A 115343-nucleotide genomic window follows, 5' to 3' on the forward strand; every position below is an offset into this window, starting at 1 on the left:
ATGCCGAAAAAGATCGTATTAAGTATATTCATGTTCGTCACGAAGAAGTAGGTGCTTTGGCTGCGGTTGCCGATACAAAGTTAACCGGACACATAGGTGTTGCGTTTGGATCGGCTGGTCCCGGTGCAACTCATTTGTATCAAGGTGCCTATGATGCAATGGCAGATAAAGTTCCTGTGCTTTTTATTGTTGGTCAAAATCCACAGGCATTAATGAATCAAGATTTCTTCCAAGAGTTTGATGAAAACCCTTGGTTCAAAGATGCCGGTGTGTATGCCCGTACGGTCATGACTGCCGAGAGCTTACCTCATATTCTTGATGAAGCTATTCGACGGGCATTTGCACAACACGGTCCCGCATTTGTGACAATTCCAAACGATTTGTCAAATAAAGAAATTCCGGCCGATGGCTACTATAGTTCGGCTGAGAACTTTGCAAAACCTGTCCTTGGGGCTGGGTCGGATGATCAAATCAATCAAGCGCTTGAATTGATTTCAAAAGCCAAAAAGCCTTTAATTTACGTTGGACAAGGGACAATTGGTGCAGCGGATGAAGTGATGCAATTTGCTAAGAAGTTTCAAATGCCGGTCATTACAACCGCGCTTGGCAAGGAAATTATTCCTTATGACTTTGAAGCATTGTTAGGATCAGCTGCCCGTGTTGCTTCCAAGCCGGCTAATGAAGCTTTGCAAGAAACTGATTTGATGCTGTTTGTTGGGTCCAATTATCCATTTGCCGAAGAAATGTTTAAACCGGATGTTAAATTTATTCAAATTGATAGTAATCCGCAAGTACTCGGAAAACGTCATAAGACCGATGTGGCAATTTTAGCCGATGCTAAGAAGTCTCTTCAGCGATTTATTGAATTGGGTAAGGATAGCGCGCCTTCAGATTGGTATGCCGCAAACGTGGATAACGTTGCTAATTGGCATCAGTACAATGATGACATGATGAATCGAACGGACGGTGAGTTAAGATTTGAACCGGCCTTTAAGGAAATTAATCGAATTTCTGAAGACAACGCAATTTACTCAATTGATGTTGGCGATGTGACTCAAAATGCGGTTCGTTTATTGAAAGTTAACGGTAAACAACCATGGATTACTTCCGGTTTATTTGCAACGATGGGTGTGGGTCTACCCGGTTCCATTGCTGCTAAACTAAGTTATCCGAACCGTCAGGTCTTTAACTTGGCTGGTGATGGTGCTGCTGCCATGGTGATGCAGGATTTAAGTACTCAGGTTGCGTACCACTTACCGGTTATCAACGTTGTCTTCTCAAATGATGCCCTTGGTTTCATTGAAGATGAACAGGAAGATGACAATCATGAATGGTTTGGCATTAGTTTGCCGCAAACCGATTTTGCCAAAGTAGCCGAAGCTCAAGGTATGACCGGTATTACGGTGACAAAAGTTGAACAAATGAAGCCGGCGTTTGATCAAGCAGTTGAGTTGACCAAAGCTGGTAAACCGGTCTTAATTGACGTTAAGATGACTAATGAGCGTCCAATACCGGTTGAAAAACTAACATTGGATCCTGATAAGTTTGACGAAAAGACGATTAATGAGTTTAAGAAACGTTATTATGCCGACAAGCTTGTTCCATTAAGTGAATTCTTAAAGAAACACGGTGTTCGGTCATAAACCTGATTAACTAAATTAATAAAGCTTCCAAAAATGATTTTGAACTTGTTTTTAAATCGTTTTTGGAAGCTTTTTTGTAGTTCTGAGTGTGCCATAATAAAAGGAGAGGGGGGGCTTTACATTGCGTTTGTGGCATAGGTGGCTTTTATTAGGATTACGAATCGGATTTATTGCTTTATGGTATATCATGTTTGCTTTAGCAGCGGTTGGGTTAAACGAGGTTCACATTAGCTCGGATGGCGATAATTGGGGTGTTATCCTTATTTTATGGATTTTATTATTCCAATGGTTTCTGATTGTTATTGCATTACCGGCAGCGTTTCTTAAAAAGAAAAAATCCCTTTTTATACTGACAGGGTTGATGGTCATACTATCAGTAACATTTTTCGGCGATATATTTCATCCGGAACTTGGGAATGTGACCCTTAGCCAGTCTGCCAATAATTTATTGACACTTATTTTTCCGTGTGTTCTGGTCGTTACGGCTTGGTATTTTCCAGTACTTTTAGGTTGTCACTTAGGAGACCAACATCACCGATTGACAGTTTGGATTATTTTGCCAAGTATGCTTAGTGTAATAAGCTTATTAACGCCAAGCGGGGCCACCAGATTATTTTTGTTGGGTGATGGTCATATGATTGGGGCGGCTAAATCGAAACTGGTAGTAAATACTTATAAATTAAAGGAACGGTCACATCCTTATGCTGTTTATTCAACGAGAAACCCCCGTATTAAAACATATGACAATGAGATGGTCTGGGACCTACAAATAAAAGTGTCCCGTTACGGTTGGCTATATATCCCGATGGATAATGACAGCTGGACTGAGGGCGCTTAAATTTGCGAAAACGAAAACAGCTTATCATTGATTGATACTGGCGTATACCCCCAGAGCTAAAGTTTTTACTTTAACTTTTGGGGGGGATACCTCACATCAAACAAAGATAAACTGTTTTTTCACGCTCTGTAGTAAGTAAGTTTTTGAATAAAACGATTTGATAACAGACAGGTCTTCTGTTTCGAATTATTGAGATGTTGAATTGGTTGATGAATCATTCAATTGCCTTAGTTCAGATAGTAATTGAAGTAACTGAGCATGGTAAATATCATTCCGTAAGGTCTGATTTCCCTGACTAAACCAGTACTGTTTAGCTGGATAAACGTATTTTTCCGGTACTTGGTATTTGTTGGCGATTTCCTGAAACGTCCCTGGATTATTTGCGGCTTGTTGGAGTCTATAAAGCGGTTCCTGTTCAATGATTTGAACAACTTGTGGCCGAATTTCAGCCGGAACCTTTGGTTTGACGATTTTAACAACTGTATTTTTAATTGGTTTGTCTAAAATAGTATTGGTTTGTCGTTGAGCATCGGATAGTTCATGAATTTGATGACCAATGTACAGAAAGCCTCCCAGAAGTACCAGTAATACGATTACGACAACAATTAATTTTGTATGTTTTGTTTTTTTAGTTTGTTGCGTTGTTTGGTTTCGCTGCATACGTGACGGTGTTTGATTTTGCATAAAACTCCCCCTTCAATCTGTCGCTTTCATTCAGTATAACATTTATTGCGAAATGGTCCGTTTTTAAAAGGTTGGGATCTGAAGGGAGCGTTATCGTTCTAATTTAAGCTTTTGCTGGTTGGTATTTTAAAATAACAAACCCCATTAATAGAAAGCCTGACTAATGACACTTTAATGCGTGCCATTTAGTCAGGCTTAATAATATTAAATACATTTTAGTTGCTGAATATTTCTGTATTTTGAAGATAAGTCATTTCATCAATTGAGATTCGCTGCTGAAGCTTTTCGGCAAGGGATGAATTGATCTTTCCGGTACTTAAAGCTTCTTGAATTAGTTCGTACTCGCTATGAAAGGCTCGCATGAACATCTGATAAACGATGTCAGCATTAACGTCCTTTCCATGAATTCGACGGTGGCGTGTTCGATAGAATCGTTTAACCATGTTTGATTCAACACCGCTTTCAACATCTTTGGTTTTTAGAAAGGCCATAACGGCATCAAAGCCAACCTGTTCAATCGGTAAAATATCCTCACCGTGTTTTTTAAATTGTTCCCGCCAGTAAACTTCTTCAAGAATAACTGGAGCGGTTAGAAAAGCATCTTGTGCGCGATTCATGTCCTTGTATAAGGTTCCGATGTGTAAACTGAAGCGAATTCGTAACAGGACATTTTTCCAAATTTTTTCATCGGCAGAGAAATTATTTAGTTGTAAGAATTTCCCATAATAAAACAATTCATCATCGGTGATTTTGCCGTCGTCATGTAATTTTTGAACAGCTCTTAACTCTACCTGATGACTTTCACTCATCAATCGGCGACGTAACTTTAAATTTGGTGTGCCGTCTAAAACCAATTGTTGTTGCAGAGAATCGATAACAATTTGGGCTTCTTCGGGATGCTCTTTTTCTTTAACCAAATCGGAAATTGCCGCTTGAAGCATGCGCCGTACCCATCGATACCTTGGCTGATTATTATCTTGACTCGGTAAAAGAAGCGGGACGAAAATCGTTGGCATAATCAAACTGATGAAAATAACAACAGCTGCCAAAAAGATCATGGGTCCACGAAATTCGAACGGTTGACCATGAATGACTTCTGGCATCGAGAAAGCCAAAGAAAGGGTAATGGTTCCGTTCGCGCCACTAAAGGCCATGACCAGACTATCCCGCCATTCGTGACTTGTTTTAACACGTCTTTTAATTAAATAACGACTCCAGAACAGACGGATAATACCTTTGGCCAGATAAAGGAGAACCCCGATGCCAATCAATTTATACACACCGAAGTTTGGGTTGGGGGATTGTTGCATGGCAGTAATGACTTCCGGTAAGGAGAGTCCTAATAAGACAAACACGGTTCCTGATAACATGCCGGAAATGATTTCCCAAACATTACTGGTAATTAACTGCATTCGTGATGAGGTTAAACGTAGCTTTTCACGTTCGGAACCCTGGGCTAGTCCGGCAGCCACAACGGCCAGGATACCTGACAATGCCAGCTTTTCGGCCAAAAGGTAAACCAGAAATGGCGTCAATAGTTGTATGAGAACCATGATGAGCGGTGTATCATCGTTGTAGCGAATTAAGAATAGACGAACGCTAACGATTAAGACACCGATTAGACTTCCAAATAATAAGCCACCTAAAAATTCCCATAAGAACATGCCGACTGCCAACTCCATTGAAAAAGTGCCGGAGATAAAGGCAGCTAGTGACATGTCAAAAACGACAATGCCGGCCGCGTCATTAAACAGTGATTCGTGTTGTAAAATACCGGCTTGTTCTTCAGCAATGGGATTTGATTCAAAAATCGAATTAACCGCTGAGGCATCGGTAGGCGTGACAATAGCGAGCAGTGCAAACGCCAAACTAATGGGTAGCACGGTATAAACCATGTGCAGTCCGGCACCAACAACCAGCACGCTGACCAACACCAGGCCAACTGCTAACGATAAAATATTGGTGATAGATCGTCCGATCCAAAGCCGTGAACTATTTTGCGCCTCATTAAACAGCATCGGTGCAATCACTGCAAGCGCAAAGGTGGATGGATCAAGGTGAAAATTTTTATAAACAGGTAATCCTGCCAACAGAACACCTAAGAAAATCAAGAAGAATGGCAGTGGAATTTTTGTAAAGTATCGTGCCAAAATATTGGCTAAAACAACGGCTGCCAAAATAATTGCTAAAAGTAACACCTCATCCATTTTCGGCACTTCCTTTTTGTCAGTTTATTAACGATATCAGTTTAGCACTTATAGCCTAAAAAAGTGCCGGATAGCACTTGAGTTAAAGGTCATTGGGCACAGATGACGACTAATATAAAAGTGATATCAGTCAAAGTCTTTAATATGACCGTCAGGCTGTGGCGATCCTATCCTGATAAATAAGGATACAAAAATGGCGAGCCGCTTCGACCTTCTGAACGCAAATGCGCCGATCGTTACGAACTCACCGTGGTTTGGCACCGTCATGAAGTATAGCATGAAAAGTACTGGAATATCAAGGGGGAAGGATGGTCTCATTTATATAGAAGAGACGCGTTATTAGCGCCCAAAGCGAACTAATAACGATGATATTTTTATAATTTATCCAAAATTGATCTTACAATTTCAATAAAGTCATCTTTATCAGGTTTCATGTCATGTTGGGTCCATTCGATAACAATTCCCATCATGCCACGAACGGACCAAACAATTTCATAATATCCCTGCAAATCGTCTTTATTAATTTTTTCGAATTGCATGACCTTGTCCACAAAGATATTGGACAATCTGTTTACAACAGAAACGGTGTTTTCTTTAATAAAAATCGAAAAAAGAGTTTTATTTTTGTCAATGTAATTAATGAGTCTCTGAGCAAGCTCAAAATAGCTTTCTGTTTGCGTAGTTGGGTAGTAGGTTTCAAAGCTTTCAAATAAGCCGTCCAAAAAATGATTATTTAACTGATCGTATAAATCATACAAATCATCGTAATGGAGATAAAAAGTACTTCTGGATATATCGGCCTCGTGAACAATTTCGGCAACCGAAATTTTGTTTAGGGGCTTTTTTTGTAGAAACTGAATGAGTGCTTCTTGAATACTTTTCTTGGTTTTTCTCTGTCGTCTGTCTTCAGCCATATTTTCCTCCAATTGGTCAATTTTTATTATTTTGTCCATTAAAAGACATTTTTCAATGAATTGCTCTTTGATAAAAGGGAAAAATATCTATAATATACACATATTCATTTATAGACAACCGTCTATTAAGCTCTAAGTATGACTAAGTTTCTCAAAAAAGCAAGTTATCTTGATAAATAATGATATTTGAATTTCTTGAATAAGGTGAGGGATAGAAAATGAACGCAAAAAGAATTGAACAACAAAGCCTCAATCGGGGCGTCATTATTAACATTCTAATGGGGAGTGCTGGAATGCTTGTGTATGCTTTTACCCATCTTGAAGCCTTATTTCTAGATGCTTCGTTTGTATTAATTGAAGTCATTTCCGGCATAGTTGCCGCCGCTATTTCCAGAATAAGTCAGAGAAAAACGAAACAGTTTCCAAAGGGGCTGTTTATCTTAGAACCGGTTTATGTGTTTTTTAAGTCGATATTAATCATTTTCTTGATGGGGTTTACGACTTGGAGTGTTAGCGTTAAAGCTTATTTATTTTTTACAGTCGGGCAGGGAACCAAAATTAATGTTATTCCGGTTCTGATATATGCAATTGTGATGGTTATTTTAGGATCATGGCTGTTAACGATGTACCGCAGGGGAAACAAAAAGATGAAAGGAGCAAGCGAAATACTGACTGTCGAATCTAAAAATAGTTTTATCGATGTCATGATGTCTATCGGTATTGCTTTTGTAGCAATGCTGCTGGTGTTTATTCCAAGCGGATCACCCTTATCATTTTTGCTATATACCGGTGACTTCTTCATTACTATCATAATTGTCCTAATGTTTATTGGGCAGCCAATTGGTTTTATGATTCAGTCGGTTAAGGAGATACTGGGCGCAGAACTGCCGGCTGGGCCGACCAAACACACAATAGAAGCCATTGTGTCGAAGCACGTGTCAAACTGTAAAAAAATATTTATTTTTAAAAAGGGGATGCACATTCAAGTGGATGTTTACTTATCTCCAGGGATGGGAGCTTGTGCCCTCAACTCAATAAAATTGATTAGAGATAATCTAATAGCGATATTTCAATTAGTAGACGTTGATTTCATGATTGATTCACAACGGGAAAACAAACAATAATTTATTGAAGGTGGGAGAATATATGAAATTATATGAAAAAATCATCATTGGAGCACTGACATCATTAACTTTTTTTGCTGGAGCTTTAAAAGCATCAGCTTGTACAACTGTGATAGTCGGCTCTAAGGCAACTAAAGATGGTTCAACGATTATTGCCAGAAATGAAGATAACTCAACAAATTGGGCAAAGCATTTTATTGTCCATGCACATACGGATACTGGTCAAACAACCTACGTTTCGAAAGGAAATCAATTTACCATTCGGCTTCCTAAAATCCATCAAAGATACACATCAACTCCGGACTGGACACAAAAACATGGTCAATACGGAGAGGATGGCATTAACGAAAGTAACGTTGCAATGAGCGCGACTGAATCAACAGATTCAAATAGGAAGGCCATTAAGGCGGATCCATTCGTAAAAAGGGGGATCAGTGAAGATGCCATGCTCGATGTGGTATTACCTTATATTCATTCTGCTCGTCAAGGAGTGATCAGAATGGGGAACATTATTAGAAAGAGTGGTGCCGCAGAGTCCGACGGTATTATTTTTTCTGATAAAAATGAAGTGTGGTATATGGAAATCGGAGCGGGTCATCAATGGGCTGCGGTTAGGCTGCCTGCTAACAGATACGCGATCATTCCCAATCAATTGAGAATAGGACGATTGAGATTAAAAAACCATAAGAAGTATTTAGCTTCCAAGCATCTCGTTTCTTTTGTACGAAAGCATAAGTTACTTGGCTACAGTAAAGGGACTGTTAACTTTGCTAAAGCATTTGGAACCAGCAACAAAGCCGATCGGCAGGAAAATAATCCTCGAATTTGGGACGGTCAAAGAATTTTAACACCAAGTAAAAAGCAGAGCCCAGATCAGAGAAGTTTTCAGATGTTTATGAAATCCGATAAAAAAATTACAGTTCAAAAAGTTGGTCAAGTTTTGGCTAGTCATTTTACAAATACCAAGTATGATTCAAAAGGTCGATGGCTTAATAAATTTCGACCGATTAACATGCCAATGAATGATGAATCACACATTCTTCAAATTAGGCCACATGTTGCTAAGGCCATTTCAGGTATTCAATGGTTGGCAATGGCTTCTCCAGACACTAGTGTTTATGTTCCGTTTTACACGGATATTAATAACACACCGGTGACTTATCAAATTGGAACTGATAGGTATGATTCGAAATCCGCTTTTTGGACATACAAATTAACGGGAGTTTTGGCACAGCCTTATCCAAATAGTTTTACTAACCGCTATATTCGTCCCATTCAAAGAAAGGTTAATCGACAACTTCTGCGTCATTTAAAGAATAGCGATAAACAATCCAGTGCAATTGCCAAGACAGCGGATTTGCAAACCTATTTAACTGCCAGCAACCAAGCGAACGCTGTACTTGCCCAGAAACAATTTGATGAGTTGAATGCAAATCTGATTACAAAATCAACATCAGAGGTTTTTAAGGAACTGCATATTAATGTGTCGAAGGGATGACAAGTTTTTGATGTAAATTTTCCCTTATCGATTAGCTACCACATAATAAGTACATGTATTCGCAAATTATAGTATTCGCTAAGAATTATAGGTGTTGTAAGTAGAGAGGCATGTTGATAGTGGGAAATTAGTTAACATGGTAAAATACTATAAACAAGGTAACTATTAGGTAGCAAAAGTTTATCGATTTTGATACTTGAGGGGTACATGTATGAAAAAATTCGAATATAGTTTATTGGCATTGACAATTGCTTTGGGAGTAAGTTTTTTGCAACAAGGGTCTAAAGCCAGCACGAGCCCAGAAACCGGTACAAGAAGTTCACAAATAGTAGAATCTAGGGAAACATTAGATTCTTGGATGCCTGATAAGGGCTTACAACAGGATATTTTAGCCTATCTAAAGAAAACATCCCAGCTTCCAAAAGATGCCACATTAGAGGATATTACTAAAGAAGTGGCAAAGAATAATCGTTATATAAACATTGATATTACTAATCCAGTATCTTCATTGCAAGGATTAGAATTCTTCAACGGTATGTTTAGTATCGGGTTCTTAACGTTTAGGAATACAAAAGTGCTTTTTCCGGATTTAAGTTATTTAAACTCAAACCTAAGTAACAGTTACCATCAGCTTACTACCCAGTATGATAATAATGGTTTTAATGATTTGTCACAAACGTTAAATCAGATTAAGCAACAGTTGAGTACACGAGAAGACCTTGGAAAGTTACATGTCGTTTATTTAGGGTTTACTCATCAGCATTTTACGGATATTTCGCCATGGTATGGCTTTTCTCAACAATATTCTAATCTTTCTCTTTACCAAAATGGGTTTTGGGGATTTAATAACAATACGGCATTTGCAGAAGCACAATTGGAGGAAAATGGCGACATTGTTTTAAAAAATCCGTTGTATATTTTTGATGATCAAGGGAATAGAATTTCACTGACTGATGGCATAACCGCGACTAACAACGGTAGCTATGATCAAGGTAAAAATGAAATTATTTGGCACAACGCTGATCCAAATACAAAATTGGAAGTAAACTGGAAAAAAATTATGAGTGATCCAAGCCCCTATAACAAGCAACCAAATAAGGATATAAATTTTAATGGTCAATTAACGATTAATGTATTGGGTAGGCCTGTAACCGTCAATTACCTTGATGAAAGTCATAACAAAATTGCAGAATCTAAAATTATTACCGGCTATTTTGGTGATAATTATAAAACCGAACAAGTAGATGTACCGGGATATACATTCATTTCGGTCGATGGCGAAAAGGTGGGGAAAATTGGTGCTAAGAATGTCATTGTAAATTATTACTATAAAAAGGAGTCGACACCAACAGTGCCGACAACCCCGACGACGCCAACGGTGCCAACGGTGCCAACGGTGCCAACGACGCCAACGGTGCCAACGGTGCCAACGACGCCAACAACCCCAACAGCGCCGACGACACCAACAGCGCCGACAACCCCGACAACCCCAACAGTGCCGACAACACGTCCAGTCCAAGTTTCGGATTCTGACATTCCAAATTATGTAGTCGCAAAAGGTCAAGCTGTATATGCAGTAAATACGATTGGACTTTATAAAAAAGGTGATTTTTCCAAGAGAAATCGTATTAAGTATTACAAAAGAGCCGTACGAATTAATCGTCCGGAGTTTGTTGTTAAAGGATATAAACGGGATAAGTCTGGCAAATTAAGGTATCGCGTCCAACAATATAGTCCGTATGCTAAGCGGTATATTAAAGGAACCTCTGGATACATTACTTCTAGCGTTAAATATGTCATCCCTGCTTATTATGCGACTCTGCCCGCAAATAAAAAGATCAAAATTATTAACCCAAATGGAATAAACTCATACAGGAAACGTGCACTCACCGGAGAAATCAGGCATTTTAAAAAGGGACAAATATTAAAAGTAAAAAAAATCGTTAAGTACAAATATACTACGAGATACCAGTTGTTAAATGACCGTTACATTACGGCTAATAAGAAATTTGTCATTTTTACTAAGTTTAAATAGTTTAAAAAGCCAAAACGCCCATCCTTTTTGACAGGTGGGCGTTTTTGTCATTACTATCTTTATTTAAACAGGGCTTCTTTGGCACTTAGCAGTTTACTAATGCTGTTAGGCAGAATATGCCTCTGTTCCATTATCGCTTTCGAAGTTCTTCTATAGTAATTGAGAAAGCTTCCGGGGCCACTAACCGTTCACATCGCATTCCCTTATTGTTAATAAGATTTAAAGAGATTAAGGAACCGACAGTATTTAAATCATCAATCATAAAATTCTTATCATCTAAAAGTATAAAATCACTATTGGGTCGTTTTTGTCGTATTTCTTTTAAATGATTTAGGACCATATCCACGGTCTTTTCAGCAAAAGCTTCTTGAGTATCAAAGTTATTTCTCGGCACTACACATCACCATCTTCTATAAATTTGTTTAAGTATACCAGAATGCTGTTAAAATCCCAATGAGTTAATGTCAAAAGAAGCTGGACTTTGTATTTTTTTTAAATAAGGGCAATTGTTTCCGACTTGATTAGTTACTCAATTCAGCGTTTGATGGTAAAGTGGCTGTGCCTATCCGTCGAAAAATCGATATCAAGGAGAAGTAAGTAGCTACAACGACTAACGAAAGTTTCACTAAAGAAGGAATTGAAACTCGGGTTAATTTTGTAGGTTGGTGTTTCGGTTCATGTGTTGAAATGCTTTGATTTTTTTGAAGTTAGTTTGTTGTTTTATACAAGTTGTTACTCAAACAATAGAATTGGTCTGAGCAACAGCTTGTAACATTTTGATTAATATTGATTCAATAAAGTAAGCAACAATGGTTGGTGTTTTTGCATAAAATGACCGTCGTTACGTAAAATGAGCGTGTCACCCAAATGATCAAATAAAACTTTACCTTGTTTTTCATCGCACTTAAAAGGATCGTTAAAGGAATTTAGTATGAAGAATTCCTTTGCATTGTTTTTGACGGTAGTCCAGTCGTAAGACTCTTTTAGGGTAGTGTGTTTCATGCCGTTAGGCTGACTATAACCTGCTATTAAATAAACGGCTCTTACAGGCGTTTCTAAATGTTGTTCTAATAAAGCGAAGATAATATTTGTTCCTGCAGAATGTCCAATTAAAATTGTATCTTTGGTAAATTCTAAATCCATTTTATTAATCTTTTCCAACGTGTCAGTTAAAGGTTCTTGGTCAAGTTGGGGTAAGTTAACTACAATACTTGAAATACCATGATTGATTAAACTATTAGAGATATTTTGGTACCAAAATTTATTTGCTGTGGCATGAGGTGCCGATCCGTGAAAAATAATTGCATTCATTGTAAGTCCCTCCAGTACATTTAAGCAAAAGAACCAATATCCCAGAAACTCTGGAGTATTGGCTCTTTTAAGACGTTGACGGAAACGTATTAGTTTCCACATAAGTTGTTTTTACCGACGTTAGATAACAATCGAGAAAGTCAAGAATATCATTGTACCAGTATTTTAACACTCGACAGCCCCTCATGAAACCCTATCAATGGAGTCGGCGGGAGTCGAACCCGCGTCCGAGCATATCGCCACCTAGATATCTACGTTCATAGATCTACTATTTGGAATTCACCATTTAAAACGCCGCAAATCAAGGCACCCATAAATGGCTAACCTGATTAATCTCTTCAGTTGACTTCAGGTGGGAGCCAACTGCGTGAGCCCACTAAATTTAAGACCCAGATCCAACCCATGGGCGAGATTGGGAGGATCTACGTTAAGCGCTTATTAGGCAGCTAAAGCGTAAGAATTGTTATTATTTTTTGCAGTTATAATTTAAACTGGGCGTTTTTACGTGACGCCGCACGAAACGCAATCCAAGCTCGACCTATACCCGTCGAATCCTTAACGACCCCGTATAGATACAATAGTATTGTATCATACATTCAAATTAGTTAGAAGTAATTAGATTAGATCATAGTGCTTGAGGCCATTTACAATGCCGTGATCTGTATTATTAGTGGTGATAAACTCTGCATATTCTTTAACATGTGGCAAACCGTTGCCCATAACAACCGGATGATCGACATATTGGAGCATTGGCACATCGTTATTACCGTCACCAAATCCGTAAGTGGGAATGCCGTTTAATCCTGCGTTTGAAATAAGTTCCTGGATGCCGCGTTTTTTTGAACCGTTTTTAACGACGACATCCATACTAAACGGTGTATTTCGATAGAAAGTCAGTGTATCATCAAATGTATCAATATATTTTTGATCGTGACCAACGGTGTTGACAACCATCATATAAATTGGGTGTTGCTTGACGAAATCTTCTGCGCCCAAAGGTGGAATTCGAGTATTAATAGATTGGTAGTTGTTTTTTGTGTCGTCCGTCACAAAGTTGATTGCGGCTCCTAAATTATTCATCACGGTTGTTGATTCGTTCATTGATTTGGCAAAATCCATAAACTTAGTTACAATTTCCGGCTTGATAATTGCTTCATAAACTGGTTTGTTTTCAAAAAGAACATAATCACCATTTGCGGATACGACTGTATCAATTTCTGTTTTTTCTAATATTTCAGGGATTTCAAAGATATTTCTACCAGTGGAAATAACTGGTAGAACATTGTTGCGACGCAATTGTTTCATTGCTTCAGCAACTTCTGGATCAACTTTTGTTTGTTCGTTTAATAATGTATGGTCGAGATCGAAAAATGCAATTCCTTTATACATGAATTTAACCATCCTAGTTTTTTAATTTGTGGAAAAAGAAACGTTACTTTATTATCATAACAATCTTGGACCTTTTCAAGCAAGTTGACCATTTTCTGGTAAAATAGATATAGTATGGGGTGAGAAAAAATGGAGAAGACGACCATCGCTAATGAAAAGACCAATCGGTTTTTTGTGCGACTTAGAAGAATCCCTGGAGAACACTGGTATCTTGCGACTGAAGGACCAAAAATTACGACTACCAGCAGTAAGGTTAAGATTCCAGATGAAATCAAAACCCAGGATTTTTTGATTGATCAAATTAGTTTTTTTAATAAACAAATTTGGTATCACTTTACTTACGGTGACCTATCAGGGTGGCTGCCTAAACGAAACATCCGCAAGACCTTTCGTAGACTGGATGTTCCTGCCATTAAGCAAGAAACTCAAGCAGATATTGATAATCAATCTGCAGCACTGATGATGCTGCTTCGAAATGCCGGGAGTGATATTTCATATCCTGATTTAAAGGCTGCGGTTGAAAAATGGCAGCGAACGAATACCGGTTTGATCGGTTTAAGCGATTTGATTATTTCGGAAACTCACTCTATAAGGGATTTAAATAAGGGCAATTTGAGGCAACTAGATAAACAATTGCTTAGAAGACGACCGATTGTATTGCGAGTCAATGGACTGAATAATTTAAAATCCAGCTTAATTGTTCTGACTGGTTTTAACAGGAAACTATATTTCTATAACGATCCGTGGACTGGGCGATTAGAATCGGTCTCGGAGAATCATTTAAAAAAGCATTGGCTTCAAGGTCATGTAGAAGCCATTAGCTATTAGGAGTTGGGGGAAAGACAATGAAACTGTTAATGATAGAAGATAACAAATCGGTTTCAGAGATGATGTCGATGTTCTTTCAAAAAGAGGGCTGGGACGTTTCTTTTGCATATGATGGTATTGAGGCTGTTGACATGTTCAATGAAGATCCGGAAAGTTGGGACATGATCACATTGGATTTGAATTTACCAAAAAAGGACGGCATGGAAGTTGCCAAAGAAATTCGTGCTAAATCTAAATCCGTTCCAATCATAATGCTGACAGCTCGTGATTCTGACAGTGATCAGGTGCTTGGCTTTGAGATGGGTGCGGATGACTATGTGACCAAGCCATTTTCACCCATCACGCTAGTTGCCCGAATTAAAGCCTTACAGCGTCGGGCACATACAGAGGCTCAAGCTGAAGAACCAGAGCATTCTGAAGAGAAACAGAAAAAAGAATATCAAATTACAACTGAGCATTTTAAACTTAATACGAATACTCGAGAAGCGTATTTGGATGGTCAATTAATACCGGAACTAACGCCAAAAGAATTTGAATTATTGAATGCACTTGCTCAGAAACCGCGTCAGGTATTCTCCCGTGAGCAGTTATTGGAACTGGTTTGGGGATATGAGTATTATGGCGATGAGCGAACCGTCGATGCGCATATCAAAAAATTACGTCAGAAAATCGAACGGGTTGGACCTCAGGTTATTCAAACCGTTTGGGGTGTTGGTTACAAATTTGACGATAGTGAAGTGGACAAAAAGAAATGAAAATGATTTATCAGCAGTTATTGGCCTTTTTTCTGGTAATTGCCGTGACAATCCTTTTACTTGGTATTTCATTTGGAAGAATGTCCAAAAGCTTTGTGTACAACGATGAGTGGCGAAGTCTGGAGAAATATTCGGATAGTTTGGTTCAGCAGTCATTGACAGTTAATACAAAGAGCAGTCAACAAGTAACTTTCAGTCTCAGCACTTTAAAAACGGCGCAGGCACTTTTGGAAAATCAATCTGTTCATTTTACGGTATTCAATCAAAAAAACCAGGTTATTTATCCAAATAATGGTTTATCACCCAAGGTTACTAAAAATGATTGGCGGCATTTAACAAAGGACCAGATTGTCAGAAAAGTCAATAATCGAAATTTTAAGTTAAGCAATGGTAAAACCAGACCGGCAATGATCGAGATTTTAAAACCATATTATTACAATAAGAAATTGGTTGCTGTCGTGAGTGCAGGTGTGTTTGTTTCGGATGTTAATTCAAACGTTGACCGAATTAACCGGGACCTTTTGAAGGGGCTGGGCGTGTCTCTGATTATTTCCATGATTATCAGTTTCTTTATTGCAAGTCGCTTGAATCGTCGAATTAGTAGGCTTCGAGCAGCTGCAACCCAGGTTTCGAATGGTAATTATGATATTCGGGTCAAATCCGGTGGAAACGATGAAATCGGTGAGTTGATTACGGATTTTAACCATATGACGGAATCTTTGGAAAAGGCCAATCAAGAAATTCAGCGGCAGGAAGAACGACGCCAGGAATTTCTGGCGGATGCTGCTCATGAAATGAGAACGCCGTTAACGACAATCTCTGGGATCCTGGAGGGAATTAAGTATGATGTCATTCCTCAGGAACAGCGGGGGAAAAGTATTGATTTAATGAGCAATGAAACTCAGCGGCTTATTCGATTGGTTAATGAAAATTTGGATTATGAAAAAATTCGTTCGAATTCGATTCGACTTGAAAAAAGACATTTTAATGCAACGAAGGTTCTTAGCAGCATCGTGGAACAATTAGGAAGTAAGGCTTCCGAATCAAAAGATCGTTTTGAGATTCAAGCTCCGGACGATTTACCTATATACGCTGATTATGATCGGTTTGTTCAAATTGTTTTTAATATCACAAACAATGCGATTCAATTTACAGACAGTGGGACAATCACCTTAATTGGTGAACGCGGTTATAACGAAACGATTATTCGGATCAAAGATACTGGAATTGGTATGACAAAGGAACAACAAAAAAATATTTTTGAACGATATTATAAAGCTGATGCCTCCAGAAGAGCCCGAAAATACGGAGAATCCGGATTGGGGTTGGCAATTGTCCACCAACTTGTTCAACAACATGGTGGCAAGATCTCAGTGGCTTCTAAGCCGCACAAGGGAACCACCTTTACCGTTATCATTCCTGATCAAACGGATGCTGAAAAAAAGGCTGCCGGGAATAATAAGCGAAAATCATCTGAAAGAACAGATGTGTAAAAATAGGCGCTCACGCAGATTTGTGTGGCGTCTATTTTTAGGGTCTAAAATTTTTGGGGTTGATACCGTAAGGTATCAATCTTTTTTTGCATATAAATAGGGCATCGCCCTACTATTGAATTAGCCAATAATTCAGATAGAAAGAAGTAAAAACGATGTCCCAAGACAAGCTTATCTTAAATTTAGTTGGTTTAAAAGACCCCCACATTCACTTCGAGGCTGATGCTAAAACCCAAACCGGGCTATATCACGGTCATCCGGCATTATTTATCAATGCTAAATTGCTTAAAAAGATTTCACAGTGTCCAAATTGCGGGTTTGCTGATTGCCTTGTAAAAGACGGTCATAAGACCGTTAATTTAAAATTATCCCCACAGAGATTCCACTTATTAATTCTCCGGTTAGCTAAGCAACGGTTTCTTTGTAAACACTGTGGTTCAATCATTACTTCGCAAACGGATGCTGTTAAGCCTAACTGCCAAATTTCCAAGAACGTTTGGCAATCAGTGGTGATGGACTTTCATGATAATATGGCAGCGACACTGATTGCTAAACAAAACGGGGTTTCTGCCAGTACCGTCAATCGAGCATATCCGCAAGCAGCGCAAATGATCAGTAATCGGTTTGTTCGCTTACCGAAACATCTCAGTTTTGATGAGTTTACCTCTTCGCACCAAAATCGGCGCATGCGGTTTATCTTTCAAGATGCCGATCATCATAATCGAGTCGTTATTCTGTATGGCCGCCGTAAGGCGTTCCTCAGGAGCTACTTCATGCAGTACTCACACAAAGAACGAGCTCGCGTTAAAACCATTTCTGTCGATCTAAACGCTGGCTACGTTCACCTAATCCCAGAGCTTTTCCCTAAAGCCAAAATTATAATTGACCGCTTCCACATCATTCAAATGACTCAAAGGTCCCTAAATGAGGTACGTTTGTCAGTCGCGAAAAAGCAACCTCATTCCTCGCGTGAATATCGGATGATTAAGAAATATTGGCGTTTATTCGACAAGCCCTTTGATAAGCTGGAAGCTAAACGACTCTATTATCGGACACCGTTAAAACGAGAGATGACTAGTCAACGAATTGTGACAGATGCCGTTGCCCTTAGCCCTAAATTTACCAGTGTTTACTTGGTTTATCAGGATATTTTAACGGCTGTTCAAAGACATGACCAGGATTTACTTGCCAAGACGATCTGTGACTATCGAAAACTCAATTGTTCAATGGATACCACTATTCGTAGCCTAAAACAAAACTTAAAAGCAGTTACCAATTCCTTGAAATATGCTTACTCCAATGGACCTCTTGAGGGAGTTAACCGCAAAATTAAAGCTATTGGTAGAACTGCTTACGGTTATCGGAATTTTGACCATTATCGAACTAGGATTCAAATGGAATTATTTGCTTAATTCAATTAATGCAAAAGAAAAAGCAAATCCTTTCGGATTTGCTATATAAGCTGATATCAACCTCAGTTGACAAAGAGCCTATTTTTAATGAATAGGCATTTAGTTGACGGGCTCATTTTTTAAATAAAAAAATAACACATCCCACGCCTACGACAAGTTTGGGATGTGTTATCTATAAAAAATGGAGTAAATCTACTGAGTGGGTAGATTCACAATTAGCATTATAAAGCAATCGGTTGGACGACGCAATCATCATCACTGGTTACTAGTGGCTTGCTGATTTTGTTTAACGATTTTGAAATTTGGCTTTCGCGTATAATGGCGGAACCCTTTATAGAAATAAAGATTTTTCTTATCAGGCGCTTTTACTTTGTAGGATAGGCGTTGGCCGTCAAATTGAACGGAGGCACCCTTTGGTGAGTATTGAATACCGGTTATGAGATAAATGTGATGATGAAGCGCCTTATATTTAATATGTTTTAATCCGTATCCCGGTAATTTATAGTAGCCGAGGTTATTATCGGACTGTTTAAACAGCTCGCCTGAACTCATTGTTTTGGTATAGGTGATAAATGCCTTTTGCTCTCCAGATCCGTTGTAGTACCAGTTTCCTCTGATAACTTTTGGGGTACCGGTATGCCAAGTAGCTGCGTCGGCATTGGCACTTTTCGTTAATGCAAAAATAAATAAGCAGATAATCATAAAGGGCAAAATTAATTTTCGAACTTTCATTAAATAACCTCCGGTAATAAAAAATCCCATTATGGTTTTTGGGATAGTGATTGTTTAGTTGCATTATAATCATATTCAAGATTGTATTAAAAAACTTCAGTAAAACAATTGTACCATTTTTTTTAATTATAGGAAACTTCATCAAAATGACTATTAAACGCGCCTTAAATTTAGTCTTTTAATGATTTGGCATGGCGAAGCCTGTCAAAAATTAATTGATCATTAAGGAGTAGATGGATGCTGTAAGCATCGGAAATAGTAAACAGGCTATCTAGTTACTATCATACGAAGATCATTGGTCTAGCTTAGTTAACCGAGTAGATTTGCAAGATGACTTTATGCTTTTATGATATCATTTAATTATAAGGTAATGGTTTAATAATTTATTAAAGCAATGATGGGAGAGATAGCCATGCTTTCATGGAGTATGTTATGGGCCTTGTTACCACTTGTGGTAGGCTTTTTGTTTAGACGTGGTCATTTACTTTTCTTAATAGCTGGAAATAATGCAGCAAGAAAACCCTATAGCAAAGAATCCTTATTAGCCGGAAGGTATGTCGGCTTATTTATGTATGCGGGCGCCATTTTGATCATCTTAGTATTCATTCCTAACATACCGGATGGCTTTTATTATGTATTTGCAGTATTATTTATTGCTTTATTGATCAGCATCATCATTTATTTAAACAAACGTATTAACAAAATGCAAAAGTAATGATTTCCAGAGCATAATCAAAAAGATGTTACTTAAAAAGTCCCGTAAAATAGTGTATAAAGCACTGATTTGACGGGATTTTTATTTCAAAAATAAGCTAGTTTAGAGATTCTATTATTGTCCAACCCTCAAAAAATTAAACAAATGAATAAAGGAAGGGCGGGTGTTATTGATTCTTATTAAATCTAATCCTGTCTTTTTCGGAAGGTATCTGACTATAAACAGTTTTCCAAGTATCATTTTGATAGATTTGATACTTTTCGAAAAAACACGGGATTCCGTTAGCATTTTTTAAATCACTGCTGTCCATGACTTGAAAGTGTAGGTGAGGGGATGTGGAATTTCCTGAATGACCAACTTTGCCTAAAAAAGAACCCTTTGGTATTTTTTCATTTAATGAAACAGCAATAGAGTCTGTTTGTAAGTGAACAAAAGCCATGTATACATTTTCTGAGCACTTTATAATAATAAAATTGCCAGCAATTATACTAAAATCATCTGTCTCTTCATTAAAAGTAAGGGATTTCTTTATGCCGATAATGGACTCTCGTAACCAATGAACATGTTTTCTTTCAGGAATACCATCAATTTTCGCAACAATCTCACCATCACATGGTGCATAAATATCCCTTCCATAACAGTAACATTTCTTAAGGGGCACCCCTAAGATTAAAAATCTGAAAGTACTTGCATCATAAAACTTATTCATATTGTTTTGATCAACCTGCAAAAAATCAAAAGCATATTTTAAGCCCATGCGATTAGTACCATGGCTCGGAATACGTTTAGCAGGAGTGGTGGGAGCGACCCATTCGCCCCTTAATGGAAACTCAATAGTAACAGCATTTTTCTTCATAATTTACCCCACCTTTAAAAAATACTGAGATAGTTATTTTGGAATCGAAATCAATAGAATAATTGTTATATTAATTTTAACATGATTATAGGCTAAGATAAAAGGTTGATCCCCAACTTCTTATCTAGTGACCTCAGTTAAAGAGATTATCTTCAAATCATTCTTTGCTAATCTATTTTAGCAACAGAATATCACGTAAAATAAGACTTGATATTTTTTATGATTCAAGTCTGATTATGTATATTGATTTTTTTAGTCGCTGTATTTTCTGATAGTTGGTTTAATCATTTATTGTAGATTCGTTGCTTGTTATAGAAGCTGGTCTAATAGCTTAGAAGACAATGGCTAGCTTACTTTTAATTTTGAAATAACTTTATTGATTTTAAAAAGTTAATTTATCCGCTGTGATCACTCGAAAGTTATTTGCATTGATAGTAATTCTAATGTTAGATGTATAATCGTATATGTAATAATTTTTTCCCTTATGGTCTAATTTATCAGCCTCTAACACGGTTTTCTTTACTAGATTTTCGATATCGTTATTCGAATAATTTATACCTAGTTTTTTATTAATCCTTTTGTATACAAGGTCGGTATAGCAAACCCTTTGTAATATGTTCTTTTTCGATGTCAATAATACTGTCCTCTCAATTTTGGTAATAACAACGTTAAATTAGTAGCCGGATTTTTAACCTTTTTGGGGTGTATATTCTATCTAAAAAGGTATTCCTAAATAAGGAGTGTAGATCAATTCACGACTATTGTATAAATTCTATCTTAAAAAGATATAAGTGGTTAGCAGTGGTTGTATGTAACTTGCTGTGAGTCAGCATTAAGAAGAATTAAAATTTCGTGATTTCAGTATTTTCAATATTAAAAGTATCGGATCTTTTAGTATGGGTTTGGTGTGACTTTTGAGCTAATTAGTGTCCCTGTAATTTTAAAATATACATAAAAAATAAATTTAGAAGTACAATAATTAGATATGCCGTGCCTATCTTAATTCCAAATAAATTGTAAAATGAAATACTTCCAACTCCATAAACGAAGATTTCTAACATAAATAAATTTGTTAAAACCAGTTAAGGCATGAAATGACTTGGGCGCACCATAACGTGCCCACAACGTCATAACTCTTATACTTATCACGAAAAATATTATCTTGGAAGTGAGTGCCTTTTTTAAGCACATTTGATTAAACTGCTTATTTAAAAAGATGTAGCCCAATTAGCGACTAGCACATAGATTTTGTAATAAAAAGATATATGGCTACCAGTGGTTATTAAAATGGTTACCATTAGCTACGTGTAAATCGTTTTGAATTAATATTAAAAAATAAAAGGCCTGCTATTTCAGTGCTTTCAGCATTAAAAATAACAGACCTTTTAGTATTATAGATTGGGTATACTGGGCTCGAACCAGTAAATTACGGATTCAGAGTCCGCTGCCTTACCAATTTGGCGAATACCCAATGAACAAATATCACAGTTAATAATATTATCGATTTTTTACTGATTTGTCAACCGATTTTTTGATTTTTAACTTCTCTGTTGACAAATTAACTAGATTTAGATACACTATTATTTGTGAGTTTGAGAGCATTGCCCGCTGGTCAAACTGGTTTAAGACGTCGCCCTCTCAAGGCGGAGTTACGGGTTCGAGCCCCGTGCGGGTGATAAATTGAAATAATCAATGAATCTAAGAGGTCGCCAAATGCTGCTTATCAGTATTGGTGATCTCTTTCTTTTTGGGACCCACTAGGTTGGTCATTGCATTGCCCGCCGTTTAACTAAATATGCTTTTAAATTAAGCAATGTAAAAAACAACAGTCCACCTTCAATTTTGAATGTGGCTGTTGTTTTTGAGGCTGTCTAGTTGTTTACCAATACCCCAGTATCTCTGCTAGTTTGGCCCGATCAACATCTCTTGATGTCAGGGTAGCAGAAGTATACGCCATTGCATCTGAAGGATCCTTTGCCTGAGTCCAAGCATACTTGACAGGACTTGGGGTTGCGTCTTGTTCATCGCTTGATGATGCGAACATGACGTCACTTTGGTAAGGAGTATGATATAAGCCAAGCCCATGACCAAGTTCATGCATAATAACGGTTGTCCAGTAATTGGTTGTTGAAGCTTGAGAAATAGCAGGCTGTTCCTGTACATAAGCATCTTTAACTGCTTGGCGCAGTGCAGACACTTGGGAGTCATAATTTTGACGAATTGCTTTGTCTTGGTTTTCATAATTCGTCGCTAAATCACTTATTTGCTTTTGGATGGTTGATTTGGTTGAAGCGCTGGAGGAATTGTTATACTTGCTTTCCAGTGTTAAATATTGTAGTTGATAATTAATTCTTAATTTGTTAAGTAGGGTATTGGTTAAGTCCAATAAGCTGGAAGCTTGATTTGAAATGTCAGTTAGTTTTGCTTCCAACGTCGATGAAGTTGCTAGATTATTATTTGCATAATTTGGATTTGTAAAATTTTTCGAGTTAATTTCAATGATATGACCACTGAAAAGACCATCCCATTTTTCTGTTGAAGCATCGGTAAGTTTAACGGTCAGTGTATGGTTGGACGAACTTCCGATCGAAAAAACATTTTTGCCCAAAGCAGCATTCCAACGTTCGATAGCTGTGTTAACGTATGAATTTAACCGATTATCTGCAACGTAAATTTTAGCGTGATTGTCTTTAAAAACACCAGATGACGCAAACTGTGCCAGATTGTACTGTTGGCTTAGTGTCGTCTTATATTTTGAATAAACGTCAGTTTCAAATCCAAGGATGGTTAAGTTTGGATCAAGATCCGGTGCTGCGTTGATATACGACATCAGTTGAGATTGCGAGGACACGGTTGCCCCAATAACTGAATTAGAAGAATTGATTTTACTGGGAATTCTTTTCAAATAGTTTCGCCAAACCCACCCGGAGGCTTTCTTTCCAGAATTACTTTTGACGTAATAGTAAATCCGATACTGATTATTAACTTTTAATTTTTGATGGTAATAAGCGGTGAAGGTTTTGTGACTATAATTTGAAAGTTTAAAAACTTTTTTACCCAATTTGGCCGAGTAAGCATACCCATTCTTGGCTTTAGATTGATTAATCGTGTAAAAGGAGCGTGTCATCTTTTGACGCCAGACGACTTTTACAGACGATTTTGCCTGAGCATTTGGTTGGTTATTCATTAGGAATCCCGCAGAAAAAGCGAATGCCGTGAGTAACACACCTGGGAAAAATTTCTTACTTACCTTCATTTTCAGATTGCCTCCAAAGTAGTTGGTTTTATTGTCTTAACCAATCAACGGAATAGGTGATTGGCTTGTTAAATAATAACAAAAAAATCTCGAAGTACAAACAATTGTACACGCAGTAATTATAACGCGAGATAGTTAAGGATGCTAAAGAATGCAAGTCGTTAATCATTTACCTGCTTCATAGTAGTGGTTGCTAATCGTTTTTAAATCTGACACATCCAGTTGTTTAGGATTTATTTTTCTAATTGTAGACTGGCGATAAGATGCTTTTAACAACATTTTTGCTTTTCCGTGATTAGTTGTGAAAGCTAATTTAAAGGTCTGATTTTTTTGATAGTCGGAATTCTTAATCGTTTTGAGTAAATCGACGGTGGTGAGTTTGAAAGAATCAATCGTATCTTTGTCATTACGGATGATGTTTAAATAATTACCCCGAGTTGAAATCGAAAAGGATGTTTAAATAACAAAGTAGTTGATTTCAATTTACTTCTTACCCGAAGCGTCGTGTTTTTATAATGGCCGTTGGAAGGCTGCTGAGAGGAAGAGGCGGTTTGCTTTTTAACGCCCCTTTGGATAACGCCTTTTCCTTTTGGAGAGTTAAAAAAGAGTGTTCCAAAAATCACACCAGCAATAAGGAAACGAGCGCATATCTACCATAAGGGTATTTTTTCAGCTTTTTGGCGATCTTGCTATAAGCAAATAGTGCCAAAAAATCACCATGGTATATGACGATAGTTTTGTAATAACATCAAGCAACTGACTAATCAAGCTGAATTCTCCTTACAAAATTTGATATGAAACAAGTTAACGATGCATTAACTTTTATTGTATAGGAGACGCTTGTTATTTGCTAGATGCAAAGTAACATCTCGAGGTTAAATAAAGGCCGACTCAATACAAAAAACGTGTCGAGTCGGTCTTTATTTCTTGAAGCAGCTCCATCAAGGCTACAATCGAAATTGAAATTGTGCAAACCTACAAAAATAATCATGAACCAGGTATTGACTTGATCTGATTTTATTTTTAGCTGTTTCAACGTTATTATTCAAATGATAGATCAATTAAATATTTATTTCTGTTTGCCAGATGAGATGTTGTAATCCACAAGTCGTGATAACTGCTATCTTTTACGGCAGTTTTATCATGGAAATAATCGAGTAGATCACTGTTCATGGACACGAAGTCGGGAGCCATACGGTTTACTTCCAAACGCTGGGTTGGAAAATAGATTTCTGGATTTCCCAATTTTACATCATCATCTAAATACATTTCAACAACATTGTCATATTTATCAGGGCGAATGGTTGCCTTGGCAGGATGCGCCTTAATGTATGATAAAACGTGGTAAATTGTATCGGAATTGCTTGCCAACAGCCAAATCCTCCAATCATTAAAAACTCTCACTCAAGAACAATTATACCAAAAAAATGGTGACTGGATTGACAAAGGTGACTTATCTAAAAAGCAAGCGCATTCATGTCGAACAAATACAACGCTTAATTGCTTCAAATTACAGTTAACTTAGGGCTATAATTGATTGAATGAGTTATTATTTTTTTAGAAAACATGCCTAGTGGGGGACACCATGCAAAAAGAAATAAAAGTTAATTTTATACTTTTCCAGGAGTTCTACGAGGAGTGTGAAAGCAATTGTTAAAGTTAATGAAGAGTAGAGTTTCCTATCTTGCTGTTTTTGGGGCAGTTGTTTTTTTGCTGCTTCAAGTTTCGAGTGACCTTTATTTGCCGACCGTAACCTCAAACGTGATTGATAAGGGGATTGCTCAAAATAACATTGGCTATATTTGGAGTGAGGGCTTCAAAATGCTTTTCGTTTCATTCTGTGGTGTTTTGGCAGCAGGCGGGAATATCTTTTTTGCCGCTACACAATCAATGAAAATGGGTCAACACATCAGAGATGATATGTTTCAAAAGATCACCAGGTTTTCTCAAGAGGACATGGATCATTTTGGTGCGGCTTCATTGGACACAAGAACGACAAATGATGTTGTTCAAATTCAAAATGTCATGGTACAGATTCTGCGGATGATGCTAATGGCACCGCTGATGCTGCTTGGTGCATCAGTCATGTCATATGTGAAGAGTCCCGATCTAACCACGATTTTTATCATCTGTTTGCCATTGGTTGCTCTGATAGTCGGAGGATTGATGTATTATGTCGTTCCTCTCTTTAAAACGATGCAAAAGAAAAAGGATCGCATTAATTTAATCTTTGGCGAAGCGTTGGGCGGTGTCCGTACGATTCGTTCTTTTAACCGTGATGATTATGAAAATCAGCGCTTTGATGCCGCTAATAAAGACTTTGCAAAAACTGGTATTAAGGCCTTTACAATTGTGTCATTTATTATTCCAATCATTACGATCATCTTCAGCTTTATTAATGTAGCAATCGTTTGGTTCGGTGCCGACATGATTTCCAATCGGACGTTGGCGGTTGGAAACCTGGTTGCTTTTATGACATATTCCGGTCAAATCCTCTTTAGTTTTATGATGCTTTCAATGATTTTTGTCTTTTTGCCAAGAGCATCGGCATCAGCTGCCAGAATTATCGAAGTTTTGGAAGTGAAAGATACGATTACAGATCCCGATACGCCACAACCGCTTAGTCATCATGAAGCTGAACCGTCGTTAGAATTTGACAACGTTTATTTTCGGTATTCATCTGCTGAACAACAAACGTTACAAAATGTCAGTTTTAAAGTTCATGGTGGTCAAACATTAGCTATTATTGGTGGTACCGGATCGGGGAAATCAACGCTGATCAATCTGATTCCAAGGCTCATTGAACCTGAGAAAGGAATGGTCAAGGTCAATGGGTTTGAAATTGATAAACTAACACAACATGATTTGCATTCACTCATTTCGATTAATCAGCAAAAAGCGGTTCTCTTCTCTGGAACGGTTCGTGAAAACATGTTATATGGGAAGCAGGATGCAACTGATGATGACATCTGGCACGCTCTGGAAGTGGCACAGGCGACTGAATTCATTACACAAGATAATGGCGGCCTTGATGCCCACGTTGATCAGAATGGTGATAACTATTCGGGTGGTCAAAAACAACGTCTTGCAATTGCCCGGACAATTTTAAAACCGGCGGATATTTATATCTTTGATGATTCATTTTCTGCTTTGGATTTTGAAACAGATGCAAAATTACGGATGGCACTAAGAACGGACAAGCAGATTCAAAGGGCCATTACAGTTATTGTGGCACAGCGGATCTCTACAGTCGCGGATGCAGACCTAATTCTGATTTTGGATAATTGTCAAGTTGTCGGAGAGGGATCCCACAAACAATTAGCGGCTTCGAATTCGGTTTATCAAGACATCTTGAGATCTCAAATTGGAGAGCAGGGGGGAATTAACAATGCGAACACCACCAGTTAGAGGACCCGTCACCAAGCCACACGACTTTTGGCATACGACCAGACGGCTGATCAGCTATACAAGACGGTGGATTCCAGGGATTGTTTTAGCAATTCTAATGGCAATTGGCGGCGTCATTATGGACATTGTTTCTCCGAAGGTTCTTGGAAGTGCAACGACGGTTGTTTTTGATGGTGTTATTGCCGGTATGCGAAAAGTAAATGCTGGTATGACCGTTCGTTCATTTCCAATCGATTTTAAAAAGATTGTGTCAATCTTAATGATCGTAGTCTTTCTCTATGTCTTATCCGGTATTTTTCAACTTGTTCAGCAGGTTGTGATGACTCGAATTTCTCAAAGCATTGTTTATCAAATGAGAAAGGATCTCAAAGCTAAAATTACCAGACTGCCTGTATCATTTTACGATGGGCATTCAAAGGGTGATATCCTTTCAAGAGCTGTTAATGATATGGATAATATTAATACAATGCTTCAATCCAGTTTGACACAATTAATTACCAGTTTCTTTATGTTCTTTGGCGTTTTGTTTATGATGTTGACCATTTCATGGAAGTTGACGCTTGTGGCTTTGCTGACTTTGCCGCTCAGCATACTGGTCGTGAGCTTCTTTGCGCCAAAATCACAAACCTTTTTCAGAGCGCAGCAACATGAATTGGGCGTTTTAAATGGCCAAGTAGAAGAGTCGTATAATGGGCACAACGTCATTAAGACATTTAATCGGGAAGAGGATGCGATTAAAGAATTTAAAGAAAAAAATGGTCGTTACTTTCAAGCCTCGTGGAAGGCACAGTTTGTTTCAAGTTTCATGTTTCCGATGATGAACCTGATTAAAAATTTGGATTACGTCTTTGTTGCGGTTATCGGTGGTATTCAAGTCACACAAGGGGCAGTGACGCTAGGAAATGTTCAAGCATTTTTGCAGTATACAAATATGTTTTCACAGCCCATTACCCGCTTAGCAAACCTGACCAATACGATTCAATCAACAATCGCGTCGGCAGAACGGATTTTTGAGATCTTTGACGAACCTGAAATGGATTTTGAACCAGGACATTTTCCGATTGTTAAAAGTGATAAGAACGAAGTGACTTTTGATAAGGTCGATTTCTCATATGTTCCTGATCAATCCTTGATTCAAAACTTTAATTTGAACGTCGTTCCTGGACAAAAGATTGCTATCGTAGGACCAACCGGTGCTGGAAAAAGTACGATTATTAATCTCTTGGAACGTTTTTACGAGGTCAACGATGGGTCAATTCGGATGAAAGGTGAAGATATTCGAAACAAGCCACGTTCCGAAATTAGAAAACGCATGGCAATGGTTCTTCAGGAGTCTTGGCTTTTTAACGGTACGATTTTTGATAATATTAAATATGGCCGATTTTCAGCAACAAAAGATGAAGTCATTGAAGCTGCAAAGGCCGCGCACGCAGACTTATTTATTCGGGAATTGCCGGATGGCTATGATACCATTTTAAATGAGGATGCGACAAACATTTCCCAAGGTCAACGACAATTACTCACCATTGCGCGTGTTTTCTTAGCCGATCCGGAAATTATTATTTTAGATGAAGCAACATCTTCAGTGGACACCCGAACCGAGAAGCTCATCCAAGCAGCAATGGACAAACTGGCTGAACAGCGGACAAGTTTTGTGGTTGCACACAGGCTTTCAACAATTAAAAATGCTGATAAAATAGTGGTAATGAATCAAGGCCAAATTGTTGAAACCGGCAATCATGAACAATTAATGGCTAAAAATGGCTTCTATGCAAACCTGTACAATGCTCAATTCATCGGGAATACATTATTGAGTCATTAATTTTAGAGAGAAAAGGGTATTGATAAATGAAATATGCCGATACTATTAAAGAAATGCACCAATTTGTAGACAATAATGTTGTGCCTGGCGTTACTTATGGCATTATTGATCAGTCAGCCATTATGAGCGATTATTTTGGCGATCAGGAATTGGTACCTCAAAAGCTGTCACTTAAACCTCAGGAATTTTATGATTTGGCATCATTAACTAAAGTGATCGGAACGACGAATCTAATTTTAAAACTGTTGGCGGCCAATCAATTATCTCTGGATGATTCGATCAGCCAATATTTACCAGAGTGGCAGTCGCCACAGGTTACAATTCGGCATCTTCTGACTCATACTTCTGATATTGTTGGTTATATTCCGAATCGAAATAGCTTACCTAAGGATCAACTCATTCCTGCATTATTAAGTTTAAAAAGTGGTCCGGATCTTGGAAAGGTCGTTCATTATCAGGATTATAATTTTATTTTTCTTGGCTGGATCGCCTCACAGATTCTCGGTAAGCCTGTCCAACAACTCATCTCTGAAGATGTATTAAAACCTTTGGAAATGACCAACGCCACTTTTCATCCTAAGCATATTGAAGATGTTGTGCCCACAGCTGAATTACCTAACGGTGGGCTCCTAAGAGGAACGGTCCATGATCCTAAAACCAGAATTTTAGGAGCCGATTGTGGAGCAGCAGGCTTATTTTCACCGCTTCAGGATCTGCTTCACTTTTCTAGGTGGCTTCTGGGTCAAATCTCATACCCGGATTTTTTGCCGAATGAGTGGCTCGATCAATTATTCGTTGATCAAACGCCAGGCCATTTAAAAAATCGTTCTTTTGGGTGGATCTTAAGAAGTTATCAAAACCATCCCTATATTTTGCATACGGGTTACACAGGGACACTAGTCGTGATTGATCGGATTTCCCAACAGGCACTGGTCTTTTTAACGAATCGAGTTCATCCTGATGCTTCAAATAAACAATTTTTGCCGTATCGAAGCAATTTAATTCGAACCTTCATAAGGGAAGCCAATCAATAGAAAGAAAATTGCAGATTCTAAAAGAAATCCGACTAAATCTGATGATTAAATCAGTATTTAGCCGGGTTTCTTTTGATTGTGCTAGTTTGATTTACTTAATGATTAGAAGGTACTGCCGACCTTTACCTGTTCGGCTTGCCCCAAATTTGCGTCTGGATATTTACGCTTTAAGGCATTTATCAAGACGTGTTTGGCGATATCGTTATTTCTAGCTAAAATTGGACCGTGAAAATAGGTGCAGTAAACGTTTTTGTAAATGGCGCCTTCTGTTTTATCTTGGCCGTTGTTTCCATGACCCTCCAAAACTTTTCCAAGAGGTCGTTCACTTTTGCCAAGGAACGTAATCCCCTGATGGTTTTCAAAGCCGTGGTACTTCTCACCGGTTTCTTCATTTTCGATAACGACATTACCAATGAAGCGATGATCTTTTTGCTTATCAGTATAGTGATCCAATGCGCCGATACCCATCAATTTTTCACCGTTGGCACCAATATAGTAATGGCCTAATAGTTGGTAACCACCACAAATTGCGACGACGGAACCACCATCTTCAATGAAGTCTGTCAGATCTTTTTTCTTAGATTGAATATCCTTTGAAATGATTGATTGTTCAAAATCCTGCCCGCCGCCAAAGACGACAATGTCAAATTTATCAGCATCAAATTTTTGATCCAAGCTGATAACTTCGGAGGTTAACTGAACGCCCATTTTGTTTGCTAAATATTTTAAAACAAGGATATTGCCAAGATCCCCATAGGTATTCATTAAGTCACCATAAAGATGACAGACATTTAGTGAATAAGCCATTAGCCCATTCCTCCTTCAATAAATCCTTTAGTTGCAAATGTTTTTCTTAAACTTAACATTGCAGTGTAAGTTGCTAATATATAAACCTTCCTGGTTGGTGCATTCGGAATCATTTCAACGACTTTATCCAAATCCGGTTCGACAAGATGCTTACTGGGATCGACACCGGCAACCTGAAGGCGATAGGTGATATCTTTATAACGCTGTCCGCCCGTAATGTATTGTTTGATGTTCATCTTTGGCAGACGTTCAAAATCACCATCCCAGATCCAGCTGGTATCAATTCCGTCAGCGTAGTTGGCATTTAACAAACCAATAAAGGTAAATGGATCCTTATCAGTTGAAATCATATCGATGACCTGGTTTAAGCCAACCGGGTTTTTGACTAAAATAAGTGTGACCAATTTACCGTCAACGTTGATTTCTTCCTGTCGGCCGAAAATCCGTTTGTCTTTTTCAAATGCTTGTTTGGCCTGTGCGGGGCTCACACCCATGAACCGGCCAACGGTGTATGCAGCTAATGCATTATAAATGTTGTAGACGCCGCCTATGTCAATTTTAATGGGTTCACCATCAATTTCAAAGCTGGACGACTTGGGAGTTAATTCGGTAATTTTATTAAGGGCAAAATTGAGTTTGGGACGCTGATAACCACAATTTGGACAGAAATACTTACCCAGATTTGAATAACTAATAAACCGGTAATGCAGAATGTGCTGGCATTGGGGACATAAAACCCCATCCGTGTTTGGAGTTGCTTTAATATCTCCCTGCTCTTGATTATCAAATCCGTAATAAATAATTGGATTGGGTAGTTGTTTGGAATGAAAAATTGGTGCGTCGCCATTTGCAATAATGGTTGCATTGGGTGCTAAAGCAACACCGTTGAGAATCTTTTGATAGGTTGTATAGATTTCACCATAGCGATCCATTTGGTCCCGGAAGATATTTGTAAAAACGAATGCTTTTGGCTTGATATATTGTGTGACCTTAATAACGTTTGCTTCATCAACTTCCAGAATTGCCAAAGGGCGTTTTCCCTTGGGCCTGGAGGCGTGTAGAAAAGTTGTGATGATCCCTTGCTCCATATTGGAACCGGTAGGGTTTGTTAAGATGTTTTCATATTTTTCTTTTAGTACCTGAACGGTTAAAGCGGTTGTCAATGTCTTACCATTGGTACCGGTAATTACGATGACATCATAATTTCGTCCAAGCGTTGCTAAAATATCCGGGTCGAGCTTTTTTGTGATTTTCCCGGGCAACGAACTTCCACCCTTAAGAAAGGTATGAAGGAACCAGTAAGATGATTTACCAGCTGCCGTTGCAATTGAACTTTTTAAAGACATAAACTTTTGCTCCTTTTGATGAAGTCTTTCGAACTCTATAAACAAACTCTTAGTTTATCATATAGATGTTAAATCGGGTTAAAATATGTAGGATGTGGTCAATTTTTAAGGTTCATATCGATATTCGGTCAAATTTCTGTATAATAGAGAAGAAGCTTTCAAGGAAAAAGGTGGAAAAATTGGCTCAACTCTTTTATCGCTACGGCACAATGAATAGTGGCAAAACCATTGAGATTATTAAGGTTGCTCATAACTATGAGGAGCAAAACAAAAGTGTTATTATTATGACTAGTGCGCTTGATACCCGTGAAAAACAGGGAATGATCGAGTCGAGAATCGGATTGGAAAGAAAGGCAATTCCCATATATGATGAAACAAATGTATTTAAAAAGGTCTTTGAGATTGACCCACATGCAAGCTGTGTTTTAGTTGATGAAGCTCAGTTTTTAAAGAAAAAGCACGTTTTCGAATTGGCTCAAATTGTGGATGAACTGCATATCCCGGTAATTGCATTCGGTCTCAAGAACGACTTTCAAAACCATTTGTTTGAAGGATCCGAATATTTATTGTTATACGCAGATAAAATAGAAGAAATGAAGACGATTTGCTGGTTCTGTGGAAAAAAAGCAACAATGAACCTGCGCTTGCACAATGGAAAACCCGTTTATGAGGGTGAACAGATTAAAATGGGTGGGAACGAATCCTATTATCCAGTTTGTCGCAGACATTATTACAATCCACCGATTAAGTAACAAAGCGAGGAATTATTAATGGACGAAATATTTGATAAATTACAGGCAGTTGTTGACCGTTACGATGAATTAAATGAGTTAATCAGTGATCCGGAAGTGATTGCAGATACCCAGAGATTCATGAAGCTTTCAAAAGAAGAGGGCGAGTTGCGGGATACGGTTGCAGCTTATAATAAGTATAAAGAAGTTTCAAAACAACTTGATGATGATGAAGAAATGTTACGTGAAAAAATTGATGATGCCGATTTGGAATCAATGGTCAAGGATGAAATTTCAGATTTTAAGGATCAAAAAGCCAAGCTGGAAGATCAGCTTAAAGTGATGCTTTTGCCAAAAGATCCCAATGATGAAAAAAATATTATTATGGAAATTCATGGTGCTGCCGGAGGAGACGAAGGAAGCTTATTTGCGGCTGATTTGTTCAGTATGTATTCTAAATATGCCGAACGACAAGGCTGGAAAGTCGAAGTCATTGATAAAAGTGAAACTGAAGTGGGTGGCTTTAAAGAAATTGTGTTGATGATTACCGGTGATAAGGTTTACTCAAAGCTGAAGTATGAAAATGGCGCACACCGTGTTCAGAGGGTACCCGTGACTGAATCCGCCGGTCGAGTTCATACGTCGACCGCAACGGTTGGCGTGATGCCCGAGGAAGAGGATGTTGATATTGATATCGATCCTAAAGATATCCGGGTAGATGTTTATCGTTCGTCCGGTGCCGGTGGACAGCATATCAACAAAACATCGTCTGCTGTTCGAATGACGCATTTACCAACCGGAATTGTTGTTGCCATGCAAGATGAACGATCACAACAGCAAAACCGGGCAAAAGCCATGAAAATCTTGAAGGCCAGAGTGTACGACTATTATGCGCAGCAAGAACAGGATCAGTACAACGCTGAACGGAAGTCCGCAATTGGGACAGGAGACCGTTCGGAACGTATCCGAACTTATAATTACCCGCAAAATCGGGTGACCGATCATCGAATCGGGTTGACGTTAAACAAATTGGATAAAATTATGAATGGCGAACTTGATGATATCGTTGATGCATTAATTTTGTCTGACCAGGCTAAGAAACTTGAGAATTGAACTCATGAATAGTCCAGAAAAGCCAACTTATTTTGAAGCCCGGAGATGGGCTTCTTTTCGTATTCAGAATTTTTCACAGATTGATATGTATGATATCGATTTTTTGATTCAAAAACGGTTTGGTTTTTCAACGACAGACATGCTGATTCATTATCATGACAGAATGTCATCCGGACAATGGCTGCAGTTTCAAAATGATGTCAAAAGGCTGATTTCCGGCGAACCCGTTCAATATATTGTTGGCCAGGCAGATTTTTATGGACTGACTTTAAATGTTGATTCAAATGTTCTGATTCCCCGAGTAGAGACCGAGGAATTAGTTGATTGGATTTTGGATCAAACCACTGTTTATACAAACCGCCCTTTAAAGGTGCTGGATATTGGTACGGGAAGCGGCGCGATTGCAATTGCGTTAAAAGCCAATCGACCGGAGTGGCAGGTGAATGCCAGTGACATTTCAGATTCGGCTTTGAAAGTTGCGCAACAGAATGCTCAGTTACATCACGTGGCAATCAATTTTATTTTAAGCGATATATTTGCCCATATTAATGAAGCATTTGATTTGATTGTGTCTAATCCACCATATATTTCCGCCTCGGAAGTGGGTGACATGGATAGCAGTGTTAAGAATAATGAACCCAAGATTGCTTTGTTTGCAGCAGATGATGGCCTTGCCATTTATAAATCATTAGCCAAGGGTGTTGATGCTCATTTGAACGCGGGTGGGCAGTTATTTGTTGAAATCGGGTTTCATCAGGAAGCTTCTGTCCGAAAAATATTTCAAGAAGCGCTTCCTAACGCCATTGTTACGGCTAAACACGATGTTTCCGGCCATCAACGGATGGTTCAATTAAGAAAGAATGGAGAATAATTGTGATGAAAACGTTAATCTTAAAAAAAGACCAGATTGAACAAGCAGCAAATTTTATTAAGGAGGGGGAGCTGGTTTCTTTTCCGACTGAAACAGTTTATGGGCTTGGAGCGGATGCAACCAATGAAACTGCCGTTAAAAAGGTTTATGCAGCCAAGGGACGTCCAAGTGATAATCCTTTGATCGTGACTGTGTCGTCAGTTGAAATGGTAACAAAATATGTTGATCACATTAGTGACGATGCCCAGAAGCTAATTAAAGCATTTTGGCCGGGATCGTTAACAATGATTTTTAAGCTCAAGCCAAATGTTTTATCAAAGGCTGTAACAGGTGGTCTTAACACTGCAGCTTTCCGATTTCCCCAAAATCAGTTAACACTCGATTTAATTACAAAAGCGGGTGTTCCGATTGTTGGCCCTTCTGCCAACACATCGGGGAAGCCAAGCCCAACAACTGCCCAACATGTCTACCATGATTTAAATGGTAAAATTGCAGCAATCCTAGATGATGGTCCAACCACCGTTGGCGTCGAATCCACCGTTTTGGATATGTCTGTTAAAACACCGTCTATTCTTCGTCCGGGTGCTGTTACCAAAGATGATATTGAGGCTGTTATCCATCAAAACGTGATTGACGAATTGCATCACGTTGGCACCGATCAGACACCCAAGGCACCGGGGATGAAATATAAACATTATGCGCCAAATGCTCAAGTCTATATTGTCGATCCTGAAGACAGTTGGCTTGATGTGGCTAAATGGATTGAAAGCCATCCGCAACCAGTTGGGGTGATGGCTTTTGATAACGTGATTTCATCAATTGATTGGCCAATGAATGCTCAAATCGTGACCTTAGGCAGCAATTCCCGAACGGCAAGTCGTGATTTGTTTGCAGACCTTCGGGAATTCGACAACCATCCTGAAATAAAAATAATTTTTACTCAAGGCCTTAAGCCATCTGGGATTGCCGAGGCTTATATGAATCGACTTAATAAATCGGCTGGGCAAATGCATTTCAAGCAGTTATAATCAACATATACCAAATAAAAAATTAATGAGGTGTTGCAGTTGAATTACGATTACAAGCAACAGGATCCCGAACTATGGGATGCAATTGCGAATGAGGAAAACCGTCAGGAGCATAATATTGAATTGATCGCTTCTGAGAACATTGTTTCGAATGCTGTTCGGGCTGCTCAAGGATCCGTTTTGACTAACAAGTATGCCGAAGGCTATCCTGGACGCCGTTATTATGGTGGTTGTGAATTTATTGATGTTGTTGAACAGCTTGCCATTGATCGTGCCAAAGAATTATTTGGTGCGGAATACGCTAATGTTCAACCGCATTCAGGTTCACAAGCTAATCAGGCAGTTTATGCTGCCCTGCTAAAACCCGGAGATAAAATATTGGGAATGGGACTTGATGCCGGTGGTCATTTAAGCCATGGTGCCAAAGTTAGCTTTTCTGGCAAGCTATATGATTCATATTCATATGGCCTTGATCCCAAAACACAATTAATTGATTACGATCAAGTTGCAAAGATTGCAGAAGATGTGCAACCCAAATTAATTATTGCCGGTGCTTCGGCTTACAGTAGAATTATTGATTGGGATAAATTCCGTGAAATTGCTGATTCTGTTGGTGCATACTTAATGGTTGATATGGCTCATATTGCAGGCTTGGTTGCTGCCGGACTTCATCCTAATCCAGTTCCTGTCGCTGATGTCGTGACAACAACAACACATAAAACACTTAGGGGCCCTCGTGGTGGACTGATTCTGGCTAAACAAAAGTATGCCAAAAAGCTCAACTCGGCTGTATTTCCTGGCAGTCAGGGTGGCCCATTGGAGCACGTGATTGCGGGAAAAGCGGCTGCTTTCTACGAAGACCTCCAACCATCATTTAAAGATTATGCTGCTCGAATTATCAAAAATGCTCAAGCAATGGCAGCCGTTTTTGAAGCTTCTGATAACGTGTCGGTTCTCACTGGTGGCACTGATAACCATTTAATGACATTGAATTTAACCGAATGTGAGTTAAACGGAAAAGATCTTCAAAATATTTTGGACTCGGTTCACATTACGACTAACAAAGAATCAATTCCAAATGACCCGTTGCCACCTTCGAAAACAAGTGGGCTTCGTTTGGGTACACCTGCAATTACAACTCGTGGATTTGATGAAGACGATGCCCGCCAGGTTGCGACACTCATTCTCCAAGTTATTGAAGATCCAGAAAATGATGCTAATCTCAAAGATGTCGCCGCCAAAGTTGAACAACTAACCGAAAAGCATCCACTTGATTAACAAAGCATTGTTTGTTTAATCAGATTGCCGAGTAAAGTATTCAGCTGTTAGTATCGGCTATTAGCAACTAACCGGATTTTAGGTCTATTTAAAACCACAAACTGCTTTAAGTTCGAAACTAATTAATGTTTCGAACTTTTTTTATGAAATTGCTTCTCGTATATGTGATACAATTGTCTAGAAATAAAAAAAGGAGTGGGAATAATGGGTAAGTTTCAAGTCATGGATCATCCGTTAATTCAGCATAAATTAACAATTATCAGGGATAAAAACTGTGGGACCAAAGAATTTCGGGAAATTGTTAATGAAATTGCTAATTTAATGGCGTTTGAAGTTACTCGCGATATGCCTTTGGAAGACGTTGACGTTCAAACCCCAGAAGGTATTGCACATGCAAAACAAATTTCTGGAAAAAAGGTTGCCATTGTGCCGATCCTACGTGCTGGTATCGGGATGGTAGACGGTATTTTGGATTTGATTCCAGCAGCCAAAGTAGGTCACATTGGGATGTATCGTGATGAAAAGACTTTGGAGCCACATGAGTATTTTGTAAAATTGCCGTCTGACATTGATCAACGGCAAATTTTTGTGGTTGATCCAATGTTGGCAACTGGTGGTTCGTCAATTATGGCCATCGATGCATTAAAAAAACGCGGTGCTTCAAATATTAAGTTTGTGTGTTTGGTTGCTGCACCCGAGGGTGTTAAAGCGCTTCAGGAAGCTCATCCTGATGTAGATATTTATACAGCCGCATTAGATCAAAAATTAAATGACAAAGGTTACATTGTTCCTGGATTGGGTGATGCAGGCGACAGACTCTTTGGAACAAAGTAATTGAAGATTGATTGCAACTAACTTGCTGCAATCTTTTTTCATACTATTGTTAAGTTATTGAAAACCAACAATAAAAAGCCTTTACGACTTTACTAGCAGTCAGTTTGCTGTAAAGCAACGATTGGCAATATTTTGGCCCTTTCATTTTGTTTTCATGTTTTCATGTGACAAGGCCCTGTAAGTTGGCTGATTTCCTAATTTGACGGGATGTATAGCATGTCAATATTGTTTTGAATTTTGTAATGAATGGTGGTATAGTTTCAATTGTATTTGGATGCTGAGATGTATTCATTACCATCGCAAAGTTCACTTTGGTATTAATGTCTTCCCGACCGAATAACCAGATTGATTAGCTTGCGTAGATTATGTCGTAGAAAGAGGTGAGATTTTAATGTCCATTGGAGGGTCTAATCATACTTTTACATTCTTAGGACTGACGTTTAACGCAGGTAACATGATTTCGATTTTGCTCGCTTGTTTGATCGTTTTAGCTCTAGTCTATGCGCTTTCCAGGCACATTACTATGAAACCTGGAAAGGCACAGAATATTCTGGAATATGCCGTTGATTTTACCAATGGTATTGTGGGTGGTTCAGTTTCCGGAGAAGCTAGTAAAATGTTAGGCTTATGGGGCTTTTCATTGTTTTTGTTCTTGTTGGTTGCCAACAACATGGGACTGTTTTTGCACATTGACGTCTCAGGCATTACGTATGTAAAAAGCCCGACTTCTGATCCGGTTGTGACGATGACCTTATCTCTTATGACCCTGACACTTGCCCAGTTCTTGGGGATTCGTACTTTGGGTTATAAGAAACACTTTGAGAATTATCTCAAACCGTTTAAGATATTTATAGTTGTTAATCTTTTTGAGGAATTCACCAATTTCTTAACGTTGGGATTGCGACTATTCGGTAATATTCTTTCAGGAGAAATGCTTCTGACTATGATTACCGGAATGGCGACAGGTGGAGGACCGGTCATGTGGATAGGAATGCTACCACTTGAACTGATCTGGCAAGGCTTCTCAGTCTTTATTTCATGTATTCAGGCATATGTTTTTGTAACGTTGTCGTCGGTATACATTTCTCAAAAGATTGAGGTAGAAGAAGTATAACAAGATATTTTTAAGGAGGATTATTAATTATGGGAGCAATCGCTGCAGGTATCGCTATGGCAGGCGCCGCAATCGGTGGTGCTATTGGTGATGGTATTTTAATCGCTAAGATGTTGGAAGGTATGGCACGTCAGCCAGAATTATCCGGTCAACTTCGTGGTAACATGTTCATCGGTGTTGGTTTGGTTGAAGCTATGCCTATCATCGCCTTCGTTGTTGCTTTGCTAGTTATGAACAAGTAGTCTGCTAGTATTGCTAAAATAACAAAGAAGGAGGTGCCAATTAATGTTTTCATATTCGGTAGTTGGAGCTCAACTTTATACCGGAGACATGATTTTTGTTATGATCAGTTTCTTGATTTTGATGTATCTGATCAAACTCATTGCATGGAATCCGATTACTAAGATGATGCAAAACCGTTCAGATAAGATCGCTAATGATATTGATTCTGCTAAGAACTCACGTGATAAAGCCGCTGAACTTGCTCAACAACGTCAAGCACAATTAGATAAGACTCGTGAAGATGCAAATAATCTCATTAACACTGCTAAAGAGAATGGGCAAAGACAACGTGAACAGATCGTTGAAGATGCGAGAAATGAAGCATCTAATCTTAAGAGTTCTGCTGAAAAGGATATTGAACAACAGCGACAAGAAGCTTTGGCTAATTCTCGTAAAGATGTGGCAAGCCTTTCAATTGAAATTGCAACTAAGATTATTTCAAAAGAATTGAATGAACAAGATCAAAAAGGGCTGGTCGATTCTTATATTGAAGGGTTGGGTAAGCAGAAATGAAATCAACTAACATAACAGCAGCTAAGAAATATGCCAAGGCAATGTTTGAAGTTCTAACAGATGCTAAGGGCCTTGAAGATGGCTACGCTGATTTAATTGAACTTCGTAAAATTTTTGTTGCCAATCCCAAGTTGATTGATATTCTTGATGATATGAGGGTTTCTGATGACCAAAAAACGTCATTGCTAGCTCCTATCACTAAAAATGCATCTGACTTTATCAATAATTTTCTCAAAGTCGTAGCAAGTTACCGTCGTTTTCCTGACATTATCACGATCATTGATCAATTCCAGCAATTATACGAGGATGATAAGAAGATCGTTCGCGCGGAGGTTGTGTCCGCAACTGAACTTGATAGTGATCAGCAGGAGCGCTTGGCAAAAGCCTTTGAGAAACGGGTTGGTGCCGCTAAAGTCATTTTTGATACAAAGGTTGACAAGTCACTTATTGGTGGTATTGTTATCAAATCTTCTGATGTCATTATTGATGGTAGTGTCAAAACTCGAATTAATAAAGTAAAAGAATTATTGTTGAACTAACGATATCTATTTAAAGAGGTGAAACTTATGAGCATTAAAGCTGAGGAAATCAGTGCTCTTATCAAGCAACAATTGCAAGGTTACCAAAACGAGCTTGATGTTAAAGAAACAGGTATCGTTACATATGTTGGTGATGGTATCGCTCGTGCGCATGGTCTTGAAAATGCGTTGTCTGGGGAGTTGCTCGACTTCGGCCACGGTGTTTTCGGAATGGTTCAAAACCTTGAAGCCAATGATGTTGGTATTATGGTTTTGGGTGATGATACAAATATCCGTGAAGGAGATTCTGTAAAACGTACTGGTCGAATTATGGAAGTCCCTGTTGGGGACGATATGATTGGACGAGTTGTTAATTCACTCGGTCAACCGATTGATGGTAAAGGACCTATTAAGGCCGATGATCATAAGGCAATTGAACACAAAGCACCAGGTGTTATGGATCGGAAATCTGTTTTTGAACCATTGCAAACTGGTATTAAATCAATTGATTCTTTGATTCCAATTGGTCGTGGTCAGCGTGAGTTGATTATCGGAGATCGTAAAACCGGTAAGACTTCGATTGCCATTGATACTATTTTGAATCAAAAAGATCAGAACATGAAGTGTATTTATGTTGCTATTGGGCAAAAGGAATCTACTGTCCGGGCATCTGTAAGCACGCTGGAAAAATTTGGTGCAATGGATTATACAACTGTTATTTCTGCGGGTCCTTCTGAACCTGCTTCACTGTTGTATATTGCGCCTTATGCCGGTGCAACGATGGGTGAATACTTCATGCATAAAGGCCAACATGTTTTGATCATTTATGATGATTTGTCAAAGCAAGCTAACGCATATCGTGAACTTTCCTTGATTCTTCGTCGACCACCTGGTCGTGAAGCTTATCCTGGTGATATTTTCTATACTCATTCACGTCTATTGGAACGAGCTGCCAAGTTGAGCGATAAATTGGGCGGTGGGTCAATGACTGCTTTGCCAATTGTTGAAACTCAGGCTGGAGATGTTTCAGCTTATATCCCAACCAACGTTATTTCAATTACTGATGGTCAGATCTTCTTGGATGCTGATAGCTTCTATTCAGGTGTTCGTCCTGCCGTAGATGCCGGTACATCAGTTTCTCGTGTTGGTGGTGATGCGCAGGTTAAAGCAATGAAGAAAGTTGCCGGTACCTTGCGTCTTGATTTAGCTTCATATCATGAATTGGAATCATTTGCACAATTTGGTTCTGATCTTGACGAAGCCACTCAAGCTAAGTTAAATCGTGGTGCTCGAACCGTTGAAGTTTTGAAACAACCACTTCATTCTCCAATTCCAGTTGAAAAACAAGTTCTTATTCTCTATTGCTTGACACATGGATTTTTGGATAAAATTGAAATTGATGACATTCTTCGTTATCAAAATGAGATTTTTGACTTCTTTGATCGTTCACATAAGGATCTGTTGGACAGTATCGCTAAAACCGGTAATCTGCCTGATACATCTAAAATGGATGCTGCAATTAAAGAATTTGATCAAACATTCCAACCAAGTAAGCAAGATGAAGGACAAACAACTGCCTCAAACGATGATCAAAAGTCAACTGCAACAAATGACTAGTTTTTAAGGAGGGTGAGATTACATGCCTGCTTCGCTTAACGATGTTAAACATCGGATTACTTCTACAAAGAAGACGCGTCAGATTACGAATGCAATGGAGATGGTTTCTCAGGCTAAATTAAACCAAATTCAAAAGCATACCTCAAGCTACGCGGAATATGCAAGCCAAGTAAAATCTGTAGTTATGCATTTAGCTCAATCCCATATTCTGGATGGGCTAAAATCCTCAGGTCATTCGGCAGATAATGATCAGTCTAAAGCTAAGAGAACTGCCTATTTGGTTATCACCTCCGATCGAGGAATGGTGGGTAGCTATAATGCCAATGTCATTAGAGATTCTAATGAATTTATCAGTAAACACTCTGGTGTGTCGGGTGATTATACTATTATTGCTGTCGGCGGTAATGGTTCCGATTTCTACAAGAAGCGCGGTCAAAATGTTTCTTATGAGTACCGGGGTGTGAGTGATGTACCAACGTTTAATGAAGTTCGTCAGATCGTTAAAATGATTACATCAATGTATGATAAGGGCGAATTTGATGAATTATATGTTTGTTATGAACATTTTGTTAACCGATTGGTTTCTCGCTTTAGAGCCGAGAAGATGCTTCCTGTTGATAGTGAAGCAATTCAAGGTGAGGCGAGTCAGGAAATTCAAACTAAAGAATTAACTGCTGAATATGATGTTGAGCCATCCGAAAAAGAGGTTTTGAATGTTGTGTTGCCGCAATATTCCGAGAGCTTGGTATATGGTGCAATTCTTGACGCAAAAACGTCAGAACATGCTTCAAGTGCAACTGCAATGAAATCAGCCTCAGACAATGCTGACGATTTGATTTCATCATTGGAGTTACAATATAACCGGGCTCGTCAGGCTGCGATTACGACTGAAATTACTGAAATCACTGGTGGTCAGGAAGCTCTTAAGTCAGATAACAATTAGATGGAGGAATTAACTAACATGAGTACTGGTAAAGTTTTACAAGTTATCGGACCAGTTGTTGACGTTGAATTCTCCTTGGACGACAAATTACCAGAAATTAACACTGCCTTAAATGTTCATGTAAGTGACGATAAAACACTTGTTGTTGAAGTCGCGCTTGATTTAGGTGATGGTGTTGTACGAACGATCGCGATGGATGGAACCGATGGTCTTCGTCGTGGAATGGAAGTTGAAAATACTGAATCCTCCATTAGTGTTCCTGTTGGTAATGACACACTTGGTCGTGTGTTTAATGTTCTTGGAGAACCAATTGATGGCGGTCCAGAATTTGGCCCAGACGCAGAACGTTGGCCAATTCACCGTGAGGCCCCGAAGTATGATGAATTAAACCCATCAACTGAAATTCTGGAAACCGGAATTAAGGTTATTGATTTATTGGAACCATATATTCGTGGTGGTAAAGTTGGATTGTTCGGTGGTGCCGGTGTTGGTAAAACCGTTTTGATTCAGGAATTAATTCATAACATCGCTCAAGGACACAATGGTATTTCAGTGTTTACCGGTGTTGGTGAACGAACCCGTGAAGGTAACGATATGTATTACGAAATGAAAGGATCAGGAGTTCTTGCCAAGACCGCCATGGTTTATGGTCAAATGAACGAGCCTCCTGGTGCGCGTATGCGTGTTGCCTTAACAGGATTAACGATTGCCGAGTACTTCCGTGATGAAGCTGGACAAGATGTTCTGTTATTTATTGATAACATTTTCCGATTTACTCAAGCTGGTTCAGAAGTTTCTGCTTTGCTTGGCCGTATTCCATCAGCTGTTGGTTATCAACCAACGTTGGCTACTGAAATGGGTCAATTACAAGAGCGGATTACTTCCACTAAAAAGGGTGCGATTACATCAATTCAAGCGGTTTATGTGCCTGCCGATGATTATACCGACCCTGCACCAGCGACGACTTTCGCCCATTTGGATGCCACAACCAACTTGGAACGTTCATTAACTCAACAAGGTATTTATCCAGCTGTTGATCCGTTGGCTTCAACATCATCAGCTTTGGATCCACAAATTGTTGGCCAAGAACATTATGATGTGGCTACTGAAGTTCAACACGTTTTGCAACGTTACCGTGAACTGCAAGATATCATTTCAATTCTTGGTATGGATGAATTGTCCGACGAGGAAAAAACAATTGTTAACCGTGCCCGAAGAATTCAATTCTTCCTTTCACAAAGTTTCTCAGTTGCTGAACAGTTTACGGGTCTTCCCGGTAAATATGTTTCAGTTACTGATACAGTTAAAGGATTTAAAGACATTCTTGACGGTAAATACGATGACATTCCAGAAGATGCGTTCCGTAACTGTGGACCAATCGAAGATGTTATTGCTAATGCTAAGAAGTTACAAGGTAACTCAACTGCAGACACAAGTGATGAAAAGCAAAGTGCAGCAAACTAAGGAGGGAGTTTAATTGGCTGATAGTTCAGTTATTAACATTAGTATTGTTACTCCCGATGGAAAAGTTTACGAGCATTCCGCTGCTGACATGATAGTTGTTTCAACACAATCGGGACAACTAGGAATCATGGCAAATCACGTGCCAATCATTGCAACTCTTGATGTCGATGAAACAAGAGTTAAGTATGGTAATGAGGAAGATGAAATTGCTGTAAATGGTGGTTTCATCGAATTCTCAAACAATATGGCAACGATTGTAGCTGATAGTGCCGAGAATCAGAGTGACATTGATGTTGCTCGGGCTGAAAGTGCTAGACAACGTGCACAGAGATTGATCACCGAAGCTCGTCAGAAGAATGACGAGGCTGCATTGGATCGTGCTCAAGTTGCGTTGCGTAGAGCTGTTAACCGAATTAATGTTGCTAAAAAGTAATACAAATTAGATTTTAAGGGATCAAAGCAAAACTTCAATGTTGCTTTGATCCTTTTTTGTCTGTTAGTATATAAGAATCAAATTAGTTTCCCGGCCATCGCAAACAATGTTTGGTGTTGAGCAAATGTAAGCACTGACATGGTTGTTTACGAGATTCCTTAGCAATTGGGGCTTTTAGAAAGTGAACCAATTATGAGGAAACGCACACTTTTTCTTAAAAAACGCGAAAATATGAGACAAGTTTGCGCCTTTATGATATAGTTGTCAGTGAATTGGGGGAATTTAGATGAAAATGATTGGCATCCAAGCCATCGTAACGCTTGTTACGTATTTTCTATTTATTGCAATGGCGTTTAGGAGTGTTCAAGAAATCCACATCGAACGTTATCTCCCTCTTCGTGCGTTGCCCGGGAAATTGTTGATCGTGTTATTATCCATTGCAATTGGATATGCATGTGCACAATTTTTCCTTTCGGTAATCACTAATATTCAAAATTTAATTTATTTAATAAAATAATGTAGGAGGCGTTCTTGTGGAAAAAATTATTGTACATGGTGGAAACCCACTAAAGGGAAGAGTACATATTGACGGGGCGAAGAATGCTGTATTGCCAATTCAAGCTGCTACTATTCTGGCCAGTGAAGGTCAAACATCTATTTCAAACGTACCGCTATTGTCTGATGTGTACACAATGAACAATGTGTTACGGTTTTTAAATGTAAAGGTTGATTTTGATGAGTTACATAATGAAATCACTTTTGATGCATCATCAGAAATATCTAGTGAAGCACCATTTGAATATGTTTCAAAAATGCGGGCTTCAATTGTTGTGATGGGTCCATTATTGGCTCGCTTAGGTCGGGCGAAGGTTGCTTTGCCAGGTGGTTGTGCTATTGGGTCCAGACCAATCGATCTACATTTAAAAGGGTTTGAGGCTTTAGGAGCCACAATTGAGCAGCATGACGGTTATGTTGAAGCAACGGCTCCAAATGGGTTGGTTGGAACTGACATCTATCTTGATTTTCCAAGTGTTGGTGCAACTCAAAATATCATGATGGCCGCAACCTTGGCAACTGGCAAGACGGTTATTCAAAATGCAGCCCGTGAGCCTGAAATAGTTGATTTAGCCAACGTGTTAAATAAAATGGGCGCTAAGGTTGTTGGTGCCGGCACTGAGCAGATTCGGATTCAGGGTGTTTCTGAACTTCATGGGACTGACCATTCAGTTGTCCAAGATCGTATTGAAGCAGGGACCTTTATGATTGCCGCTGCAGTTACCAGGGGCGATGTTTTAATTGAAGATGCAATTGCTGAGCATAATAAGCCGTTGATTTTAAAAATGCGTGAAATGGGTGTATCAGTCACCGAATCAGATGCCGGAATCCGTGTGATTGGACCGGATCATTTGAAACCTGTAGATGTTAAGACGTTGCCTCATCCCGGATTTCCAACGGATATGCAGCCTCAAATGACTATTTTGCAATTAGCAGCAGATGGAAACAGTTCAATGACCGAGACGGTTTTTGAAAATCGCTTTATGCATATGGAAGAACTTCGTCGGATGAATGCTAAGTACACAATTTCCGGACGAACGGTTATTATGAATGGTCCAACAGACTTCAATGGTGCCGAGGTTGCAGCAACTGATTTACGAGCCGCAGCAGCATTAGTCATTGCGGGCCTTGTTGCAAAGGGTTATACACAGGTCAGCAATTTACAGTATTTGGATCGTGGCTACTATGATTTCCATAAGAAATTGGCTAGCCTGGGCGCTGAAATTAAACGTGTCAATGTCGAAGATGATTCAATCATTGTTAATCAATCTTCATCAGTTAAACATCTAAATAAGTAAAGCTGAGGGCCGGAGCGAAACCATTTGTGTTTTGTACCGGTCTTTTTGCGGTTGAGGTCTAGTTGAGACGATGAGATTAAATCTTTTCTAAACTAGGCCATGTTTATTGAGAATACTTAAGAACTGTTAGAAACTTGCAATAGATGTGATATAATTAATTTTTGAGATTAAAGTTTTTCAGGAGGAAGTTCACAGATGGCAAAAGACATAGGAATTGACTTAGGAACTGCCAACGTATTGATCTACGTTGCCGGAAAGGGGATAGTATTAAATGAGCCCTCAGTTGTGGCGATTGATACTCGAACCGGTAAAGCATTGGCAGTCGGAACAGAAGCATATCGGATGGTTGGCCGAACACCCAGTAATATTCGGGCAATCCGTCCATTAAAAGACGGCGTTATTTCTGATTTTGATATTACCGAGGAAATGCTTACCTATTTCATTAATAAATTAGATGTTAAGGGATTCATGTCCAAGCCAAAGATCATGATCTGTGCGCCAACAAACGTAACAGAAATTGAAAGGAATGCAATTGTCCAGGCAGCTGAAAAAGCTGGTGGCGGCCAAGTATATCTTGAAGAAGAACCAAAAGTTGCTGCCGTTGGAGCAGGAATGGATATTTTCCAGCCACGCGGCAACATGGTTATTGATATGGGTGGTGGTACCAGTGACATTGCAGTTATTTCGTTAGGCGATATTGTTGCCAGCAAATCGATTCGGATTGCCGGAGATAAAATGAATACTGAAATTGTCACTTATATCAAACAAAAGCATGGTTTGATTATTGGTGAGCACACTGCTGAAAAAATTAAGATTGAAATTGGCACTGCGAAAAAAGATGACAAAGATGTTAAGAAATTAGAGGTTCGTGGTCGAGATGCTGTTTCAGGAATGCCACGGGCAATTACAATTGATAGTAACGAAGTTGCCGACGCAATTGCTGATACTGTTCAGTTAATTGTTGATGGTGCAAAAGAAGTTTTGGAAATTATTCCACCAGAATTGGCTTCGGATATTGTTGATCGCGGCATTATGCTAACTGGTGGTGGCGCGCTTCTTCGTAACATTGATCAAGTGATTGCCGATGCTTTGACGGTACCTGTGATTATTTCCGAAAATCCTTTGGACAATGTTGCAAAGGGTGCAGGTGTTCTTTTGGAACAATATATTAAAAACCCGAAACTTAAGACGAAATAGGATAAAAAGCGGGAGTTTTAGTGAAAAAAATTCTGATGTTGATGGTTCGTGGCTATCAGCGCTTTATATCGCCCCTCTTTCCGCCAACGTGTCGTTATTATCCAACGTGCAGTCATTATATGCTGATCGCATTGAAGAAGCATGGTGCGCTTAAGGGGGCTGTTATGGGAATAGCTCGAATTTTAAGATGTCATCCATTTGTCCGTGGCGGGTATGATCCGGTTCCGGATCATTTTACTATTTTTAGAAATAAATCCGCTCGGGATCAATATCGCAAATCGATGCACTTAAAATAGGATTAACAGGAGAGATTGAATGAGTAAGGCTATTAAAAGTATCAATGTTGAAATTAAAGATTCCAAGGACCAAAATGGTAACCAGGTTTCCGATTTGATGATCGGTCGCAAACGGATTGGTTCGATTACGAAAGTGAATGACGACAAATTCCAAGCCGTTAACACTCATCAGGAAAGCTATCACGTCAAAACTTTTGATGAAGGCGTCCAGTTATTAATTAAAGACTTTCATCTACATCATTAATAAGTTATTGCGCGATGAGGAGGTTTAAATTTGGATACCAAACGCGGTACGGACAAAGAAAAAGAATCCAGAATTGACTGGGGGATTATTTTCTGCGTTTTGATGCTTGCGTTGATTGGCTTAGCGTCAATTTACGTTGCTGCAACTCATGATTCCAGTGCGACCAGTGTTTTAAGACAAGTTGTTTCGCAGCTTGTTTGGTATGTCATCGGAATTGTTGCAGTTATTATCATCATGCAGTTTGATTCGGAGCAATTGTGGAAAGTGGCACCAATTGCTTACTGGCTGGGAATACTGCTACTAGCAAGTGTTTTGGTGCTTTATAGTCGAACGTATTATGTTAATACCGGTGCTAAAAGCTGGTTTTCTTTAGCAGGGTTGACATTTCAACCATCTGAAGTGATGAAACCAGCGTATATTTTAATGTTGGGCAGGGTTATTGTTGAGCATAATGACAGACATCCGCTAAAAACGGCTAAAAGTGATTGGCTATTAATTGGTAAAATGATCTTATGGACGGTACCAATTGCAGTCCTGTTAAAATTACAAAATGATTTTGGAACGATGCTTGTTTTCTTTGCCATTTTAGGTGGTATGATCATTGTTTCCGGCATTACCTGGAAGATTATTTTACCATCCGTCATTACAATTTTTGGTATTGCCGGAACGGCTCTTGCACTGGTTATTCCAGAAGCAGGTCGGAAAATATTGGAAAAGATTGGTTTTCAAGCCTATCAATTTAATCGGGTTGATACGTGGCTTCATCCTTCTGCCGATACCTCTAATCAAGGGTACCAGTTGTGGCAAAGCATGAAAGCAATCGGTTCAGGCGGTATATTTGGAACAGGTTTTAATCAGTCGCACGTCTACGTACCGGTTCGAGAATCAGATATGATTTTTTCTGTTATTGGTGAAAATTTCGGTTTCATTGGCAGTTGTGTATTAATTTTCCTTTATTTCCTGTTGATTTATCAAATGATAAAGGTTACCTTTGAAACAAGGAATGTTTTTTATGCTTATATCTCCACTGGCGTTATTATGATGATTCTCTTTCATGTATTTGAGAATGTTGGCATGAGTATCGGCTTATTGCCATTAACTGGTATTCCTTTGCCTTTTGTAAGTGCCGGGGGTTCAGCTTTAATCGGAAATATGATTGGTATTGGTCTTATTATGTCAATGCAATATCATAATAAAAGTTATATGTTTGGTGAAGATAAAGAATTTTCTTAAAAGGGTGGATTGATCATGGATACAAAGTATTATTGGACTGATGAAGATAATGGTGTTGTTACTGTTGGACTAACTGCCGATGGTCAAAATGAACTTGGAAATATTACATTTGCATCGTTACCAAAGGTAGGCGCTTCTTTGACTACCAAGGACACGTTGTTAAATGTTGAAGCTGACAAAGCTGTTTCAGATATTCCAAGCCCGGTTGCCGGTAAAGTTATTGCAATTAATGATAAAGCTGCAAACGATCCCTCAGTTCTAAATAAGAAGGATAAAGCAGATTCATGGATTGCGAAAATCCAGAAGTAACAATTCTTGACGTTAGCATTGGTTGTAGTAAACTAACATATAGTTAAATGACAAAAAAAGTGACAAGATAAGTAAATAGATAAAGTTGAATCAGAGAACTCTGGTAGCTGAGAAAGAGTCTACTGAATCTATTGAAGATGGTCTTGATTTTTTCAAGTGTTGATGAGGTTAAAGCAAATCAACAATGGTTAACGCCCATTATTCCGTTGAGTATAGATTGCACTATGCTCTTTGAGGTTGTTATTGAAAAATAATAACGAATAAAGGTGGTACCACGAAAAAAGCTTTTCGTCCTTCAGACAATGATTAGTTGTTTGTTGAAGGATGAAAAGCTTTTTTTAGTATCTTGACAAGTTAGGAGTGGATTAAATTGATTCGGTTTAAAGATGTGTCGAAAGACTACAGCACCAAGGATGGTGAATTAACTGCCGTTTCAGATGTCAATATTGAAATCAATGATGGCGAAATTTTCGGCATAGTCGGTTATTCCGGAGCGGGTAAGAGTACTTTGGTCCGAATGTTGGATGGTTTGGAAGCACCAACAAAAGGTGAAATTGATATTAACGGTACGAATATTGCCAAACTGTATGGTCATAGATTGCGCGTACAACGACAAAAAATCGGAATGATCTTTCAGCATTTCAATCTGTTATGGTCCCGGACAGTTATTGACAATATTGCACTGCCTCTGGAAATCGCAAAAGTTCCAAAGAAAAAACGTCAGGCTCGTGCCGAAGAACTGGTTAAATTGGTTGGCTTGGAGGGACGTGAGCACTCTTATCCTTCTGAACTCTCCGGTGGTCAAAAGCAACGTGTTGGAATTGCAAGAGCGTTGGCAAATGAACCGACGATTTTAATTTCAGATGAAGCAACCAGTGCATTGGACCCTGATACGACTAATGAGGTGTTGGATCTCCTGCTTAAGATTAATAAAGAAATGAATTTGACTATTTTATTAATCACTCATGAAATGCATGCTATCGCAAAAATTTGTGAAAGGGTAGCTGTAATGGATTCAGGACGTGTAGTGGAGAGTGGATCCGTTTTTGATGTATTCCGGCATCCCAAAGAAGAAGTTACCAAAAAGTTTGTTAGCGAGGAATTTTCACCACAGCAAGAAGAGTCGACCATTACACTGGATGAATTAATTAAAAAGTATCCTGATGGGCAGATCATTAGATTGGTTTTTCATGGACCACAAGCTGAACTGCCAATTGTTTCAGAAGTTGTTAAGCGATACTCAGAGCTGCAAATCAGTATTTTGGCAGGGGCAATTCGACAAACTCAAGAAGGCGCCTTAGGGTCACTTGATTTACAATTTATCGGTGATGAAAAACAAATTACTGATGCGTTGGATTACCTTAAAAAAATGCGTGTTGAAACGGAGGTGATTCACCATGAGTAACGCAACCGGATTGAAATCGTATTTTATTTTTAAAAATGTTGATTGGCCGTCAATGTGGTCTGCTACTTGGGAGACTGTTTGGATGACGTTAATATCAATGATTGCAGTAGTAGTTTTTGGTATTATTTTGGGGTTGATTTTATATGAAACCAGGACTCATAATGGGCCTTTGTTTAAAGTCTTAAATTGGATTGTTGGACTCTTTGTTGATATATTTCGTTCAATTCCATTTATTATTTTGATTGTGCTTTTATTGCCTGTTACCAAAGAAATGATTGGGACAATTATTGGCCCGAGAGCTGCGCTACCATCTTTGGTCATTTCAGCTTCTCCATTTTATGCAAGAATGGTTGAGTCCTATTTTCGGGAAGTCGACTCTGGTGTTATTGAAGCTGCTGAATCAATGGGAGCTACGACTTGGGGGATTATTACCAAGGTACTTTTGCCTGAAAGCAAACCTGCTTTAATTGCTGGCGCTACAGTAACGACCATTTCATTAATTTCTTATACTGCGATGGCTGGTGCAATTGGTGCTGGGGGCCTTGGAAATCTTGCCTATCTGGATGGCTTTCAGTCCAGTAATAACACCGTTACACTTGTTGCGACGGTTATTATTTGTTTATTTGTTTTCTTAGTTCAATATATTGGCGACTTGCTTGTTAAAGTGACTGATAAGCGAACATTATAATATTTTATTTGGAGGGTTTCACATGAAGAAGAAATTATTAGGTTTATTTGCAGTCGTATTCACGGCTTTCTTGTTAGTTGGGTGCTCTTCCTCAAGTACAAGCAAGAAAACCACTACGCTTAAGATTGGTGCATCAAATGTACCACACGCCCAGATTTTAAGGCATGTTGCACCACAACTGAAAAAAGAAGGCGTTAACTTGAAAATTACCGTCTTTCAAGATTATGTAATGCCCAACAAAGCATTGGCTGACAAGGAATTGGATGCTAATTATTTCCAGCATATTCCTTTCTTAAAACAATGGAATAAAGAAAACCACGGCACTTTAGTAGATGCGGGTGGCGTTCATATTGAACCCATTGCTGTTTTTTCTAAGAAAGTCAAAAACCTTAAAGATTTGAAGAAGGGTGCTACTGTTCTTGTAAGTAACAACACCCCAGACTATGGTCGAATTCTTCAGTTGTTTAAGAACGCCGGATTGATCACTTTGAAGAAGGGCGTTAATATTGAATCGGCTACTTTCGATGACATTGCATCTAATCCCCGCCATCTGAAATTCAAGCACAGTTATGAACCGAAATTAATGCCGCAAATCTACAAGAACGGTGAGGGTGATGCCGTTGTTATCAATGCAAATTATGCTGTTCAAGCCGGTTTGGATCCTCGTAAACAATCAATTGCGATTGAAGGTCGTGACACCCCTTACGTCAACATTATTGCTACTCGTAAAGGAGATCAGAACAAACCAGCTATTAAGAAACTGGTGAAGGCACTACAATCAACAAGTACTCAGAAATGGATTTATAACAAATACAAGGGTGCAGTTCTACCAGTCAAGAATGTTAAGTAAATAGTGTTATTTAAATGGCTTCCGCTTTATACTTAGGATAGTAAATCGATTACTTTTCTTAGTGGTAAAGGGGGAGTTTTTTTGAAAGAGAAGAATGTATTCCATGTTAATGGCTACATTGGTCTGGTGGTTGCCTTGGTGTTGCTTGCTTTTGGCGGTTACCTTTTATGGATTGGTAGTCAAGATACTTCGGTTAGCTCCATTGTATTTGGCACGTTAATTATTATTTTGGATCTACTTTTTGCCAGTTCTCTGACAATCATTCAACCAAACGAAGCGAAGGTATTAACCTTTTTTGGCAATTATATTGGCACTATTCGAACACCGGGCTTGTTCATGACGGTTCCCTTAACCAGCAAGCAAACCATTTCGCTGCGAGTTCGAAATTTTAACAGTCAAATTATTAAGGTGAACGATTCAAAGGGTAATCCCGTGGAAATTGCAGCCGTTATTGTCTATAAAGTTGTTGACTCTGCTAAAGCAATTTTTAATGTTGAAGACTATGAACAATTTGTTGAAATCCAAAGTGAGTCGGCAATTCGTCATATTGCAAGTCAATACCCGTATGACAGTTTTGATGAAGAAAAGGATATTTTAACCTTACGAGGTAATTCCACAGAGGTTTCTGAGGCCCTAAAGGGAGAACTTCAGGAGCGATTGGAAGTGGCAGGATTGACGATCATGGAAACAAGATTGACTCATTTGGCCTATGCAACTGAGATTGCGAGTGCAATGCTTCAACGTCAACAAGCAACGGCCATTCTTTCTGCAAGAAAAATTATTGTTCAAGGAGCTGTGGAAATCTCTCAAGAGGCGGTAAAACAGCTTCAAAAGAATATCAGCATTGATATTCCAGATGAGAAAAAGATTCAAATGATCAACAACGTACTGGTTTCAATTATTACGGAACGTGGTACCCAAAATGTGATTAATACAGATAATGTCAGTTAGTTTGATTAATTTTATTCAACTTAATATAAGTCGGAAAGTTTGGAATTAAATGCTAAACTTTCCGATTTTTTTGTTGACATATTTGCACTTGGCATATATAGTTAGTTACACAAGTAATGAACTAATACAGGAGGACAATATGACTCGGGAAATTGTTAAAACTCAAAATTTACACAAGGTATACGATCAGAATTCCGAAAGACCATATGAAGCGTTAAAAGGGATTAGCTTTACAGTTGATGAAGGTGACTTTGTAGGCATTATGGGCGCCTCGGGTTCCGGGAAAACAACGCTATTAAACATTCTAGCAACGTTGGATAAACCAACAAGTGGGAGTGTTCAGATAGATGGCAACGATATAACGCAACTAACATCAAATGAAATGTCTGATTTTCGCTCACAAAAATTGGGATTCATCTTTCAAGATTTTAACTTACTTGAAACGTTAACAGTGTTTGAGAATATAGCATTACCGCTATCACTGCAAAATATAAAGGGACGGCTTACTAATCAAAAGGTTCGAGAATCGGCCGCAAAATTGGGAATTGAAGAGTTGTTGGCAAAATATCCAACTCAATTATCCGGTGGTCAAAAGCAGCGGGTAGCCGCTGCAAGAGCGCTGGTTTCTAATCCATCCATCATATTTGGTGATGAGCCAACCGGTGCACTTGATTCAACCAACGCTCGGGAATTATTGGATACGTTGAAAAATATTAATCGACAGGGTGTTTCTGTTCTTCTTGTCACACATGATCCATTCTCAGCAAGTTTCTGCAAACGAATTCTGTTTATTAAGGATGGTAAAATCGGGGATGAAATTCAAGCTGGTAATCGCGATCGGACACAGTTTTATCAAGAAATTCTGGAAAAGTTAGGGACGTTTGAACAGTAATTGGAGGAAAAGTCATGTTATTAAAGATTTCACTTTCTGGGGTAAAGTCGCGTTGGAAAGACTATTGCGTGCTTTTTTCCGGAATCATTATGGCGTCAGCTATTTTTTACATGTTTGAGGCAATCGCACTAAATAAAAAGTTTGTGTCATCAACAACGGTTGGTCAAAATGCCAGGGCGGTTTTTATCCTTGGATCCGTACTGTTAATCGTTATTACCTTGGTATATGTTTTTTATGCAAATAATTTTTTAATGAGTATGAGAAAACATGATTATGGGTTATTTATGATGTTAGGTGCTAAGCGTTCTAAAATTAGTAAATTAATTAGTTTTGAAACTCTAATCGTTGGTGCTGCTTCGACGTTATTGGGCATTGTTGCCGGAATAGGCCTAACAAAAATCGTCAGTAGTTTTTTAATTACTTCATTGGAAATTCCAATTAAATATTTTCAGGCGATATATGTTCCAGCGATTTGGACGACACTTATTTTATTCATGATTTTATTTGCAATTGCAGGTATGATTAATGCAGGTGTTTTTTCCAGAACAGCAGCACTTAAACTGCTAAAGTCTGAAAATCAAACTGATTGGAAACAACCAAAAGCTAAAAGACTTGTCGTACAGGCGATTCTTGGTGTTTTACTTCTTAGTGGTGGTTATTATGCAATGTATGATATTCGCCAATTACAAGTCGGTTCAATCTGGATTGGCCTTATTACAATTGTTGCAGGGACTTATCTTATTTTTAACTCCTTTTTTGTGATGTTGCTTGAAAGAATCCAACAATCATCACTTAATAGTAAGGGGATTAATAATTTTACAATTGCACAGCTAAAATTTCGAATTCGTGATTATACAAAAATTTTATCGGTTGTTTCACTGTTGTTTGCTTTAGCGCTTGGTGCAATTACGGTCGGAATTGGATTTCAAAGCGATATTCCAGAAATTGCTAATGGCAATAATGCATATGCCATTTCTGCCACTAACCCATCCGCAAAAATGTCTTCATTAATAGCAAAGGTTGAGGGTAAAACAACAAGTCATTATCAGCAAAAGGTGACTGATAAAGTTGTTTATTATCGTTCTAGTGATTTTAATAAAAGTCCACTGAAATATTCAGCGTTCGTTCTTAAGGGAAATCAGGCTGGTCTTTCGCAGATTAAGACCAGTACACTAAAGCAATTAAAAGATCCTCAGTCACCAGCGTATCAACAACTCTCCTCACTGCAAGATCCAAGCCTAAAATCCCGTCGAATCAGATTCATTTCTGATACAACATTTGATCAACTGAGGGGTCGGACAAATGAGTTACAATTAATTAGAGTTAAAGATATTAACAGTCAATATCGGTCTCTAAAATCTGTTATGGATCTGCAAAAGACAGAATTTGGTTCTCAAACTGTACAATTAATGGGGGAATCTATTGTCTTATATTCAATGCTCAAAAGCATGTTTTCAAGTATGGAATTCATGGGAGTCTTTCTTGGAATTGCGTTTTTGGCAATGCTGGCCAGTTGCTTAATGTTTAAAATTTTAAGTGGTGCGCAAAGCGATAAAGTTCGATTTGAAATGTTAAATAAAATTGGTACTCGTAAAAAGGTTCTACAGCACTCAATCATGCTTCAAATTTTAGGATTGTTTGGGCTTCCTGCAGTCCTTGGGTTATTGGATGTGGCCTTTGGATTGCAAATGTTTGTAAAAGCAAATCTCTTGTACCATGCTTATCGTACATTTGCTTATTCTTCAATTGGCTTTCTTGTGTTATATTTGATCTATTATGGTGTGACAGTGTTAATCTACCAGAAGATAGTGATACCAAAGACCAGAAGTGAAAAATAATGATAGAAATGGTGGCATGGTACTCAATGCAATTTCAATTTAATAGTTCTGAGCCAATTTACCGCCAAGTTGCCGAACAAATAGAAGATGCAATTGCTGCTGGCGGATTTGAAGAAGGACAACAAATTCCGTCAACAACAGAAATCTCCAAGGAGTTCCACATTAACCCCGCGACCGTTTTAAAGGGAATGAACATTGTTGTTGCGAAAAACCTGATTGAGAAGCGACGTGGTTTGGGAATGTTTGTAACCGATGGTGCCCATCAACGAATTGTTTCTGAAAAAAAGAATCTTTTTTTTGAAAATTTCGTTGTTAGTTTGGTGAAAGAGGCTCGTAGTTTAGATATTTCCGAATCTGAGTTACTTGAATTAATAAAGCGAGGTTATGATAAATGAGTGTGTTGGAGGTCAGTCACGTTTCGAAATCGTTTGGATCAAAAAACGTGCTTCAGGATGTTAGTTTGACGTTTGAAGAGAATAAAATTTATGGTTTGCTAGGGCGAAATGGTGCCGGGAAAAGTACTTTATTGAACATTATGACAAATCGTATTTTTGCTGATACCGGTGAAGTTAAAATCGATTCTGAAAGAATTAATGATAATGACGCAAAGCTTGGCTTAATATTTTTAATGAGTGAAGTCAATCTGTATCCAAATGGCAATACGCTCAATCAAATAGTCGCCGATACCGAACTGATATATGGTAGTTTTAATCATCAGCTTGCTGAAAGACTAGCAAAAGAATTTGATTTGGACCTGACCTCTAAGTTTGGTAAATTATCAACTGGTTACAATTCAATATTCAAATTAATATTGGCACTGTGTGTTCCTGTTAAGTTTGTTTTACTTGATGAACCGGTCCTTGGGCTGGATGCTAATCATCGGGAAATGTTTTATTCTGAATTAATTCAAACCTACACGGATAATCCCAGAACTTTTATTATTTCAACCCATTTAATTGAAGAAGTTGCTAACTTAATTAGTGATGTGATTGTATTGGATGAGGGTCGAATTATGCTTGATCAACCGGTTGAGGATGTTCTTGCCAAAACACATTCAGTGGTGGGGCCACAAAAAGATGTTGATGCTTATACAAAAGGGCTTAACGTTATCGGTCATGATAATATGGGGACCATCCGGGTTAATTATGTTTATGGTGATTTAGATGATCGTCGGTTACCCGATACGGTTCAATTGTCCAATTTTGATCTTCAAAAATTGTTTATTTTCCTTACAAATCAATTTGAGGGGAGTCGACATTATGAAAACTAGCCAGATTACCAAGTATTTATTTAAAAGACAAATTGTTATCTTGGGCGAAATGTATTTAGTCACCTTTGCCGCAATTTATATTCTTCCTTTACTACTTTCATTAATTACTGGGACACTACATGATTATTCATTTGTCCGGATTTTGAAAACCTCTCCGATTACCGGCTTCTTTAGTTTCTTTATGTTTGTGATTGCGACCTTGTCTTATGAGAACTTTAAGTTTTTAATTCAAAACGGTATTTCAAGAAAAACCTTTTTTGAAGCCCAAATTACAGTTTATGGGTTATTTATTCTGATTGGTAATACGGTTAATCTTGTATATAATTACCTTATTTATACGCCAATGACAAATAGAGATACCTTTAATATATTTATGACAGCCTACGCTAAATTTTTTAGCAACGGTATTATAACTGTGATTTTTAACTTTATATTTAGTGCTTTAACCTTAGTAATCATGACGTTGATTGGTATGACGATTGGTAGCTTCCTGTCACTCTTTTCAAAGACCTGGCAGCGGATACTTTTGGTGGCAACGCCAATTATTGGTGGCGTTACGATGATTTATATCATTAATGCGTTGGAAACATCATCTCTAAAAATGACGTGGGTTGAGCATTTTGCCGAATTGATACTGGGGTATCACCGAAGTGGTATTTACAATCCATTCCCAATGATGGCATTTATGCTTCTTATTTCTGTAATCATGTTGGCAATTGTTAGATACTTGTTCTCAAAGAAGCAGTTGAAAAGAGAATGATTTTTTAAAAATTCCGATTAGTAACAACTTAATTTAACAGGTTAAGTCAATTCCGATTTTTTTAAAATACAAGATATCTCTGATGTGTTATTTCTATTTTCCTTTCTAAGAAACCCATTAGAACGCGACAAAAATATTTATTAACCGAATTTTTAATGGTATACTTAGGTTTCTGAAATATATACGAATAGGATGGGAAATCATGGAAAATAATAAGAAACTTCATGTTGGCCTGATTTTTGGTGGAAACTCTTCTGAACACGACGTTTCGAAGCGTTCTGCTCACAACATTTACGATGCAATGGACAAGGACAAATATGACGTCAGTCTCTTTCTGATGACCAAGAACGGCTATTTCTTAGGAACAAAAGCTTCAACCAGGGTTTTTAACGGTGAACCCGAGGATGATGTTGCGCGCCAAGAAATTGCAAAGCTGGATAAAAGTAATCCACTTGCCCCAATTTTGAATTTAAGTGAAGATTCAAATATTGATGTCTTTTTCCCGATCATCCATGGAAACCTGGGTGAAGATGGTACAATCCAAGGCCTGTTACGATTATTGAATAAGCCATATGTAGGCAGTGGTGTTTTAGGATCTGCAATGTCATTTGATAAAGACATTACCAAAAAGATTTTAAAATTAGCTGGTGTAGCAACAACTCGATATGAGTTATTAACGCCACTTACGGTGGAAAAGTATAGTTATGACTCATTGAGCGCAGAATTAGGCAAGATTTTATTTGTAAAGCCTGCTAATCAAGGATCTTCGGTTGGTATTCATAAAGTGGAAACTTCTGACGATTATGACGAAGCGATTCGAGACGCTTTCCGTTATGATAATAAAGTACTTGTCGAAGAAGCGATTGAGGGGCCCGAAGAGTTGGAAATTTCAGTTCTTGGTAATCATCATCCCATCGCTTCTAAAGTTGGTTCAATTAAAGTACCTGCGGACGATGCTTTCTATACTTACGATAATAAGTTTGTCGATGCCAGCCAGGTGAAATTCGATGTGCCTGTTGATATTCCCGAAGCGTTATCTAAGGAACTAACCAAAATGGCACTTGATTCTTACCGGGCACTTGGACTTAAAGGAATGGCACGAATTGACTTTTTGGTTTCTCAAGACAGTGAACCATATGTCAGTGAAGTAAACACACTTCCCGGATTTACCAATATTAGTTTATATCCGCAGTTGTTTGCAGCTTCAGGTATTTCATACAGGGAGTTAATTGATCGACTGATTCAGCTTGCAAACGAAGAATACGAAAGACAATCCAAAATTCTTTATGATTTCAAACCACTACCACCACGAGATCAGGATGTTAAGTAGTGTGGTTTGATCTTTAATATAGTATGGTGATGTTGTTAAAAAGCTGAGCAATCCTATTTTTTAGGAAATGGCTCTGCTTTTTTCTTTAGGGTGGTAATCATGGTCGAAAGACAATTTCAAAAATTGAATTTTTATCTACTTGGTTTTGCCATTGTAATGGCATTGTTAAAGTTTTGGATGATGGTGACTGTAGATAGTAAGATTGTTGTGATTTGTGCGTTTTTGTCTTTGCTATTACTGGGGAGCACAATTAATGTTGGTATTGGGAATTTAGTACCGAATCATGTGAAGAAAAAAATCTGTTTCAGAATTGATTTTTGGCTAGCAGTTTTAACGTTATGGTTCACGATGCTTCCTTTTGGATTGTTTGGATTAAGCGCCTTTTTTAAAACTTCTTTTCCATTAACTGGTTATCAATTTACTTGGATAACAATTAATCGTTACTGGCTATTAGGCTGTTTGATTACTGCCTATGTTGTGTTGTTAATGGTTGTGTTATATTTGAGACGCTTTATTTACTACTTGGCTACTAGTTATAATAAAAGTTTCCTTCAAATTTTGACCCTATCTCGTCATACTGCTTCATTGAAAGACGTTGGTAGGAGCTTATTATTAATAGCTATTAGAATAGGCTGGGTAATGTGTCTCATTTTATTTCTGTCGTTTATTAATTACTTGGTAGGACAACAATTTGTCTTTGTGTTATCTCTTGGCATTATCAATTTATGTGTACCATTAATTGAAATTAAGCTTCTTTTTAGATTGTTGGCAATACCTGTAAATAGTCATATCAAATTGACCGGCATCTCCGTATTTGGGCTGTTTGGAGCGCTGATTTTTGTTTCGGTGTTGGGGGTTACATATAGTAGTCACCGTATACTGAAACCGGCTCAGCAAGAAATTATCGTTCATCGTGGTGTTATTGATAATGATGGCGCACCAAACACAATCAGTGCATTAAAAAAGAATAGTCGCTATCGGTTTTCATACGTTGAAATGGATATTCAAGAGACTAAAGATCATCATTTTATTTGTGCCCATAATGACACGCTTTTTATTCCTGGAAAGGGACAACGAGAAATTAACCTTTTAAAATTAAAAACAATTCAAAGGTATCATCATGTGGACTTGTTTCGTGAATACTTGCATATAGCAAACAATCTCGAACAGCCACTAATCGTGGAACTGAAAGTGACAAATCATTCTGATAAAGAAATGGGTAAAAGGTTCGCTGAGCAATTCGGTCAACAGATGTTAAAACAATCAAATATGGTCCATTCTGTAGGATACAATTATCTCCGTCAGATTAAAGCAAGGTATCCAAAAATAAGAGTTGGATTAGTTACGATGCTTAATTTCTCTAACCTTGCCAAGTATAAAGTAGATTTTTATACGCTTCAGCATATAACATTAACGCCATTTTTGTTACGGTCGATACCTTCTAAGCGGCCAGTCTATGCATGGACCGATGATCAGTCACTAACGATGAAGCGTCTAAGCATGATGGGTGTTGATGGACAGGTAACCGATCAAGCCATAACATTGAAAGATCTGACATTTAATCAGAAACAGAATTATTGGTTATTAATTTTAAATTCGATCGTAACATATCTCTGATTTTTTCGTATATCATTCTTAGAGGTGAAAATAATGACAACTAGGTGTTCATGGGCGACAAAAAGTCCGGAATTAATGATCTATCATGATACAAGGTGGGGAAAGCCTACCCGAGAGGTTCAAGATTTATTTCATGCAATGTGTTTGGAGATCATGCAGGCTGGATTGGCATTTCAGGTCGTGTTAAAGCATGAAGAAGGGATGAGGGAAGTTCTCCAAGACTTTTCTATTAATTATATGGCCCATTTATCTAAATCGGACATTGAAAATCTGTGTCAAGATACAAGAATGATCAGAAACCGGGCAAAAATTGAAGCACTCATAGAAAATGCAAAAGTTGTTTCCAATGACCCGGGGAAATTGGTAGATCTAACTTGGGCCCCAGTACACTATGTTCAACTGGATCATATGTTAACCGAACCGGCAAAACCGGCCGATTATCAAGAATTCATCAGACCATTTGTTGCTGCATTCAAAACTTGGGGTTTAAAACGGATGGGACCAGTCACAACTTATAGTTATTTACAAGCTGTCGGCGTAGTAAATGATCATGCATTGACATGTTGTTTTCGATGAGAATCTAACAAAATAATAGTAATGTAATTGTTAACAACATCAGCTTGACTACATTCATTATGCGTAATAAAATTAATACCATCAGTTTAACTAGAGAGAGAAAGGGAATATTTCTAATGGCTACTAAAATTACGGGATCAGCAATTCGAAAGGCCCGAAAAGAGAAAGGTTTGTCTCAAAAGCAATTAGCGGATGGCATATGTACTCAAGCAACCATCAGTTTGATAGAAAACAGAAATGTTTGTCCAAATATCAATATTCTTAATCAGATTTGCCAACGTTTGGCAATTAATATGACTGATGTTTCTTTTAATCCCAGGTATGGTGAAAAATTATTTTCTTATATTGAAAGTGACATGCGACGCCATTGCTATTTACAAGCCCGTGAAAGAATGGGTAGAGTCAGCTTTGATAAATTAGAATCCAAACTTGCTGAGGGAAAGTATTATTGCTATCAAGGATTCGCAGAACTTTACATTGATGATGATATTGAAGAGGCAATTTATCATTTCAATTGGATGTTGACAAAATATCCTTATGAAAACCTGAGCTTTTATCAAGCATGGTCGAATCTTGGATTGGGATTGGCCTATCAAAAGCTTGGGAAAACGGCCCGTGCACCGAAGTTTATCGAAGAAAGTATTCGGATACTTGAAAAGATTCAAAGTCACAAAAATCGTTATACAAATGATGATATTTGCGCAGTCACAGATCTATACATTGATATTATTGCAACGTACGTTGAGCTTGAAAAGTTTGATCGGGCGTTAAAATTGTGTGCAGTTGTTTTAAAACGTTTAACTTCGACAAATTCAATTTACAAGATTGATGTTGTTGAGGAGCTGGCTTCTCGGTGCTTATATGCAAATGGACAAATTGTTGAGGCGACAATGCGACAATTTACCGCTATGTTTATTGCTGACTTACGCGGGAATCATCAATTGTTTGAAAAAATCATGACAAAGAATCAAAAACATCTTATTGAACTTGTTAAAAAAGAGTTAAGCAAGAATGATGGTCATGAGACACTGATTGTTTAGATTATATTTATTTGTGGACATCATGGACGAAAAAAGAGATTCAAAAACAAATTTATGTTTGTTTTTGAATCTCTTTTTTCGTATTAATATTGTGATCAATCACTGGTATAGTGAGGGTTAACCAACTCGCTTACTAGGATTCTTGGCCGGTTTATTATCCAAATCAGTTCTAACAACTAAAACATCACAGACAGCAGTCCGAGTAACATATTCAGTAACTGAGCCGATTAATAATCGTTCAACAGCATTTAGACCGGTTGCGCCAATCATGATTAAGTCAATATTCAAATTTCGTGGAATATCTCTAGCAATCACTGTTTTAGGAGCACCGTACTCAATTGAATAATCTACATCGTTTAAACCAGCTTTTTTTGCTTCATCGATGTATTTATCAAGAGTTTGTTTAGCAGTATCGGTAACTTGTTCAACCATCGATGTATCAAAGCTTGAAATATTCTGAAATGCTCGAGTATCTACGACGTGTAGCAAGTGAAGAGACGCATGGTTCCTAATTGCAACTGCGACACCTTTTTTGAATGCCAATTCGGCTTCATATGATCCATCAACGGGAACCAGAATTTGATTGTATTGTTGTATCATTGTGCCCACCCCTCATTTCATCTTTATAGTTTAATTGTACGTTATTTTTGTATAAATACAAAGAATTAAATACGACTATTTATTATCGATGATTGATAATATTCATAATCACCATTTCAAGAATTGTCCCTGCAAACGTTGTTGCAAGAAGAACAATTAGAATGAAAATATCGTTTTGGATAATCATTGAAAGAATTCCAAGAACGCCTAAAAGGATAAATGTGATACCGCCGGTTCTTGCTGCTCCTGACAATCTAGGATTCTTTTGCACATTGATTTCAAACAATGTCTTGTTTAAGTGGGAAAGTAGGTAATAACCGATAAAGAATGCAATTATTACGGCAATCCCAACAAGGATATTTATGATCATTTTTTCACTCCATCTATTATATTAGCGGCCAAAAGATTGACGCAGTCTTAAATATTGTTCTTTTAAAGCTGTTTCGATTTTACCATTGTTTTTTGGGTGGTAATACTGGGCATTTTTAATCTTATCTGGTAAATATTGTTGTTTAACCCAATCATTTGGAAAATCATGTGGGTATTCGTATTCTACACCGCGTCCAAGCTTCTTGGCTCCCTTGTAGTGCGCATCTTTTAATCGAAGGGGGATCTCACCATAGTTTCCTGTTTTAACGTCATTAAGCGCCTGATCAATGGCAGACATGGCTGAATTGGATTTAGGGCTTAGACATAACTCGATAATAACATTCGCAAGTGGAATGCGGCCTTCTGGTAGGCCGAGTTGTTTTGCGGCCTCAACTGCACTCACGGTTCTTTCACAAGCTGCTGGATTTGCCAAGCCGACATCCTCATAGGCAATAACGATGAGCCTCCTGATTAAAGAAACTAAGTCGCCCGATTCAATAAGTCTGCTGGCATAGTGAAGCGCCGCGTCTACATCAGATCCCCGAATTGATTTTTGAAATGCAGATATGACATCATAATGAGCATCACCATTTTTATCAGCACTCAATGACTTGCGTTGCAGACACTCTTCTATGACGGAAAGGTCAATATCGATCATTTTATCGTCATTCTCTGGGGTTGATTTAACGGCAAGTTCCAAACCGTTTAAGGCACTTCTCAGATCACCATTTGTAGTCGTTGTAAGGAATTCCATCGCTGGATCGGATAAGTTTACATGAAATTGTCCCAAACCGTTCTTAACATCTTTTAAGGCTCTTAGGACGGCTTGCTTTATATCTTTTGGAGAAAGGGGATGGACTTCAAAAATTTGAGTTCGACTTCGAATAGCTGGATTAATATTAATATAAGGATTTTCGGTTGTGGCGCCAATTAGAATAATGGCTCCCTTTTCGAGCAAGGGTAATAAAAAGTCCTGTTTGGTTTTATCTAAGCGATGGATTTCGTCTAAAAGTAAAACAACGGTGCCACTCATTTTTGCCTCTTCGGCCACAACTTGTAAATCTTTTTTTGTATCGGTTGCTGCGTTCAAAACTCGAAAAGCGTATTTAGTTGAACCTGCAATTGCACTGGCGATACTCGTTTTTCCCGTACCGGGAGGCCCGTATAAAATCATCGAAGAAAGCATTTTTGCCTTGACCATCCGACTGATGATTTTGCCGGGACCGACAAGATCTTGCTGACCAACGATTTCTTCGATTTTTGTAGGTCGCATTCTGTAGGCGAGTGGTTGTTGCATGGCATGTCCTCCTTTATTAGAGATAAATTGTCTTTTGTATAGAAAAAGACGTTCCGCTTTCGCAAAACGTCTTTTCGTTGTCGTGAATTAACCTAATTTGTTGTAGTATTCAACAATAAGTGATTCATCAATATCAGCATCAAGTTCTTCACGTTGTGGAAGGCGAACCAATGATCCTTCAAGCTTGTCTGCGTCAAAACTAACGTATTGTGGACGACCCACAACGGCTTCAACAGCATCTTTAACTACTTGAAGATCCTTGGACTTTTCACGGACAGAAACAACTTGACCAGGTTTAACTTCGTATGATGGAATATCAACGCGTTTGCCATCAACAGTAATGTGTCCATGATTTACTAATTGACGTGCTTGGCGACGAGTTGTTGCCAAACCTAAGCGGTAAACGATGTTGTCCAAACGTCTTTCAAGTAAGATCATAAAGTTAACACCATGCTTACCTTCACGGATTTTACCGGCACGAACAAACAAATTAGAAAATTGACGTTCAGTCAATCCGTACATATAACGGAGCTTTTGCTTTTCCTTTAATTGCAAGCCATATTCAGAAAGCTTTTGACGACGACCTTGACCATGATCACCTGGTGCGTAAGGACGACGTGAAAGTTCCTTACCAGTACCTGAAAGTGAGATACCTAAACGACGTGAAATTCTCCAACTTGGACCTGTATATCTAGACATAAAAAATCCTCCAATTATTTTTTGGAGTAAAATAAGCCATTGCAGGTTTAGTATTCGTGCATGTTGCTTTGCTCTTTCGCTCAAGCAGCCGAATTGAGTTACTTGCAGAACCTGGATTCAGGCAACAACATGTTGACGAGCTTACCACCTACTGCTGCATTATTTTACACGAATTACATTCTATCGAGTATTTAGCAATTAGTCAACATGTTTGATAAAGATATTGACAAAGTCATTCAATAAGGCTTCATCTTTTGCCGAAAAACGCTCTAACACAGGGGAGTCAATATCCAGTACGCCAAGCGGTTGTCCATCTTTAAAAATCGGAATAACAATTTCCGACTTGGAATCGCCGTCACAAGCAATATGGCCGGCAAATTGGTGAACGTCTGCAACCCGCAGCGAATGCTTCTGTGTAAGGGCCGTTCCACACACACCTACACCATTCTTGATGTGCATGCAAGCAACTTTTCCCTGAAAAGGGCCAAGAATTAATTCATCGTTTTCAGGAATGTATCTATAAAAACCGACCCAGTTAATCTGATCTAAACTTTGATTTAAAAGCGCTGATGCGTTGGCCATATTGGAAACCAAATCGGTTTCTTCATATAATAATGCGTCAAGTTGCTGATTGACTAATTCTGTTACGTTTTGCATAAAGTTTTTCCTCACTTAAAAATAATATGGTGAAACTTACCTACTATGATATAATTCAGTTTAGGGCACTTTTTATCAATTATTAATACATAATAGAATGTTTTGGCATTTTTTTCTACAATTAATGTTTTTTTGTTGTTTCAATATCTTTATTTTTGAAGGATGGGATCGAATGTTTACTTTGCTGATAGTAATTATAGTGGTAGTAGGGGCATGCTACTTGGGATTTGTCTTTTACCAACGACGGACAATAAAAATGGCAACAAGCGTTTATGAGAGCAAAAAGGACTTGAACAAAATTCCTTTGGATGATGAATTTGCACTTGCTAAAAAGATGAATTTAACTGGTGAATCAAAAAAGAAATATGGTCAACTTCATAATAAGTACCAACATTACCGAAACCAAATATTGCCAAGTATCGACGAACTGATTAAAACGGTTAAGGAAGATGGTAAGGGAATTAACTTTATCAAGACAAGAAATGATTGGCGCACTGCCAATCAAACAATTCAGGATGCAGACGCTGCACTTAAAGAGATTCAAGCGGGATTGGCCCAACTATATGATTTAAATAAGCAACATCAGCTGGCTGTTTCAGAACTCGAAAAAAAATATAAACAGTTACGAGAGGATATTCTAAATCAAAATGCGTCATTTGGACCGAGTATTGATGGACTTGAGAAAATGTTAGCCAATATTGAAGGCACATTTGATGAATTTACCAAATTGACCAAAAGTGGTGATCCCAGTAGCGCCGATGAGGTGTTGACAGATCTAAACACAGCCACCGGCAAGCTGGAAGATTATATGAAACGGATTCCAAAACTCTTTCTTTCTTTAGATAAGGAGTTCAATGAGCAACTTGACGAAATTCAAACAGGTTACACAGAGTTAAGGTCTAAGGGTTACAATTTCCCTAATGATAATTTTGAAACGAGTGTCAACAATATCCGTGATCAGATTCGTCACAACCTTGATTCACTGGCAAAGCTCAAAGTCGAAGATGTTTCTGCCGTTAACGCAAAAATTGAAGATGCAATCGATCAATTATATAGTGCAATTGATAAGGAGTTAAAAGCACGTCCAAGTGTTGAAAAGAACACAAGTATCATTGGCGAATATGTTGATCACGTGCGTAGGCAAAACGAGGATCTCACAAAAAGGCTTCAGGTTTTGAATGAAAGCTATGTGTTAAATCACCAAGAGATCGAAGATAATCATCAGTTTGACAGACAAATTACCGGGCTTGAAAGAGAATTTGATCGTGAAACGAAAAGTATCGATGAAGGAAAAGCAGTTTATTCAGAAATCAATCACACACAGCAAAAAATGCTCTCAAGTTTAAAAGAGTTGGAGAATTCACAAAAAGAATTATTTGATTCAATTATTGATTTACCGGAAAAAGAGAGGGACGCGCAAAATGCGCTGTCAAAGTTTGATTTGGAGATGCGTAACAAAAAAAGACGGATTGACAATCAAAACCTGCCGGGATTATCCGATTCTTATCAGAACAACTTTGCTGCCGTTATTCGTGAAATTAACCACTTGGATGAAGACCTTGGCAAAGCACATGTCAATATTGACGATGTTAGCAAGCAGGTCATTATTATTCAGTCAGACATGGATACTTTGGAAGATCAAACAACAAAAATGTTGGATGATGCTAATTTAGCGGAACAAACAATTCAATACGCAAATAGATACATTAGTTCTAATCCAGAAATCGCCTCTGCAAGTGTGAAAGCTCAGAATTACTTTGAAAAGCAATATGATTACTCAAAAAGCCTGAGTACGATATCTGAAGCATTAGAAAATCAGTCATCCGGCATTTTCTCGAAGATAAAGAATGACTACTTTAATGCCCAAAAACCAAAACAAGCATCTGATACTGATTCAAAAGACGAGGATCAGTAGATCCAATTCAATAAAAACTGCTAATCAAAATTTTATTTATCCAAAAATTTTGATTAGCAGTTTTTGTCTGCGGTAAGAACGGTCCTACTTGTTACAAAGCCCTTTTGGGTGTATCATCGTGGAAGTTATATTTGTTGGAGTCGAACCAATAAATAAAGAGAAGAAGGTTTCAAATGATTTATTTTGATAATAGCGCAACGACACAAGCGCTACCGGAAGTAGTTGACACGTATGATAAAGTCAGCAAGAGTATTTGGGGGAACCCATCAAGTCTTCATAACTTTGGTGAACAGGCATTTAATTTACTGGAACAATCCAGGAAACAAATTGCCGATTTACTGCATGTACATGCTGATGAAATTTACTTTACAAGTGGCGGAACCGAAGGCGATAATTGGGTTGTTAAGGGAACGGCAATTCAAAAGCGAGAGTATGGTAAACATTTGATTACGACTGCAGTTGAACATCCTGCTATTCATAATTCAATGGAACAACTTAAGCAACTCGGCTACGAGGTCACTTATTTACCAGTTGATGATGAGGGACGAATCTCGATTGATGATCTTAAAAAGGCAATTCGTCCAGATACAACATTAGTTTCAATTATGGCAGTAAACAACGAGATTGGCACAATTCAACCCATTGAGGAAGCAGCTGAGTTATTAAAAAAGTATCCAAAGATTCACTTTCATATTGATGCGGTTCAAGGAATTGGTAAAGGAATTCAAGAGAAAATATTTAATGAGCGAGTTGACTTTGTAACCATTTCCGGCCATAAATTTCATGCACCTCGTGGCATTGGCTTTATTTATGGTCGTCGTGGTCGACGGATTGCGCAACTGATGAATGGTGGCGGTCAGGAAAAAAATCAACGTTCCGGGACTGAAAATCTGCCAGCAGTTGCAGCTATGGCAAAAGCGTTGCGACTATTACTTGAAAAGGAACCTAAAGCTAATGAAACAGAACATCAAATCAAGCAACTGATTAGCGACCACATCAGTAAATTTGATAAAATAACGATCTTCTCTAAGAATACAGATCAATTTGCACCACACATCCTGTGTTTTGCGATTAAAGGCGTTAGGGGCGAAACAATTGTCCATGCGTTTGAAAAGTATGGCATTTATATTTCTACTACAAGTGCTTGTTCCTCAAAAAAACACGTTGCTTCAAGCACACTAACGGCTATGCATGTTCCAGAAGATGTTTCTACAAGTGCCGTCAGAATTTCTCTGGGCGACCAGAACACACTTGACGAGGCCAAAGAATTCATCAAAGTATTTGATCAGTTGTATGAAGAATTTGACAAATTAAGTTAGGAGTATGTTATGCACTACACTGAAATTATGGTTCGTTATGGCGAACTTTCTACTAAAGGAAAAAACAAAAGGGACTTTATCCGTCAACTTGGTAGAAATGTCCGCGCAGTTCTTCACCAGTTTCCAACAGTTGAGGTCAAAGCACAGCGAGACAGGCTTCATGTTGATTTAAATGGTGAAGATGATCAAAAGGTCATTTCAACACTTCAAGGGGTCTTTGGCATTGAAACGTTGTATCCTTCGATTAAGGTAGAGAAGGATATGGATGTTATCAAGGAAACCGCATTGCAAATGGCCCAGGAACAATATCGCTCCGGTAATACATTCAAAATAAATACGCGTCGACAAGACAAGCATTTTGAGTATCACACTAATCAAATCAATAATATGCTGGGGGATTACGTTTTAGAAAACATTGATGGTATCTCAGTTGACGTTAAAAACCCTGATATTGCAATTCGGGTAGAAGTTCGTATGAACGGGGCCTATCTGTCTTCTGAAACGATTCACGGGGCCGGTGGTCTTCCTGTTGGAACCGGTGGTCGTGCAACAATGATGCTGTCTGGCGGTATTGATTCGCCAGTTGCAACATACTTGGCAATGAAGCGTGGCGTTAAGATTGATATGATTCATTTCTATAGTCCCCCATATACCAGTGAGCAGGCTTTAAACAAGGCTAAACAATTAACCTCGATACTTGCCAAGTATTCAGGTAACATTCAATTTATTCAAGTTCCCTTTACAGAAGTTCAGGAAACAATTAAAGAGAAAGTACCTGAGGGCTATTTGATGACCATTCAGCGGCGAATGATGTTGAGAATTGCGGCTGAGATTACCAAGAGTCGTCATTGTGGTGGTGTCTTTACAGGGGAATCTTTGGGACAGGTTGCTTCACAAACACTTGAAAGTATGCTTGCAATTAACGATGTGACAAGTATGCCGGTATTGAGGCCACTTGTATCAATGGATAAAACAGAAATTATTAAAATATCAAAACAAATTGGAACTTACGATTTGTCCATTTTACCGTACGAGGATTGCTGCACCATTTTTACACCGCCTGCACCCAAGACAAAGCCAAACCTGCAACGTTCTCGGGAATTTGAAAATTATATTGATGTTGAGGGGCTTATGAAGAAGGCCGTTGATAATATCCAAATTACGGATATCAAACCGGGCGAAGAGTTTTTGAATCAAGATGCCGATGTTTTTGCTGAATTGCTATAAATTCATCGGATTGCTTGCTTAAACTTGCAGAATGGGCTACATTATTTGTAAACTTAACTTACTCAAGACACACCAAGGGAGTGTTTGTATGCAAGTCACAATCAATGGCAAAGATGAAAAATTGTTTGGTAATCCTCCGGAAGTTGGCGAACAGCTTCCAAAATTTAAATTAGAAAACGCTGAAGGAAATAAAGTAAAGACGGCTGATATTATTGGCCGAATTACTTTAATTTCATCCGTTCCAGATATTGATACACCGGTTTGTTCATTGGAAACAAGAAAATTCAACCAGGAAGCCGATAAATATCCGGATGCGCGCTTTTTAACGATTTCAAACAATACGCTTGAGCAGCAAAAGGATTGGTGTGCTGCTCAAGGAGTTCGTAATTTGCAATTGTTATCAGATGAGAGTCTGTCTTTTGGGTACGCAATGAAATTGTATATGCCAAATTTTGGTGCACTGGCCAGAACAATTTTTATTGTTGATAAAACAGGTAAAATTGTTTATCGACAAATTGTACCAGAAATAACGGATGAACCTGACTATCAAGATGCCTTGTCAGCTTTGGAAAAATTGGCAAAGCGTATTGACGATTAGCAGATTGTTGAGTAAGATTAGAATTAAATTAAAGCATTGATCAAGAGAGTAACCAACCGTTGCGTTTCAGAAAGAGAATTGATAATGGAAAATTCTTACGCATTGTTGGGTGAAAGTAACTTGTGAGCTACTCGTTCGAAAATTTGAGAGCGGGTCGGTACTATCTGACCGTTATCAGGATACTGAGTGGGGTTGAAATATACCCAATTTAGGTGGTACCGCGAAGCACTTCGTCCTAATCGTATTTATTGGGATGAAGTGTTTTTATTTTACATACAAGAAGGGAGAAACATCATGTCAGAAAAAGACACAAAAGCGTCAACACAAAGCACCGAAATGTCGACGAAATATGATCCAACGGCCATTGAAAACGGCAGATATAATGAATGGCTTCAAGAAGGCGTATTTAGACCAAGTGGGGATAAGAAGGCAAAACCTTTTTCAATTGTTTTACCGCCTCCAAATGTCACTGGTAAGCTTCATTTAGGCCACGCTTGGGATACAACACTCCAAGATATGATCATTCGTAAGAAGCGTATGGAGGGATATGACACGCTTTGGCTGCCCGGAATGGATCATGCCGGGATTGCAACCCAGGCAAAAGTTGAAGCTAAACTTCGTGAACAGGGGATCTCCCGTTATGATTTGGGACGAGAGAAGTTTGTCGAAAAAGTTTGGGAATGGAAAGATACATTTGCTGCCACTATTAAAGAACAGTGGGCAAAGCTTGGTCTTTCGCTGGATTATGAACGTGAACGTTTTACGCTGGACAAAGGATTGTCAAAAGCTGTTCGTCGAGTATTCGTTGATCTTTACAACAAGGGTCTGATTTATCGTGGAGAATATATTATCAATTGGGATCCTCAAGCCCGAACGGCGCTTTCTGATATTGAGGTTATCCATAAGGATGATAAGGGTGCCTTTTATCACGTTAAATACCCGTTTACAGATGGGACAAAGTTTAATGGAAACAATTATATCGAGATTGCAACGACACGTCCTGAAACGATGATGGGGGATACTGCAGTTGCTGTTAATCCTAGTGATGAACGTTATAAGGCAATTGTAGGCAAAAAGGTTCTTGTACCACTTGTTAATCGGGAAGTTCCAATTATTGCTGATCAGTACGTTGATCCTGAAGAAGGTACTGGTATGGTAAAAATTACACCTGCCCATGATCCAAATGACTTTAAAGTTGGAAATCGGCACAACCTTGAGCGGATTAATACGATGAATCCGGATGCAACGATGAATGAAAAAGCTGGCAAGTATCAAGGCATGGATCGCTTTGAAGCTAGAAAAGCAATGGTGAAGGATTTACAGGATCAAGGCTTGATTTTAAGTATTGAACCCATTGTCCACTCTGTTGGTCATTCCGAAAGAACCGGCGTTCAAGTAGAAGCACGGTTATCAACACAATGGTTTGTTAAAATGAAGCCATTGGCTGAACAAGCTGTGAAAAATCAAGATACAGATGATAAAGTTAGCTTCTTTCCACCCCGTTTTGAAGAAACATTTACCCAGTGGATGGATAATGTTCACGATTGGGTTATTTCCCGTCAGCTTTGGTGGGGACATCAGATTCCAGCATGGTATAACAAAGACACCGGTGAAACTTATGTTGGAATGGAAGCCCCGAAAGATGCCGAAAATTGGGAACAAGATCCCGATGTGCTTGACACATGGTTCTCTTCAGCGCTATGGCCGTTTTCAACGATGGGCTGGCCGGATGATACTGATGACATGAAGCGATACTTCCCAACGGATACCTTGGTAACCGGCTATGATATCATTTTCTTCTGGGTATCACGTATGATTTTCCAGAGTCTCGAGTTTACACATCGCCGACCTTTTAAAGATGTCCTACTTCATGGTCTGATTCGTGATTCACAAGGACGTAAAATGTCCAAGTCGTTGGGGAATGGGATCGATCCAATGGATGTTATTGATAAATATGGTGCTGATGCCCTCAGATGGTTCTTGTCAGTTGGTGGAACACCTGGTCAAGATTTAAAATTCAGTTATGATAAAATGGATTCTGCTTGGAATTTTATTAACAAAATTTGGAATGCCAGTCGTTACGTTATTATGAATTTAGATGGCATTGAGAAGCCGAAATTACCTGATAAATTTGAGTGGCAGTTATCTGATAAGTGGATTTTAAGCCGATTAAACACGACGATTTCTGAAGTATCTGAACTTTTCGATAAGTATAATTTTGGAGAAGCAGACCGAAAACTGTACGACTTCATTTGGAACGACTTCTGTGATTGGTATATCGAAATGAGTAAGGAAGCCTTGACTGGTGATAATGAGAAGCTGAAGAAAAACACTCAAAATGTTTTAGCTTATGTTTTGGATAAAATCTTAAGATTACTACAGCCAATTATGCCATTTGTAACAGAGTATCTTTGGCAGAAGATGCCTCATGAAGGAAAGTCACTTGTAACAGCAGAATATCCGGTTTCGAATCAACAATTTGACAATCCGACTGCTGAACATGAAATGCAATCGTTGATTGATTTGATTAAGGCTGTCAGAAACATTAGAAATGAGGCAAATGCACCCCTTTCATCACCGATTGATATGTTGGTTCAAACTGAGAATCCAACATTGAAACAAATTTTTGAAACAAATCGTGATTATATTGATCGATTCTGTCACACGCAGGAATTAACAATAGGCGACAAAGTTAACGCACCTAAATTATCAATGTCTGCTGTTATCACGGACGCTACCATTTATGTTCCTTTGGCCGAACTGGTTGATTTAAATGAAGAAAAAGATCGGGTTCAAAAGGATATTGATAAATTTGAAGCTGAAGTGGTTCGTTCTACCAAAAAACTAGCTAATACAAGATTTGTTGACAATGCGCCAGAAGCGGTTGTCAATGAGGAACGACAGAAAAAAGACGATTATCAGTCAAAACTTGATGCTGCTAAGGATCGACTTCAACAGGTGACTAGTGAGTTATAAGGATAAATAATTAAGTACATGATTTTGAGGGGACCAGAGCATTTTATTACTTTGCTCGTGGTTCCCTCGTTTTGTGAGGAGCAATTGATAATGACGATTGAAACGTATGATCAAGCTTTGGCATTTATTCATGGCAGGACTAAATTTAAAAAGATCCCGACACTCAAAAGGATGCGTCGGTTTTTGGATGAACTCGGATCACCGGACAAAAGGATAAAAGCCATTCATATCGCTGGTACAAATGGGAAGGGATCAACGATTGCTTTTTTGAGAAACATTTTGCAGGAAGACGGTCTAAAAGTCGGCAGTTTTACATCACCCTTTTTAATCCGATTTAATGAACGGATTAGTGTTAACGGTAAGCCAATTTCCGATAATGACATTTTACGGCTAACTAACATTGTTTATCCAGTCGTTGCTAAATTGGATGATGCTTTACTTGAGGGTGGTCCTACAGAATTTGAAATTATCACTGCCATGATGTTTGAATATTTTTCAGAAGGCCATGCGGATATTGTCCTTGTGGAAGTTGGGCTCGGCGGTTTGTTGGATTCAACCAATGTGATGACCCCTGAATTATCTGTTATTACGACAATTGGTTGGGATCATATGCATATTCTAGGGGATACGTTGCCCAAGATTGCCTATCAAAAAGCAGGGATTATTAAGCCCAAGGTTCCTGTAGTTGTTGGTAAAATACCTGAGGCGCCGCTAAAAGTAATTGAACATACAGCCTCCGGGAAGAAAAGCCCAATGACGATTTTAGGAAAACAGTTTACAGTGAACAACTTGGGAATGATTGATTGGGAACAACACTTTTCTTTTAAGTCGGATCATGACGAGTTTAATGATCTTTCAACCGGGTTGATTGGTGATTATCAAACTGATAATGCAGCACTAGCCATTCAGGCCTATCTGAATTATTGCCAACTAAGCAGCAGACCAGTTAATCATAACAGTGTTATTGCAGGTATTAAGCAAACGAAGTGGGGCGGTCGTTTTGAAAGAATTAGCGATCATCCTACAATTGTCATTGATGGTGCTCACAACATTTCAGCCGTAGACGAAATTGTAGATCTATTGGAATCAAATTTTTCTAAAGGAAAAGTATATGTGTTAATGGGCATTTTAGCTGATAAGCAAGCTGATAAAATGGTTGAAAAGATGGCAACGGTTAAAAATGTTTCAATCATTTTGACAAGCTTTAATGGACCGGGTAAGCGTAACGCGGCCGATCCGCAAGTACTTGAAGAGCAAGTGGATTCAAAAGAAAACAAGAAAACCGTAACGGATGTTATTGATGATTGGCAAGCGGCGATTGATACGATTCAAAAAAAACTTATGACAGATGATATGCTGTTAATTACTGGATCACTGTATTTTATTTCGGATGTTCGCAAGTATTTATTGGCGTCTTTGAACTAAATTTCAAATAATATCTTAAATCATTCTTTCATTCCTTGGATTTAGTTCATTTTTACGTCCGTTATGATATACTTATTTCGTTAAACAATAATTAATTTATAAAATAACATCAAAAGCGAAATCAACATGATAAAGCGATGAAGGGATGGATAACGTGTTCGGACTTGGGGAAAAAAACATAGGAATTGACCTTGGAACAGCTAACACAATTGTTTACGTTGAAGGAAAAGGTATTGTCCTTCGTGAACCGTCGGTTGTTGCCAAGAGTACTAAAAACGGTGATATTATTGCCGTGGGTGAAGAAGCCCGTGCCATGATTGGCCGGACCCCTGCCAGCATTAATGCTGTCAGACCAATGAAGGACGGCGTAATTGCAGACTATGATACAACTGTTGCAATGATGAAGTATTTCATTGAAAAAGCATTGGGACATTCATCGGGCAAACCATATGTTATGGTTTGCGTTCCAACGGGAATTACCGCTGTTGAAAAGCGCGCGGTAATCGATGCAACCCGTGTTGCGGGTGCTCGTGACGCTTACGTTATAGAAGAACCATTTGCTGCTGCAATTGGAGCCGGTTTACCGGTTATGGATCCCACAGGGAGCATGGTTGTTGACATTGGTGGTGGTACTACTGATGTTGCAACAATCTCACTTGGTGGTATTGTTTCAAGCCGTTCTGTCAGAATGGCTGGTGATAAGCTCAACGAATCAATCGCTCAGTATGTCCGTCAAAAATATAACTTATTGATTGGGGAAAGAACCGCTGAACAACTGAAGATTGACATTGGATCGGCTTCTCCGAAAGCTGCTAAGGATATTGAGGCTGTTCCTGTTCGAGGGCGTGATCTTGTTACAGGCCTGCCAACAACGGTTCAAGTGACTGGGTCTGATGTTAACGAGGCTATCAATGAATCCGTTGCTGAGATCATTGCAACAATTAAAGAAACATTGGAAGAAACATCTCCTGAAATTGCTGCCGATGTCATTGATCATGGAATTGTACTCACAGGTGGCGGTGCGTTACTTCGAAACATTACAGATGTGATTGCCGAAGCCACTCAGGTGCCAGTTTCAATTGCCGCCGATCCACTTGACTGTGTAGCAATTGGTACAGGAGAATCACTGAAAAGTATCAATGTTATGAAGAAAAAACAATAAACAATAAACAATTTTACCTGAATCACTTAAAGATTTAGGTAATTTATGAAACGGATGGAGGCAATTATGCAAAAATTTTTCTCCAGTCGAAAACTTGTCATTGTTATTGTATGTTTGATCATTAGCTTTGGCTTAATGTCAGTTTCAGTTGCATTTAGAAACAATCGAAATACACCACCGCTTGTTCAACAGTTTGGTAACGACATTGTTGGATTTGCCGACCGGGTTGTTGCCGTTCCAATGAATGGCATCCACCATGGATTTATTTCGATTAACAATCTTTTGAATACGTATCAGGAAAATCAAAAGCTTAAGTCAAAGGTTGATCAACTTGCACAAACACAGGTTAAAGATCAAGTTTTAGAGCGAGAAAACAAACAACTGAAGCGTCAGCTTAATGTTGGAAGCACATTAACAGGTTACGAAAAAATCAATGCGGCTGTTATTACTAGAACGCCTTCATCTTGGGCAAGCCAAATTATTATTAATAAAGGTCAAGCTGCCGGTGTTAAGAAAAACATGCCGGTTATTGCCGGACCTGGTTTGATTGGAACTGTTGCTGAGGTTAATAAGACCAACAGTAAAGTTGTCTTAATTTCTAATACCGCAGAAAATTCGAACCGGTTTGCTATCCAGATTGTTGGCGAAGGGTCAAGGATAGTTAATGGTATTATCACCTCATATGATTCTCAAAGTAATCGTATCATCATGGGTAACATCACCTCGAAAGCCAAACTTTCCAAAGGTGACCGAGTCACAACCAGTGGGCTGGGCGGCATCATTCCTAAGGGTATTTATGTTGGAACCGTGTCAAAAATCTCAGAAGATGATTATGGATTGGCCAAAAAAGTTTACATCAAGCCGGCAGCTAACTTGAACGACATCGAAGTCGTTTCGGTTGCTGTTCGAAATTGATAGGGGGCTGTTCTGTTGAGACGAAGAATTCCTATCACAATTATTTTTGTTGTCGGTCAATTTATTGCTTTCTTCCTAGACGGGTCAATAAGTCAGATCTTGTCGGGAACGTTATATAAGTATCCTAATTCTTTAGTTCCTGCATTGACATTGCTATGGTTAGTACTAGCAGTCTTCTTTGGTGATCGTAAGAAACTGCATTTAGGGATCTGGGCTGCTGTAATCGGCTTTATCTTTGATATGTACTACACAGGTTTATTAGGAGTCTATGTATTCATTTTTCCACTGGTAATTTATCTTTGCCAAAGTGTTTACCAAATGTTACCGCCAAACTTTATGAGCGGTTTTTTGGTTTATTTTTTGGGGATTACAGTATGGACCACTCTTGGGTTTATTGCGAATGCGTTTATCGGGCAGACATCTTCATCTGTCGCCCAATACTTGGTCAACACGTTAGCACCGACTCTGGCAATTAACCTTGTATTCATGGCACTAGCCTATTTTCCAGTGGCCTCATTGTATAGGAGTCATAGGCGGTAAAAAGGGGAGTCGTATATGCAAGATGCAGCTGTATTGAAAGGTACAAATGATGGTTACGAGATAATTTTAGATGATGAGGCTGATTTAGGTGATATTTATACGTCACTAAGAAGTTTGCTCGAGAAGCTTAGAACTCAGACTGCTTCTACTCATCCTCAACCAATTTCCTTTGATATCCAAACTGGCCTGAGACTTTTGTCAGCTGGTAATCGTTCCGAAATTGAAAAGATTTTTTCTGACTTTCAGCTTTTTTCAGTCCACAAAATTACGTCAGATGTGATGACTAAAGAAGAGTCAAATCGAATTCTAGATCAGGAAACGGTTCACGTAGTTGATCGCATCATTCGAAACGGACAAGAGGTTCACGTTCAGGGAGATGTGGTGTTTCTCGGCATTATTCATGAGGGCGGTAAGCTTTTTGTAGGCGGAAATATTTACGTTCTTGGCGATGTTCATGGCGTCATTCAAGCGGGATTCCCTGATTTGGAAGATAAAATGATTATTGGGGATGTACATAACGCGCAACAAGTCCGGATTGGTGAACAATACGAGATTCTTGACGATACCAACCAAAAGATTACAGAAAACTCGGTTGTATATGTGAATGATTTGCACGTCTTAGACTATGGAAAAGTTGAAGATCTTAAACAAATTAACCCAAAGTTCTTTAATCAGATAGGAGGAGTCATCAATGGGTAAAGCATACGTCATTACTTCAGGAAAAGGTGGAGTTGGAAAAACGACTTCTTCAGCTAATATTGGTACTGCCCTCGCCATGCTTGGAAAAAAAGTTTGCTTGATGGATTTAGATATTGGTCTACGAAATTTGGATGTTGTTCTTGGACTGGATAATCGAATTATGTATGATATTGTTGATGTTGCATCAGGAAGGGCCAGTCTTGGGCAGGCACTGGTTAAGGACAAACGGTTTGATGATTTATTATACCTTCTTCCTGCTGCCCAGAATACTGATAAGACGGCGTTAACTCAAGATCAGGTTGTTCAGATTGTTAACGAGATAAAGCCGGATTTTGATTATGTTCTGATTGATTGTCCTGCTGGCATCGAACAGGGATTTATGAACGCCATTGCGGGCGCTGATAGTGCCATTATTGTCACAACTCCCGAAATTTCTGCAGTAAGGGATGCTGATCGAGTGGTTGGATTGCTTGAGCAACATCCGCTTCAAGAAGAACCACATTTGATTATTAATCGAATCAGGACTCATATGATGAAAGACGGTTCTGTGATGGACGTTGATGAGATTACCCATCATTTAGGCGTAGAATTACTAGGCATTGTATTTGATGATGATGCTGTTATTACAACGTCAAATCAAGGTGAACCAGTGGTTCTTCAAGCTGATAATCCGGCTGGTCAAGGGTATCGGGATATTGCCAGACGTCTTGAAGGTGAATCGGTTCCCCTAATGCAGATGACAGATGAAGTTCATCCCTCATTTTGGAAAAAAATTGGTAATTGGTTCAAAAAGGGGTAAATACTGCTTGACGGATGACGATTTTCCGATTATCATTGTTACCATAAATTAAAGGAATATAAAAGACTATGATCAGAATAGTAAACCATATTAAATTTCAGAAAGCTCATGATGATGGGAAATGGGTATTTGAATGGTTTGCGTCACATCTGGGAGTCATTTTCCTGAATGAAGTAGGGAAAAGCGGTGAGCACGTTATTGCTGAAGTTTAGTTTTCTAAACTCGTTGAGACTTTTCATATGAATGGAAAGTGAAGCTGAGGTGGAGCCGCGATTAATAATCGTCCTCTTAAGTCATTAGACTTAAGAGGCTTTTTTGTATAGAAAATTAAACTTCATGAGGTAGTAAATGTGAATTTACTACAAATTGGGGTGGAACCGCGAAAACTATCGTCCTCTTGAGTCTATTAATAACTCAAGGGGATTTTTTTATGGAGGGATGTCAAAATGATTCAATATATCGAGCAAATTTTACCGGCACTGTTGTCAGGAACAAAAATGACCTTATCAATTTTCTTTTGGACGTTAATTTGTTCAATTCCGTTAGGAGCGGTTTTAGCCTTAGGATTAGTCAGTAAATTTAAGCCATTAGTTTGGTTGTTAAATCTGTATGATTGGTTAATGCGAGGCACACCACTGCTACTACAATTAATTTTTGTGTTTTATGGATTACCTGTTATTGGTATTATATTTGAACGTTATGACGCGGCTTTATTTGCATTCATTTTAAACTATACAGCATATTTTGCAGAGATTTTTAGAGGGGGATTTCAATCAGTACCCCGAGGGCAATTTGAGAGTGCCCGTGTGTTACGGTTATCCTATGGTCAAACGATCCGAAAAATTATTATTCCTCAAGTGTTTAAAATCGTTTTACCGTCAATTGGCAATGAGGTCATTAATTTGGTTAAGGATTCATCATTGGTTTACGTTATCGGGTTGGGAGATCTTTTAAGAGCCGGAAATGTAGCAACTGCCAGAGATGTTACATTGCTGCCACTTGTACTTGTTGGCATTATTTATCTGGCATTAACCGCTATTTGTACGATCGTGCTAAAGGTGATTGAAAAACGTTCAAGTGTTTGGAGATAAGGGGGTATTGACATGTTGGAGATAAGGAACCTAACGAAAAAATTTGGTAGTAAAACAGTTATCAATAACCTGTCTATGACGGTTAACGATAACGAAATTATGGCGATTGTCGGCCCCTCTGGTGCTGGGAAGACAACTTTACTTAGATGTATTACGGGCCTTGAAAGAGTTAATAGTGGTGCTTTTTATTGGGATGGTAAACAATTTGATCCTGCAAATCCGGATAAAGGTGACACGATTATCGGTGTTGTTTTTCAAGATTATCAATTGTTTCCAAATTTAACGGTGATGGGAAATATTACATTAGCACCAACAATGGTTAAAAAAGAATCAAAGAGTCAAGTAACTGAAAATGCAATGACACTTTTAAAGCGTTTGGGTTTGGAAGGAAAAGAGACATTATATCCGTATCAACTTTCTGGTGGTCAAAAGCAACGAGTTGCCATTGTCCGCGCACTTGCAATGAATCCAAAAATTCTTTGTTATGATGAACCGACTTCGGCCCTTGACCCGGCACTTCGAGATGAAGTGGCTCAGATTATTTTGGATCTGAAAAAACAAGAAATGACACAAATAGTGGTTACTCATGATATGGAATTTGCGAAGCATGTAGCAGATGATATTAAGCGAGTCGAACAAATCCAATAGAGAGAAGGATTAACATGCAAAAAGTTGTAAAAAAATGCCCGTTAGTCATCGTTACCCTTCTGCTAATGTTTGTATTATCCGGCTGTCGCTTTGAATCAAGGCAAAAAATGGAAACAAATCCAGATACCTGGTCAATTGTTTCCAAACAAAAGAAAATTGTTATCGGTTTAGACGATAGTTTTGTTCCAATGGGTTTTGAAACTAAAAGTGGCAAAATCGTTGGTTACGATGTTGATTTGGCTAAGGCGGTTTTTAAGCAATACGGCATTAAAGTAGATTTCCAACCAATTGATTGGTCAATGAATGTGACTGAACTGCGGAATGGAACAATTGATTTAATTTGGAATGGGTTTTCTATGAATCCTCAAAGGGCAAAGAAGGTCACCTTCAGCGAACCCTATTTGGTTAATAAACAGGTATTGATTTCTAAGAAAAAAAATCATATTAATAGTTTTGCGGATATGAAAAATAGAGTTGCAGGTGTTCAAGCTGGATCTGCCGGGGCAATGGATATTGATTCACAGCCAAAGCTATTAAAGGATCGAATTAAAAATCACACACCTATTCTTTATGATTCATTTACAGAAGCATTTATTGACTTAAATTCAGATCGAATTCAAGGATTATTAATCGATAGTATTTATGCGGGGTACTATATTGGGCACCAAAGAAATCGGGCAACATATCAAAGCGTTCCAAGTCAATTTCCTAAAGAGTATTATGGTGTTGGAATGAGAAAGGGAGATACTAAACTTAAGCAGAAAATTGATGCTGGTTTAAATCGACTGGCTAAAGATGGTCAACTTGCAAAGATTAATAAGAAATGGTTTGGAACTAATGCTTACAGTCCCTTGATGAAAAAATAATGACAGCAATGGCTATTTTTGAGTTTGAACAATCGGAATTTGTTCAAACTCTTTTTAGTTATATATTGAGATTTCGATGATTTTACATTAAGATGAAAATTGTGACTAATTGAGGAGGAAAACTATTGAATATTCAGATTGCACAAGGTGTTGATTTAAAAGTAATTCAGACCAGTCAATTTAAAAATAATACGATCGTATTTAATTTTAGCATACCATCCAATTATAAAAATTTTGCTAAATTAGCATTGTTAGCGGATCTTTTAGAAAATGCATCGTTAAAATTTCCCAGTGAGATGCTCGTTTCACGTAAATTATCTGAGATGTTTGGCGCTAGTTATGGCGTTACGGTTCTTCGTTATGGAAATCAGCATACGCTAAGAATCAGGTTAACTTTTCCCAATAACCATTATTTACCTCACAAGGAGGATTTACTAAATGACGCGATGGCTTTTCTTCGGGAAATGATTGAACGGCCCTTTGCAAAAAACGATCAATTTGACGCCCATTATTTTAAAATACATCAAACAAATTTAATGAGCTATCTGGACTCGATTTCAGATAACAAGGAATTCTATTCAACTCTTCAACTTCAAAAATTGTATTATGCAAATGACCTTAATCAAGGGACCTATTTACTCGGCAATATTGACAGCATTCGAGAGCTTAATGCAAGTGATCTATACAACTTCTATCGGGCGTTTATTCAGCAGGCTACTGTTACTGTTATTGTAGCCGGGCAGATAGATCAGGCACAGGTGGTCTCTCGATTAAAATCTTTTTCAACATTAAGTGATCGAAATGATTTAGGACTTAAGCTATTTATTGAACCTGAGCTTCCAAAAGTTCCTCGTGAAAAAACGACTGTCTTTCCGGGATCCCAATCCCTGCTCAACATTGGTTATCGCTTGCCTATCTACTTTGGCGATGATTCATATTTTGCTGCGAACGTATTCAACCAGATCTTTGGAGCGTCAACCAGATCCTTGCTATTTACAAATGTCCGTGAGAAGGCTAGTTTAGCCTATGATATTCATAGTAGTTATAATTCGTTTTCAGGAATGCTGAGCGTTCAAGCTGGAATTGAATTTAAAAATCTTAGCCAAGTCATTCAAACGACGGATGATCAATTGACTGCAACTGCAGATATGGCTTATCCTGAGAGTCTGCTGGCTGGTGTCAAAAAATCAATGATCAATCAACATCGATCTCAGTCGGATTATTTATCAACTTTGGCTGAGCGACAATATGTGCGTCAAATCTCAGGCGTAGCGTTTGGTGATAGCCAATGGGAACAATTAGTCAATGACGTTACAAAGAAGGATGTTGCCGAGGTTGCAAAACGGGTCCAGTATCAGGCACGATATATTCTTCAAAGCCAGGGGGACAATGATGAAAACAATTGATTATGCTTCGTTTAATGAACAACTTTTTGTTGAAAAACTGGAGAATGGACTAACCGTTTATTTACAACCAAAAAAAGGATTTGAAAAATCAATTGCCATATTGGGTGTCAATTATGGATCAGTTGATACGGATTTTAGTATTAACGGGACACCGGTCAGTCAACCCGCCGGTATTGCACATTTTATCGAGCACAAAATGTTTGATAAAAAGGATTATGATGTTTTTGAATTATTCAATAAGACCGGTGCTTCTGCCAACGCTTATACAAGTTTTACGAAGACAAACTATTTGTTCTCAACTACTGAAGACTTAAGGGATAATTTGCTTATCCTGCTTGATTTTGTTCAAAAGCCATATTTTACGACTGAGAAAATTGAGCGTGAAAAGGGCATTATTGATCAAGAAATTAATATGTATTTAAATGATCCTGATAATCGAATCTATTTCCAGACAATTCAAGATCTTTATCCTCAATCACCATTATCCGAAGACATTGCCGGGACAGTTGATAGCGTTTCTAAAATTACTTTGGCTGATGTTCAAAGGGCATATGAAACGTTTTATCGTCCGGATAATATGTCATTGTTTATCACCGGTAGGGTTAATCCAGAAGAGACGCTTTCATGGATCAAAGAGAATCAACGTCAAAAGTCGTGGTCGGTTCCAGCAGTCATTGAGCGGAACCTTGTTTTTCCAACGGTTGCTAATGATAAGATAAATAAATATCAAATGGCGATCTCTCGACCCAAAGCGTCCATTGGCATTAGAGGGAATGATTCGGTTCCCCGCGGTCGAGAGGGATTGGCATATGAAATTGCCATTTCCCTAGTATTAGATTTATTTTTTAGTGAAACTGCCGAAGATTATACGCAACTGTATCAGGACGGTGTTCTTGACGATTCATTTTCTTGGGAATTTGAAAATGAGCGTGGCTTTCACTTTGCCATTCTGAATGGTGATACAAATAAACCACAAGATTTTATAGATAAATTGTTAAAAATCATTCGACAAATCCCAAAGAAATTGTCTGGTATGTCGAGTGAATTTGAACTACAAAAAAAGGAATTGTTGGGAAATTATATTGAAATGATGGATTCAGAAGAGGCAATCAGTGGGCAATTTGATGGATTTTTAAGTGAACCACTGACAATTTATGATGAAGTTGGTATTTTGGATTCCTTAACGCTGGAACAGACGGTTGCGTTTGCCAAGCAATATTTTGATTCGGCATCTATTCTATCTGAAATTATTCAAGCAAACGACTAACTTATACTTTCTTTAAAATAACTTGGCTGATTCATATGATATACTGAAAACAGATGATCAATTAATTTTAATGGAGAAATGAGAATGAACGACGAAAAAGATAATTTAACGATTGGTAAGAAGTTACATGATGCCCGAGTTGCAAAGGGCTATACACTAGATGATCTACAAAAAAATACGAAAATTCAGAAACGTTATCTGATTGCGATCGAAGATAATGACTTTGATTCGCTTCCCGGTGAATTTTATGTCCGTGCATTTGTTAAACAGTATGCGGATTCTGTTGGGTTGAATGGCAATGAACTATTGTCTCAATTTGATACTAAATTACCAGACACAGAAGATCCGGAATATGTGAACCGAGTTAACAGTGATAATCCCAAAACTCGATCGGCACAACGTCAGGTAGATCAACGGAATGAAAAAATCAGAAGATATATTCCGGTAGCTTCAGTGTCAGTGGTGGTTCTGGTAATTTTAATTGCAATCTGGGTCGCTGCTGCTCACAGTACACGAGATACATCTAAAACTCAGATTGAGACAAGTAAAGTTTCCGTATCAGGCAACAAGAGCTCAAAAGCCAGTTCTTCCAGTTCAAGTTCAGCAGCAAAAAAGAATACTAAGAAAAAGGCCGCAACAAAGAAGTTAGTATTCAAAAAGCTGACTGAATCCGGCAGCAACGTTACTTATCAAGTAACCGGGGCTTCAAGTAAACCCAAAATAAAAATCGCGACAACCGGGTCCGGTAGCGCTTGGACTTCCGTTAGTGCTAATGGGTCAACGCTTTGGCAAGCAGCTCAAGCCGGTGGGAAGTCGCACACTGTTACGTTACCAAGCAGTGTTTCAACAGCAACCATTAATACTGGTAACGCACCTCAAACTGTTATTTATGTTTCAGGAAAACGGCTTAAGCTTTCCGATCCAAGTGATGGCAGCTCAAATCAAGTGCGTGTTGTGACGCTTCAATTTGGAAAATCAGGTTCGACCACCAGTACATCAAGTTCTTCAACAACTGATAGCAGCACAACTGGTACAACCGGTTCGTCAACTACCGGTTCCACAGAAGGGACATCGTCAACTACCGGAACTACCGGAACTACAGGAACTAATGATACGACTGGTAATACAACTACCGGTACAACAACGGGGTCAACTACTGGCTACTAGTTTTAATCTGTTGGAGGGAATTTGATGAATTTACCTAATAAACTTACGATTTTTCGAATTATTTTAATTCCGTTTTTTATTTTAATATTGGCTGTTCCAATTCTTTCAGGGAGTACGGTTGTTGCTGGCACGGTTATCAGCTATACACGCTGGTTGGCAGCATTAATTTTTATTGTTGCTTCTGCAACAGATTTTCTTGATGGTCAAATAGCTCGAAGACGGCATTTGGTCACTAATTTTGGAAAATTTGCCGATCCGATGGCTGATAAAATGTTAGTGATGACAGCATTTATCTTTTTGGTTGAATTGAACGAAGCACCGGCATGGGTTATTACAATAATTGTTTGCCGTGAATTGGCAGTTACGGGACTAAGATTAATCATTGTTGAGAATGATGGTAAGGTTGTTGCAGCTGCATGGCCGGGGAAAATTAAAACGACTACTCAAATGCTGGCAATTATTTTTTTGCTGTTGAATAATATTTTCTTTGATGCAATTAATTTTCCGTTTGCTCAAGTCATGCTATACATTTGCCTGTTCTTTACAATTTATTCAGGGATTGACTATTTTGTTCAAAATCGGTCGGTGTTTGCAGATTCATTTTAAAAATGTCAAAATAAAGGGGTTGGGACAAAAAGCTTATTTTTGCCCAACCTCTCTTTTACGATGGTTTTAACTTTGACTTAAAATCTGTATTAGTTGGTCGTCCATGATTATTTAATCAAATTAACCAATTACTCACACTAAATCGACCAAATAACCTGACTTAGTCGTCATTACTCTTTTTGTACTAATGATCAATAATGTTGAAATAAGATCATTTGTTTTTCGTATATAATTATTGAAAGGGGTAGGTAAAATTGTCACTTGAACAAAAACTGGTTGAGCAATTATTGAAGAAGCATATTACAATTACTGCTGCAGAAAGTCTAACTGCTGGGCTGTTTCAGAGCACATTGGGGAATGTCTCCGGTGTTTCAAAGGTTTTTGAAGGGGGATTTGTCACGTATTCTGATAAAGTTAAGGAACAGTTGCTACATGTTCCTCACGATGTTATTGCTGAAAACAGTGTTGTCAGTGAACCGACGGCTATCTGGATGGCAGATCAAGCAAGACGAATCATGGATAAAGACTTAGCGGTTTCCTTCACGGGGGTTGCCGGTCCAGATGCCTTGGAAGGTAATCCTGTCGGAACGGTTTGGATCGGAATTGCGTTTGGGGCACAAATTAGTTATGCTAAAAAGTTCCAGTTTGAAGGATTACGTAATCAAATTCGTGAAGCTGCCGTTGAGGCTGGATTAAAAATGGCATTATCCGCTATTACGAGTGACAAATAAATTAGAACTTTTGTTCGCTTTTTTGTTGCTTTTTCGACCAAATGTTTGTATAGTAAGTGAGTAATCTTTTCAATTTAGAAAAGTGGGAGGAATTTCATGGCTGACCAAAGAAAAGTTGCCTTGGATAAGGCGCTAAAAAGTATTGAAAAAGAATTCGGTAAGGGTTCAATTATGCGTATGGGTGATAAGGCCGATACACAAATTTCAACAATTCCAACTGGTTCCCTGGCTTTGGATGAAGCACTTGGGGTTGGTGGCTATCCGCGTGGCCGAATCGTTGAGGTTTACGGCCCGGAAAGTTCGGGTAAAACAACCGTTGCTTTACACGCGGTTGCAGAAGTTCAAAAACGTGGTGGAACGGCCGCTTATATTGATGCCGAAAATGCACTTGATCCAGTTTATGCAACTCATCTTGGTGTTAATATTGATGATCTGTTATTATCACAACCGGATACTGGCGAACAGGGTCTCCAAATTACCGATGCCTTGGTCACCAGTGGTGCAATTGATATTGTTGTAATTGATTCAGTTGCTGCGTTGGTTCCACGTGCGGAAATCGAAGGTGAAATGGGTGATACCCACGTTGGCCTTCAAGCTCGTTTGATGTCCCAAGCGTTAAGAAAATTATCGGGTACGATTAGTAAAACAAAGACAATCGCAATTTTTATTAATCAGATTCGTGAAAAAGTCGGTGTCATGTTTGGAAATCCCGAAACAACACCTGGCGGTCGTGCACTAAAATTTTACGCGACAATTAGGCTCGAAATTCGACGAGCTGAACAAATTAAAAATGGCACTAATATTATTGGTAATCGTGTTCGGATTAAAGTTGTCAAGAACAAGGTTGCACCGCCATTTAAACGTGCAGAAGTCGATATCATGTATGGTAAAGGTATTTCCCAGTCCGGTGAGTTGGTTGATATGGCTGTTTATAAAGATATTATTGATAAGTCCGGCTCTTGGTATTCATATGGTGAGGAACGAATTGGCCAGGGGCGTGAAAATGCTAAGGGCTATTTGGAAGAACACCAAGATATGTACAAAGAGGTCGAGAGAAAAGTCCGTGATGCTTATGGCATACCAGACGATGCGGATACTGGCAACTCGACTAAAGATAGTTCAAATGATGATAAGGGTACAAATAAAAAAACAAGCGACAAAAAGACTGAAAAACCTGTCAAAACTGCCGATTCCAACTCAAAATCAGTCGATAATATTGATTTAAATATTGGAAAATAAAATTATAAACAATTTTTTGAAGATTGGATTCCTTCCCTGCAAGAGAAGCGTACCCAATCTTCTTTTTTCTTAAACCGTTGGTAATACAGGCATTATTACGACTCATGTATTTGATTTAACCGCTTTGGTTATTCTAATTAATCGGTTAATAATTTGTTGTATATAGCAATCAATTATTAGCCTGCAATAAGATGATTGACACTGCCCTCAACAAACATTAAAATTAAGGTTGTGTCAATAATCAAATAACATCTTATAATTGGTTTAGAAAAAAATCATTTTTATGATGATTTGGAGGTGAAGCCATGAGTATGGCTGGAATAATCCTCGCAATCATCGCTATTATTGTTGTTGGTTTTGTTGGTATTCTAAGTTTTCTAATCGGGAAGTCTGCACAGAAAAAGATCCAAAAAGCGAAGCTGGAGGATGCAAAGGGTTCTGTTAAATCAATTTTGGCTGATGCAAATAAGCAAGCTGAAACTGTTATTAAGGAAGCTACTTTGTCTGCTCAGGAAAAGAATCACCGCTACCGTTCAAAGATCGAAAAAGAATTAAAGCAACGGCGTGCGGAAATTCAAAAGCAAGAGGATCGGCTGCTGCAACGAGAGGAAGCTCTTGATCGAAAGGATAGCACTTTCGAGCGACGCGAAAATAGTCTAAATCGCAAAGAGCAGAAGATTAACCATGAACAACAGAATTTAGTTACACAACAAGAAAAAGCAAACTCACTTATTGAAGCACGTCAGACAGAAGTTGAACGGGTTGCAGGGCTTACTCAAGATGAGGCTCGCAATGTCATCTTAAAGGAAACCAGTGATCAATTGGCTGAAGAAAAAGCCAGAATGGTCAAGGAGAGTTATTATCAAGCTCAATCGGAAGCTGATAAAAACGCAAAGGACTTAATTGTTGAAGCGATTCAGCAAAGTTCTGCTGATGTCGTTTCTGAAACGACAGTTTCGGTCGTCAGTCTTCCAAACGAAGACATGAAAGGTCGAATTATCGGACGGGAAGGTCGAAATATCCGCACATTTGAGACGCTTACAGGAATTGATCTAATCATTGATGATACACCTGAAGCTGTTGTATTAAGCGGTTTCGATCCGATTCGTCGCGAAGTCGCCAAGATGACGCTTGAAAAATTAATCAAGGATGGCCGAATTCATCCAGCTCGCATTGAAGAGATGGTTGATAAGAGTCGAAAGGAACTTGATGAACGTATTCAAGAAATCGGCGAAGAAACACTTTTTGATCTGGGCATTCATTCAATGAGTCCCGAAATGATTAAAATGGTCGGCAGAATGAACTTTAAGATCTATCAAGGTCAGAATCTACTGGCCCATTCAACAGAAGTTGCAAAGCTTTCTGGGGCGTTTGCTTCAGAATTAGGTGAGGATGTTACTTTAGCTAAACGCGCAGGATTATTACACGATATCGGAAAGGCTGTTAATAATGGCGTTGTTCAAGGCTCACAGGTTCAAGTGGGCGTTGACCTCGCTAAAAAGTATCATGAAAGTCCAGTTGTAATTGACACAATTCAAGGTTATGAGGATGAGCATCAGCCGAAATACATTATTTCGGAATTGGTAGCAGTTGCTGAAAAAATTGCAATTTCTCGTCCTGGTGCACATAGCGAATCACTTGAGAGCTTTGTTCACCGTTTGGATAGTCTTGAAAAAATTACGGACGGCTTTGACGATGTACAAAAGAGTTACGCAATTCAAGCAGGAAGAGAAATCCGTGTCATTGCCAAACCCGACAATATCACTGACACGCAGGCGATAGTGCTTGCTAGAAGGATTAAACAAAAGATTGAAACTGAGATGAAATACCCTGGTCACATTAAAGTGACAGTTATCAGAGAAATTCGTTCAGTCGAATATGCAAAGTAAAAGATCAGGCTATCTGGTCTTTTTTCTTTTATAATAGATAATGTTAGAATTGTTTAAATACAAATATTAGAAAGTGTAGGATGATCTAATGCGAGTTCTTTTTATTGGGGATGTAGTTGGGGACAAAGGCGTTTCGATGATTGAAACCTATTTGCCTAAAATTAAGCAAGATGTAAAACCACAAGTAACGGTTGTGAATGGAGAAAATGCAACGCCTGTCGGCCGTGGCATTAGTCAAAGTATTTATAAACGTTTAATGAGTTACGGTGTTGACGTTGTGACGTTAGGCAACCATGCCTGGAGTAATAGTGAAATCCTAGACTTTATTGACGATACAAATCGGTTAATCAGACCGTATAATTTCCCGAAGAATGTTACACCCGGAAAGGGATATACATTGATTAACGTAAATGGCAAACAACTAGCTGTTCTAAATTTTCAAGGTCGCGTTTTTATGGATAATTTGGACGATCCTTTTTCCTTAGCAAACGATTTAGTAAACAAACTTAATAAAACAACAAATTGTATTTTTATGGATTTTCATGCGGAAGCTACTAGTGAAAAATTGGCAATGGCCAGATATCTTGATGGAAAAGTGTCGGCTGTTGTCGGCACTCATACACATGTTCAAACGAATGATGCTCGAATTTTGCCACAAAAAACAGCATTTTTAACAGATGTAGGTATGACTGGACCAGCCGATGGCATGCTGGGCATGAAGCCGGATAGTGTCATTTCAAGATTTTTAAATCAACGTCCAGCCAGATTTCAAGTATTGGAAACAGGCCGTGGCATTCTTTCCGGTTGTGTGATTGATATTGATGATAAAAGTGGTCACGCAACGTCAATCAAAACGATTCTTTATACGGATGATCAGGTGATTGGCTAAAGAAGCTGCTTTTATTAGCGAATAAACAAAACATAGTATAAAATGAAATTTATTTCATGGTCTTTAAGGGGCGTTACAATTGGCAAAAACACAAACACAAACAACACCAATGATGGTGCAATATCAAAAAATTAAAGATCAATATCCTGATGCATTCTTATTTTATCGATTAGGAGATTTTTATGAACTGTTTAATGATGATGCAATCAAGGGATCACAGTTATTGGAATTGACATTAACTAATCGTTCTCGGAATGCTGAAAATCCGGTTCCAATGTGTGGCGTTCCACATAAAGCAGCTCAAAACTATATTGATATTTTGGTGGATCAGGGATATAAAGTTGCTATTTGCGAACAGATGGAAGATCCAAGGTTAACCAAAGGAATGGTCAAGCGAGCGGTTATCCAGCTTGTGACGCCTGGAACGCAGGTTGATGTCGGCAGTCAAAATGCAAAGAGTAATAATTATTTAACGGCGGTCACTTATGATCAAGATAATCGAGTGTTTGGGTTTTCTTATGCAGATCTTTCAACAGGTGAGCTGAAAGTTGCTAAATTGGATACACAGGCTGAATTGATTAATGAGCTCGTGTCACTTCAAACTAAGGAAACGGTTGTTGGTAGCCGTTTTCCAAAAACAATTCTTGAAACTATTCAAAAATTAGGAATTTTGATTTCTCACCAAGAAGCGTTACCGATTAATGCGTCTGTCAGTTACCTAAGTCAAGACGTTGATAAGGAGCCTCTGAAGCAAGTTGTTAAGATGCTGCTGGATTATATTCAAACAACTCAGAAACGCAGCCTACAGCATTTAAAACATGCTGTCGTGTACGAGCCGTCGGACTTCCTTGAACTGGACCACAACTCACAATATAATTTGGAATTGACACGAAATATCAGGACCGGCAAAAAGGGCGGTACACTTCTTTGGCTGCTTGATCAAACTAAAACGGCAATGGGCGGTAGAAAGTTAAAGCAATGGATAGAAAGACCATTGGTAAACAAATCAAAAATTTCCGAACGACAGGATGCTGTTGGCGTTTTACTTGACCATTATTATGAACGCAGTCAGCTTCAAGATGAATTAATTAAGGTTTATGATCTGGAACGGTTAGCTGGACGAATTGCATTTGGCAGTGTTAATGGCCGCGACTTAATTCAATTAAAAACGTCACTTCAGCAAGTTCCAAAAATTAAATACATTCTTGAACAGATTGCTGATAATAGTTTTAAAGATATGCTGAAAGACTTGATACCACTGGATGACATTGTAGATGAAATCTCTCGATCAATTATTGAACAACCTCCAATATCAGTGACCGATGGCGGTGTTATTAAAGATGGATTCGATGATCAGCTTGATAAGTATCGTGATGCTTCAAACAATGGTCAAAAATGGCTTGCAGAGCTTGAGGCAAAAGAACGTCAAGTTACGGGCATTAATAATTTAAAAGTTGGTTTTAACCATGTCTTCGGATATTATATCGAGGTAACGAAGGTCAATTTAAATAAGATTCCTGAAAATCGTTACCAACGTAAACAAACGTTGGCGAATGCCGAACGGTTTTCAACTCCCGAGTTAAAGGAAAAAGAAGCATTAATTCTTGAGGCTCAAGAGCAAAGCAAGACGTTGGAATATAAACTATTTGTCCGGATTCGTGATGATATCAAAAAATCGATTAAACGAATTCAAGCATTGGCCGATGCTGTTGCTTCAATTGATGTTCTTCAAAGTTTTGCCAATGTTAGTGAAGAATACCGGTTTATCAGGCCAACATTGACTAATGATCATCGGGTTAAAGTAATTGATGGTCGGCATCCAGTCGTTGAAAAGGTGCTTGGTCATCAACAATACGTACCTAATAATGTTGACATGGGAGAAGACACCAGTGTGTTACTTATCACCGGACCAAACATGTCTGGGAAGAGTACGTATATGCGTCAGATGGCACTTTGTGTCATTATGAATCAAATGGGGTGCTTTGTACCTGCCAAAAAGGCGACTCTACCGGTTTTTGATAAAATATTTACACGAATTGGTGCGGCTGATGATCTTATTTCCGGTCAAAGCACGTTCATGGTTGAGATGAAAGAAGCCAATGATGCTATTGAAAATGCCACACCAAACAGTTTGATTTTATTCGATGAAATTGGTCGAGGAACAGCTACTTATGACGGAATGGCACTTGCCCAGGCAATTATTGAGTATGTTCATAATAATATCGGTGCCAAAACACTATTTTCAACTCATTATCATGAACTAACCAGTTTGGATGAATCTTTAAAACAACTTCAGAACGTACATGTTGGTGCAACTGAATCAAATGGGGAACTTGTCTTTCTCCATAAAATTCAACCGGGACCAGCGGATAAATCATATGGTATTCATGTTGCCAAGTTGGCCGGCTTACCAAATGGATTATTAAAACGTGCCAATCACATTTTAACTGACTTGGAAAAGAAAGATGACCAACCCGATAAGATCAATGCAACACCATCTAAGCAAAACCATGACGAACGTGTTAAAACTAAACAAGCGGGAGAAGAAGAGCAGATCTCATTATTTCCTATGGAGCAGGTAGATGATAACCAGGAAGAGGTTGTTGCCCAACTCAAGAACCTGGATTTAATGTCAAAAACACCAATGCAAATAATGAATCAGGTTTATAAATGGCAGCAGAAGATAAACAGAGAGTAAGGTGGTCGATTTGAAACAAATTCATGAATTACCAGCCATACTTGCAAACCAAATTTCGGCAGGAGAAGTGGTCGAACGGCCAGCTTCTGTTGTTAAGGAATTAGTTGAAAATGCGATTGATGCTCACAGTACCGAAATAGATATAACAGTTGAGGATTCCGGACTAAAGGTCATTAAGGTTGTGGATGATGGTGATGGGATTGATAGTTCTCAGGTTCAAACTGCTTTTTTGCGTCATGCAACCAGCAAAATTACAGAACAGCGGGATCTTTTTCGAGTACGGACACTTGGATTCCGTGGTGAGGCACTGCCCAGCATTAGTTCGGTATCGAATGTTGAGCTGAAAACGTCAACCGGGTCTGTTGGAACAGAAGTTGTCTTCAAGGGTGGCAAATTTATTTCACAGCAGGCTTCTGAATCAAGAAAAGGGACTACTGTGATTGTCAGTTCTTTGTTCTATAACACACCCGCCAGGCTAAAATATTTAAGTTCTCCCAATACGGAGCTTTCCAAAATTTCTGATATTGTGAATCGACTGGCTTTAAGCCATCCCGAAGTTTCGTTTTCATTTATCAGTAATGGCCGTGAACTTCTTCGAACATCCGGCAGGGGAGACCTGCTTCAGGTTTTAGGCGCGATTTATGGCGTAAAAACCGTTTCGAAAATGCAGCCCATTAAATCAAAGACCCCTGATATTTCGATTGATGGTTATGTCAGTTTACCTGAGTTGACCCGTTCAAGTCGAAATTACATTTCATTGATTTTAAACGGTCGCTATGTTCGAAATTTTCCACTGACTAAGTCTGTTATCAACGGATATGGATCCAAACTGATGATTGGGCGTTTTCCAATTGCGGTTGTTAATATTAGTGCAGATCCTGCATTAATAGACGTAAATGTTCATCCAACCAAGCAAGAGGTTCGAATTAGTGAAGAACCAAAAATAGGCGGTATGCTTTCCAATGCTATTAGGGAAATGCTGGCAGATAAACAATTGATTCCTGATGCAACAAGGGATTTCAAAAAGTCATTTGCACCCAGTGATCAGTCGATCAACTATTCGAAATCAGTCATTCAATCGATACCGGAAGAACAACCTTTGTTTGCTGTGAATTCAAAACCTGTTGTTTCAACAAAGCAGCAAAATGAAGTTGATCCAATTGTGATCAAGAACCGCGACGATTTGCAAAGCCCAAGGGTAGCTAAATTGGATTCATTGTTGTCCTCTGAAGCTTCATCGGTACCAGTGTTTGATGAGAGCGGCTTTGGGGTAACTGCTAAAGTCCAACCAAAGAACCCTGTTCAGGTAACCAAACCGGAACAGGAGGAACTGGTGGTTGAAACCGGTTTTCCAGATCTTCAGTATATTGGTCAGATTCACGGCACCTATTTAGTCGCTGAAACGCCTAGTAATATGTATTTAATTGATCAACATGCAGCACAAGAACGAATCAATTATGAATATTATAGAAAGGCAATTGGCGAGGTAGGTCGTGCGCAGCAAAAACTGTTGGTTCCGATCGTTTTGGACTATTCAACTTCTGATTTCTTATTAGTGAATGAAAAGATTCCCCTGCTTAATGAGCTCGGCATTCATCTTGAACAATTTGGGCAAAACAGTTTTATTATCCGTGAACATCCAATGTGGTTCAAGGCCGGTCAGGAAGAATCAACCATTAAAGAAATGATCGATTGGATCTTGTCTGATCATCGATTGTCAGTTGCAGCTTTCAGGGAAAAAACCGCTATTATGATGAGTTGTAAACGGGCCATCAAGGCAAATCATCATCTTGACGAACGGCAGGCCAAGGCACTTCTAGCAAAGTTACCTGAATGCGAAAACCCTTATAATTGCCCACATGGACGTCCAACGTTGGTTAAATTTACAAATGAAGATATTGAAAAAATGTTCAAACGAATTCAGGATCCTCACCATACTGATGAAGAAATATTATAATTTAGTGTCGAGTCTGGTGCCAACTTATGATACAATTTATTAGCAAACATACGTTTTAATGAAGAGGAAAAGTAAATGTACGAATTTATGGATGGACAAATTGTCGATATTACGCCGGCATATATCGTGTTACTTGTAAATGGTATTGGGTATTTAATATATACTGCTGATCCGTACAGATTCAATGTTGATCAGAATAAAACGATTCGAGTATACGTTTATCAGTCGGTTAGTGATTCAGCCATTTTACTTTATGGTTTTTATGAAGCAGATGATAAAAAGCTTTTTGAAAAGCTGATTGCTGTTTCCGGAATTGGGCCTAAAAGTGCTTTGGCAATTTTAGCCGGCAACGACCGTAGTGGTTTAGTTTCGGCCATTAGCAATAAAGATGTCAAATTTTTAACAAAATTTCCGGGAGTCGGCAAAAAAACGGCTCAGCAAATTATTTTGGACCTTCAAGGGAAGGTTGGGGATTTATCGCAGATTGTGCAAGCACGTTCTGGTCAGAGTGCTTCAGAGCAGTCTGATGAGCTTCGGGATGCAATTTCTGCGTTGGAAGCCTTAGGGTATTCTGCCAAACAGATCGATGCAATCAGGTTAGAACTGGGTAAGGATAAAGCACTAACGACCGATGAATATCTAAGTCTTGGACTTAAGTTATTGATGCATTAGGAGGTGTAACTGGTTGGATAAAGATGACCGAATTGTTTCACCGGAAAATGTGAATGGCGATGAGAACAACATTGAAAAAACATTACGTCCACAAACCTTGGGTGACTATATTGGCCAAACAGATGTAAAAAATGAATTAAAAGTCTACATCAAGGCGGCTAAGCAACGCGAGGAATCATTAGACCATGTTTTGCTATACGGGCCACCCGGTCTTGGGAAAACAACGCTTGCAATGGTTATTGCGAATGAAATGGGTGTCAATATTCGGACAACGACCGGTCCAGCAATTGATAAACCGGGTGATTTATTATCACTGTTAAATGAATTAAATCCTGGCGATGTTCTATTTATTGATGAAATTCATCGACTTCCAAAGGTAGTCGAGGAAATGCTATATTCAGCGATGGAAGATTTTTTTGTGGATATCATTGTCGGTCAAGGATCGGGTGCACATCCGGTTCACTTTCCACTACCTCCGTTTACGCTAATTGGCGCAACAACGCGAGCAGGTATGCTCTCAGCACCTTTACGCGATCGGTTTGGAATTGTAGAACATATGAACTATTACGAAGTGTCGGATCTGGAAGAGATTGTTCAGAGAACTGCCGGTATTTTTCAAATTCCCATTTTAAAATCCGGTGCGCATGAAATTGCACTTAGATCACGAGGGACACCTCGAGTAGCTAATCGTTTGCTAAAGCGTATTCGTGACTTTGCACAAGTTTTTGACAAAGACAGTATTGATCTTGAAATTGTTCGATATGCCTTGGAAAAGTTAAAGGTTGATGACTTGGGGCTCGACGCAACTGATATTAAATTATTACGAACAATGATTGATTATTATGATGGCGGTCCGGTTGGGTTAAAAACATTGGCTGCAAACATTGGCGAAGAAACAGATACAATCGCAGAAATGTATGAGCCTTATCTGCTTCAAATTGGTTTAATCAAACGAACAGCACGTGGTAGAAGAGTTACGCCAAAAGGCTATGAACATTTGCATTACCCAAATAATCCTGATAACTTGGTATGAAAGGAATTGGAACCTTGAAAACAACTTACACTTTAGAAGATTTTGATTATAAACTACCTCACGAACTTATTGCACAAACCCCGATTAAAGATCGTGACGAATCGCGCTTGTTGGTTTTGAACAAAGAAACGGGTGATATGCAGGATCGTCGTTTTTACAATATTATTGATTATTTGAATCCTGGGGATGCTTTGGTTATGAATGACTCCAAAGTCATGCCTGCCAGAATTTATGGTGTCAAAAAGGACACCGGTGCCCACATTGAAGTCCTTTTACTTCATAACATTGATGGGGATCGCTGGGAAACATTGATGAAACCGGCCAAGCGTGCCAAGGTGGGGACGGTTATTGACTTTGGTGAGGGTCAATTACAAGCAGTTGTAACAAAAGAACTGGATCATGGTGGTCGAGAAATTGAATTCAAGTATGAAGGAATTTTCATTGAAATTCTTGAAAGACTTGGTGAAACACCTTTACCCCCATATATTAAAGAGAAGTTGGACGATCCTAATCGTTACCAGACCGTTTATGCCAAGGAAATGGGGTCCGCTGCGGCACCAACAGCCGGTCTACATTGGACTAAGGAACTGCTTCAAAAAGTAGCCGATAAGGGTGTTCATTTAGTTTATTTAACACTTCACGTTGGCTTAGGGACATTCCGGCCGGTTGAAGAGGACAATATTGAGGATCATAAAATGCATAGTGAGTTCTACCGTCTTTCGGAGGAAGCCTCAAAAACGTTAAACGACGTCCGGAAAAACGGTGGTAAAATTGTTGCCACTGGGACAACTTCAATTCGAACGCTTGAAACGGTAGGCACTAAATTTAACGGTGAAATCCGGCCTGATTCAGGTTGGACTGATATTTTTATCAAACCCGGATATCAATGGCAAGTAGTTGATTCCTTTATTACCAATTTTCATCTTCCAAAATCGACACTTGTTATGTTAGTGGCATCTTTTACCGGCCGTGAAAACATTTTGAACGCCTATCAACATGCTATTTCTGAAAAATACCGATTCTTTAGTTTCGGCGACGCAATGTATATTCATTAGGAATTCTAGGAGGATTTGTATGCAACCAGCGATCAGTTATCGCTTGATTAAAAAAGAGAAACACACGGGTGCTCGACTGGGTGAAATTACGACACCGCATGGGACATTTAGAACGCCTATCTTTATGCCGGTCGGAACTCAAGCAACTGTTAAAACACTTGCGCCTGAAGAATTGAATGACATGGGAGCCACTATTATATTAGCCAACACCTATCATCTTTGGTTACGCCCGGGTGAGGATATTGTTAAAGAGGCTGGTGGTCTTCATAAATTTATGAATTGGGACCATGGTATTTTAACCGATTCAGGTGGATTTCAGGTTTTTTCATTAGCTAAAAATCGTGATATCACTGAAAAAGGTGTCACTTTTAAAAATGAAATTAATGGTGACAGGATGTTTTTATCACCTGAGAAGGCAATTCAAATCGAAAATGATCTTGGCCCTGATATTATGATGAGCTTAGATGAGTGTCCGCCCTTTTTTGAGACATATGATTATGTTAAAAAATCAGTTGAACGGACCAGTCGATGGGCGGAACGCGGATTAAAAGCACATCGAAATCCTGATACTCAAGGACTTTTTGGAATTGTTCAAGGAGCCGGTTTTGAAGATTTACGAAAACAGTCAGCCCAAGATTTGGTTAGTCTTGATTTTCCCGGTTATTCGATTGGTGGACTCTCGGTCGGAGAATCAAAAGCAGAGATGAATCGTATTTTGGAAACGACAACACCGCTTCTACCTGAAACAAAACCTCGCTATTTAATGGGAGTCGGCGCGACGGATTCTTTAATTGATGGTGTGATACGTGGCATTGATATGTTTGATTGTGTTTTGCCAACCAGAATTGCAAGAAACGGGACTGTCATGACCTCTCATGGACGATTAGTTGTAAAAAACGCGCAATATGCTCGCGACTTTCGACCATTGGATGATCAGTGCAATTGTTACACTTGTCGAAATTATTCTCGTGCTTATATTCGCCATTTGATTAAGTCCGGTGAAACATTTGGCTTACGTTTAGCCAGTTATCATAATTTATATTATTTGATTCACTTGATGAAGCGCGTTCAACAAGCCATTATGAATGACAATCTTTTGGACCTACGAGCAGAAGTTTTTGAACAATATGGTTATAATAAAGCAAATGCTAAAAACTTTTAACTATGGACGGTTGACTAGTTATTTGGTAAAGTATTCTTATGGAAAGTGTGGGTGAAAAATATTGAACAGTTCTGTTTACTCAATCTTAATGATTGTTGTTTTATTTGCGTTGATGTATTTTTTAATGATTCGTCCGCAGAAAAAGCAGCAACAAAAGCGTCGGGATCAATTATCAAAGATTAAACCTGGTGATCAAGTTGTGACAATTGGTCGGCTTCATGGGGTAATCGATGAGATTAATGAGGCAGATAAGACCGTTACTCTTGACTGTGATGGTATCTACCTTGTGTTTGATCTGAGTGCTATTGCCCAGGTTAAGCAACCAGCAGTTACTGCACCAGCCGCTTCAGCAACTGCGACTGAATCAGCTAATGCCTCTGGAAACCAGTCTGACGATAAGACTAATGAATCAAATTCAGATCAAACTGATCAAAAGCCGAATAGTTCAGCTGATGATTCTAAGACTGAAGACAAGTAAAGTAAAAGGGTTGGTGGCAGAACAATGTTTTGTGCCAGCCGTTTTTTTCGGAGTGTCAAGAACATACGTTTGACAGCTGTGGGGAGAGGGTTGAACCGATGGGGACAATTTTTCGAAAAATTATTCATGTTGATATGGACGCTTTTTATGCGTCCATTGAAGAACGCAAAGATCCTAGACTTAAACTAAAACCTTTAATTGTTGCCAAGGATCCAAAGTTAACAGGCGGACGGGGAGTTGTATCTACTGCTAACTATGTTGCGCGGAAATATGGTGTTCATTCTGCGATGAGCGTTCAAAAAGCCCTTGAGTTATGTCCCAAGGCAGTCTTTCGATTTTCGGGGTTCGAACTCTACAGGGCAGTTTCAGAACAGATTCACCAGATTTTTCATGAATATACGGATATGGTTGAATATGTTGCTCTTGATGAGGCCTACCTTGATGTTACAAAAAATAAGCGTCATTTAGACGATCCAATTCAAATTAGTCGAATGATCCAATCTGAAATTCTACGTCGAACAAAATTAACTTGTTCGGTTGGTATTTCTTATAACAAATTTCTTGCCAAAGAAGCCTCTGACTATGCGAAACCATTTGGACTGACAATTATTCAACACAAGGATGCCCTTGAATTTTTAAAACGGTTACCAATTGAAAAATTTCGTGGTGTCGGTAAAAAGACGATTCCTAAGATGCACCTTTTGAAAATTAACAATGGTGTTGACTTATTGTCATGGTCACAAATGGATTTAATAAATGAATTTGGCAAGTTCGGCTATGTTCTTTACGAACGTGCACGTGGGATTGATGATCGACCAGTTGAATATCAGCGGATTCGTAAATCAATCGGTAAGGAAAGGACGTTTGGCCCGGAGATTGATAACCAAAATCAAATAGATGATCATCTCATGCGAATTGCGGAATTGGTTGCTTCAGAAATGAAGAAAAAGAAAAAGCACGGGAAAACGCTGGTTCTCAAAATTAGATATAAAGACTTTTCCACTTTTACAAAACGGGTGACCTTAGATAATTATATAAAAAACAATCCGGATGATTATTTTTCGTTAGCGAGTGATCTGTTAGCTGAAATGCCGGATATTGCAACCGGAGTACGTCTGCTGGGAATTACGCTCACCAACTTAGCAGACCTGAATTATGAAAATATTGTTTTAGATTTGTTCCACTGAGAAATGATGTTTATATGTCTAGCCATTTAGTGTATACTGAAGTGTTCGAGAAAAAATAAGTTGATAGGATTTGACTGAAGTTAGATGCAATTTTCAACGACTTTCTAGCTTACTTAATTGATTTTTGTCTAACATCGCTCAATCTAACTTAAATATAAGGAGTCTAAGTAATGTCCGTTCAAGAACAAATATTAAATCAAATAAAGCAATATAAAACAATTATTATTCACCGTCATAAACGCCCGGATCCAGATGCAATTGGGTCACAAATGGGACTAGCAGAGATCATTCGAGCTTCTTTTCCTGATAAGCAAGTATTTTGTGCTGGTAAAAACTTTCCCGGTTTTAAATGGTTGGGAACGGCTGACGAAATTTCCGATGATCAATATAAAGACGCTTTGGTAATTGTTGTCGATACAGCCAATCAGCCTCGTATAGATGATGACCGCTACACAAAAGGAAAAGCGTTAATTAAAATTGATCATCACCCAAATGATGACCAGTTTGGTGATCCGATGTGGGTGGTACCGGAAGCTTCCAGTACTTCAGAGCTCATATTTGACTTCTTTGATATGTTTCGTCCGGAATTAAAACTCTCTGATGAAGGTGCTCGGCTTCTTTATGCAGGCATTGTTGGTGATACAGGACGGTTTATGTATCCCTCTACGTCGTCACACACACTTGAAGTTGCTTCAAAATTGACGACTTATCGCTTTTCAGCAAGTGATGTTAATCAGGCAGAGGATGAAATCGATATGCCACTTGCCCGCTTATCTGCTTATGTTTATGAGAATCTGAAAATACTCAAAAGTGGCGCAGCTTACCTAATTTTATCAAATCAAGTTTTGAAACCGTTTGGACTTGGTGATGAAAGTACGTCTTCCATCGTGCCGTTGCCGGGTCGAATTAAAGAAGTCTTGTCATGGGCAATTTTTGTTCAACAAAAAGAAGGCGATTATCGAATTCGACTTCGCTCAAAGGGTCCAGAAATTAACGAGCTTGCTAAGAAATATGGTGGCGGTGGTCATCCACTTGCAAGCGGTGCAGTGGTTGATAATGATGACCAGATTAAACCTTTTATTCAAGATCTGGATGACTTGGTCAAAAACAGTAAATAGGAGATCTTATGACACAATTTTCAGAGTTTCATTTAAAGCCGTTTATTTTAAATGCATTAGACGACTTAAAATTCACTAAGCCTACACCTGTCCAAGAAAAACTGATTCCGGTTATCTTGCAGCATAGAGACGTTGTTGGCCAATCCGCAACCGGAAGTGGAAAGACACATGCATTTTTGTTGCCAATTTTTAATGATATTGACCCCAAAATTGATGAAGTTCAGGCGGTTATTACAACACCGAGTCGTGAATTGGCATATCAAATTCTTGATGCTGCTAAGCAACTTGCCAAGTTTAGTCCGGATCCAATTTCAATCGGCAGTTACGTTGGCGGAACTGATAAGAAACGACAAGAGGATAAATTAAAAAAAGAACAACCCCAACTAATTGTTGGCACTCCCGGGAGGGTTTGGGATCTGATCAAAAACGGTGGACTAGATGTTCATACTGCCTCCAAACTTGTCATTGACGAAGCTGATATGACGTTGGATATGGGCTTTTTGGACGTTGTTGATCATATTGCCGCCAGTTTTGGTAAACATGTTCAAATGATGGTTTTTTCGGCAACTATTCCTCAAAAAATAACGGTTTTCCTGAAAAAGTATATGGATAATCCGGTTATTGAAGAAATTCCAGTTTCCTCAATTATTAGTCCAACGATTGATAATTGGTTGATTTCAACTAAGGGACAGGATAAAAACCAGTTGATCTATCATTTATTGACAGTTGGTGAGCCGTACTTGGTTTTGATCTTTGCAAATACTCGAAAACGTGTTGAAGAGTTGACGGAATATTTACGGGGACAGGGTCTAAAAGTTGCAATGGTTCATGGTGGTGTGAAGCCTCGTGAGCGAAAGCAAATTATGAAACGAATTAAAAATTTAGACTTTCAATTCGTTGTAGCAACCGATTTGGCTGCCAGAGGGATTGATATTGAAGGTATTTCACAAGTGATCAATGATGATATTCCAACTGAAGATCTGGAATTTTTTATTCATCGCGTTGGTCGAACTGGACGTAATGGTATGTCTGGGACTTCAATTACCTTGTATTCTCCCGATGAAGAAAAAGAAGTTGAGGAACTTGAAGGCATGGGCATTCATTTTAAACCCAAAGCGCTGAAAAATCATGAAATTGTTGACACTTATGATCGAAGACGTCGCCAAACTCATCGCAAGAAACGGGAAAAACTTGATCCAACAATGATTGGGTTGATTAAGAAAAAGAAGAAGAAAATAAAACCCGGTTATAAACGTCAAATTAAGATGTCAATTTCCCGAAAGGAAGAAATGGATAGACGAGTGTCAAAACGTGAGGAATCTCGGGCAAAACGTAAACAACGTAAGCAAAGTTCCAAGCGATATAAGTAAAATTCGATTGACATCAATTTCACAAAAAAGTATACTTTTAATGTCTTAAGAATATGCCAAGTATGATTGATTTTCAGAAACGTTTTGGTTGATGAGAAAAACGATTTGATCAATTTGGTGCTCTCTTAATTCACTTACAATTAAACACAAACTCTATTTTTAGAGATAAAGTGGTTACGATCAAACATCGTTGCAATCAGAGTGGTACCGCGTCAATCGGCGTCTCTGTTAGCAACGGTGTTTTATTTTGTTTAAAGGAGATATTGGGATGAAAACCTTAAGCAGTAGTCAAATCAGACAAATGTTTTTAGACTTTTTTCAAGAAAAGGGTCATACTATTGAGCCCAGTGCATCACTAATTCCGGTTGATGATCCAACGTTACTTTGGATTAACTCCGGGGTTGCTACTATGAAGAAGTATTTTGATGGTTCTGTTGTGCCAAAGAACCCTAGAATGACTAGTTCACAGAAAAGTATCCGAACTAATGATATTGAGAATGTCGGAAAGACACCTCGTCATCATACATTATTTGAAATGTTGGGAAACTTTTCAGTTGGTGACTATTTTAAAAAAGAAGCAATTGCTTGGGCGTTCGAGCTTTTAACGTCACCAAAATGGTTTGGCTGGGATAAGGATAAACTTTACATGACTGTTTATCCAAAAGATACGGATGCTAAAAAATACTGGGAAGCAGTTGGTGTTTCGCCTGACCACATTATTGAAATCGAAGATAATTTTTGGGATATCGGCCAGGGTCCTTCCGGTCCGGATTCTGAAATTTTTTATGATCGTGGTGCTGATTTTGATGAACTTGCTCCTGACGATCCTGAAAATTACCCTGGTGGTGAAAATGATAGGTGGTTGGAAGTTTGGAACATTGTTTTCTCACAATTTAATCACACACCACAGGATACGTACGAACCACTTCCACGTAAGAACATTGATACCGGGATGGGGCTTGAACGTGTTGTCTCAATTTTTCAGCATGCCAAGACCAATTTTGAGACCGATTTATTTTTGCCCATGATCAAGAAGACCGAAGCGTTTAGTGATCATAAAAAATACGGTGTTAATAAACAAGATGATGTTGCTTTTCGAATCATTGCCGATCATGCCAGAGCAATTACGGTTGCGATTGGTGATGGTGCATTACCTTCAAATGTCGGACGGGGGTATGTTATCCGTCGTTTGATTCGACGTGCAATTGTGAATGGACAACGTCTGGGAATTAACGCCTCTTTTCTTTACAAATTGGCACCAGTTGTTGGTGAAACTCTGAAGTCATACTATCCTGAAGTTCTTGAGCAACGTGACTACATTGAAAAGGTTATTAGATCAGAAGAAGACCGATTTAACGAAACCTTAGCAGATGGATTGAAATTACTTCATGACGTCATTGCCGATACCAAGGCTGAATCTAAAAATGAAATTGATGGCCCAACAGCTTTCAAACTTTATGACACTTATGGATTTCCATATGAATTAACCAAGGAGGAAGCTTCCGAAGTTGGCTTAGGTGTCGACAAACAAGGGTTTGAAGTTGAGATGCACAAGCAAAAGGAACGCGCACGTAATGCACGCAGCGGTGCCAAATCAATGGGTGTTCAGCGAGATCTATTAGTTAAGGTGAAAGACGACAGTGAGTATGTCGGTTATGACACACTTGATGTTAAAGATGCCAAATTAATCGATATCGTTGAAAATGAAAAATTGGTTTCTGAATCAAAAGCGGATACAATTGAAGTCATTTTCGACAAGACACCGTTTTATGCTGAAATGGGCGGTCAGGTTGCTGATCGCGGCGTTATTTTAGATGAAAACGGTGATAAGGTCGCAGACGTGATTGACGTTCAACATGCACCTAATGGTCAAAATATTCATACGATCAAAACTCAAGAGTCGCTTGTAAAGGGACAACGGTATCATTTAGTGGTTGATAAGTTATTCCATAGTCGAGTTGAAAAAAATCACACAGCAACCCATTTACTGGATCAGTCATTAAGAAATGTATTAGGTGGCCATACCCAGCAAGCTGGTTCTTTAGTTGAACCTGGGTATTTACGTTTCGATTTCAATCATTTTGGTCAAGTAACCGATGAAGACTTACAAAAAGTTGAACAAATGGTCAACAAGCAAATCTTTAAAGAAATTGACGTCAAGACAGTTGTGACTGATCCTAAAACTGGTAAAAAAATGGGTGCAATTGCATTATTTAGTGAAAAATATGGTGATAAAGTTCGAGTTGTCAGCATTGGTGATTTTTCGGTTGAATTTTGTGGGGGCACCCACGTTAAAAATACTCGGGATATCGGTTTATTCAAGATAGTTTCTGAATCCGGTGTTGGTGCCGGTGTTCGACGAATTGAGGCTGTGACGTCAAAAGATGCATTTAAATTGTTAAACACTCAAGCTAGTGAATTAAAACAAATTTCCGATAGTTTAAAAGTGACGCAATTAAAAGACGTACCTACTCGAGTTGAACAGTTACAAGATGAAATTAAAAACCTAAAGGCAAAGCAGGATTCTCTTGAAGCCAAACTTGCTGGACAACAGGCTGAATCAGTTTTCAACCATAAGCAAGAAGCTGGACAATCTACCATTATCACAGGTATTATCAAGGATGCAGGAATGGACCAGTTGCGTCAATTAACGGATACTTGGAGATCCAAAAGGTTATCAGATGTTTTAGTACTTGGTACCGGAAGCGGTCAAAAAGCAAATCTAGTTGTTGCCGTTTCAGATAATAAGATAAAAGATGGTATTAAAGCGGGAGATTTAATCAAATCAATCGCTTCAAACATTAAAGGTGGCGGTGGTGGCCGCCCTAATATGGCGCAGGCTGGTGGAAAGGATCCATCAGGATTGGACAAGGCGATGAAGGCCGCAGTCGAATGGCTGGGTAATAAGTAATTATTACATCAGGATTACATGTCGGTTACATTCGTTCACTTGATTGTAGTTTCATCAATAATCAGTTAAAATTAATACAAATGACCTTACGTCATAGAGGTGAATTGTATGAGTTCGTTAGATAAGACCATGTTTTTTAATTTCAATGAGGATCAGCCAAAAGATGTTCGAGATACGCTCTTGACTGTTTACAAAGCGTTGGAAGAGAAAGGTTACAATCCATATAATCAAATTGTCGGGTATTTGATCTCCGGCGATCCTGCCTACATTCCACGTAACCTGGATGCTCGAAATTTGATTAGAAGACATGAACGTGATGAGATTATTGAAGAGTTGGTTCGGTTCTATCTTGATAACCATCCAAACGATTCAAAAAAGGGTGAACAATGAGATTAATGGGATTAGATGTTGGCTCTAAGACAGTTGGAGTTGCAGTCAGTGATTCATTGGGTTGGACTTCTCAGGGGGTTGAGATCATTCCGATTGACGAAGAAAACGGCGAATTTGGGCTAGAACGAGTTGCCCAGTTGGTTGACAAGTATGAAGTCGATGGATTTGTTGTTGGCTTACCGAAGAATATGAATAATTCTTTAGGGCCAAGGGCAGAAGCTTCCGAACAGTATGGAGACCGATTAGAAAAAAAGTTCAAACTTCCTGTAGATTTTGAAGACGAACGTTTAACAACGGTTGAGGCGCAACGAATGCTTACCGAAGAAGCGGATATTTCACGTAGGAAGCGTAAAAAGGTCATTGATAAGTTAGCTGCAGGATTAATCCTACAGAATTATTTAGACCGCAAAGGAAAATTAACTAGAATATGAGGTATGCAAAATATGGCAGAAGATCCTACACAACAACAAATTACGTTAGTTGATGACAACGGCGAAGAAACACTCTACGACGTTTTATTCACTTTCAAGTCAGAAGATTTCGATCGTTCGTACATCTTGATTTACCCAGCAGGCAAAAAAGATGATGATGAAGTTGAAATTCAGGCATACGCTCTACCTGCAGGTGATGATCCAAGTGATCCACAAGGTGGGGAACTTCAACCTATTTCGACTGACAAAGAATGGGATATGATCGAATCTGTTTTGAATACTTTTTTGGGTAAAGATGGTGACGATCAAGACAGTGCCGACGATAGTGATAATCAGTAATTAAGTATTTGGAAATATCATTGTGATTGAAGGATTGAGTACAAAGATTTTGGCTCAGTCCTTTTTAGTTGAGTATTTTTAGGATGTGATTTAATGTCGAAAGACGAAAAACGACGATTTAAGACAACGATTGGCGGGAAAAATTATACTTTGGTTGGTAAGGGTTCGGATGAACATTTACAAGCCGTTTCGGATCTTTTAAATGAGCAATTGAAACAGTTGCGTCAATTAATGCCAAATATTTCTGATGAACAGCGATCGATACTGGTAGCATTTAACGCAATTTCCAAACAGTTCGAATTAGAAGAACAACTGGCAAAGGGACAGTCCCAAAGCGCTCAATCTCAAGAATCGGAGTGATCGTTGAGTGATACTGAATATGATTATATTACTAATCCTAGCGATTGGCTTTCTTACCGGCTGGAGAAAGGGATTTGTTGTTGAGGTATTAAATCTGATTGGATTTATTGCTTCAATGACAGCCGGTGTTTTATTTGCAGGACCGATTGCGGCGTTTGTTAATCAATTCATAGATCGATCAGGAGGCAGTAATAGCGCACATTTGATGATTAAATTATTCATTTTTGTTGTGCTATTTTCGCTCGTTTGGCAGGTGATAAGAATACTTCGGCGGGTATTAACCCCAGTTACCAAGTTACCGTTAATCAATCAAGCAAATGCAATTTTGGGTGGCGGTATTAATTTGATTACAAAGTATCTGGTGATTTTTGTGATGTTGAATGTTTTGATTCTTTTACCAAGTCAGGGAATTCAAAATCAATATCAACAATCTGCCGTTTCACAATGGATTGTCAGACAAACTCCTGTTTTATCAGAAAAATTAGCCAATTTTTGGACTTCAAATTCAAATGAGGAAGGTATATGAACGAAAAAGTTTTAGAAACACTAGAATATAACAAAATTAAGGATCAACTGGCCAATTATTTAACGACCGATCGTGGCCGTGAAATTATTGATCAACTTCGTCCAAGCTCAAAATTTGAGGAAGTTGATCATCGCCTTAAAGAAACAGAAGATGGGGCAAATATCGTTCGTTTACAAGGCGAAATTCCAATTCCCAAATTAACTGAAATCTCTCCTTATATGAAACGTTTAAGAATTGAAAATGCTTCTTTGAGCGGCACAGAACTGTCCCACATTACAAAGCTTTTGAGAGCTGTTAGAACCATTAACGATTTCTTTGATAATTTTCAAGATGAAGATGTTAATTTAACCGTTGTTTCTCAAATTGTGTCGCAATTGACGTTAATGCCGGAAATTACCAAACGAATGGTTCAATCCATTAATGACGATGGCAGTATTTTGGATACAGCATCTTCGGAACTAAGAACGATTCGCCGAACAATTAATCGAACACAAAATGATATTCGGTCACGGATGGGAAAATATCTCAAGGGGTCGGATTCTAAATATTTAACTGAATCCATCATTACAATGCGAGAAGACAGGTTCGTTTTACCAATTCGTGCAGATTATAAACAACATTTTGGCGGAATTGTTCATGATCAGAGTGCTTCTGGTCAAACGCTCTATGTTGAGCCCAGTAACGTTGTCGAGATGAATAATCAGTTAAGACGGGATCAGCTTGCCGAAAGGGCAGAGGAACGTCGAATATTAGCTGAACTAACAGATCTTATTCGGCCATATCGATCCGAATTATTAAACAATATGAATTTGGTCGGTCAACTTGATTTTGTAAACGCAAAAGCAAAGTTTGCTCATCAAATCGGGGCAGTGCAGCCGGAAATTTCACGCGAGAATGTGGTTAATTTAAGGCGGGCCAGACACCCATTAATTGCTCGAGATAAAGCAGTTGCAAATGATATTCAAATTGGTGATGGGTATCGTACCATTATCATTACCGGCCCCAATACCGGCGGTAAAACAATTACGCTTAAGACTGTTGGGTTATTACAGTTAATGGGACAATCAGGATTATTTATTACTGCTAACGAAGAGAGCCAAATTGGCGTATTTGATGACGTTTTTGCAGATATTGGTGACGATCAGTCAATTGAGGCCAATCTCAGTACATTTTCTTCGCATATGGATAACATTATTTCGATTCTAAATGGCATGTCATCCCAAAGCCTGATTCTTTTAGATGAACTGGGAGCCGGCACAGATCCTAAAGAAGGAGCTGCCTTGGCAATGGCAATTATCGATGCCATTCATCAAAGTGGCTGTGAATTGATTGCAACAACCCATTATCCTGAACTAAAGGCCTATGCATATAATCGCTCGGGAATTATCAATGCCTCGATGGAGTTTGATATTGAAACGTTACGACCAACCTATCGTTTCTTGATGGGAATTCCGGGACAAAGTAACGCACTTAACATAGCTAGTAAATTAGGGCTTTCAAAAGAAATAATTGAGAAAGCGCGGGCTTTTACAGATTCTGAAAATCAAGATATTAATAACATGATTGATGAATTGACTGCACAAACCAAGCGGGCGCATGATGAAGCTGATCAACTTGATGAGCAATTGACTGATTCAACTAAACTCCATGATGACCTTCAAAATCAATTTACCCAATATCAGAATCAAAAGGATCATTTACTTGAACAAGCACGCGAACAAGCCAATCAAGTTGTTGAAAAGGCAAAAATCAGTGCTGATAAAATCATTGCTGATCTTCACAAAAAGCAACAGCAAGTTGGTCAAAGCGCCATTAAAGAGAATGAATTAATCGATGCCAAAGGTGCACTAAACCGACTTGAAGTGACCCCTAACCTTAAGAAAAACAAAGTTCTTCGAAAAGAAAAAGCTAAGCATGATTTTCATCCCGGCGATGAAGTATTGGTTAAGTCATATGGGCAACAAGGGACATTGATTCGCCAGGAAAAAAATGGCGCTTGGGAAGTTCAACTCGGAATTTTAAAAATGCAAATTGATGAAAACGACTTGGAAAAAGCTGCACCCGAGAAAAAAGCTAAGCAGAAGTATCAAACCCAGGTTTCACGGACGCGTTCCAGTGGTATGTCGCCGACACTTGATCTAAGAGGCCATCGTTATGAGGAAGCAATGTACGAGCTTGACAGGTATATTGATTCAGCTTTGCTAGCCGGCTACCCATCTGTTACAATTATTCATGGGAAAGGCACAGGCGCGCTTAGAAAAGGTGTCACCGAGTACCTTAGGAGTAATGCCAGAATAAAAAGTTTTGGTTATTCGGCTCCTAATGCTGGGGGAGACGGTTCGACCGTTGTGAAGTTTAAATAGTGTGAAGGATTTTTTTAAAACGACATACAATTGGTTGCTTTTTACTATAAAATTGTTAGTATAAGACTATTGAAAGATTGGAGTGTTTGGTATGGTAAAAGAAACAACAGATCAAACTTTTGAAAATGATACTGCCAAAGGTGTTACTTTGACTGATTTTTGGGCAACTTGGTGCGGTCCTTGCCGTATGCAGTCACCAGTTGTTGAAGAGCTGGCTGATGAATTGGACAACGTTACTTTTAATAAGATGGATGTTGACAAGAATCCGGATACCCCTTCTAAATTTGGGATTATGAGTATTCCAACACTCCTTATTAAGAAGGATGGTCAGGTTGTCGATACCGTCGTTGGCTATCATCCAAAAGAACAGTTAAAGAAAGTTTTAGCTCAGTATACAGACTAATTTTATCAAAAGAAAAAGGCTGGACAAATTTGAGAACCCCTAAAGTAAAGAACTTTGGGTGGTCATCTCATTTTTGCTCCAACCTTTTTTGTATACCAACTATTCATTGGATGAATCTTCAGATTCAGGATGTTTTATTTTGAAAAGACTGTTGGCCTCTTGATCGTCAACCGGTTTGTCTTTTCCAAGAAATGTACTAATTAGCACGATTCCCTTGGAAGGATTGGTTTTTGTGATCTCTGCTTCCGCTGTCTGATCTGCAATATACTGGCAGCTTTGAGCAATAAACCCGGTTTCCAAGTAAAAATCCGGATCGTCGAATAAATCTAATCTTTTTTTGACAATGTCACCACTTAATTGCCAGTTAAGTTGACCGCTGCTCTTCTTGAGTAAACTTAGATCTCCCAGTTTAAATTGGGTGAAAAATGCGATCAAGTCATCGTAATTTGCTAAACGATGGCTTCGAGATAAATGTTTACCAGCCCAGTATGAAATTTCATGATTATCTGATCCTAGAATGCTTGGTAATAGGTCATCCCTAATTAATGCTTGACCCAACAAATTAGCCATTTGTGGGTCCTCTACGATTGTACTGTACGTTTCATTATCCATTTTTTAATCTCCATCAATGCAAATTGTCATAAATTTATTATACAATATATTTAGCAAATCTGTTTTGTTTGTCAACTATCGCAAAAAATAATTAAACTGATAATTGATAAAAGGGAAGAAGGAATTGACGTGGATAATCGGCCAATTGGCGTAATGGATTCTGGGGTTGGTGGTCTAACCGTACTTAGGGAAATTGTCAAAATTCTCCCCAATGAATCATATATATTTGTTGGGGATCAAGCTAATCTGCCATATGGCCAAAAGAGTCCTGAAACTGTCAGGAAACTGACTAAAAGAATTGCTGATTATATGTTGAAACAGAACGTGAAGATGTTTGTTATCGCCTGCAACACTTCTACTGCTGCTTCATTGGATTATTTAAAAAAGATCTTACCGATTCCGGTCATAGGCGTTATCGCACCAGGTGCAGAGTCAGCTGTTGCGGCAACAAATAATAACAAGATCGGTGTCATTGCTACAAACGGAACGGTTAACTCGGGCGTTTATCAAAGAATTATTAAAAGCCTTGATCCAAAGAGCGATGTTTATTCATTAGGATGTCCAGACTTTGTAACAATGGTTGAGCATGGTGATGCCGGTAGTGAGTTAGCCAGGGAAAAAGTAAGTCATCAACTAGCTTATTTTCATGATAAGCCTATTGATACACTTGTGCTCGGCTGTACTCATTTTCCGGTATTGGAAACCGAAATAAAAGATGCTGTCAATTCAGGGATTAATTTGATAGATCCTGGTATTTCAACCGCTAAAAATGTTGCTGACTACCTGCGGTCACATCATCAAATGAGGGATTCATCTCAATCCCCGCAAATAAAATCATTCTTTACCACAGGCAATCAAAATGAATTTACAAAAATTGCCGATCAATTGTTAGGCAAAAGAATCACAGCCGATCACCTTAGTTTGGGAAAGGAAGATGTTATTAGTTGAAAAAGCCATCGATAATTGTCATTGCATCAAAAAATGCGAATAAAGTAAAGGAATTCGACGAAGCGTTTAAGGGTACCGACATCAAAATTGAATCTTTGAAAACTTTTAGTAATGTTCCAGATGTTGAAGAAACAGGGCAAACGTTCGAAGAAAATGCTTTTTTAAAGGCATCTGCAATAATGGCGTTTACAAAACTGCCGGTAATTGCAGATGATTCCGGTCTCGTTGTCCACGCTTTAAATGGCCAGCCGGGGGTTCATTCTGCACGTTATGCAGGAGATCATGATGACGATGCCAATAATGCAAAACTTCTTAAAGAAATGCAAAATAAGACCAATCGGGATGCCTATTTTGAGTCAGTTCTGATATATTTAACACCAGAAGGAGACAAAGTTATTTCAAAGGGACGGGTGAACGGTCAAATTTTGCGAGCTCGTCGTGGGTCTAATAATTTTGGATATGATCCTTTGTTTTATGTTCCGGAACAACAGTTAACCTTAGCTGAAATGTCAACCCATGATAAGAATGCGATTAGTCATCGGGGACGAGCCATTCGTCAGTTAATTGGCCAATTAAATGAGCGGTGGGATAGTTGAAAATACTTGTAGTCAGTGATAATCACGGTGATCGTCAAATTGTTTGCGACTTAATGACACACTACGATGGTGAAGTCGATGGCTTTTTCCATTGTGGTGATTCAGAATTTGATTCAAACGATCCCTTGATTTCTAGAATGCATATTGTTAGAGGCAATATGGACCATGCTGCCTTTGCTGAAGATGAAATAAGTAAAATTGATGGGAAAACAATTTTGTTGACCCATGGACATCTACACGGTGTTAACAGTGGGCTACTGACATTAGAACTTTTTGCTAAGAGTAAAGAGGCCAATATTGTTTTGTTTGGCCATACTCATCAGCTTGGTGTCACTCAAGATCAAGGGATTTTGTTTGTTAACCCTGGAAGTATTTCCCTGCCTCGTGGTCAATATGCTTATATAGGCGGCACTTACGCAATTATCAGTTCAAAAAACAATAAACTTGTTGTTCAATATTACGATCGAAAATTCAATGCGGTTGATGAGTTACGATTTAGCTTCTGATCAGTTGAAAGGAAGGTCATTTTTTAGATGATTGACA

Annotated in this window: 109 protein-coding genes, 2 tRNA genes, 1 other RNA gene and 3 other annotated features (2 of these 115 cut by a window edge); of the genes, 92 read left to right on the top strand and 20 right to left on the bottom strand. The window is 38.6% G+C overall.

The window, feature by feature from the left end; translation table 11 throughout:
- Together spxB and GQR93_RS06415 are read left to right on the top strand one after the other, a co-directional pair.
- Positions 1 to 1643 carry the 3' portion of a pyruvate oxidase gene (gene spxB, locus GQR93_RS06410; protein ID WP_187117453.1) on the top strand. The gene continues 115 nt to the left of window position 1, outside the view, so only the last 1643 of its 1758 coding nucleotides appear in the window; the start codon falls outside the window, past its left edge; it ends in the stop codon at positions 1641 to 1643.
- A 121-nt stretch (positions 1644 to 1764) separates the two neighbouring features.
- Positions 1765 to 2481: a hypothetical protein gene (locus tag GQR93_RS06415; RefSeq protein WP_225430276.1), complete on the top strand. Its 717-nt coding sequence runs from the start codon at positions 1765 to 1767 to the stop codon at positions 2479 to 2481.
- A gap of 186 nt (positions 2482 to 2667) precedes the next feature.
- On the opposite strand, the gene GQR93_RS06420 is transcribed toward GQR93_RS06415, so the two are convergent.
- The 3 genes from GQR93_RS06420 to GQR93_RS06430 all read right to left on the bottom strand — a co-directional run bounded on the left by GQR93_RS06420 (position 2668) and on the right by GQR93_RS06430 (position 6286).
- Positions 2668 to 3165 (bottom strand): hypothetical protein, encoded by a 498-nt coding sequence (locus GQR93_RS06420; RefSeq protein WP_003553501.1) that lies wholly within the window; start codon positions 3163 to 3165, stop codon positions 2668 to 2670.
- Positions 3166 to 3380: 215 nt separating this feature from the next.
- Positions 3381 to 5372 (bottom strand): cation:proton antiporter, encoded by a 1992-nt coding sequence (locus GQR93_RS06425; protein WP_003553503.1) that lies wholly within the window; start codon positions 5370 to 5372, stop codon positions 3381 to 3383.
- A 374-nt stretch (positions 5373 to 5746) separates the two neighbouring features.
- Complete coding sequence (locus GQR93_RS06430; protein WP_225441262.1) at positions 5747 to 6286, bottom strand: TetR/AcrR family transcriptional regulator; 540 nt, start codon at positions 6284 to 6286, stop codon at positions 5747 to 5749.
- A 218-nt stretch (positions 6287 to 6504) separates the two neighbouring features.
- Here GQR93_RS06430 and GQR93_RS06435 point away from each other — a divergent pair, with 218 nt between their 5' ends.
- From GQR93_RS06435 to GQR93_RS06445, 3 genes are all read left to right on the top strand, one after another.
- Positions 6505 to 7410 carry a cation transporter gene (locus tag GQR93_RS06435; protein WP_003553512.1) on the top strand — a complete coding sequence of 302 codons (906 nt, stop codon included), beginning with the start codon at positions 6505 to 6507 and terminating at the stop codon, positions 7408 to 7410.
- 22 nt (positions 7411 to 7432) lie between these two features.
- Positions 7433 to 8908, top strand: coding sequence for a C69 family dipeptidase (locus GQR93_RS06440; RefSeq protein WP_225430277.1), 1476 nt, complete (start codon positions 7433 to 7435; stop codon positions 8906 to 8908).
- A 211-nt stretch (positions 8909 to 9119) separates the two neighbouring features.
- The gene (locus GQR93_RS06445) at positions 9120 to 10943 is read left to right on the top strand and encodes a DUF5776 domain-containing protein (protein ID WP_003553516.1); all 1824 of its coding nucleotides are present in this window, start codon (positions 9120 to 9122) and stop codon (positions 10941 to 10943) included.
- A gap of 780 nt (positions 10944 to 11723) precedes the next feature.
- On the opposite strand, the gene GQR93_RS06455 is transcribed toward GQR93_RS06445, so the two are convergent.
- From GQR93_RS06455 to GQR93_RS06465, 3 genes are all read right to left on the bottom strand, one after another.
- Positions 11724 to 12254 carry an alpha/beta hydrolase gene (locus GQR93_RS06455; protein WP_187117454.1) on the bottom strand — a complete coding sequence of 177 codons (531 nt, stop codon included), beginning with the start codon at positions 12252 to 12254 and terminating at the stop codon, positions 11724 to 11726.
- Between the two features lie 197 nt (positions 12255 to 12451).
- Positions 12452 to 12820, bottom strand: a transfer-messenger RNA (tmRNA) gene (gene ssrA / locus GQR93_RS06460).
- A gap of 49 nt (positions 12821 to 12869) precedes the next feature.
- Positions 12870 to 13655, bottom strand: coding sequence for a Cof-type HAD-IIB family hydrolase (locus GQR93_RS06465; protein ID WP_003553522.1), 786 nt, complete (start codon positions 13653 to 13655; stop codon positions 12870 to 12872).
- A 117-nt stretch (positions 13656 to 13772) separates the two neighbouring features.
- On the opposite strand from GQR93_RS06465, the gene GQR93_RS06470 reads away from it, so the two are divergent.
- The 4 genes from GQR93_RS06470 to GQR93_RS06485 all read left to right on the top strand — a co-directional run bounded on the left by GQR93_RS06470 (position 13773) and on the right by GQR93_RS06485 (position 18131).
- Positions 13773 to 14471, top strand: a complete 699-nt coding sequence (locus tag GQR93_RS06470; protein WP_003553526.1) for a cysteine peptidase family C39 domain-containing protein — start codon at positions 13773 to 13775, stop codon at positions 14469 to 14471.
- 17 nt (positions 14472 to 14488) lie between these two features.
- Positions 14489 to 15226 (top strand): response regulator transcription factor, encoded by a 738-nt coding sequence (locus GQR93_RS06475; RefSeq protein ID WP_003553530.1) that lies wholly within the window; start codon positions 14489 to 14491, stop codon positions 15224 to 15226.
- Entirely contained in the window at positions 15223 to 16719 is a 1497-nt protein-coding gene (locus GQR93_RS06480) for a sensor histidine kinase (protein WP_003553532.1), read from the top strand. Before GQR93_RS06475 ends, GQR93_RS06480 begins: the two co-directional genes overlap by 4 nt.
- 155 nt (positions 16720 to 16874) lie before the next feature.
- Entirely contained in the window at positions 16875 to 18131 is a 1257-nt protein-coding gene (locus tag GQR93_RS06485) for an ISL3 family transposase (RefSeq protein ID WP_003555416.1), read from the top strand.
- A 255-nt stretch (positions 18132 to 18386) separates the two neighbouring features.
- Here the strand turns inward: GQR93_RS06485 and GQR93_RS06490 are convergent, their stop codons facing one another.
- The gene (locus GQR93_RS06490) at positions 18387 to 18863 is read right to left on the bottom strand and encodes a hypothetical protein (RefSeq protein WP_225430278.1); all 477 of its coding nucleotides are present in this window, start codon (positions 18861 to 18863) and stop codon (positions 18387 to 18389) included.
- 412 nt (positions 18864 to 19275) lie between these two features.
- Between GQR93_RS06490 and GQR93_RS06495 the strand changes: the two genes are divergently transcribed.
- Positions 19276 to 19578, top strand: coding sequence for a DUF3784 domain-containing protein (locus GQR93_RS06495; protein ID WP_225430279.1), 303 nt, complete (start codon positions 19276 to 19278; stop codon positions 19576 to 19578).
- A gap of 166 nt (positions 19579 to 19744) precedes the next feature.
- On the opposite strand, the gene GQR93_RS06500 is transcribed toward GQR93_RS06495, so the two are convergent.
- The 3 genes from GQR93_RS06500 to GQR93_RS06510 form a co-directional block, all read right to left on the bottom strand.
- Positions 19745 to 20434, bottom strand: a complete 690-nt coding sequence (locus GQR93_RS06500; protein ID WP_003553538.1) for a M23 family metallopeptidase — start codon at positions 20432 to 20434, stop codon at positions 19745 to 19747.
- A 382-nt stretch (positions 20435 to 20816) separates the two neighbouring features.
- Positions 20817 to 21068 carry a DUF3781 domain-containing protein gene (locus GQR93_RS06505; protein ID WP_003553540.1) on the bottom strand — a complete coding sequence of 84 codons (252 nt, stop codon included), beginning with the start codon at positions 21066 to 21068 and terminating at the stop codon, positions 20817 to 20819.
- A gap of 764 nt (positions 21069 to 21832) precedes the next feature.
- Positions 21833 to 21905: transfer RNA gene (locus GQR93_RS06510), tRNA-Gln, on the bottom strand.
- Positions 21906 to 22036: 131 nt separating this feature from the next.
- Here GQR93_RS06510 and GQR93_RS06515 point away from each other — a divergent pair.
- Positions 22037 to 22110: transfer RNA gene (locus GQR93_RS06515), tRNA-Glu, on the top strand.
- Positions 22111 to 22313: 203 nt separating this feature from the next.
- Here GQR93_RS06515 and GQR93_RS06520 read toward each other — a convergent pair.
- On the bottom strand, positions 22314 to 23690 hold the full coding sequence (locus tag GQR93_RS06520; RefSeq protein ID WP_003553542.1) for a reprolysin-like metallopeptidase: 1377 nt from the start codon (positions 23688 to 23690) through the stop codon (positions 22314 to 22316).
- A gap of 1041 nt (positions 23691 to 24731) precedes the next feature.
- Positions 24732 to 25061 carry a hypothetical protein gene (locus GQR93_RS06525; RefSeq protein ID WP_035444732.1) on the bottom strand — a complete coding sequence of 110 codons (330 nt, stop codon included), beginning with the start codon at positions 25059 to 25061 and terminating at the stop codon, positions 24732 to 24734.
- Positions 25062 to 25352: 291 nt separating this feature from the next.
- Here GQR93_RS06525 and GQR93_RS06530 point away from each other — a divergent pair, with 291 nt between their 5' ends.
- Genes GQR93_RS06530 through GQR93_RS06540 form a run of 3 tightly spaced genes read left to right on the top strand, consistent with a single transcriptional unit; the run spans position 25353 to position 29954 of the window.
- Positions 25353 to 27098, top strand: a complete 1746-nt coding sequence (locus GQR93_RS06530) for an ABC transporter ATP-binding protein (protein ID WP_159298829.1) — start codon at positions 25353 to 25355, stop codon at positions 27096 to 27098.
- Complete coding sequence (locus GQR93_RS06535) at positions 27079 to 28920, top strand: ABC transporter ATP-binding protein (RefSeq protein ID WP_225430280.1); 1842 nt, start codon at positions 27079 to 27081, stop codon at positions 28918 to 28920. The genes GQR93_RS06530 and GQR93_RS06535 overlap by 20 nt, the downstream gene beginning before the upstream one ends.
- Positions 28921 to 28946: 26 nt before the next feature.
- Entirely contained in the window at positions 28947 to 29954 is a 1008-nt protein-coding gene (locus GQR93_RS06540; RefSeq protein ID WP_003553552.1) for a serine hydrolase domain-containing protein, read from the top strand.
- 102 nt (positions 29955 to 30056) lie between these two features.
- Here the strand turns inward: GQR93_RS06540 and GQR93_RS06545 are convergent, their stop codons facing one another.
- Entirely contained in the window at positions 30057 to 30761 is a 705-nt protein-coding gene (locus tag GQR93_RS06545; protein ID WP_003553555.1) for a type 1 glutamine amidotransferase, read from the bottom strand.
- A complete protein-coding gene (locus GQR93_RS06550) occupies positions 30761 to 32107 on the bottom strand; it encodes a Mur ligase family protein (RefSeq protein WP_035444734.1) in 1347 nt (448 codons plus the stop codon). Before GQR93_RS06550 ends, GQR93_RS06545 begins: the two co-directional genes overlap by 1 nt.
- A 179-nt stretch (positions 32108 to 32286) precedes the next feature.
- Here GQR93_RS06550 and GQR93_RS06555 point away from each other — a divergent pair, with 179 nt between their 5' ends.
- The 34 genes from GQR93_RS06555 (at position 32287) to GQR93_RS06720 (ending at position 63195) form a co-directional block, all read left to right on the top strand.
- Entirely contained in the window at positions 32287 to 32859 is a 573-nt protein-coding gene (locus GQR93_RS06555; protein ID WP_187117455.1) for a thymidine kinase, read from the top strand.
- An 18-nt stretch (positions 32860 to 32877) separates the two neighbouring features.
- Entirely contained in the window at positions 32878 to 33951 is a 1074-nt protein-coding gene (gene prfA / locus GQR93_RS06560; RefSeq protein ID WP_003553560.1) for a peptide chain release factor 1, read from the top strand.
- A gap of 4 nt (positions 33952 to 33955) precedes the next feature.
- Positions 33956 to 34822 (top strand): peptide chain release factor N(5)-glutamine methyltransferase, encoded by an 867-nt coding sequence (gene prmC, locus GQR93_RS06565; RefSeq protein ID WP_003553562.1) that lies wholly within the window; start codon positions 33956 to 33958, stop codon positions 34820 to 34822.
- A 5-nt stretch (positions 34823 to 34827) separates the two neighbouring features.
- A complete protein-coding gene (locus tag GQR93_RS06570) occupies positions 34828 to 35850 on the top strand; it encodes an L-threonylcarbamoyladenylate synthase (protein WP_003553564.1) in 1023 nt (340 codons plus the stop codon).
- Positions 35851 to 35880: 30 nt separating this feature from the next.
- On the top strand, positions 35881 to 37128 hold the full coding sequence (gene glyA / locus GQR93_RS06575; RefSeq protein WP_003553566.1) for a serine hydroxymethyltransferase: 1248 nt from the start codon (positions 35881 to 35883) through the stop codon (positions 37126 to 37128).
- Positions 37129 to 37332: 204 nt separating this feature from the next.
- Complete coding sequence (gene upp, locus GQR93_RS06580; protein ID WP_003553568.1) at positions 37333 to 37962, top strand: uracil phosphoribosyltransferase; 630 nt, start codon at positions 37333 to 37335, stop codon at positions 37960 to 37962.
- 391 nt (positions 37963 to 38353) lie between these two features.
- Entirely contained in the window at positions 38354 to 39076 is a 723-nt protein-coding gene (gene atpB / locus GQR93_RS06585) for a F0F1 ATP synthase subunit A (RefSeq protein ID WP_003553569.1), read from the top strand.
- Between the two features lie 29 nt (positions 39077 to 39105).
- Positions 39106 to 39318 carry a F0F1 ATP synthase subunit C gene (gene atpE, locus GQR93_RS06590; RefSeq protein ID WP_003553570.1) on the top strand — a complete coding sequence of 71 codons (213 nt, stop codon included), beginning with the start codon at positions 39106 to 39108 and terminating at the stop codon, positions 39316 to 39318.
- A 43-nt stretch (positions 39319 to 39361) separates the two neighbouring features.
- Positions 39362 to 39871 (top strand): F0F1 ATP synthase subunit B, encoded by a 510-nt coding sequence (atpF, locus tag GQR93_RS06595; protein WP_003553571.1) that lies wholly within the window; start codon positions 39362 to 39364, stop codon positions 39869 to 39871.
- Positions 39868 to 40410, top strand: coding sequence for a F0F1 ATP synthase subunit delta (locus tag GQR93_RS06600; protein ID WP_003553572.1), 543 nt, complete (start codon positions 39868 to 39870; stop codon positions 40408 to 40410). The genes atpF and GQR93_RS06600 overlap by 4 nt, the downstream gene beginning before the upstream one ends.
- Before the next feature lie 27 nt (positions 40411 to 40437).
- A complete protein-coding gene (atpA, locus tag GQR93_RS06605; RefSeq protein ID WP_003553573.1) occupies positions 40438 to 42006 on the top strand; it encodes a F0F1 ATP synthase subunit alpha in 1569 nt (522 codons plus the stop codon).
- 22 nt (positions 42007 to 42028) lie between these two features.
- The gene (locus GQR93_RS06610) at positions 42029 to 42949 is read left to right on the top strand and encodes a F0F1 ATP synthase subunit gamma (protein ID WP_003553574.1); all 921 of its coding nucleotides are present in this window, start codon (positions 42029 to 42031) and stop codon (positions 42947 to 42949) included.
- Between the two features lie 18 nt (positions 42950 to 42967).
- Complete coding sequence (gene atpD, locus GQR93_RS06615; RefSeq protein WP_166427837.1) at positions 42968 to 44413, top strand: F0F1 ATP synthase subunit beta; 1446 nt, start codon at positions 42968 to 42970, stop codon at positions 44411 to 44413.
- Positions 44414 to 44426: 13 nt separating this feature from the next.
- A complete protein-coding gene (locus tag GQR93_RS06620) occupies positions 44427 to 44846 on the top strand; it encodes a F0F1 ATP synthase subunit epsilon (RefSeq protein ID WP_003553576.1) in 420 nt (139 codons plus the stop codon).
- A gap of 286 nt (positions 44847 to 45132) precedes the next feature.
- Positions 45133 to 45363 carry a DUF1146 family protein gene (locus GQR93_RS06625; protein WP_003553577.1) on the top strand — a complete coding sequence of 77 codons (231 nt, stop codon included), beginning with the start codon at positions 45133 to 45135 and terminating at the stop codon, positions 45361 to 45363.
- A gap of 16 nt (positions 45364 to 45379) precedes the next feature.
- A complete protein-coding gene (gene murA / locus GQR93_RS06630) occupies positions 45380 to 46699 on the top strand; it encodes a UDP-N-acetylglucosamine 1-carboxyvinyltransferase (RefSeq protein WP_003553580.1) in 1320 nt (439 codons plus the stop codon).
- 195 nt (positions 46700 to 46894) lie between these two features.
- Entirely contained in the window at positions 46895 to 47896 is a 1002-nt protein-coding gene (mreB, locus tag GQR93_RS06635; RefSeq protein WP_003553582.1) for a rod shape-determining protein, read from the top strand.
- A 20-nt stretch (positions 47897 to 47916) separates the two neighbouring features.
- On the top strand, positions 47917 to 48192 hold the full coding sequence (gene yidD / locus GQR93_RS06640; protein WP_035444735.1) for a membrane protein insertion efficiency factor YidD: 276 nt from the start codon (positions 47917 to 47919) through the stop codon (positions 48190 to 48192).
- A gap of 19 nt (positions 48193 to 48211) precedes the next feature.
- A complete protein-coding gene (locus tag GQR93_RS06645) occupies positions 48212 to 48436 on the top strand; it encodes a DUF2969 domain-containing protein (protein ID WP_003553586.1) in 225 nt (74 codons plus the stop codon).
- Positions 48437 to 48466: 30 nt separating this feature from the next.
- Positions 48467 to 49669 carry an FtsW/RodA/SpoVE family cell cycle protein gene (locus GQR93_RS06650; RefSeq protein WP_003553589.1) on the top strand — a complete coding sequence of 401 codons (1203 nt, stop codon included), beginning with the start codon at positions 48467 to 48469 and terminating at the stop codon, positions 49667 to 49669.
- 15 nt (positions 49670 to 49684) lie between these two features.
- Positions 49685 to 49978: a glycine cleavage system protein H gene (locus GQR93_RS06655; RefSeq protein ID WP_003553591.1), complete on the top strand. Its 294-nt coding sequence runs from the start codon at positions 49685 to 49687 to the stop codon at positions 49976 to 49978.
- A 50-nt stretch (positions 49979 to 50028) separates the two neighbouring features.
- Positions 50029 to 50277: a binding site (T-box leader), on the top strand.
- Positions 50278 to 50348: 71 nt separating this feature from the next.
- Positions 50349 to 51383: a methionine ABC transporter ATP-binding protein gene (locus GQR93_RS06660; RefSeq protein WP_003553592.1), complete on the top strand. Its 1035-nt coding sequence runs from the start codon at positions 50349 to 50351 to the stop codon at positions 51381 to 51383.
- Positions 51376 to 52071 (top strand): methionine ABC transporter permease, encoded by a 696-nt coding sequence (locus GQR93_RS06665; protein ID WP_003553593.1) that lies wholly within the window; start codon positions 51376 to 51378, stop codon positions 52069 to 52071. Before GQR93_RS06660 ends, GQR93_RS06665 begins: the two co-directional genes overlap by 8 nt.
- Positions 52072 to 52093: 22 nt before the next feature.
- Complete coding sequence (locus tag GQR93_RS06670; protein WP_003553594.1) at positions 52094 to 52921, top strand: MetQ/NlpA family ABC transporter substrate-binding protein; 828 nt, start codon at positions 52094 to 52096, stop codon at positions 52919 to 52921.
- Positions 52922 to 53002: 81 nt separating this feature from the next.
- The gene (locus tag GQR93_RS06675; protein WP_003553595.1) at positions 53003 to 53872 is read left to right on the top strand and encodes an SPFH domain-containing protein; all 870 of its coding nucleotides are present in this window, start codon (positions 53003 to 53005) and stop codon (positions 53870 to 53872) included.
- A gap of 139 nt (positions 53873 to 54011) precedes the next feature.
- Complete coding sequence (locus tag GQR93_RS06680) at positions 54012 to 54764, top strand: ABC transporter ATP-binding protein (RefSeq protein ID WP_035444736.1); 753 nt, start codon at positions 54012 to 54014, stop codon at positions 54762 to 54764.
- 14 nt (positions 54765 to 54778) lie between these two features.
- Positions 54779 to 56602 (top strand): FtsX-like permease family protein, encoded by a 1824-nt coding sequence (locus tag GQR93_RS06685; RefSeq protein WP_035444737.1) that lies wholly within the window; start codon positions 54779 to 54781, stop codon positions 56600 to 56602.
- Between the two features lie 26 nt (positions 56603 to 56628).
- Positions 56629 to 56997, top strand: a complete 369-nt coding sequence (locus tag GQR93_RS06690; protein ID WP_035444738.1) for a GntR family transcriptional regulator — start codon at positions 56629 to 56631, stop codon at positions 56995 to 56997.
- Positions 56994 to 57872 carry an ATP-binding cassette domain-containing protein gene (locus tag GQR93_RS06695; RefSeq protein WP_003553603.1) on the top strand — a complete coding sequence of 293 codons (879 nt, stop codon included), beginning with the start codon at positions 56994 to 56996 and terminating at the stop codon, positions 57870 to 57872. Before GQR93_RS06690 ends, GQR93_RS06695 begins: the two co-directional genes overlap by 4 nt.
- Positions 57862 to 58632 (top strand): hypothetical protein, encoded by a 771-nt coding sequence (locus GQR93_RS06700; protein ID WP_003553605.1) that lies wholly within the window; start codon positions 57862 to 57864, stop codon positions 58630 to 58632. Before GQR93_RS06695 ends, GQR93_RS06700 begins: the two co-directional genes overlap by 11 nt.
- A gap of 202 nt (positions 58633 to 58834) precedes the next feature.
- Positions 58835 to 59962, top strand: a complete 1128-nt coding sequence (locus GQR93_RS06705) for a D-alanine--D-alanine ligase family protein (protein WP_003553607.1) — start codon at positions 58835 to 58837, stop codon at positions 59960 to 59962.
- Positions 59963 to 60061: 99 nt separating this feature from the next.
- The gene (locus tag GQR93_RS06710) at positions 60062 to 61579 is read left to right on the top strand and encodes a glycerophosphodiester phosphodiesterase (protein ID WP_003553609.1); all 1518 of its coding nucleotides are present in this window, start codon (positions 60062 to 60064) and stop codon (positions 61577 to 61579) included.
- 33 nt (positions 61580 to 61612) lie between these two features.
- Positions 61613 to 62155, top strand: coding sequence for a DNA-3-methyladenine glycosylase I (locus GQR93_RS06715; protein WP_080544226.1), 543 nt, complete (start codon positions 61613 to 61615; stop codon positions 62153 to 62155).
- Positions 62156 to 62214: 59 nt separating this feature from the next.
- Positions 62215 to 63195 carry a helix-turn-helix transcriptional regulator gene (locus GQR93_RS06720; protein WP_003553613.1) on the top strand — a complete coding sequence of 327 codons (981 nt, stop codon included), beginning with the start codon at positions 62215 to 62217 and terminating at the stop codon, positions 63193 to 63195.
- 117 nt (positions 63196 to 63312) lie between these two features.
- Here the strand turns inward: GQR93_RS06720 and GQR93_RS06725 are convergent, their stop codons facing one another.
- From GQR93_RS06725 to GQR93_RS06745, 5 genes are all read right to left on the bottom strand, one after another.
- A complete protein-coding gene (locus GQR93_RS06725; protein ID WP_003553615.1) occupies positions 63313 to 63795 on the bottom strand; it encodes a universal stress protein in 483 nt (160 codons plus the stop codon).
- A gap of 82 nt (positions 63796 to 63877) precedes the next feature.
- Complete coding sequence (locus GQR93_RS06730) at positions 63878 to 64165, bottom strand: hypothetical protein (protein WP_003553617.1); 288 nt, start codon at positions 64163 to 64165, stop codon at positions 63878 to 63880.
- A gap of 21 nt (positions 64166 to 64186) precedes the next feature.
- Positions 64187 to 65461, bottom strand: coding sequence for a replication-associated recombination protein A (locus tag GQR93_RS06735; protein WP_003553619.1), 1275 nt, complete (start codon positions 65459 to 65461; stop codon positions 64187 to 64189).
- Between the two features lie 87 nt (positions 65462 to 65548).
- Positions 65549 to 66160, bottom strand: a complete 612-nt coding sequence (rpsD, locus tag GQR93_RS06740) for a 30S ribosomal protein S4 (RefSeq protein WP_035444739.1) — start codon at positions 66158 to 66160, stop codon at positions 65549 to 65551.
- Between the two features lie 198 nt (positions 66161 to 66358).
- On the bottom strand, positions 66359 to 66817 hold the full coding sequence (locus GQR93_RS06745; RefSeq protein WP_003553624.1) for a GAF domain-containing protein: 459 nt from the start codon (positions 66815 to 66817) through the stop codon (positions 66359 to 66361).
- A gap of 172 nt (positions 66818 to 66989) precedes the next feature.
- Between GQR93_RS06745 and ezrA the strand changes: the two genes are divergently transcribed.
- The 40 genes from ezrA to trxA all read left to right on the top strand — a co-directional run bounded on the left by ezrA (position 66990) and on the right by trxA (position 112644).
- A complete protein-coding gene (ezrA, locus tag GQR93_RS06750) occupies positions 66990 to 68732 on the top strand; it encodes a septation ring formation regulator EzrA (RefSeq protein ID WP_159298727.1) in 1743 nt (580 codons plus the stop codon).
- 173 nt (positions 68733 to 68905) lie between these two features.
- Entirely contained in the window at positions 68906 to 70051 is a 1146-nt protein-coding gene (locus GQR93_RS06755) for a cysteine desulfurase family protein (protein WP_003553628.1), read from the top strand.
- A 9-nt stretch (positions 70052 to 70060) separates the two neighbouring features.
- Complete coding sequence (thiI, locus tag GQR93_RS06760; protein WP_003553629.1) at positions 70061 to 71278, top strand: tRNA uracil 4-sulfurtransferase ThiI; 1218 nt, start codon at positions 70061 to 70063, stop codon at positions 71276 to 71278.
- Between the two features lie 88 nt (positions 71279 to 71366).
- On the top strand, positions 71367 to 71876 hold the full coding sequence (gene tpx / locus GQR93_RS06765; RefSeq protein ID WP_035444741.1) for a thiol peroxidase: 510 nt from the start codon (positions 71367 to 71369) through the stop codon (positions 71874 to 71876).
- A 27-nt stretch (positions 71877 to 71903) separates the two neighbouring features.
- Positions 71904 to 72117, top strand: a binding site (T-box leader).
- A 53-nt stretch (positions 72118 to 72170) separates the two neighbouring features.
- Positions 72171 to 74852 (top strand): valine--tRNA ligase, encoded by a 2682-nt coding sequence (locus GQR93_RS06770; protein ID WP_003553633.1) that lies wholly within the window; start codon positions 72171 to 72173, stop codon positions 74850 to 74852.
- Between the two features lie 18 nt (positions 74853 to 74870).
- Entirely contained in the window at positions 74871 to 76277 is a 1407-nt protein-coding gene (locus tag GQR93_RS06775) for a bifunctional folylpolyglutamate synthase/dihydrofolate synthase (RefSeq protein WP_003553635.1), read from the top strand.
- A gap of 145 nt (positions 76278 to 76422) precedes the next feature.
- Positions 76423 to 77439 carry a rod shape-determining protein gene (locus GQR93_RS06780; RefSeq protein WP_003553637.1) on the top strand — a complete coding sequence of 339 codons (1017 nt, stop codon included), beginning with the start codon at positions 76423 to 76425 and terminating at the stop codon, positions 77437 to 77439.
- 45 nt (positions 77440 to 77484) lie between these two features.
- Positions 77485 to 78354 carry a rod shape-determining protein MreC gene (gene mreC / locus GQR93_RS06785; protein WP_003553639.1) on the top strand — a complete coding sequence of 290 codons (870 nt, stop codon included), beginning with the start codon at positions 77485 to 77487 and terminating at the stop codon, positions 78352 to 78354.
- Positions 78355 to 78369: 15 nt separating this feature from the next.
- The gene (gene mreD / locus GQR93_RS06790) at positions 78370 to 78894 is read left to right on the top strand and encodes a rod shape-determining protein MreD (RefSeq protein WP_003553641.1); all 525 of its coding nucleotides are present in this window, start codon (positions 78370 to 78372) and stop codon (positions 78892 to 78894) included.
- A gap of 15 nt (positions 78895 to 78909) precedes the next feature.
- A complete protein-coding gene (locus GQR93_RS06795) occupies positions 78910 to 79593 on the top strand; it encodes a septum site-determining protein MinC (protein WP_003553643.1) in 684 nt (227 codons plus the stop codon).
- Entirely contained in the window at positions 79586 to 80392 is an 807-nt protein-coding gene (gene minD, locus GQR93_RS06800) for a septum site-determining protein MinD (protein WP_003553645.1), read from the top strand. The genes GQR93_RS06795 and minD overlap by 8 nt, the downstream gene beginning before the upstream one ends.
- 59 nt (positions 80393 to 80451) lie before the next feature.
- Positions 80452 to 80683: a binding site (T-box leader), on the top strand.
- A 155-nt stretch (positions 80684 to 80838) separates the two neighbouring features.
- Complete coding sequence (locus GQR93_RS06805; RefSeq protein ID WP_003553646.1) at positions 80839 to 81483, top strand: amino acid ABC transporter permease; 645 nt, start codon at positions 80839 to 80841, stop codon at positions 81481 to 81483.
- Positions 81484 to 81495: 12 nt separating this feature from the next.
- Positions 81496 to 82131 carry an amino acid ABC transporter ATP-binding protein gene (locus GQR93_RS06810; RefSeq protein ID WP_003553648.1) on the top strand — a complete coding sequence of 212 codons (636 nt, stop codon included), beginning with the start codon at positions 81496 to 81498 and terminating at the stop codon, positions 82129 to 82131.
- A 14-nt stretch (positions 82132 to 82145) separates the two neighbouring features.
- Entirely contained in the window at positions 82146 to 82997 is an 852-nt protein-coding gene (locus GQR93_RS06815; protein ID WP_003553650.1) for an amino acid ABC transporter substrate-binding protein, read from the top strand.
- A gap of 125 nt (positions 82998 to 83122) precedes the next feature.
- Positions 83123 to 84403 (top strand): EF-P 5-aminopentanol modification-associated protein YfmF, encoded by a 1281-nt coding sequence (gene yfmF / locus GQR93_RS06820; protein ID WP_003553652.1) that lies wholly within the window; start codon positions 83123 to 83125, stop codon positions 84401 to 84403.
- Positions 84387 to 85670, top strand: coding sequence for an EF-P 5-aminopentanol modification-associated protein YfmH (gene yfmH / locus GQR93_RS06825; protein ID WP_003553654.1), 1284 nt, complete (start codon positions 84387 to 84389; stop codon positions 85668 to 85670). Before yfmF ends, yfmH begins: the two co-directional genes overlap by 17 nt.
- Positions 85671 to 85754: 84 nt before the next feature.
- Positions 85755 to 86837 carry a helix-turn-helix domain-containing protein gene (locus tag GQR93_RS06830; RefSeq protein WP_003553656.1) on the top strand — a complete coding sequence of 361 codons (1083 nt, stop codon included), beginning with the start codon at positions 85755 to 85757 and terminating at the stop codon, positions 86835 to 86837.
- 24 nt (positions 86838 to 86861) lie between these two features.
- The gene (pgsA, locus tag GQR93_RS06835; RefSeq protein WP_003553659.1) at positions 86862 to 87443 is read left to right on the top strand and encodes a CDP-diacylglycerol--glycerol-3-phosphate 3-phosphatidyltransferase; all 582 of its coding nucleotides are present in this window, start codon (positions 86862 to 86864) and stop codon (positions 87441 to 87443) included.
- A 254-nt stretch (positions 87444 to 87697) separates the two neighbouring features.
- Positions 87698 to 88174, top strand: a complete 477-nt coding sequence (locus GQR93_RS06840) for a CinA family protein (RefSeq protein ID WP_003553661.1) — start codon at positions 87698 to 87700, stop codon at positions 88172 to 88174.
- 96 nt (positions 88175 to 88270) lie between these two features.
- Entirely contained in the window at positions 88271 to 89413 is a 1143-nt protein-coding gene (gene recA / locus GQR93_RS06845) for a recombinase RecA (protein WP_159298728.1), read from the top strand.
- Between the two features lie 305 nt (positions 89414 to 89718).
- Positions 89719 to 91302, top strand: a complete 1584-nt coding sequence (rny, locus tag GQR93_RS06850) for a ribonuclease Y (protein ID WP_202212595.1) — start codon at positions 89719 to 89721, stop codon at positions 91300 to 91302.
- Between the two features lie 88 nt (positions 91303 to 91390).
- Positions 91391 to 92191 carry a TIGR00282 family metallophosphoesterase gene (locus GQR93_RS06855; RefSeq protein ID WP_003553669.1) on the top strand — a complete coding sequence of 267 codons (801 nt, stop codon included), beginning with the start codon at positions 91391 to 91393 and terminating at the stop codon, positions 92189 to 92191.
- A 109-nt stretch (positions 92192 to 92300) separates the two neighbouring features.
- Positions 92301 to 94889 carry a DNA mismatch repair protein MutS gene (gene mutS / locus GQR93_RS06860; protein WP_159298830.1) on the top strand — a complete coding sequence of 863 codons (2589 nt, stop codon included), beginning with the start codon at positions 92301 to 92303 and terminating at the stop codon, positions 94887 to 94889.
- 1 nt (position 94890) lies between these two features.
- Positions 94891 to 96846 (top strand): DNA mismatch repair endonuclease MutL, encoded by a 1956-nt coding sequence (gene mutL, locus GQR93_RS06865; RefSeq protein WP_003553671.1) that lies wholly within the window; start codon positions 94891 to 94893, stop codon positions 96844 to 96846.
- Positions 96847 to 96921: 75 nt separating this feature from the next.
- Positions 96922 to 97518 carry a Holliday junction branch migration protein RuvA gene (gene ruvA, locus GQR93_RS06870; RefSeq protein ID WP_003553673.1) on the top strand — a complete coding sequence of 199 codons (597 nt, stop codon included), beginning with the start codon at positions 96922 to 96924 and terminating at the stop codon, positions 97516 to 97518.
- Positions 97519 to 97531: 13 nt separating this feature from the next.
- Positions 97532 to 98551, top strand: a complete 1020-nt coding sequence (gene ruvB, locus GQR93_RS06875) for a Holliday junction branch migration DNA helicase RuvB (protein ID WP_003553676.1) — start codon at positions 97532 to 97534, stop codon at positions 98549 to 98551.
- Complete coding sequence (queA, locus tag GQR93_RS06880; RefSeq protein ID WP_003553681.1) at positions 98548 to 99606, top strand: tRNA preQ1(34) S-adenosylmethionine ribosyltransferase-isomerase QueA; 1059 nt, start codon at positions 98548 to 98550, stop codon at positions 99604 to 99606. The genes ruvB and queA overlap by 4 nt, the downstream gene beginning before the upstream one ends.
- Positions 99607 to 99625: 19 nt before the next feature.
- Positions 99626 to 100768 carry a tRNA guanosine(34) transglycosylase Tgt gene (gene tgt / locus GQR93_RS06885; RefSeq protein WP_003553683.1) on the top strand — a complete coding sequence of 381 codons (1143 nt, stop codon included), beginning with the start codon at positions 99626 to 99628 and terminating at the stop codon, positions 100766 to 100768.
- Between the two features lie 88 nt (positions 100769 to 100856).
- Entirely contained in the window at positions 100857 to 101246 is a 390-nt protein-coding gene (gene yajC, locus GQR93_RS06890; RefSeq protein ID WP_003553686.1) for a preprotein translocase subunit YajC, read from the top strand.
- A gap of 98 nt (positions 101247 to 101344) precedes the next feature.
- A complete protein-coding gene (gene dinB, locus GQR93_RS06895) occupies positions 101345 to 102433 on the top strand; it encodes a DNA polymerase IV (protein ID WP_003553688.1) in 1089 nt (362 codons plus the stop codon).
- A gap of 170 nt (positions 102434 to 102603) precedes the next feature.
- On the top strand, positions 102604 to 103551 hold the full coding sequence (locus tag GQR93_RS06900; protein ID WP_003553690.1) for a DHH family phosphoesterase: 948 nt from the start codon (positions 102604 to 102606) through the stop codon (positions 103549 to 103551).
- Positions 103552 to 103559: 8 nt separating this feature from the next.
- The gene (locus tag GQR93_RS06905) at positions 103560 to 104921 is read left to right on the top strand and encodes a DEAD/DEAH box helicase (protein WP_159298730.1); all 1362 of its coding nucleotides are present in this window, start codon (positions 103560 to 103562) and stop codon (positions 104919 to 104921) included.
- A gap of 268 nt (positions 104922 to 105189) precedes the next feature.
- Positions 105190 to 107832, top strand: a complete 2643-nt coding sequence (gene alaS / locus GQR93_RS06910) for an alanine--tRNA ligase (protein WP_035444744.1) — start codon at positions 105190 to 105192, stop codon at positions 107830 to 107832.
- Between the two features lie 108 nt (positions 107833 to 107940).
- Positions 107941 to 108222: an IreB family regulatory phosphoprotein gene (locus GQR93_RS06915; RefSeq protein WP_003553696.1), complete on the top strand. Its 282-nt coding sequence runs from the start codon at positions 107941 to 107943 to the stop codon at positions 108220 to 108222.
- Positions 108219 to 108653, top strand: coding sequence for a Holliday junction resolvase RuvX (gene ruvX / locus GQR93_RS06920; protein WP_003553698.1), 435 nt, complete (start codon positions 108219 to 108221; stop codon positions 108651 to 108653). The genes GQR93_RS06915 and ruvX overlap by 4 nt, the downstream gene beginning before the upstream one ends.
- A 3-nt stretch (positions 108654 to 108656) precedes the next feature.
- Entirely contained in the window at positions 108657 to 108992 is a 336-nt protein-coding gene (locus GQR93_RS06925; RefSeq protein WP_003553700.1) for a DUF1292 domain-containing protein, read from the top strand.
- A 93-nt stretch (positions 108993 to 109085) separates the two neighbouring features.
- Positions 109086 to 109352 carry a cell division protein ZapA gene (locus GQR93_RS06930; RefSeq protein ID WP_003553702.1) on the top strand — a complete coding sequence of 89 codons (267 nt, stop codon included), beginning with the start codon at positions 109086 to 109088 and terminating at the stop codon, positions 109350 to 109352.
- A 19-nt stretch (positions 109353 to 109371) separates the two neighbouring features.
- Positions 109372 to 109878, top strand: coding sequence for a CvpA family protein (locus GQR93_RS06935; RefSeq protein ID WP_003553705.1), 507 nt, complete (start codon positions 109372 to 109374; stop codon positions 109876 to 109878).
- Positions 109875 to 112241: an endonuclease MutS2 gene (locus GQR93_RS06940; RefSeq protein ID WP_003553707.1), complete on the top strand. Its 2367-nt coding sequence runs from the start codon at positions 109875 to 109877 to the stop codon at positions 112239 to 112241. Before GQR93_RS06935 ends, GQR93_RS06940 begins: the two co-directional genes overlap by 4 nt.
- A 91-nt stretch (positions 112242 to 112332) precedes the next feature.
- A complete protein-coding gene (gene trxA, locus GQR93_RS06945) occupies positions 112333 to 112644 on the top strand; it encodes a thioredoxin (protein ID WP_003553709.1) in 312 nt (103 codons plus the stop codon).
- A gap of 99 nt (positions 112645 to 112743) precedes the next feature.
- On the opposite strand, the gene GQR93_RS06950 is transcribed toward trxA, so the two are convergent.
- Positions 112744 to 113256: a DUF2507 domain-containing protein gene (locus tag GQR93_RS06950; protein WP_003553711.1), complete on the bottom strand. Its 513-nt coding sequence runs from the start codon at positions 113254 to 113256 to the stop codon at positions 112744 to 112746.
- 153 nt (positions 113257 to 113409) lie between these two features.
- Here GQR93_RS06950 and murI point away from each other — a divergent pair, with 153 nt between their 5' ends.
- The 4 genes in view from murI to cbpB are tightly spaced (at most 27 nt apart) and all read left to right on the top strand, a layout consistent with a single transcriptional unit that may run on beyond the window.
- A complete protein-coding gene (murI, locus tag GQR93_RS06955) occupies positions 113410 to 114204 on the top strand; it encodes a glutamate racemase (protein ID WP_003553713.1) in 795 nt (264 codons plus the stop codon).
- Complete coding sequence (locus GQR93_RS06960) at positions 114201 to 114800, top strand: XTP/dITP diphosphatase (protein WP_003553715.1); 600 nt, start codon at positions 114201 to 114203, stop codon at positions 114798 to 114800. Before murI ends, GQR93_RS06960 begins: the two co-directional genes overlap by 4 nt.
- The gene (locus tag GQR93_RS06965; RefSeq protein ID WP_003553718.1) at positions 114797 to 115306 is read left to right on the top strand and encodes a metallophosphoesterase; all 510 of its coding nucleotides are present in this window, start codon (positions 114797 to 114799) and stop codon (positions 115304 to 115306) included. The genes GQR93_RS06960 and GQR93_RS06965 overlap by 4 nt, the downstream gene beginning before the upstream one ends.
- A gap of 27 nt (positions 115307 to 115333) precedes the next feature.
- On the top strand, positions 115334 to 115343 hold the 5' portion of the coding sequence (gene cbpB / locus GQR93_RS06970; protein ID WP_003553720.1) for a cyclic-di-AMP-binding protein CbpB. Its footprint extends 491 nt past the window's final position; the window shows 10 of its 501 coding nt (coding positions 1-10); it begins with the start codon at positions 115334 to 115336; its stop codon lies beyond the right edge, outside the window.

The organism is Lentilactobacillus hilgardii (genome assembly GCF_009832765.1).
GTDB classification, from domain to species: domain Bacteria; phylum Bacillota; class Bacilli; order Lactobacillales; family Lactobacillaceae; genus Lentilactobacillus; species Lentilactobacillus hilgardii.

What these genes read in the sequence shown, in the direction of transcription:
- rpsD (WP_035444739.1), bottom strand. Translation starts at nt 66,160, where the DNA reads ATGTCTAGATATACAGGTCCAAGTTGGAGAATTTCACGTCGTTTAGGT.
- GQR93_RS06455 (WP_187117454.1), bottom strand. Translation starts at nt 12,254, where the DNA reads ATGAATGCAATTATTTTTCACGGATCGGCACCTCATGCCACAGCAAAT.
- GQR93_RS06720 (WP_003553613.1), top strand. Translation starts at nt 62,215, where the DNA reads ATGCGTAATAAAATTAATACCATCAGTTTAACTAGAGAGAGAAAGGGA.
- GQR93_RS06915 (WP_003553696.1), top strand. Translation starts at nt 107,941, where the DNA reads ATGAGTTCGTTAGATAAGACCATGTTTTTTAATTTCAATGAGGATCAG.
- thiI (WP_003553629.1), top strand. Translation starts at nt 70,061, where the DNA reads ATGCACTACACTGAAATTATGGTTCGTTATGGCGAACTTTCTACTAAA.
- GQR93_RS06465 (WP_003553522.1), bottom strand. Translation starts at nt 13,655, where the DNA reads ATGGTTAAATTCATGTATAAAGGAATTGCATTTTTCGATCTCGACCAT.
- GQR93_RS06570 (WP_003553564.1), top strand. Translation starts at nt 34,828, where the DNA reads ATGAAAACGTTAATCTTAAAAAAAGACCAGATTGAACAAGCAGCAAAT.
- GQR93_RS06700 (WP_003553605.1), top strand. Translation starts at nt 57,862, where the DNA reads ATGAAAACTAGCCAGATTACCAAGTATTTATTTAAAAGACAAATTGTT.
- GQR93_RS06490 (WP_225430278.1), bottom strand. Translation starts at nt 18,863, where the DNA reads ATGAAAGTTCGAAAATTAATTTTGCCCTTTATGATTATCTGCTTATTT.
- GQR93_RS06830 (WP_003553656.1), top strand. Translation starts at nt 85,755, where the DNA reads ATGAACGACGAAAAAGATAATTTAACGATTGGTAAGAAGTTACATGAT.
- GQR93_RS06670 (WP_003553594.1), top strand. Translation starts at nt 52,094, where the DNA reads ATGAAGAAGAAATTATTAGGTTTATTTGCAGTCGTATTCACGGCTTTC.
- GQR93_RS06715 (WP_080544226.1), top strand. Translation starts at nt 61,613, where the DNA reads ATGACAACTAGGTGTTCATGGGCGACAAAAAGTCCGGAATTAATGATC.
- GQR93_RS06540 (WP_003553552.1), top strand. Translation starts at nt 28,947, where the DNA reads ATGAAATATGCCGATACTATTAAAGAAATGCACCAATTTGTAGACAAT.
- mutS (WP_159298830.1), top strand. Translation starts at nt 92,301, where the DNA reads ATGATGGTGCAATATCAAAAAATTAAAGATCAATATCCTGATGCATTC.
- GQR93_RS06725 (WP_003553615.1), bottom strand. Translation starts at nt 63,795, where the DNA reads ATGATACAACAATACAATCAAATTCTGGTTCCCGTTGATGGATCATAT.
- minD (WP_003553645.1), top strand. Translation starts at nt 79,586, where the DNA reads ATGGGTAAAGCATACGTCATTACTTCAGGAAAAGGTGGAGTTGGAAAA.
- rny (WP_202212595.1), top strand. Translation starts at nt 89,719, where the DNA reads ATGAGTATGGCTGGAATAATCCTCGCAATCATCGCTATTATTGTTGTT.
- GQR93_RS06495 (WP_225430279.1), top strand. Translation starts at nt 19,276, where the DNA reads ATGCTTTCATGGAGTATGTTATGGGCCTTGTTACCACTTGTGGTAGGC.
- GQR93_RS06530 (WP_159298829.1), top strand. Translation starts at nt 25,353, where the DNA reads ATGAAGAGTAGAGTTTCCTATCTTGCTGTTTTTGGGGCAGTTGTTTTT.
- GQR93_RS06705 (WP_003553607.1), top strand. Translation starts at nt 58,835, where the DNA reads ATGGAAAATAATAAGAAACTTCATGTTGGCCTGATTTTTGGTGGAAAC.
- GQR93_RS06950 (WP_003553711.1), bottom strand. Translation starts at nt 113,256, where the DNA reads ATGGATAATGAAACGTACAGTACAATCGTAGAGGACCCACAAATGGCT.
- GQR93_RS06655 (WP_003553591.1), top strand. Translation starts at nt 49,685, where the DNA reads ATGGATACAAAGTATTATTGGACTGATGAAGATAATGGTGTTGTTACT.
- GQR93_RS06625 (WP_003553577.1), top strand. Translation starts at nt 45,133, where the DNA reads ATGAAAATGATTGGCATCCAAGCCATCGTAACGCTTGTTACGTATTTT.
- GQR93_RS06925 (WP_003553700.1), top strand. Translation starts at nt 108,657, where the DNA reads ATGCAAAATATGGCAGAAGATCCTACACAACAACAAATTACGTTAGTT.
- GQR93_RS06550 (WP_035444734.1), bottom strand. Translation starts at nt 32,107, where the DNA reads ATGTCTTTAAAAAGTTCAATTGCAACGGCAGCTGGTAAATCATCTTAC.
- GQR93_RS06535 (WP_225430280.1), top strand. Translation starts at nt 27,079, where the DNA reads ATGCGAACACCACCAGTTAGAGGACCCGTCACCAAGCCACACGACTTT.
- ruvX (WP_003553698.1), top strand. Translation starts at nt 108,219, where the DNA reads ATGAGATTAATGGGATTAGATGTTGGCTCTAAGACAGTTGGAGTTGCA.
- GQR93_RS06435 (WP_003553512.1), top strand. Translation starts at nt 6,505, where the DNA reads ATGAACGCAAAAAGAATTGAACAACAAAGCCTCAATCGGGGCGTCATT.
- GQR93_RS06470 (WP_003553526.1), top strand. Translation starts at nt 13,773, where the DNA reads ATGGAGAAGACGACCATCGCTAATGAAAAGACCAATCGGTTTTTTGTG.
- tgt (WP_003553683.1), top strand. Translation starts at nt 99,626, where the DNA reads ATGCAACCAGCGATCAGTTATCGCTTGATTAAAAAAGAGAAACACACG.
- GQR93_RS06600 (WP_003553572.1), top strand. Translation starts at nt 39,868, where the DNA reads ATGAAATCAACTAACATAACAGCAGCTAAGAAATATGCCAAGGCAATG.
- mreC (WP_003553639.1), top strand. Translation starts at nt 77,485, where the DNA reads ATGAAACGGATGGAGGCAATTATGCAAAAATTTTTCTCCAGTCGAAAA.
- GQR93_RS06475 (WP_003553530.1), top strand. Translation starts at nt 14,489, where the DNA reads ATGAAACTGTTAATGATAGAAGATAACAAATCGGTTTCAGAGATGATG.
- GQR93_RS06940 (WP_003553707.1), top strand. Translation starts at nt 109,875, where the DNA reads ATGAACGAAAAAGTTTTAGAAACACTAGAATATAACAAAATTAAGGAT.
- GQR93_RS06770 (WP_003553633.1), top strand. Translation starts at nt 72,171, where the DNA reads ATGTCAGAAAAAGACACAAAAGCGTCAACACAAAGCACCGAAATGTCG.
- atpE (WP_003553570.1), top strand. Translation starts at nt 39,106, where the DNA reads ATGGGAGCAATCGCTGCAGGTATCGCTATGGCAGGCGCCGCAATCGGT.
- GQR93_RS06425 (WP_003553503.1), bottom strand. Translation starts at nt 5,372, where the DNA reads ATGGATGAGGTGTTACTTTTAGCAATTATTTTGGCAGCCGTTGTTTTA.
- tpx (WP_035444741.1), top strand. Translation starts at nt 71,367, where the DNA reads ATGCAAGTCACAATCAATGGCAAAGATGAAAAATTGTTTGGTAATCCT.
- queA (WP_003553681.1), top strand. Translation starts at nt 98,548, where the DNA reads ATGAAAGGAATTGGAACCTTGAAAACAACTTACACTTTAGAAGATTTT.
- GQR93_RS06810 (WP_003553648.1), top strand. Translation starts at nt 81,496, where the DNA reads ATGTTGGAGATAAGGAACCTAACGAAAAAATTTGGTAGTAAAACAGTT.
- GQR93_RS06430 (WP_225441262.1), bottom strand. Translation starts at nt 6,286, where the DNA reads ATGGCTGAAGACAGACGACAGAGAAAAACCAAGAAAAGTATTCAAGAA.
- GQR93_RS06795 (WP_003553643.1), top strand. Translation starts at nt 78,910, where the DNA reads ATGCAAGATGCAGCTGTATTGAAAGGTACAAATGATGGTTACGAGATA.
- GQR93_RS06685 (WP_035444737.1), top strand. Translation starts at nt 54,779, where the DNA reads ATGTTATTAAAGATTTCACTTTCTGGGGTAAAGTCGCGTTGGAAAGAC.
- prmC (WP_003553562.1), top strand. Translation starts at nt 33,956, where the DNA reads ATGAATAGTCCAGAAAAGCCAACTTATTTTGAAGCCCGGAGATGGGCT.
- recA (WP_159298728.1), top strand. Translation starts at nt 88,271, where the DNA reads ATGGCTGACCAAAGAAAAGTTGCCTTGGATAAGGCGCTAAAAAGTATT.
- GQR93_RS06665 (WP_003553593.1), top strand. Translation starts at nt 51,376, where the DNA reads ATGAGTAACGCAACCGGATTGAAATCGTATTTTATTTTTAAAAATGTT.
- GQR93_RS06680 (WP_035444736.1), top strand. Translation starts at nt 54,012, where the DNA reads ATGACTCGGGAAATTGTTAAAACTCAAAATTTACACAAGGTATACGAT.
- dinB (WP_003553688.1), top strand. Translation starts at nt 101,345, where the DNA reads ATGGGGACAATTTTTCGAAAAATTATTCATGTTGATATGGACGCTTTT.
- GQR93_RS06545 (WP_003553555.1), bottom strand. Translation starts at nt 30,761, where the DNA reads ATGGCTTATTCACTAAATGTCTGTCATCTTTATGGTGACTTAATGAAT.
- GQR93_RS06930 (WP_003553702.1), top strand. Translation starts at nt 109,086, where the DNA reads ATGTCGAAAGACGAAAAACGACGATTTAAGACAACGATTGGCGGGAAA.
- GQR93_RS06520 (WP_003553542.1), bottom strand. Translation starts at nt 23,690, where the DNA reads ATGAAGGTAAGTAAGAAATTTTTCCCAGGTGTGTTACTCACGGCATTC.
- prfA (WP_003553560.1), top strand. Translation starts at nt 32,878, where the DNA reads ATGGACGAAATATTTGATAAATTACAGGCAGTTGTTGACCGTTACGAT.
- GQR93_RS06485 (WP_003555416.1), top strand. Translation starts at nt 16,875, where the DNA reads ATGTCCCAAGACAAGCTTATCTTAAATTTAGTTGGTTTAAAAGACCCC.
- pgsA (WP_003553659.1), top strand. Translation starts at nt 86,862, where the DNA reads ATGAATTTACCTAATAAACTTACGATTTTTCGAATTATTTTAATTCCG.
- atpA (WP_003553573.1), top strand. Translation starts at nt 40,438, where the DNA reads ATGAGCATTAAAGCTGAGGAAATCAGTGCTCTTATCAAGCAACAATTG.
- GQR93_RS06780 (WP_003553637.1), top strand. Translation starts at nt 76,423, where the DNA reads ATGGATAACGTGTTCGGACTTGGGGAAAAAAACATAGGAATTGACCTT.
- GQR93_RS06710 (WP_003553609.1), top strand. Translation starts at nt 60,062, where the DNA reads ATGGTCGAAAGACAATTTCAAAAATTGAATTTTTATCTACTTGGTTTT.
- GQR93_RS06500 (WP_003553538.1), bottom strand. Translation starts at nt 20,434, where the DNA reads ATGAAGAAAAATGCTGTTACTATTGAGTTTCCATTAAGGGGCGAATGG.
- murI (WP_003553713.1), top strand. Translation starts at nt 113,410, where the DNA reads ATGGATTCTGGGGTTGGTGGTCTAACCGTACTTAGGGAAATTGTCAAA.
- GQR93_RS06445 (WP_003553516.1), top strand. Translation starts at nt 9,120, where the DNA reads ATGAAAAAATTCGAATATAGTTTATTGGCATTGACAATTGCTTTGGGA.
- GQR93_RS06900 (WP_003553690.1), top strand. Translation starts at nt 102,604, where the DNA reads ATGTCCGTTCAAGAACAAATATTAAATCAAATAAAGCAATATAAAACA.
- yajC (WP_003553686.1), top strand. Translation starts at nt 100,857, where the DNA reads ATGATTGTTGTTTTATTTGCGTTGATGTATTTTTTAATGATTCGTCCG.
- atpD (WP_166427837.1), top strand. Translation starts at nt 42,968, where the DNA reads ATGAGTACTGGTAAAGTTTTACAAGTTATCGGACCAGTTGTTGACGTT.
- GQR93_RS06775 (WP_003553635.1), top strand. Translation starts at nt 74,871, where the DNA reads ATGATTTTGAGGGGACCAGAGCATTTTATTACTTTGCTCGTGGTTCCC.
- GQR93_RS06695 (WP_003553603.1), top strand. Translation starts at nt 56,994, where the DNA reads ATGAGTGTGTTGGAGGTCAGTCACGTTTCGAAATCGTTTGGATCAAAA.
- GQR93_RS06745 (WP_003553624.1), bottom strand. Translation starts at nt 66,817, where the DNA reads ATGCAAAACGTAACAGAATTAGTCAATCAGCAACTTGACGCATTATTA.
- GQR93_RS06480 (WP_003553532.1), top strand. Translation starts at nt 15,223, where the DNA reads ATGAAAATGATTTATCAGCAGTTATTGGCCTTTTTTCTGGTAATTGCC.
- upp (WP_003553568.1), top strand. Translation starts at nt 37,333, where the DNA reads ATGGGTAAGTTTCAAGTCATGGATCATCCGTTAATTCAGCATAAATTA.
- GQR93_RS06905 (WP_159298730.1), top strand. Translation starts at nt 103,560, where the DNA reads ATGACACAATTTTCAGAGTTTCATTTAAAGCCGTTTATTTTAAATGCA.
- GQR93_RS06420 (WP_003553501.1), bottom strand. Translation starts at nt 3,165, where the DNA reads ATGCAAAATCAAACACCGTCACGTATGCAGCGAAACCAAACAACGCAA.
- atpF (WP_003553571.1), top strand. Translation starts at nt 39,362, where the DNA reads ATGTTTTCATATTCGGTAGTTGGAGCTCAACTTTATACCGGAGACATG.
- ruvA (WP_003553673.1), top strand. Translation starts at nt 96,922, where the DNA reads ATGTACGAATTTATGGATGGACAAATTGTCGATATTACGCCGGCATAT.
- alaS (WP_035444744.1), top strand. Translation starts at nt 105,190, where the DNA reads ATGAAAACCTTAAGCAGTAGTCAAATCAGACAAATGTTTTTAGACTTT.
- GQR93_RS06805 (WP_003553646.1), top strand. Translation starts at nt 80,839, where the DNA reads ATGATTCAATATATCGAGCAAATTTTACCGGCACTGTTGTCAGGAACA.
- GQR93_RS06690 (WP_035444738.1), top strand. Translation starts at nt 56,629, where the DNA reads ATGCAATTTCAATTTAATAGTTCTGAGCCAATTTACCGCCAAGTTGCC.
- mreB (WP_003553582.1), top strand. Translation starts at nt 46,895, where the DNA reads ATGGCAAAAGACATAGGAATTGACTTAGGAACTGCCAACGTATTGATC.
- GQR93_RS06730 (WP_003553617.1), bottom strand. Translation starts at nt 64,165, where the DNA reads ATGATCATAAATATCCTTGTTGGGATTGCCGTAATAATTGCATTCTTT.
- GQR93_RS06755 (WP_003553628.1), top strand. Translation starts at nt 68,906, where the DNA reads ATGATTTATTTTGATAATAGCGCAACGACACAAGCGCTACCGGAAGTA.
- yfmH (WP_003553654.1), top strand. Translation starts at nt 84,387, where the DNA reads ATGATGAAAACAATTGATTATGCTTCGTTTAATGAACAACTTTTTGTT.
- GQR93_RS06440 (WP_225430277.1), top strand. Translation starts at nt 7,433, where the DNA reads ATGAAATTATATGAAAAAATCATCATTGGAGCACTGACATCATTAACT.
- GQR93_RS06645 (WP_003553586.1), top strand. Translation starts at nt 48,212, where the DNA reads ATGAGTAAGGCTATTAAAAGTATCAATGTTGAAATTAAAGATTCCAAG.
- atpB (WP_003553569.1), top strand. Translation starts at nt 38,354, where the DNA reads ATGTCCATTGGAGGGTCTAATCATACTTTTACATTCTTAGGACTGACG.
- GQR93_RS06610 (WP_003553574.1), top strand. Translation starts at nt 42,029, where the DNA reads ATGCCTGCTTCGCTTAACGATGTTAAACATCGGATTACTTCTACAAAG.
- GQR93_RS06855 (WP_003553669.1), top strand. Translation starts at nt 91,391, where the DNA reads ATGCGAGTTCTTTTTATTGGGGATGTAGTTGGGGACAAAGGCGTTTCG.
- GQR93_RS06735 (WP_003553619.1), bottom strand. Translation starts at nt 65,461, where the DNA reads ATGCAACAACCACTCGCCTACAGAATGCGACCTACAAAAATCGAAGAA.
- GQR93_RS06815 (WP_003553650.1), top strand. Translation starts at nt 82,146, where the DNA reads ATGCAAAAAGTTGTAAAAAAATGCCCGTTAGTCATCGTTACCCTTCTG.
- trxA (WP_003553709.1), top strand. Translation starts at nt 112,333, where the DNA reads ATGGTAAAAGAAACAACAGATCAAACTTTTGAAAATGATACTGCCAAA.
- GQR93_RS06935 (WP_003553705.1), top strand. Translation starts at nt 109,372, where the DNA reads ATGATTATATTACTAATCCTAGCGATTGGCTTTCTTACCGGCTGGAGA.
- ezrA (WP_159298727.1), top strand. Translation starts at nt 66,990, where the DNA reads ATGTTTACTTTGCTGATAGTAATTATAGTGGTAGTAGGGGCATGCTAC.